Annotated in this window: 70 protein-coding genes and 5 pseudogenes; 33 read left to right on the forward strand and 42 right to left on the reverse strand. The window is 68.8% G+C overall.

The window, feature by feature from the left end; translation table 11 throughout:
- Positions 1 to 461 precede the first annotated feature (461 nt).
- Both ACIBTX_RS09665 and ACIBTX_RS09670 read right to left on the reverse strand, forming a co-directional pair.
- Entirely contained in the window at positions 462 to 1,250 is a 789-nt protein-coding gene (locus tag ACIBTX_RS09665; protein ID WP_357128479.1) for an ABC transporter permease subunit, read from the reverse strand.
- Entirely contained in the window at positions 1,243 to 2,157 is a 915-nt protein-coding gene (locus ACIBTX_RS09670; protein ID WP_357128482.1) for an ABC transporter ATP-binding protein, read from the reverse strand. Before ACIBTX_RS09670 ends, ACIBTX_RS09665 begins: the two co-directional genes overlap by 8 nt.
- Before the next feature lie 84 nt (positions 2,158 to 2,241).
- On the opposite strand from ACIBTX_RS09670, the gene ACIBTX_RS09675 reads away from it, so the two are divergent.
- The 4 genes from ACIBTX_RS09675 (at position 2,242) to ACIBTX_RS09690 (ending at position 6,259) form a co-directional block, all read left to right on the forward strand.
- Positions 2,242 to 2,694 carry a MarR family transcriptional regulator gene (locus ACIBTX_RS09675; protein WP_357128484.1) on the forward strand — a complete coding sequence of 151 codons (453 nt, stop codon included), beginning with the start codon at positions 2,242 to 2,244 and terminating at the stop codon, positions 2,692 to 2,694.
- Between the two features lie 133 nt (positions 2,695 to 2,827).
- Positions 2,828 to 3,622 (forward strand): potassium channel family protein, encoded by a 795-nt coding sequence (locus ACIBTX_RS09680; protein ID WP_357128487.1) that lies wholly within the window; start codon positions 2,828 to 2,830, stop codon positions 3,620 to 3,622.
- Between the two features lie 223 nt (positions 3,623 to 3,845).
- The gene (locus ACIBTX_RS09685) at positions 3,846 to 5,282 is read left to right on the forward strand and encodes a hypothetical protein (protein WP_357128490.1); all 1,437 of its coding nucleotides are present in this window, start codon (positions 3,846 to 3,848) and stop codon (positions 5,280 to 5,282) included.
- Positions 5,279 to 6,259, forward strand: a complete 981-nt coding sequence (locus ACIBTX_RS09690) for a hypothetical protein (RefSeq protein WP_357174158.1) — start codon at positions 5,279 to 5,281, stop codon at positions 6,257 to 6,259. Before ACIBTX_RS09685 ends, ACIBTX_RS09690 begins: the two co-directional genes overlap by 4 nt.
- Positions 6,260 to 6,415: 156 nt before the next feature.
- Here the strand turns inward: ACIBTX_RS09690 and ACIBTX_RS09695 are convergent, their stop codons facing one another.
- The 4 genes from ACIBTX_RS09695 to ACIBTX_RS09710 form a co-directional block, all read right to left on the reverse strand.
- The gene (locus ACIBTX_RS09695) at positions 6,416 to 7,099 is read right to left on the reverse strand and encodes a TrkA family potassium uptake protein (RefSeq protein WP_357128496.1); all 684 of its coding nucleotides are present in this window, start codon (positions 7,097 to 7,099) and stop codon (positions 6,416 to 6,418) included.
- The gene (locus ACIBTX_RS09700) at positions 7,092 to 8,441 is read right to left on the reverse strand and encodes a potassium transporter TrkG (protein WP_357128499.1); all 1,350 of its coding nucleotides are present in this window, start codon (positions 8,439 to 8,441) and stop codon (positions 7,092 to 7,094) included. The genes ACIBTX_RS09695 and ACIBTX_RS09700 overlap by 8 nt, the downstream gene beginning before the upstream one ends.
- 167 nt (positions 8,442 to 8,608) lie before the next feature.
- Entirely contained in the window at positions 8,609 to 10,237 is a 1,629-nt protein-coding gene (locus ACIBTX_RS09705) for a hypothetical protein (protein WP_357392389.1), read from the reverse strand.
- Positions 10,234 to 11,121, reverse strand: coding sequence for an ABC transporter ATP-binding protein (locus ACIBTX_RS09710; protein ID WP_357128505.1), 888 nt, complete (start codon positions 11,119 to 11,121; stop codon positions 10,234 to 10,236). The genes ACIBTX_RS09705 and ACIBTX_RS09710 overlap by 4 nt, the downstream gene beginning before the upstream one ends.
- Positions 11,122 to 11,344: 223 nt before the next feature.
- Between ACIBTX_RS09710 and ACIBTX_RS09715 the strand changes: the two are divergent.
- Positions 11,345 to 11,656: pseudogene (locus ACIBTX_RS09715) on the forward strand (sodium:proton antiporter); the annotation flags it as partial.
- A 478-nt stretch (positions 11,657 to 12,134) separates the two neighbouring features.
- Here the strand turns inward: ACIBTX_RS09715 and ACIBTX_RS09720 are convergent.
- Positions 12,135 to 12,680 carry a helix-turn-helix domain-containing protein gene (locus ACIBTX_RS09720; RefSeq protein WP_357392390.1) on the reverse strand — a complete coding sequence of 182 codons (546 nt, stop codon included), beginning with the start codon at positions 12,678 to 12,680 and terminating at the stop codon, positions 12,135 to 12,137.
- Positions 12,681 to 12,857: 177 nt separating this feature from the next.
- Here ACIBTX_RS09720 and ACIBTX_RS09725 point away from each other — a divergent pair, with 177 nt between their 5' ends.
- The 3 genes from ACIBTX_RS09725 (at position 12,858) to ACIBTX_RS09735 (ending at position 16,224) form a co-directional block, all read left to right on the forward strand.
- Positions 12,858 to 13,700 carry an oxidoreductase gene (locus ACIBTX_RS09725; protein WP_357128511.1) on the forward strand — a complete coding sequence of 281 codons (843 nt, stop codon included), beginning with the start codon at positions 12,858 to 12,860 and terminating at the stop codon, positions 13,698 to 13,700.
- Between the two features lie 141 nt (positions 13,701 to 13,841).
- Positions 13,842 to 14,714 carry an SDR family NAD(P)-dependent oxidoreductase gene (locus tag ACIBTX_RS09730; protein ID WP_357392391.1) on the forward strand — a complete coding sequence of 291 codons (873 nt, stop codon included), beginning with the start codon at positions 13,842 to 13,844 and terminating at the stop codon, positions 14,712 to 14,714.
- 100 nt (positions 14,715 to 14,814) lie between these two features.
- A complete protein-coding gene (locus ACIBTX_RS09735; protein ID WP_357128609.1) occupies positions 14,815 to 16,224 on the forward strand; it encodes an aldehyde dehydrogenase in 1,410 nt (469 codons plus the stop codon).
- 608 nt (positions 16,225 to 16,832) lie between these two features.
- Here ACIBTX_RS09735 and ACIBTX_RS09740 read toward each other — a convergent pair.
- The 5 genes and pseudogenes from ACIBTX_RS09740 to ACIBTX_RS09760 all read right to left on the reverse strand — a co-directional run.
- Positions 16,833 to 17,240, reverse strand: coding sequence for an alcohol dehydrogenase catalytic domain-containing protein (locus tag ACIBTX_RS09740; protein WP_357128520.1), 408 nt, complete (start codon positions 17,238 to 17,240; stop codon positions 16,833 to 16,835).
- 177 nt (positions 17,241 to 17,417) lie between these two features.
- On the reverse strand, positions 17,418 to 18,077 hold the full coding sequence (locus ACIBTX_RS09745; protein ID WP_396832324.1) for an alpha/beta fold hydrolase: 660 nt from the start codon (positions 18,075 to 18,077) through the stop codon (positions 17,418 to 17,420).
- Complete coding sequence (locus ACIBTX_RS09750; RefSeq protein ID WP_396832325.1) at positions 18,062 to 18,235, reverse strand: alpha/beta fold hydrolase; 174 nt, start codon at positions 18,233 to 18,235, stop codon at positions 18,062 to 18,064. The genes ACIBTX_RS09745 and ACIBTX_RS09750 overlap by 16 nt, the downstream gene beginning before the upstream one ends.
- Positions 18,232 to 18,660, reverse strand: coding sequence for a TetR-like C-terminal domain-containing protein (locus ACIBTX_RS09755; protein WP_357392394.1), 429 nt, complete (start codon positions 18,658 to 18,660; stop codon positions 18,232 to 18,234). Before ACIBTX_RS09755 ends, ACIBTX_RS09750 begins: the two co-directional genes overlap by 4 nt.
- Positions 18,661 to 18,822: pseudogene (locus ACIBTX_RS09760) on the reverse strand (TetR family transcriptional regulator); the annotation flags it as partial. It abuts the gene before it with no gap.
- A 513-nt stretch (positions 18,823 to 19,335) separates the two neighbouring features.
- On the opposite strand from ACIBTX_RS09760, the gene ACIBTX_RS09765 reads away from it, so the two are divergent.
- On the forward strand, positions 19,336 to 19,887 hold the full coding sequence (locus tag ACIBTX_RS09765; RefSeq protein WP_357128532.1) for a hypothetical protein: 552 nt from the start codon (positions 19,336 to 19,338) through the stop codon (positions 19,885 to 19,887).
- Positions 19,888 to 20,151: 264 nt separating this feature from the next.
- On the opposite strand, the gene ACIBTX_RS09770 is transcribed toward ACIBTX_RS09765, so the two are convergent.
- Positions 20,152 to 21,357, reverse strand: coding sequence for an FAD-dependent monooxygenase (locus ACIBTX_RS09770; RefSeq protein WP_357174144.1), 1,206 nt, complete (start codon positions 21,355 to 21,357; stop codon positions 20,152 to 20,154).
- A 105-nt stretch (positions 21,358 to 21,462) separates the two neighbouring features.
- On the opposite strand from ACIBTX_RS09770, the gene ACIBTX_RS09775 reads away from it, so the two are divergent.
- On the forward strand, positions 21,463 to 21,975 hold the full coding sequence (locus tag ACIBTX_RS09775) for a MarR family transcriptional regulator (protein ID WP_357128612.1): 513 nt from the start codon (positions 21,463 to 21,465) through the stop codon (positions 21,973 to 21,975).
- 54 nt (positions 21,976 to 22,029) lie between these two features.
- Here ACIBTX_RS09775 and ACIBTX_RS09780 read toward each other — a convergent pair whose 3' ends face one another.
- Complete coding sequence (locus tag ACIBTX_RS09780; protein WP_357174141.1) at positions 22,030 to 22,920, reverse strand: class I SAM-dependent methyltransferase; 891 nt, start codon at positions 22,918 to 22,920, stop codon at positions 22,030 to 22,032.
- A 982-nt stretch (positions 22,921 to 23,902) separates the two neighbouring features.
- On the opposite strand from ACIBTX_RS09780, the gene ACIBTX_RS09785 reads away from it, so the two are divergent.
- Together ACIBTX_RS09785 and ACIBTX_RS09790 are read left to right on the forward strand one after the other, a co-directional pair.
- On the forward strand, positions 23,903 to 24,631 hold the full coding sequence (locus ACIBTX_RS09785) for a GNAT family N-acetyltransferase (RefSeq protein WP_363660461.1): 729 nt from the start codon (positions 23,903 to 23,905) through the stop codon (positions 24,629 to 24,631).
- A 158-nt stretch (positions 24,632 to 24,789) separates the two neighbouring features.
- Positions 24,790 to 25,710 carry a LysR family transcriptional regulator gene (locus tag ACIBTX_RS09790; protein ID WP_357128547.1) on the forward strand — a complete coding sequence of 307 codons (921 nt, stop codon included), beginning with the start codon at positions 24,790 to 24,792 and terminating at the stop codon, positions 25,708 to 25,710.
- Positions 25,711 to 25,752: 42 nt separating this feature from the next.
- On the opposite strand, the pseudogene ACIBTX_RS09795 reads toward ACIBTX_RS09790, so the two are convergent.
- Positions 25,753 to 26,165: pseudogene (locus tag ACIBTX_RS09795) on the reverse strand (IS5/IS1182 family transposase); the annotation flags it as partial.
- A 146-nt stretch (positions 26,166 to 26,311) separates the two neighbouring features.
- On the opposite strand from ACIBTX_RS09795, the gene ACIBTX_RS09800 reads away from it, so the two are divergent.
- Positions 26,312 to 26,821 carry a SigE family RNA polymerase sigma factor gene (locus tag ACIBTX_RS09800; RefSeq protein ID WP_363660463.1) on the forward strand — a complete coding sequence of 170 codons (510 nt, stop codon included), beginning with the start codon at positions 26,312 to 26,314 and terminating at the stop codon, positions 26,819 to 26,821.
- Positions 26,818 to 27,177: a hypothetical protein gene (locus ACIBTX_RS09805; RefSeq protein WP_363660464.1), complete on the forward strand. Its 360-nt coding sequence runs from the start codon at positions 26,818 to 26,820 to the stop codon at positions 27,175 to 27,177. Before ACIBTX_RS09800 ends, ACIBTX_RS09805 begins: the two co-directional genes overlap by 4 nt.
- 420 nt (positions 27,178 to 27,597) lie before the next feature.
- Here the strand turns inward: ACIBTX_RS09805 and ACIBTX_RS09810 are convergent, their stop codons facing one another.
- Complete coding sequence (locus ACIBTX_RS09810) at positions 27,598 to 28,566, reverse strand: LLM class flavin-dependent oxidoreductase (RefSeq protein ID WP_357128556.1); 969 nt, start codon at positions 28,564 to 28,566, stop codon at positions 27,598 to 27,600.
- 278 nt (positions 28,567 to 28,844) lie between these two features.
- Here ACIBTX_RS09810 and ACIBTX_RS09815 point away from each other — a divergent pair, with 278 nt between their 5' ends.
- On the forward strand, positions 28,845 to 30,116 hold the full coding sequence (locus tag ACIBTX_RS09815) for an MFS transporter (protein WP_357128559.1): 1,272 nt from the start codon (positions 28,845 to 28,847) through the stop codon (positions 30,114 to 30,116).
- 754 nt (positions 30,117 to 30,870) lie between these two features.
- Here the strand turns inward: ACIBTX_RS09815 and ACIBTX_RS09820 are convergent.
- The 6 genes from ACIBTX_RS09820 to ACIBTX_RS09845 all read right to left on the reverse strand — a co-directional run bounded on the left by ACIBTX_RS09820 (position 30,871) and on the right by ACIBTX_RS09845 (position 35,813).
- Positions 30,871 to 31,308 carry an SRPBCC family protein gene (locus tag ACIBTX_RS09820; RefSeq protein ID WP_363660465.1) on the reverse strand — a complete coding sequence of 146 codons (438 nt, stop codon included), beginning with the start codon at positions 31,306 to 31,308 and terminating at the stop codon, positions 30,871 to 30,873.
- Positions 31,309 to 31,690: 382 nt separating this feature from the next.
- The gene (locus tag ACIBTX_RS09825; RefSeq protein WP_363660466.1) at positions 31,691 to 32,365 is read right to left on the reverse strand and encodes a DUF998 domain-containing protein; all 675 of its coding nucleotides are present in this window, start codon (positions 32,363 to 32,365) and stop codon (positions 31,691 to 31,693) included.
- Between the two features lie 187 nt (positions 32,366 to 32,552).
- On the reverse strand, positions 32,553 to 33,821 hold the full coding sequence (locus tag ACIBTX_RS09830) for a low temperature requirement protein A (protein ID WP_357174132.1): 1,269 nt from the start codon (positions 33,819 to 33,821) through the stop codon (positions 32,553 to 32,555).
- A gap of 103 nt (positions 33,822 to 33,924) precedes the next feature.
- The gene (locus ACIBTX_RS09835; protein ID WP_357174129.1) at positions 33,925 to 34,524 is read right to left on the reverse strand and encodes a TetR/AcrR family transcriptional regulator; all 600 of its coding nucleotides are present in this window, start codon (positions 34,522 to 34,524) and stop codon (positions 33,925 to 33,927) included.
- On the reverse strand, positions 34,517 to 35,353 hold the full coding sequence (locus ACIBTX_RS09840) for an alpha/beta hydrolase (RefSeq protein WP_357174126.1): 837 nt from the start codon (positions 35,351 to 35,353) through the stop codon (positions 34,517 to 34,519). The genes ACIBTX_RS09835 and ACIBTX_RS09840 overlap by 8 nt, the downstream gene beginning before the upstream one ends.
- Before the next feature lie 40 nt (positions 35,354 to 35,393).
- The gene (locus ACIBTX_RS09845; RefSeq protein ID WP_357174123.1) at positions 35,394 to 35,813 is read right to left on the reverse strand and encodes an ATP-binding cassette domain-containing protein; all 420 of its coding nucleotides are present in this window, start codon (positions 35,811 to 35,813) and stop codon (positions 35,394 to 35,396) included.
- 135 nt (positions 35,814 to 35,948) lie between these two features.
- On the opposite strand from ACIBTX_RS09845, the gene ACIBTX_RS09850 reads away from it, so the two are divergent.
- The 5 genes and pseudogenes from ACIBTX_RS09850 to ACIBTX_RS09870 all read left to right on the forward strand — a co-directional run bounded on the left by ACIBTX_RS09850 (position 35,949) and on the right by ACIBTX_RS09870 (position 41,932).
- A complete protein-coding gene (locus ACIBTX_RS09850; protein ID WP_357174120.1) occupies positions 35,949 to 36,929 on the forward strand; it encodes a helix-turn-helix domain-containing protein in 981 nt (326 codons plus the stop codon).
- A gap of 270 nt (positions 36,930 to 37,199) precedes the next feature.
- Entirely contained in the window at positions 37,200 to 37,526 is a 327-nt protein-coding gene (locus ACIBTX_RS09855; RefSeq protein WP_357174117.1) for a DUF6355 family natural product biosynthesis protein, read from the forward strand.
- Between the two features lie 877 nt (positions 37,527 to 38,403).
- A complete protein-coding gene (locus tag ACIBTX_RS09860; RefSeq protein ID WP_357174114.1) occupies positions 38,404 to 38,961 on the forward strand; it encodes an SMI1/KNR4 family protein in 558 nt (185 codons plus the stop codon).
- Positions 38,962 to 39,183: 222 nt separating this feature from the next.
- Positions 39,184 to 40,389, forward strand: a pseudogene (locus ACIBTX_RS09865) (cation:proton antiporter); the annotation flags it as partial.
- A 253-nt stretch (positions 40,390 to 40,642) separates the two neighbouring features.
- Positions 40,643 to 41,932: an ArsB/NhaD family transporter gene (locus ACIBTX_RS09870; protein ID WP_357134631.1), complete on the forward strand. Its 1,290-nt coding sequence runs from the start codon at positions 40,643 to 40,645 to the stop codon at positions 41,930 to 41,932.
- 3 nt (positions 41,933 to 41,935) lie between these two features.
- On the opposite strand, the gene ACIBTX_RS09875 is transcribed toward ACIBTX_RS09870, so the two are convergent.
- The 5 genes and pseudogenes from ACIBTX_RS09875 to ACIBTX_RS09895 form a co-directional block, all read right to left on the reverse strand.
- Entirely contained in the window at positions 41,936 to 42,382 is a 447-nt protein-coding gene (locus ACIBTX_RS09875; RefSeq protein WP_357134629.1) for a CBS domain-containing protein, read from the reverse strand.
- Positions 42,383 to 42,453: 71 nt separating this feature from the next.
- Positions 42,454 to 43,737 carry a Na+/H+ antiporter NhaA gene (gene nhaA, locus ACIBTX_RS09880; protein ID WP_357174111.1) on the reverse strand — a complete coding sequence of 428 codons (1,284 nt, stop codon included), beginning with the start codon at positions 43,735 to 43,737 and terminating at the stop codon, positions 42,454 to 42,456.
- Between the two features lie 109 nt (positions 43,738 to 43,846).
- Complete coding sequence (locus ACIBTX_RS09885) at positions 43,847 to 44,326, reverse strand: hypothetical protein (protein ID WP_357174267.1); 480 nt, start codon at positions 44,324 to 44,326, stop codon at positions 43,847 to 43,849.
- Positions 44,306 to 44,507: pseudogene (locus tag ACIBTX_RS09890) on the reverse strand (IS256 family transposase); the annotation flags it as partial. The pseudogene ACIBTX_RS09890 and the gene ACIBTX_RS09885, both read right to left, overlap by 21 nt.
- Positions 44,508 to 44,638: 131 nt before the next feature.
- Positions 44,639 to 45,628, reverse strand: a complete 990-nt coding sequence (locus tag ACIBTX_RS09895) for an MFS transporter (protein ID WP_357134626.1) — start codon at positions 45,626 to 45,628, stop codon at positions 44,639 to 44,641.
- Positions 45,629 to 45,939: 311 nt separating this feature from the next.
- Here ACIBTX_RS09895 and ACIBTX_RS09900 point away from each other — a divergent pair, with 311 nt between their 5' ends.
- Positions 45,940 to 46,440: an Lrp/AsnC family transcriptional regulator gene (locus ACIBTX_RS09900; RefSeq protein ID WP_357134625.1), complete on the forward strand. Its 501-nt coding sequence runs from the start codon at positions 45,940 to 45,942 to the stop codon at positions 46,438 to 46,440.
- Between the two features lie 270 nt (positions 46,441 to 46,710).
- Here the strand turns inward: ACIBTX_RS09900 and ACIBTX_RS09905 are convergent, their stop codons facing one another.
- The 3 genes from ACIBTX_RS09905 to ACIBTX_RS09915 all read right to left on the reverse strand — a co-directional run bounded on the left by ACIBTX_RS09905 (position 46,711) and on the right by ACIBTX_RS09915 (position 53,762).
- Positions 46,711 to 48,099, reverse strand: a complete 1,389-nt coding sequence (locus ACIBTX_RS09905; protein ID WP_357134623.1) for an amino acid permease — start codon at positions 48,097 to 48,099, stop codon at positions 46,711 to 46,713.
- A 62-nt stretch (positions 48,100 to 48,161) separates the two neighbouring features.
- Positions 48,162 to 50,534, reverse strand: a complete 2,373-nt coding sequence (locus tag ACIBTX_RS09910) for a helix-turn-helix domain-containing protein (protein WP_357134621.1) — start codon at positions 50,532 to 50,534, stop codon at positions 48,162 to 48,164.
- A 69-nt stretch (positions 50,535 to 50,603) separates the two neighbouring features.
- Positions 50,604 to 53,762 (reverse strand): BTAD domain-containing putative transcriptional regulator, encoded by a 3,159-nt coding sequence (locus ACIBTX_RS09915; RefSeq protein WP_396832326.1) that lies wholly within the window; start codon positions 53,760 to 53,762, stop codon positions 50,604 to 50,606.
- Positions 53,763 to 54,176: 414 nt separating this feature from the next.
- Here ACIBTX_RS09915 and ACIBTX_RS09920 point away from each other — a divergent pair, with 414 nt between their 5' ends.
- Positions 54,177 to 55,457, forward strand: a complete 1,281-nt coding sequence (locus tag ACIBTX_RS09920) for an MFS transporter (RefSeq protein WP_396832327.1) — start codon at positions 54,177 to 54,179, stop codon at positions 55,455 to 55,457.
- Positions 55,458 to 55,529: 72 nt separating this feature from the next.
- A complete protein-coding gene (locus tag ACIBTX_RS09925; RefSeq protein ID WP_357134617.1) occupies positions 55,530 to 56,222 on the forward strand; it encodes an alpha/beta hydrolase in 693 nt (230 codons plus the stop codon).
- 419 nt (positions 56,223 to 56,641) lie between these two features.
- Here ACIBTX_RS09925 and ACIBTX_RS09930 read toward each other — a convergent pair whose 3' ends face one another.
- Positions 56,642 to 57,442: a helix-turn-helix transcriptional regulator gene (locus ACIBTX_RS09930; protein WP_396832328.1), complete on the reverse strand. Its 801-nt coding sequence runs from the start codon at positions 57,440 to 57,442 to the stop codon at positions 56,642 to 56,644.
- A gap of 122 nt (positions 57,443 to 57,564) precedes the next feature.
- On the opposite strand from ACIBTX_RS09930, the gene ACIBTX_RS09935 reads away from it, so the two are divergent.
- The gene (locus tag ACIBTX_RS09935; RefSeq protein ID WP_357174264.1) at positions 57,565 to 58,014 is read left to right on the forward strand and encodes a VOC family protein; all 450 of its coding nucleotides are present in this window, start codon (positions 57,565 to 57,567) and stop codon (positions 58,012 to 58,014) included.
- 110 nt (positions 58,015 to 58,124) lie between these two features.
- On the forward strand, positions 58,125 to 60,821 hold the full coding sequence (locus ACIBTX_RS09940) for an AAA family ATPase (protein WP_357174102.1): 2,697 nt from the start codon (positions 58,125 to 58,127) through the stop codon (positions 60,819 to 60,821).
- Positions 60,822 to 60,889: 68 nt separating this feature from the next.
- Here the strand turns inward: ACIBTX_RS09940 and ACIBTX_RS09945 are convergent, their stop codons facing one another.
- From ACIBTX_RS09945 to ACIBTX_RS09965, 5 genes are all read right to left on the reverse strand, one after another.
- Positions 60,890 to 61,525, reverse strand: coding sequence for an SRPBCC family protein (locus ACIBTX_RS09945; RefSeq protein ID WP_396832329.1), 636 nt, complete (start codon positions 61,523 to 61,525; stop codon positions 60,890 to 60,892).
- Complete coding sequence (locus ACIBTX_RS09950; RefSeq protein WP_357392402.1) at positions 61,522 to 62,007, reverse strand: SRPBCC family protein; 486 nt, start codon at positions 62,005 to 62,007, stop codon at positions 61,522 to 61,524. Before ACIBTX_RS09950 ends, ACIBTX_RS09945 begins: the two co-directional genes overlap by 4 nt.
- A gap of 316 nt (positions 62,008 to 62,323) precedes the next feature.
- The gene (locus ACIBTX_RS09955; protein ID WP_396832330.1) at positions 62,324 to 63,181 is read right to left on the reverse strand and encodes a hypothetical protein; all 858 of its coding nucleotides are present in this window, start codon (positions 63,179 to 63,181) and stop codon (positions 62,324 to 62,326) included.
- A gap of 205 nt (positions 63,182 to 63,386) precedes the next feature.
- The gene (locus tag ACIBTX_RS09960) at positions 63,387 to 63,821 is read right to left on the reverse strand and encodes a hypothetical protein (RefSeq protein ID WP_357134609.1); all 435 of its coding nucleotides are present in this window, start codon (positions 63,819 to 63,821) and stop codon (positions 63,387 to 63,389) included.
- Positions 63,822 to 64,038: 217 nt separating this feature from the next.
- Positions 64,039 to 64,524: an HIT family protein gene (locus ACIBTX_RS09965; protein WP_357134607.1), complete on the reverse strand. Its 486-nt coding sequence runs from the start codon at positions 64,522 to 64,524 to the stop codon at positions 64,039 to 64,041.
- 283 nt (positions 64,525 to 64,807) lie between these two features.
- Here ACIBTX_RS09965 and ACIBTX_RS09970 point away from each other — a divergent pair, with 283 nt between their 5' ends.
- The 8 genes from ACIBTX_RS09970 (at position 64,808) to ACIBTX_RS10005 (ending at position 76,918) form a co-directional block, all read left to right on the forward strand.
- Entirely contained in the window at positions 64,808 to 66,613 is a 1,806-nt protein-coding gene (locus ACIBTX_RS09970; RefSeq protein ID WP_357134605.1) for an AfsR/SARP family transcriptional regulator, read from the forward strand.
- 2 nt (positions 66,614 to 66,615) lie between these two features.
- Complete coding sequence (locus tag ACIBTX_RS09975; protein WP_357174093.1) at positions 66,616 to 68,073, forward strand: toll/interleukin-1 receptor domain-containing protein; 1,458 nt, start codon at positions 66,616 to 66,618, stop codon at positions 68,071 to 68,073.
- A 186-nt stretch (positions 68,074 to 68,259) separates the two neighbouring features.
- Complete coding sequence (locus tag ACIBTX_RS09980) at positions 68,260 to 70,431, forward strand: protein kinase (protein ID WP_357174090.1); 2,172 nt, start codon at positions 68,260 to 68,262, stop codon at positions 70,429 to 70,431.
- Entirely contained in the window at positions 70,428 to 71,738 is a 1,311-nt protein-coding gene (locus ACIBTX_RS09985; RefSeq protein WP_357174087.1) for a hypothetical protein, read from the forward strand. Before ACIBTX_RS09980 ends, ACIBTX_RS09985 begins: the two co-directional genes overlap by 4 nt.
- Before the next feature lie 122 nt (positions 71,739 to 71,860).
- On the forward strand, positions 71,861 to 73,591 hold the full coding sequence (locus tag ACIBTX_RS09990) for an AAA family ATPase (RefSeq protein ID WP_357134598.1): 1,731 nt from the start codon (positions 71,861 to 71,863) through the stop codon (positions 73,589 to 73,591).
- Positions 73,588 to 74,226, forward strand: a complete 639-nt coding sequence (locus tag ACIBTX_RS09995; protein ID WP_357174085.1) for a 4Fe-4S cluster-binding domain-containing protein — start codon at positions 73,588 to 73,590, stop codon at positions 74,224 to 74,226. The genes ACIBTX_RS09990 and ACIBTX_RS09995 overlap by 4 nt, the downstream gene beginning before the upstream one ends.
- Positions 74,214 to 74,750 carry an FHA domain-containing protein gene (locus tag ACIBTX_RS10000; protein WP_357174082.1) on the forward strand — a complete coding sequence of 179 codons (537 nt, stop codon included), beginning with the start codon at positions 74,214 to 74,216 and terminating at the stop codon, positions 74,748 to 74,750. The genes ACIBTX_RS09995 and ACIBTX_RS10000 overlap by 13 nt, the downstream gene beginning before the upstream one ends.
- A 293-nt stretch (positions 74,751 to 75,043) precedes the next feature.
- On the forward strand, positions 75,044 to 76,918 hold the full coding sequence (locus tag ACIBTX_RS10005) for a S8 family serine peptidase (RefSeq protein ID WP_357174079.1): 1,875 nt from the start codon (positions 75,044 to 75,046) through the stop codon (positions 76,916 to 76,918).
- A gap of 61 nt (positions 76,919 to 76,979) precedes the next feature.
- Here ACIBTX_RS10005 and ACIBTX_RS10010 read toward each other — a convergent pair whose 3' ends face one another.
- From ACIBTX_RS10010 to ACIBTX_RS10035, 6 genes are read right to left on the reverse strand one after another with little or no spacing between them, the layout of a single operon-like run.
- The gene (locus ACIBTX_RS10010) at positions 76,980 to 78,287 is read right to left on the reverse strand and encodes a GTP-binding protein (protein WP_357134592.1); all 1,308 of its coding nucleotides are present in this window, start codon (positions 78,285 to 78,287) and stop codon (positions 76,980 to 76,982) included.
- The gene (cysD, locus tag ACIBTX_RS10015) at positions 78,287 to 79,213 is read right to left on the reverse strand and encodes a sulfate adenylyltransferase subunit CysD (protein ID WP_357174076.1); all 927 of its coding nucleotides are present in this window, start codon (positions 79,211 to 79,213) and stop codon (positions 78,287 to 78,289) included. Before cysD ends, ACIBTX_RS10010 begins: the two co-directional genes overlap by 1 nt.
- Before the next feature lie 6 nt (positions 79,214 to 79,219).
- The gene (locus ACIBTX_RS10020) at positions 79,220 to 80,083 is read right to left on the reverse strand and encodes a 3'(2'),5'-bisphosphate nucleotidase CysQ (protein ID WP_357134589.1); all 864 of its coding nucleotides are present in this window, start codon (positions 80,081 to 80,083) and stop codon (positions 79,220 to 79,222) included.
- 37 nt (positions 80,084 to 80,120) lie between these two features.
- Positions 80,121 to 80,951, reverse strand: a complete 831-nt coding sequence (locus ACIBTX_RS10025; protein WP_357174073.1) for an ABC transporter permease — start codon at positions 80,949 to 80,951, stop codon at positions 80,121 to 80,123.
- A complete protein-coding gene (locus ACIBTX_RS10030) occupies positions 80,948 to 82,087 on the reverse strand; it encodes an ABC transporter ATP-binding protein (protein WP_357174070.1) in 1,140 nt (379 codons plus the stop codon). Before ACIBTX_RS10030 ends, ACIBTX_RS10025 begins: the two co-directional genes overlap by 4 nt.
- A gap of 48 nt (positions 82,088 to 82,135) precedes the next feature.
- Positions 82,136 to 83,125 carry a PHB depolymerase family esterase gene (locus ACIBTX_RS10035; RefSeq protein WP_357174067.1) on the reverse strand — a complete coding sequence of 330 codons (990 nt, stop codon included), beginning with the start codon at positions 83,123 to 83,125 and terminating at the stop codon, positions 82,136 to 82,138.
- Positions 83,126 to 83,413: the final 288 nt, after the last annotated feature.

The following is an 83,413-nucleotide window of genomic DNA, read 5'->3' on the forward strand; positions in this document are numbered from 1 at the left end:
CGGGCTCGACTTCGATGGTCCACGCGTGGTGGTCACACACAATGATCATGTTGTTGGTGCTGCGGTGGTGCCGGCGAGCGGATCGGTCGTGCTCCGCTCAGTTCGTTGCGTCCTTTCCAACCCGGCGCTCTGTTTGTGCCCACAGGCGTGATGACATGCGGCTCTTTGTCTTCTTCCCGCCTGCACCTGCGGTCGCAGCGGTGCGGTGCTGTGGTTGTCTGGTGAAGATCGGCCCGGCGCGTTCAGCACGGTCCGACCGACTCGCCACGATCGCCGCCGTTCATGGCCCGTGCGCCAAGCGCAGCAGGGCTGTCTCACACATCGTGTCCGAGGTGCCGGTCAGTGACGGCGGCAGGATCGGGGCTGCCGTGCCCGCGGGGGCCGCGGCGGAGTTGATGCCCGTGGCTGCATGACGTCCAGTGCGTCGGGCCACACCGCTGGCGTGGTGAGGGCGGTCGCGGTCAGCTGGTCAGGTCGCGGCGGTTGAATGCCGCTACGGCGCCGGTCAGCAGGACCGCGGTGGTGGCGGTCAGGATGGTCAGGTCGGCCCATTGGAAGCCGTTACGCAGGGGTTCTCCGCCGATGTAGTAGTGGAAGGGGGAGGCGTAGCGGAGGGCGTCGGCGCCGATCTGGCTGGCGAAGGTGCTGGCGGCGTAGGTGAGGACGGCGATGCCCGCGCTGCCGGCGAGGGCGGCGGGTCGGCTGCCGGTGGCCGCGCCGACGGTCATCGCGACCGTCCCGAAGACGATGATCAGCAGGGCCAGGGCGAGACACTGGGCGGTGAACTCGCCGACGGTGATGCTGTCGAGTTGTGCGCCGGGCCGGATGGCCAGCAGGGCCAGCAGGACCACCACCGCGATGAGGATGGCGCTGACGGTGAGCGCGGCGAAGCGGTGCAGCAGCAGCCGGGTGCGGCTGACCGGGTGGGCGAGGAGTAGGTCGAGGTAGCCGGCTTCCTCATCGCCGGCGACTGCGCGGGTGCCGGTGACGATGCCGAAGATGACGGCGACCAGGGGCACGATGATGCCGAACACGCTGGAGCCGAGATACCCGGCGGCGGAGGAGAGGTCCTCCATCCGCAGCGCCTGCCGCAGCCCGGGGGAGAAGCCTTGGACGGTCTGTCCCATCGCGCGGTCGGCGACCTGGGGATAGAAGCCGGCATACATCGCTGCGAGCAGGGCGATGCCGGCGGTGAAACCGGCCAGGGCCCGCCGGCCGTCCCACAACGTCTTGGTCAGCAGGTTAGGCATGCGTGGTCTCCTTGCTTGCAGCGTCGGGCTGGTAGTAGGTGAGGAACAGCTGTTCCAGGTCGGGTTCGGTGGCACGGAGGCTCACGACCCGCTGCTGGGCGAGTACGCGGATGAGCCCGTCGGGGCTGCCGGCGAGGCGGAACCTCGCGGTCGGGCCGTCAGCGGTCAGGCCGGTCACCTCCGGCAGGGCGGCGAGTGCGGTGTCATCGACCGGGTCGGCGAAGGTGACCAGGAATTCGTGCACGCTGCGGTCGCGGAGTCGAGCCACCGTGTCGAGGGCGACGAGCTGGCCGTCGCGGATGATGCCGACCCGGTCGGCGACCGCCTCGACCTCGCTCATGATGTGCGAGGACATGAACACGGTCTGCCCGTCGGCTCTGGCTTCGCGGACCAGGTCGAGGAACGTCTGCTGCACCAGGGGGTCCAGCCCGGACGTCGGCTCGTCGAGGATCAACAGTTCGGGGCGGTGCATGAATGCCTGTACCAGGCCGATCTTCTGCCGGTTGCCCTTCGACAGGGTCTTGATCCGCGCGGTCAGATCCAACTCCAACCGCCCGGCCAGCTCGCCGATGCGGGCCTTCGGCACGCCTCCGCGCAGGTCGGCCAGGAACGTCAGGCACTCACCGACGCGCTGGCGGGGGTTGACCACGAACTCCCCGGCGAGATACCCGATCCGCCGGTGCAGCGCCACCGCGTCCCGGCGCGGGTCGTGCCCGAACACCAGCGCGTGTCCGCTGGTCGGTCGGATCAGGTCCAGTAGCACGCGGATGGTGGTCGACTTGCCAGCCCCATTCGGACCCAGGTAGCCGAACACCTCACCCTCGGCGACGGACAGGTCGAGGCCGCGCAGTCCCGTGCGGCGGCCGTAGGTCTTGGTCAGCTTCTCCAGCTGGATCACATCAGCCATGGCTTGCAGAGTATCGAATGTTCAAAGATTTCTGAAGATTGCAAGATGTTAGGCTTCTGGTCGATCGAGCGCGGGAGGGCGCGGATGGCTTTGAGTGGTCCAGCGGAGAAGCTGGCACTGACCCTCGCCGAGGGCGGGTTGCAACGGATGACGGCGCGAGTGCTGGCGGCGTTGCTGTTCACCGAGCAGGAGACGATGACCGCTGGCGAGATCGCGGACACCCTGGCCATCAGTTCCGGCAGCGTGTCCACCGCCATCAAGTCCCTCGGAACCGTCGGGTTGATCGAGCGAGTGCCCGCTCCGGGTAGTCGCCGCGAGCACTTCCGGCTTCGTGACGGCGCGTGGGCGACCCTCATGTCCGGCCAGAACGCGATGATCGGAAGCATGCGGGAAGCCGCCGAAGAAGGCATCACGGTGGCCGGCGTGGGCAGCCTCGCCGCAACCCGCCTTACCGAGATGCGCGACTTCTACGACTACCTCTGGCGTGAACTGCCGGCGCTCATCGACAGATGGCGGGACAAGAAGGACGATCAGTAAGTCCCCACTGCGCGCCGACATGGTTAACCACGGGATCCTGGCCGGGTTTGACGTGATGACCGAGTGAGCCCACGCACGCTGGAGGGTGATCATTGCCGATATGAGCGGACCGGATCTTCGGGCGGAGCCAGAGATGCAGGGTGGGGCAGATCGGCGGTTGGCCCGGTCGGCGAACTGGGAGCGGCTCACCGCAGCGCCGTTGACGGTGTTGTCGATGGTCTTCCTCGGGGTGTACGCGGCGCCGATCCTGCGCACCGATCTGGCGCCGGCGTGGCGGGACGCCTGCGCTGTGACGTCGGTCGTCATCTGGTTGCTGTTCTGGCTCGACATGCTGGTACGCCTGAAGCTGGCCACCGACCGGCGTCGGTTCCTGCGGGGCCACCTGTTCGACCTCGTCGTGCTGGCACTACCGGTGCTGCGCCCCTTGCGCGCCGTACGGCTGATCATGGTGGTGTTGACGATCAGCCGGCGCACGGAGGTCTGGGCGCGGGGCCGACTCGCCGTCTACGTCGCCACCACCACCGTGCTGCTGGTTCTGGTGTCCGCGCTCGCGGTGTTGGATGCCGAACGGTCCGGGGCCGATCCGAACATCACGTCGTTCGACGACGCCCTCTGGTGGGCGACAGTCACCATCACCACCGTCGGGTACGGCGACCACTACCCGGTCACCTCGATGGGGCGGTTCGTCGCGCTCGGGTTGATGATCGGGGGGATCGGTCTGATCGGTTTCGTCACGGGTTCGCTAGCGACCTGGATCGTGGAGCGGGTCGCTTCAGCCTCCGAGCAGCCGGCCGCCGCGACGAGCGCGGACGTCGCGGCGCTGCGGGCGGAGATCGCGGCGCTGCGTCAGCACATCGAGGCGGCTGCGCCGAAAGGATTCTTGACCGAGCCGGACGGGCGGGCACCCGCACCGAGGCCCTCGCCATGACCGCTCGACTCCTCACCGGTGCGCCGGCTGGTCAGAAGTGTTTACCTTCCTGTGTCGGCTGCCGTCGAGCAGTCTGGCCAGACGAACGAGTCCGGCCTGGTTGGCCGCCGTGACCCGCGCAGCACACACCGCCTCCGGTTCGGTATCGCCCTCAATGACCTTCCACCGATGGAGGCGGGCACCGTATCTCGACCCCCGTGCTAGCGAGGGGTGAGGTGGGACCATGAGCCCGGCCACCGCCCGCCTGTCTGCCCTGCGCGGCTGGATGCTTGTCGCGGCCATGACCGCCCTCGCGCATCCGGCCGTCCTCCTGTTCGGCTTGGCCGTGCTCGCCGCTGTGGCGGTCTTCCGCGACTGGGTGCCGTTCGTGTGGATCGTGCTCCCGGTGCTCGCATTCAACGTGATCCCCTTGTTGACGCATCGGCCACGATTCACCGGTCACGCCGTGCGTCCGGCCGATGAGCCCGAGCTGACCACCCTGGTGCGGCAGGTTGCCGAGCGCCTCGGCTTTGGCTTTCCGCTGCTCGCGCGGATCGTGGCCGAGCCGGAGGTCGCCGTCCTGCCCACCCGGACGTCGGGGTTTCGTACCTTCACCCTCTTCCTGGGTCTGCCGCTGGTGCGCCGGCTCACCGCTGCCGAAATCGCCGCCCTCGTGGCACGCGAGTTCGCTGAAGAACAGCATGCCGGGGACCGGCGGACCCAACTGCTGCTTCGCGCGCGGGGATCCCTGGTGGCCAGCATCGAGAACCGCCTCCGGGCTCCGGCCGTCCTGGTCGAGCGGTTGCTGCGGGCGAGCCGGGCTCGGGTCTGGCCGCTGGTCTTGGCCGCGGATGCCGATGCCGCCGCGGTTGCCGGCACGCCGGCCATCCGCGGTGCTCTCGTCGAGATCGGCATCATCGATGCGGCCTTCCACGCGCTCGGCGACACCTGGACGGAGGTGCTGGGCGAGGACGGGAACTACCCGGAGGACCTGTACGAAGCACTCGACGCGGCACTCGCCGATCCGTACGTCGCGCCGCGCCTAGCCGCCGCTGCTACTGCGGCCGACGAGGACGACCCGATGGGCATCGCGATCGAGCCCCCGCTGGCCGTCCGACTCGCCGCGCTACCCGAGCACCTCGGCCTCGGCTGGGACGCGAGCTCACCGGTGCCCCTGCGGAACGCCGACACGCTGGAGCGATGGTGCGTGCGGGACCTCGTCAGCGCACACGAGGTTCCGGACGAGCCTCGACCGGTTCGTCTCCTCGACCTCGCACCAGACCGCTTCGAGGCGAGCACGCGGGAGGTCGCGTCGCGTCTCATGCAGGTGACGGGTCAGGATTCCGTACGCGCCGCGGTGGCCATCGCGGCCGACGCCGTGGCGGACAGCACGTGGGCGCAACTGGCTCGGGCGCTCGACCCGGAGACGGGAAGGCTGCCAGCGCCGATGCGGGCCGCCGCGGCACGCGCCGTTCTGGTCGGCTACGTCGGGCATGTGATCAGCGGGGCGCTCCAGGAGGCCGGGTGGCCACGTGCCAGCCGGTGGACATCGAGCGTGCTGGTCGACCCCGCCGGTGGGCTGCTCGACGTCGAGGAACTGGTGGAGTACGTCGTCGACAGCGGTGATCCGGCTCGGGTACGGCAACTGCTGCCGCGCTTCACAGCGTGGGCCGTGCGATGAATGGTCAGAGGCCGGTTCTGCGCGTCGCGCTTCTGGCGCTCGCCGCCACCATGCTCGCGTTCGCCATTGTCGGGAGCGTCCTCGGCTGGAAGGGGTACCGGTACGCCAGCGCGCAGGCACGAGCCACTGCGGTGGTCGAGGGCATCGTCGTCGAGGACGGGATCGGGGACCTCGACGACATCCGTGTCCGATGGGTGGACCAGGCGGGCCAGGAACACGTGCAGCGCTTCGGCATCTACGACACCGACCGGTACACGAAGGACCGACCGTTCCCGGTCGCGTACGACCCGGCCGAGCCCACGCCCCGTGGCTTCCCGGCCGACCCGGACGAGACCAGCAACGAGGACGATCTGACGGTTCCGATCGTGATCTCGGGCTTCGTGGCCGTATTGGTCGTGCTGACCTGGGCGCTACGTGGCATCCTGTTCCGACGAGCCGCGGGTCGGCCGAGTTCTCTCCTGGAGGCATCGGTACTCGCCGGCGACAGACCGGACGGCCCACCGATATCGGTCGGTAACAGCACCTGGATCGCCCTCGCAACGAACAGACACCGCGGTCCCGACCGCTGGCAGCGGGTCATGTGGCACCCGGTCGTGGACTCGGTGAGCGGCACCGTTCACGTCACGGTCCACGGCGACGTCTCGACAAAGCGCCGAGTGGTCATCGAGATGCCGGGCCAGGTGCGGCTGGTGCCGATTGGCCGGCTACGACATCAGCCGCCGAAGCGAGTGGTGCTGGACGAACGAGCCGACGTCAGTGACGCGCTCCGCGACCTCGTCATCCTCCCGGCCGGGGCGTCGCCGCCCCGGGCTCGACCATGGTGGTGGCGCGCGGCGGTCTTCGCCCTGGTAGGAGCAGCATTCGGCGGGATATGCGGCGTGTTGTTCCTCGGCAGCGGCACGGGCGTCCCGCTGGCCGCCGTTGTGGGCGCGGCACTGCTGATCAACGTCTGGGCATTTACCGGAGCTGAGCCTTGAATCCTGGCCCACCGCCGCCTCGATGCCGGTGAGATGAGCAGGAGGAGAAGCCCGAGGGTAGCCATCGACCCCGCAATCGTTCAGGAGCGCCCCGGCAAGCCCGCAGAAGACGGAACCGTGACCGGCATCTAACGTCCACTGACGGACAGTGGCGTGCTAATCGGTGGTGGCGAAACGTTCGACGTTGTCCAGGGTGCCGACGACGAGGATGAGGTCGCCGTAGGCGAGGACGGTCTCGGGGGTGGCGTAGGTGAAGGCGCGGGGTTTGCCGCCGGGTACCGCTGCCTGGGGTTTGACGGCCACGACGGTGACGCCCCATTTGCTGCGGAGGCGGGATTCGCGTAGTGGCAGGCCGACGATGTCCCGGGGTGGGGTGGTCTTGATGACGGCGAAGTCGGCGTCGACTTCGACGTAGTCGAGGATTCTCCCGGAGAGCAGGTGGGCGACGCGTTCGCCCATGTCGTGCTCGGGTGCGACGACGTGGTGGGCGCCGACGCGGGTGAGGATGTTGCTGTGCTGGCCGCTGATTGCTTTGGCCCAGATGTCGGGGATGCCGAGTTCGGCCAGCAGGCTGGTGGTGAGGATGCTGGCCTGGATGTCCGTGCCGATGGCCACCACGGCGCGGTGGAACTCGGCCAGGCCAAGTTGCCGCAGGGCTTCGATGTCGGTGGAGTCGGCGGTGACGACGTGTGGCAATTGTCCGGAGAGGGCCTGGACGGCCTTCGGGCGGTGGTCGATGCCGAGAACCTCGGTTCCTCGGCTGACCAGTTCCAGGGCCAGGGCGGAGCCGAACCGGCCCAGCCCGATCACGACCACGGGTTCGGTGCGTGCCTCAGCCAACGATCGTCCTTTCCTCGGGTAACTCGAAGCGGCGGTTGCGTTCGCGCAGCGCCAGCGCCGAGGCCAGGGTCAGCGGACCGACCCGGCCGGCGAACATCAGCACCACCAGCAGCAGGTCCGCCTGCGGCGGTAGGTTTCCGGTGATGCCGGTGGACAGGCCCACGGTGGCGAACGCGGACACCGCCTCGAACAGCACCACGTCGAGCCGGTACGAGGTGATAGCCAACAGCGCGAAGGTGGCGGTGACCACCGCGCCGACCCCGAGCAGGGCGACCGCGAGCGCCTGGCGCTGGTTGCTCGCGGGGATGCTCCGCCGGCCGACGTTGACGTGGAGCTCGCCGCGCATCTCCGACCAGAGCACGAATGCCAGCAGCCCGAAGGTGCTGACCTTGATCCCGCCGGCGGTGCCGGCGCTGCCACCGCCGATGAACATCAGCACGTCGCTGGCGAGCAGGCTCTCTGGCCGCATCCCGCCGATGTCGACGCTGTTGAACCCGGCCGTGCGGGTCATGGCCGAGGCGAAGAACCCGGCCAACAGTTTCTCCCCGCCGCCGAGCGGGCCGAGGGTACGCGGGTTGGAGAACTCGGCGAGGGTGAGCACAAGGGTGCCGAGCACGAGCAGCGTACCCGTGAGGGCGAGGGTGATGCGGGTCAGCACCGACCAGAGCGCGGGGCGGCGCCAGCCTTTGAGCAGTTCGAACACGACCGGAAAGCCCAGCCCGCCCAGGATGACCGCGGCGGCGATGGGCAGGCAAATCCAGGGGTCGGTGGCGTAGCCGACGAGGCTGTCGGCGTTGGTGGAGAAGCCCGCGTTGTTGAACGCCGACACCGCGTGGAACACCCCGTCGTACAGCGCCTCGCCGAACGGCTCGTCATAGCCGGTGATGAACCGGAGCGTCAACACCACCGCGACGACGGCTTCGCTGGCGAGGCTGAACAGCACGATCCGGCGGACCACCGCGCGCACGTCGGTGAGGTCGAGGCTCTTCGTCTCCGCCTGTGCCAGGAACCGGGCCCGTAGGCCAAGTCGCCGCGACAGCAGCACGGTGAACAACGTCGCCAGCGTCATGATGCCCAGGCCGCCGGCCTGAATGAGCAGCAGGATCACCGCTTGGCCGAAGCTGGACCAGTAGCTGCCGGTGTCGACGGTGACCAGGCCGGTCACGCACACCGCCGAGGTCGCGGTAAAAACCACATCCATCAGTTCGGCGCGCTGGCCGGAACGGGTGGCCACGGGCAGCGACAACAGGCCGGTACCGACCGCCACCGCCGTGCCGAAGCCGACCGCGATGACCTGCGCGGGATGCCACAGTCGCCTACTTCGCCGCTGCCACGTCGGCACCGGGTCTAGCATCCGTCGGCCGCGCCGGTGCGCCGGGTGCCCACGCCGGCGCCCCTAGCGCGCACGCCCCATGGGGTCATCTGGCCGGTCCGGATCATGAACCGCATGCTCTCACGGCCGTTCGGGACGGTCGCCCCACCCATCAGCTCACCGCGCGGACCGGTGGGCTACAGCCGCAGGTCGCGTCTCCGGTATGTCGCCAGGCCGACCAGGAGGGCCAGGGCCGCCACCGCGACCATGGCGGCCATCGCCGGCCAGTCCGGCGTCGTCGAGGGCACGGCCGCGAGATGGGTGTACGGCGAAAGCCCGCGTACCCAGCCCGGCGCGTCGACGCTGTCGGCGACGACCGTGAGCAGGAACCCACCAGCGGTCGGCACCACGCCCCACGCCACCACACCCTGCGTCGTGTGACCGAGTGTGACGACCGCTGCGGCGAGGCTGAGCAGCACGACCGGGAGGACGTTCCAGGCGCCGGCGAGCGCCGCCGGCAGTGGCAACCCGGCACCGACCAGGTTCGAGCCCAGCCATGCGGCCACTGCGGCGACGGTGACGAGGACCGCCGCGCCCGCCGTGGTGGTGAGGATCTCGGCGCCGAGCAGCCGGACGCGGGTGGTCGGCCCGGCGTGCAGCAGGGTCAGGCGGCCGCTGGTCTCCGCTGCGGCGAACGCGCCGAGACGGACGGCGGTGAACGCGCCAACCGGTATGGCGAGCAGGGCGAAGAGCGTGGCCGCGTACCCGCGGACGGTGTGCAGGCCGGCGAAGCCGGCCTGCGCCGCCAGGTCCGCGAAGCGCGGATTGTCTGCGAGGAACGTCGTCAGCGACTCGGCGAGCAGACCGATCAGCAGGAAGTACCCGCCGACCCCGGTCGACCAACCCGCCAACGACCGCAGTAGCCGTCGAACGCTGAAGGCCGTTACCGAGCCGAGCAGCCGCAGCCGTGCCGGCCGTCCGGAAGCGGGGGAGAGGAGTCCTTCCCGGACGTCCCGCCGCCGCATCAGGGCGAGCGCGCCGACGGTGAGCGCGATCGCGGTGAACCCGAGAACGGCCAGGGGCGCCAACCGGTCGTTCCGGTACGGACCGACCAATGCCAGTGGACCGTATGGTGGCAGCCAGCGCAGCCAACCGAGGACGGTGACTCCGTCGCCGACCATCCGTGTCAGTAGTCCCACCCCGAGAAACGCCAGCGTGGCTCCGGTCGCCGCGGACCTGGCCGGGAAGACCTGCGCGGCGAGGGCCGCCGCCGCGACCGCCACCGCACCGGCCAACGCCAGACCGGTGGCGTGTACGACCGCCCCCCGCACCGGCGTGCCGACCGAGGCGAGCGCCGTGGCGAGCGCCGCCCCCACAAGGATCATCGCGGCCGTCAGCACCGCGAGGTGCCGGGCGAGTAGTGCGCTGCGGCCCAACCGTCCGGCGAGCAGCAGGTCCCAGCGACCGGCTTCCTCCTCGCCCCGGGTGACGCGGGTGGTGACGAGCGCTCCCCACACCGACAACAGCACAGCAAGGACGGTGCCGGTGCGCCAGACCGTGAAACCGCCGACGGTGTCGAGGCCGACGGGCTCGCCGAACAGGGTGCGGATCGCCGGATTACCGGCCAGCGCGGCGAGGGCCTCGGCGCCGCCACCGTCGCTGATCGTCTCGGTGTAGGTGACGGCGACGAGCACCGACATGCCGACCACCACGGTGAGCACGATGGCCGTTCCACGACGTACCTGCCGGACGACCAGGCGGGTAACGGTCCCACCAGCGCTCGCGCGGACCGGCCGGGCATGCTCCGGTGCGACGATGACGGTCATCGGGACGTCTCCCCGTAGTAGCCGAGGAAGATCTCCTCCAGGCTCGGCTCCCGGACGGTGAGCGCGGTGACGTCGGTGGCGGCGAGGGCGCGCAGTGCCGGTGCCGGCGGTCCGGTCATCGTGAAGCGGAGCATGCCGCTGTCCTGAGCGACGAGTTCCACCCCGGCTACGTCGCGCAGGTCGGGTACGGAGCCGCTGAACCGGGCGGTCACCTCGGTGCGCCGCAGCCGGCGCAGTGCACTGACGCCCGCGACGTCGACGAGTCGACCACTGCGCAGGATGGCCACCCGGTCGCAGACCGCTTCGACCTCGGCGAGCTGATGCGAGCAGAGGAAGACGGTTTGCCCATTGTCCCGGGCGACCGCGACAGCACGGCGGAACTGAAGCTCCATCAGCGGGTCCAGGCCGCTGGTCGGCTCGTCGAGGACCAGCAGTGGGGCGCGGGTGGCGAACGCCGCGATCAGGGCGACCTTCTGCCGGTTACCGGTGGAATAGGCGCGAGCCGGGGTGGACAGATCGAGCGCGAAGCGTTCGACCAACTCGTCCCGGTAAGCGCGATCGACCGCCGGCCCGGTCGCGGCGAGTAGCTCCAGGGTCTCCGCGCCGGTGAGCTGCGGCCACAGCGCCACGTCGGCCGGCACGTACGCCAGCAGCCGGTGAGCCGCGGAAACGTCCCCGGCATCGGCGTCGAAGATCCAGGCCTGGCCGGCGGTGGGCCGGGCCAGTCCGAGCAGGAGCCGGATCGTGGTGGACTTCCCGGCACCGTTCGGGCCGAGGAACCCGAACACCTCGCCCGCCGGCACGTCGAGGTTCAGCTCGTCCAGGGCCAGCAGTTTGCCGTAGCGTTTGGTCAGGCGATGGGTGCGGATGGCGGACGCAGTCATACGGTCCCTCCGGTCGACGACGTTGCACGACTGCCGACCAGGCTTCCCGGCACACCGGCCATCACGGTACTCCGGTATGTCACCTCGGGGATAGGGCAGCGAATCCGGCTGGCGCTGGCCGCCGTCGCGCCTCGTGTCGGTGGCCGTTACGATCACCGGGATCCGTGGAGCGCCGGGAAGTCTGGTCGGCACCGTGCTGGTTCGCGCTCTCGGAGGGGTTTCCTTGCTGCTGCTGTGCTTCGCCGCCGTCCTGCTGGCCGCTGTGCTCGTCTCGGCACTGGCACACCGCACCATCCTGTCCACCGCGGCGCTGTTCCTGCTTGCCGGGTTTTTGCTCGGCGAGGACACCACCGGTGTGCTGCACCTGCGCGCCGACTCGCCGATCGTGGCGCAACTCGCCGAGCTGGCGCTGTTCGCGGTGCTGTTCACCGACGGGATGCGGGTCGGTTGGGCAGACCTCCGCTCGGCGTGGCGGCTGCCCGGACGCGCACTCGGTTGGGGACTACCGCTCACCCTGCCGATCACCGCGGTGCTTCCGCCGCCGACATTGGCAACTCGACCAGGGGGATTGCCAGCCGTGGGAGCCTCTCGGCCGGTCGCTGAGAGTGTCACATCCCAGCGGTAACTTCGGCGCGGTGGCCAATGGGGGAGCAAGTCGTCCGTGGCAGCACCGAAGAAGTACCCCGACGAGCTACGTCATCGCGCTCTGCGCTTGTATCGCGAGTCGTCGGACTCGAAGCGCGGGTCGAACTACACGCAAACGCTCCCGACGAAGCCGGTGCACCGGGCCGGTGGAGCTCTCGCGGGTCACAGTGATGGCATCGAGCTGCGGCTGCGCCGTCGCCTTGGGCCCGATCCCAGGTCGTGTCGCCGCCGCAGGTGCGGCGCTGGCGATTGAGGAAGCAGCCCACTGCAACAACCAAGATCAGCCGTCAATGTGACACCGCCGACCCCTGGTGCCGGAGAAGCGGGATCCCGGACCTAGGCCGAACTTCGGTGGCGGCTCCCGGTTGTCACGACGGGCCGAGGCCGTTGAGGAAGGTCTCCACGACCAGGTCGGCCGCCCGTGGGGGAGCCGTTTCGGGGAAGTGATGGGCGGCGGTCTCCACCAGTTGGTCGAGGACCGCCCGCGCCCAGGCCGGGGAGGTGTCGGGGCGAAGGTAGCCCTCATCGGAAGCGCGTTTGAGGAAGTCATTCAGTCGCTGACTCTGCTGCTGACGTCGTCTGTCGGCGGCGGGATCCGCGCGCATCATGCGGCGCGTGTCGACGGGCCAGTCACGGCTGACCGGAATGATCCCTTCCACGTAGCGGTGCAATGCGACCGCTACCGGCGCCTCCGTAAGCCGCGAGTCGTCGAGGACTCGCTCCGCCGAGTCGAGCTTGGCCTGGAAGACGGCGCTGAGCAGGGCTTCGCGATTGGCGAAGCGGCGGTGAACGGTCGTGCGGTCCACTCCCGCCGCGCTGGCTATGGCGGAGATCGAGGTGCTCGGGTCCTCCGCCAGCAGGCGGGCCCCGGTGCGCAGGACGGCAGCGAGGTTGCGGGCGGCGTCAGCTCTCATGATAGCTCCAAGCGTAACAGTGGTAGTAGATAACCTCACGATCATCCTCATAGAGGAGCTGCTCGAGTCAGTTAGTGCTACAGTCAAGTGGTGGTTAGGTGAGAATCTGCTACGCGCATCTCGTGGCACAGGCAGGCTGAATCCGAGTGGGTTCAGTTCTAGACAGAAGGAGGCACCATGGCACGGACATGGCTGATCACCGGCGGTTCCCAGGGTCTCGGGAAGGCCCTGACCCTGGCGGCACTCGGGGCAGGCGATCGAGTTGCGGTGACCTCGCGCAACCCAGATTCGCTGACGGACCTGACTCGGGAGCACCCGGAGCGGCTCCTGACCCTGCCGCTGGACGTCACCTCGCCTGAGGCGTGCCGCGACGTGGTCGCGGCGGCCGTCGACAAGTTCGGCTCCCTCGACGTGGTGATCAACAATGCCGGTTACGCCGCCAGCAGTTCGGTGGAGGACTTCCCGGAGGATGAGTTCCGGGCACAGGTCGACGCAAACCTGTACGGAACCGTCAACGTGACCAGGGCGGCGCTGCCCGTCCTGCGCCGCCAGCGCGCCGGACACATCGTGCAGATCTCGTCCATCGGCGGGCGGGTCGGCGGCACCCCAGGCCTCAGCGCCTACCAGACGGCGAAATTCGGCGTCGAGGGCTTCTCCGAGGTGCTGGCGAACGAGGTCGCCCCGTTGGGCATCAAGGTGACGATCGTCGAGCCGGGCGGCATCCGTACCGGTTGGGCCGCCGGGGCCGCGACCGCCTCCGGCCAGCTCAGCAAGGGCTACGAGCAGACCGTCGGCGCGTGGTTGGAGCGGTTCGCGGCCTACGCCGGCAACGAGCCTGGTGACCCGGCCCGGATGGCAAAGGCGATCGTCGACATCCTCGACGTGCCGGAGCCCCCTCGCCGACTGCTGCTCGGCAGCGACGCCCTGGAGATCGCGTTGCAATCGGGCGACGAGCGCAACACGGAGGCTCGGACGTGGGCCGAGGTCAGTCGTTCCACGGACCACCCGGTTGAGTCCTGACCGCCAGAGCCCGGCGACCTGCGGACTGTTCGTGGCCGAGCATGCGCTCAGGCCGCTTGTCGCGGCTCGGTGTGGAGGGCGCAGCCGTGCCCCGAAATTCCGTGAAAGTGTGGGTGAGACGCAATGACAAAGACACTCTTGGTGACCGGAGCGGGCGGAGGCCTCGGTCAGCACCTGGTCGATGCCGGGCTGCAGGCCGGGCACAACGTGCTTGCGACGGATTTGACCACCGACGTCCTGCCGGTGCCCGACCAACAGCAGGACCGGTTGCGCGTACTCGCAGTCGACGTGACCTCCAGCGCTGACGCACAGACGGCGGTCCAGTACGCGGTCAGCGAGTTCGGCCGCCTCGACGCGCTGGTGAACAGCGCCGGATACCGCAGCGTCGGCTCGATTGAAGACATGCCGGAGGACGAGTTTCGCCGGATCGTCGAGATCAATTTCTTCGGTGCGGTCAACATGGTGCGGGCCGCCCTGCCGGTGTTACGCCCACAGCGCTCCGGCAGCATCGTGAACGTCTCGACGATTGGCGGCCGACGCGCCCAGGCCGGCCTGGCGGCATATCAGGCGGCCAAGTGGGCGCTGGGCGGTTTCACGGAGATCCTCGCCCGCGAGGTGGAGACGATCGGCATCCACGCCACCCTGGTCGAGCCGGGCGGCATTCGGACGCCGTGGGCGGCTGCCCCGATGTCCGTGCCGCCCATGCAGGACGAGTACGACGAGACAGTTGGCGCCTTTGTACGGACGTACCATGACAATCCGGACGTGCAGCGCGGCGATCCAGCAAAAATGGCGCGGGTAATCCTGCGGATCACGGAGGAGCCGCAGCCGCCGGCGCGGCTCCTCCTGGGCTCGGACGCGGCCTGGCTCGCGCCATTGATCGCCGAGGCCCGGGCCACGGAGGACGCCGCGTGGCGCGAGGTGAGCCAATCCACGGATCTCGACGGTCTCGGCGACTTCACCGAGACCTCGGTCGCCAAGATGGTCCGCCCCCCAACTTCCCCAATCAGCTAGGGCGCACGCTCCACCGCGCCTGACGCCCGATTTCCCTCCCCTCACTAGAAAGACGTGACTGATGATTGTTCGCGACAAGCTCTACATCGGCGGTACCTGGATGACGCCCAGCAGTTCGAAGCTGCTGGAGATCCGCTCCCCGCACGACCAGTCCGTGCTCGGCCAGGTGGCCCAGGCCGCCAACGCCGATGTGGACGCGGCTGTCGCCGCCGCCCGCACGGCGTTCGACAACGGGCCGTGGCCGCATACGATCCCGGAGGAGCGCCAAGAGGTCATCCGCCGCTACGACGCGTTGCGCGCCGCGCGGGCCGACGAGATTGCGGCAGCGATCTCGGCCGAGAACGGATCGGCCGGCTGGTTCACGAAGGCCGGCCAGCCTTTCCTGACCCGGCAGGTCAACGCCTACCTCAAGGCGGCCGAGGAGTTCGGCTGGGAAGAGGTCGTCGAGCCCTCCGACCTCACGGTGGCTTTCGACACCATCGTTCGGCGCGAGGCGATCGGCGTGGTCGCCGCGGTCATCCCGTGGAACTCGCCGTTCTCCGCCGCCACCGCCAAGCTGGTCCCCGCGCTGCTGGCCGGCAACACCGTGGTACTGAAGGTCTCCCCGGAGAACTCGCTGAGCATGATGCTGCTTGCCGACCTCTGGCACGAGGCCGGCCTCCCCGATGGCGTGCTCAGCATTCTCCCGGCGGACCGGGAGACCAGCGAATACCTCGTCGCGCACCCGGACGTTGACAAGATCTCGTTCACTGGGTCGACCCGGGCCGGCCGTCGTATCGCCTCGATCGCCGGGGAGCACCTCAAGCGGGTTGGCCTGGAGTTGGGCGGCAAGTCCGCCGCCATCATCCTGGCCGACGCCGACCTGCCCGCCGTGATGCAGGGGCTGCGCTTCGGTTCCCTGGGCAACAACGGCGAGGCCTGCATCCTGCAGACCCGGATCCTGGCGCCGCGCAGCCGCTACGACGAGGTCGTCGCGGCGCTGAAGGAGATGGTGGAGTCGCTGAAGGTCGGAGATCCGTCAGAGCCGGACACCTTCGTCGGCCCGATGATCCGGCCGGACCAGCAGCACCGCGTGATCGACTACATCAAGCTGGGTATCGCGGAAGGCGCCCGCCTGGTGACCGGTGGCCCCGAGGTGCCCCAGGGCCTGGAGCAGGGCAACTACGTCACCCCGACCGTTTTCGCCGATGTCACCAACAACATGCGCATCGCGCAGGAGGAGATTTTCGGCCCGGTCCTGGCCGTGATCGCCTACGACGACGAGGACGAGGCAGTGCGGATAGCCAACGACTCCGACTACGGTCTCTCCGGCGGAATCTGGACGACGAGCCCCGAGCGGGCACTGGACATGGCCCGCCGACTGCGCACCGGCACTGTCACATTGAACGGCTCGCCGATTAGCTTCGATGGCCCGTTCGGCGGCTACAAGGCCAGCGGCCTCGGTCGCGAGTACGGCCAGGTCGGCCTGACCGGCTACATCGAGCACAAGACGGTCACCCGCCTGCGGTGACAGCCGACGGCGGGCTTTGAATCGCTGGTGCGCCCCGGTCCCCGCCGGCCGCATCCGTGGCGCTCACCACCTGCGCCCCCGCTCGGCCGCAGGCAAGGTGCCCCAACTCCTCGCGACTTTCGTCGGGCAGGTAATCCAGTGCCAGGCCCCGGAGGAGATAGCCCAGCGGCGGCGCGCAGGTCTCCTTCGAGGATTAGCCTCGGTCTTTCACTAGAGTGGGAATCCATAGCTGCTGTTCGATGAAGTTGGTTGGCGTTTCTGTTGCCGCTTTGTTGGCATGCTGAGGGCCCGGCGCGGGGCCTGGCCGACCTCGTCCGCGACGCCGACCTCGCCACCATTCTCGAAAGCCGACTCAACGAAGCGCGGGTCTGCGACCGCAACGGCGCCTACTCCAGTCCGTCATCATGCTCGGCAGCCTCCTCGAAGGTGTTCTCCTCGACGCGGTCAAGGCCCGCCTGCCTGGCTCGAGCGAACCGCTCAAGCTAATCGCCGCGGCATCTATAAACTTCTCAACGCGCCACTCAATGGGGACGCGTCTTTGAAACAGGGCGTGAGCTGGTACGTTAAGCACATGAACACCCACGCTAAGCGTGGATGCTCTAAATAGATTATGATCCGCGCAGGTTGACCTGCGCGGATCTTTCTGTTGTTTGGTGTGCAGTGCTCCTGGTGGCAGACGATGGTGATCTTCCTGCTGCGCAGGAGCGTGACCAGGTCGTGTGGAGTCTGGATCCCGCTGGGGAGGCGGGGATGGTCGGCGAAAGCCCTTCCGGCCGCAGGGTCAGATTCATGTCATCGACCACGACGAACTCGGCATGGCTCGCCCTGGTGTGGGTGAAGCCGAGGACCTCGTCACCCACTGCGATGCCACGAACCTGGGGGCCGGCCTCTGCCACGACGCCGGCCAGATCGCTGCCCTGCCTAGAGGGGAACCTCGCCAGCCACCGCCCATGCCGCGCCCTGCGGATCATCACCTCGCCGGGTTGGACCGCAGCCGCGCGGACCTTGACCAGCAGCTACCCGGGGCCGGGGGTCGGTCGCCTCACCTCATCCATCCGCAGGGCATCGATCCCGCCGTACTCGTGGAATCGCACCGCCTTCATCGCGTGATCACCGCTCCTCGCCGTTCGGACAAGCTCTGGCGGTCGCACCTCGGGTGGTCACGCCGTGTCATGCGGTGCTCTCGGTGCCGCTCAGCGACTGTCGGGTCCTGCGAAGAAGTCGCGGAGTGCATCGGCCACCAGGTCGGGGGCGGTCATGGTCGCGAAGTGGGACTGGCGTGACCAGATGACCCGGCGCGCTGTGGGGATAGCCGCGGCCAGCTCGTTCATGGTGGTAGGCGTCGGCCCCCAGGTGTCGGCGCCCTGCATCAGCAGCGTCGGGACGGTGATCGACGACCAGCGGGCTGTGCCTGTGCTGTCGTCGGTAAGCGCTTCGAGGTCGTGCAGCCATCCGATCGCCGAACGCCGGGCCTCGGCCGGGTCAGGTCGTTTGTCGCCTGGGGCGGCCGCGAAGGCCGCGACGATTGCGGGTGGCCCCCGGGTCACGTCTTTGAGCACGGTAGACATCTCACCCGCGTCCTCCCGCTCGAGGGCCGCATAGCGGTCGAGCAGTGGCGCGATCGACTGTCCGGCCGCGAACAGCGGCGGCCCGAAGACGGCCAGCGATTGCAGCCGGCTCTGCTCGGCTGCCGCCATGTGCAGCGCCAGCGTGGCTCCGTAGGAGCCGCCGACCAGGTGCACCGGTCGCCCGATCGTCTCGACCACGGCCAGCAGGTCGGCGCCGTCGTCCTTGAACGACTTGCGGCCTTCCGGACGTCGCTGGGACCATATCCGCGTCAGGCCGGCATCCACAGCTCGTACGACCCAGCGAGCCGCGCGGCGACCGAAGCCCACGACTGCAGGCCACCGCCCGAGCCGTGCAGCAGGACCACGGGGTCGCCTGCACCTGCCCGCCGGACCAGTAGCCTGGTGCCGTCCGCCGATCGGATCTCCTCGTCGTTGCTGTTCATCGTTGCTCTCCTTCTGTCGTTTCCCAGTTCGAGAGTGCGGTGTGGATGGCGCACCGGACACCGCGCCAGGACGCGTCGAGGTCTCGGGGATGCCCGAACCCCTCGGCCGTCTCGAGCGCCGCGAACCCGTGGAGCGTGCTCCGCACGAATCGGATGGCGTCGGTCAGGTAGGGCTCCTTGAGGCCGTACCCCCGCAGAGTCGCGTAACTCAGCTCGATCATCCGTAGGTGCCCGACCGGGCACTTGCCTATTTCGGCTGGGAGTTGGAGCTGGGTCGCCGCGTGGTGCCCAGGGTGGGCCACCGCGAACGCCCGGTAGGCGTCGGCGAAACCGATCAGGGCCTGACGCCCGGAGCGGCCGGCTACGGCGAGCGCGAGACGGTCGCCGAACGCCGCCGCGGCCAGCACCGCGACCTTGTGCAGCAACGCCTCGTGGCTGCGAACGTGCCCGTAGAGGCTGGCGTCGGCAACCCCGAAATGACGGGCGACGGCCGCGACCGTGAGGCGTTCCAGGCCCAGCGTGTCGGCCAGCTCGGCCGCGGCCTCGGGGACGCGCTCAGTCGTCAGACCCTGTCCCCTGCGAGAGATCCGCGACCGCGATGCCGCGAAGGGGAACCGACATGAGCCGCACCAACGCCCAGATTGAGGCCATGTTCAAACCGGCGCGCTGCAGGCGCTGCCGCAGCGGCGTGTACGACGTCGGCCCCGTGCCCGTCACCGAACGCTACACGGATCGCACAATGTGGAAGACACCGTGCGGCGATGCCACTTGGACGATTACGGCGAGAAGGGATGGAAGTCGTTCCAGGACTACCGGGCCATCGAAGGAGCCGCGTCGACCCGGGCGACCTGACGCCGTTCCGGGGGTCAAAGATCGGAACGATCGTCGCCGCCGGTTGCGCCGGTACGCAGCTGCTCGGTCTGCCGGGGGTTGGGCCGGCGGGATCGCCCCCTTCGGCCGTTGGCCCGAGCCTTGCGGGCCGAACCGCAGACGTCCGCACCTGACCAGCCACAACCGCAGTCACCAACCCGACAGTTTGTAGCCCGGCGAACAAGATCCAACCAACATCAACAAGTTAGCAACCACGTGGGGAGCAGTCCTTGACCGACCCGTACCACACCCAGCAGCCGCAGCATTCCAACCAGCAGGAGGGCACCGGCTACCCGCCGCAGCAGTACCAGCCCGGCCAGGTCGGCGCCCATGAACCCGGGTTCGGCTATCCCGGGCAGGCCGTGCCGCCGCAGCCGGCCAAGTCGAGCCGTAAGCCGCTCATCGTCGCCGCGCTCGCGCTCGCCGCCGTTCTCGTGCTCGGCGTCGGCGGCTACGCCGTCTACGACGGGTTCATTCGCGAGGACTCGGGGATCGCCGCCTGCAAGGCGATGGCCGACGGCAAGCAGATGGACGGCAAACCGAAGTCGGCGGATGACGACAAGTTGACGGAGGCCGAGTACCGGGAAGCGCGGAAGATTTTCGAGGATTCGCGGAAGCCGAAGATCCGGGAGCACGGGACGGCGCTGATCGACATTCTGTGGCAAGTGCAGGGCATGGAGGACGGCGGGGGTGCGTTGGCGCTGATCGGGCCGATGGGGACGCACGTGTCGGGGTTGCAGACGGCGTGCGCTGACGAGGGGTACATCGTGAAGCTCGACTAGCTGATTTTCGTGGTGGCCGATCGTCTGGTCTCGGTGGTAGGGGCGGCCGGCTCCTTCGTTTCGTCCGAGCAAGGCCATGGGGAACGTGGTCAGGACGCGATCATGCTGAGGTCGACGGAGTCAGCCAGGGCACTCATCCCAGCGTCGGTGAGCAGAGGCGGCGCGACCCCACGGCCTACCGGCCCTTGCACTGGCTGTCGGCGTGGTGGTCGCGGCTTACGCCGTACCCACGCTGGCAGGTGGACTGACCTCGCATCAAACGCCTTATGGACGCTGCTGATCGTCTATCGGTCGGTCGAAGTCGATGCGGTGGTCGTACAGCCAGGCAAACGCCTCAGGGGTGCTGAATTTCCTCACGAACAGGGGGAACGTCACGTCGCGCAGGACTCGACTCACGCCGGTGGCCGCCTTGCTGCGGTTGACCTGCTTGGCTCCCGCCAGCACCTTGCTGACTCGGTCGGCGCGCAACCGTTGGTACGCGTGGAACGCCGCAGGCGGATCGTCTCGATCTCGCAGACAGCGGGCCAGTTGCACGGCGTCCTCGAAGGCCATCGACGCGCCTTGGCCGGAGCTGGGTGAGCTCACATGTGCGGCGTCACCGATCAGGACGACGCGTCCGCGGTGCCACCGCTTCGGGGCATCCATGTCGTGCATGGGAAACCACGTGTAGTCCGGCGGTGTCGCGCGGATGAGCTGCGCGGCCGGCGACCTGTCCCCGGCGAAGACTTGCAGCAATCGCTGTTGCCATTGCGCGCCGGAAGTCGCGGCAAGGTCGGCTGCGGTGGGTTCGTCGGCCCGGGGCAGATTGGCGAACCACCAGACGCTGCCGTCCGGACTGGCCATGGAGGCGAAGAACGCCCGCCTGCCGAAGACCATATTCATCACACCGGGATCGGACTGCGGTGTGGCGATGCGGGTGATCCCGCCCGTGCCGACGAGCCCTACGTATCGGGGTTGTGGTGCGTGCGGGTCGACAAAGTGCCGGGTCGTCGAGCCGATGCCGTCGGCGCCGATGAGCAGGTCGCCGACAGCTTCCGTGCCGTCGGTGAAAACTGCGGCGACCCGGTCACCGCGTTGTCCGATGTGGGCCAGGCGCTTGCCGTGGTGGATGGGCACGCCACGGCGGAGGGCCTCCTGACGCAGCGCGGCGTACAGGTCGTAGCGGCCGATGACGATGGGGAGTGTCCCGTCGGGCAGTGGAGTGCCGGTGTGTCCTTCGCCAAGGCATCTGCCGTTGCCGAGCCACATGACGCCGCGGGGTACGGGAAATCCGGCGTCGCGGACGACTGTGTGCGCGTCGAGGGTGCGTAGCGCGTCGAGACCGTTGAGGGAGATGCCCATGCTGGCACCCACGTCGTGAGCCGCGGTGGCGTACGCCTCGTAGACGCTGGCGTCGACTCCGACTTTTTGGAGTGCGATGGCGGCGGTGAGACCCGCGACACCGCCGCCGATGATCAGTGCGTGAGCCATGCCATCTCGTTCCTGTTCTAGGCTTTCGACGGGGTGTCATCCCACTCAGCAAGTAGCTTCTCCAAGAAGTAACTTCCTGAGGAAGTTATCCTGATGGAGGTGAGCATGTCAACGGGGCACGAGGCGCTCGTTGCGGCTGCCTGGGTGGAGATCCCGCAGTTCGTCAGCGCCACCGCGCTGTTCCAGTCGGCGGTCGCCGACCAGCTCGGCGTACCGGTCAACGACCTGCACTGCCTCAACCTCGTCAGCGCGGGTCTTGCCGTCACACCCACTCAGCTCGCCGAACGGATGGGCATGACCACCGGCGCGGTGAGCAAGATGCTCGACCGGATGGAGGCGCAGCGCCTGGTCCGCCGCAAGCATGATCCGCACGACCGCCGCCGGATCACCGTGCACGCCAGGCCCGACCGGACCGACGAACTGTCCGCGCTCTACCAGCCGATGGCCGCGTACCTGACCGAGCGCATCGCCGGGTTCACCGACGACCAACTGCGCCTGCTAACCGACTTCGCCCGTACCGGCCGCGAAGTGGCGCTGCGCGAGGCCACCCGGCTCCGTGAGGGTGGCAGGCCACATTCGACGCGGAAACGCCGGCGGTCGGATGGTCTACCAAGCTGAACGTGCGAGGTGTCGCAGGTTTCGATCAGCAGACCTGGGGCGAACACCGCTCCGCTAAACGGCGCTGCTGCTGTGCGGACGCCGTGCGCGAAGGAACGCGGTGGCCATCGTGCGGCGCGTCGGCGTGCCGGCCGCGGCCAGGGCGGTCATGTACGTGTCGAGACGTTCGCGTTCGTCGTCGGTCAGGGCCGCGGCGGTCGCTTCGCCGTACGTGGGGACCAAGGGGTTGGGTGCCACGCGCTTGAGTGTCTCCCAGTCCTCGATGGGGTCGGCGGGCACGTCGACCTGGGCGCGGTAGTCCAGTTCCACCGCCTCGAAACCGGCGGTCACCGCCCAGTCGACAATGTCACGTTCGTCGAAGTCCATCATCGGTCGCGTGGTCTCCTCAGTGGTGCCCCGGTAGACATCGCGTACCTTGGCGATCAGGTCGTGCACAGGTGCGGTGCCCACGCCGAACAGATCGTCGGGCCGAAGCCGCATCGCGAAGCTGTTGATGGGCTCGAACAGGGAGATCCGGCCGCCCGGCCGCAGGACACGGAAGAACTCCGCGAAGGCGGCGGGCTTGCGATCGGAGTAGATGAGCACCGACCGAGTGGTCACGACGTCGACAGAGGCGTCGGCGATTCCGGCGAGATCATCGGCGGACGCGACGACAAAGCTGCACCGCCGGTCGTCAGTGGCGGTGCGCCGGCACTCGTCGAGCACATCCGGTGAGACATCGCTGAAAATGACATGACCGTCCGGGCCGAGTCGATCCAGCGCGCCGAACCCGATCAGTCCCGTCCCGCAGCCCACGTCGAGGACCACGTCGTCGGCCGCTAGGTCAGCTCCCTCAAGGACGCCGTCACGGAATGCCGCCAGATCTCGGGCGTTGCGGGCGCGCAAGCCCGCGCTGTTGCCGTCGCGGCGGGTCAAGAGCCACTGTGCCCACTTGTCCGGTGCCACCGGGTAACCGTAGCCCGGACGCGCTCACGGGCATTCGTATACCAGCCTTGACCATGATCGGTGGGCGGCCCGGTGCGAGCCCGGTTGGGGGAGCAGGGTGGGAGCAGCGGGGTGACCTGAACAGCCTTGAAGGGCGTCCAACGGCATCAAACAGCGCTCAACTGCACCCAGCCCTGCCTACGGGTCTACGTTGCCGCACGTCAAGGTCGGTGCGGGGTCCTGTTCAACACCGAAGAGGTCGCTGGTTCGATACCAGCATCGTCCACCACATTGCACCGCAGGTCAGAGGCCGTTTGGACACAGTCCAGCCGGCCTCTCGCCTACCCGGCGGCGGAGATCATGAGTCACCTGTCAGTCGCGGCCGTCGAGCGCGGGGGAGAAGCGGCGTCACACCCATCTCCGCAAGTTGCGCTGTGTAGCCGATCGTGAAGCCCTGCTCGATACCGTCCAGCCGCCAACATTCCATTTGGGAGGATCGCGGTGTCGATCGCCATGGTGGCGGCCGCGTGACCTCCGACACGAGGGTCCGCCCGTCACGGCGGCGAGCCGCAAGCCTGCGGCGCCGGATCGTGATAGCGGACCTCGTGGACATCGCGGTGATGACCTGAACTGGCGTGGACAGCGCGAGCTACACCCTTCCGACCTGGTAACCGTTCGCTCTCCGGCGCGCCAACCACGATAGCCAGGCGCCCCGGGCACCTAACCAGTCACCAGCGGCGCGCCCGGCGTAAAGATCACAAATCGCGGAGTCTGGTGGCGGCTCCGAAAGGGAGCCGTCCGTCAGGTCGGGGCGTGTCCCGCAGATCATTGAGGCCAACAACCTGGACGAATCTTGCTGGTTGGCGAGAAGAAAGGCCAGGTGACTGAGGTGCGGCTGTACTGCACATCGTGCAGCCAGCACTTCAAAATTCCTGGCCCAGCAATCGAACTTGTGGCGGCCGGATCGAGTCTTGAGGGTATGACAACCCAATGGATTCACGACTTGGAGCCGCAGCTCGCCGCCAACCGCCGGTACTGGTGCGGTTGGGCGGGTGCTCCATCTGACACCGACCTGCCGACCTATCGCACGCACATTCAGCACGTCCTGCTCAACGGAGTGCTACGCACCCGAAATCAGCCGCTCGACGCCGCAATCGCTGGGGCGAAGCAGCACTTAACCGGCTCAAGGTGGGGTTGGTGGGTGGGGGCGGACAGCGATGAGGGCACGGCCGAGGGACTGATTGCCCGCGGCGCCGAGCAGATCGGCGACATGCCGGTCATGGCGGTGGATGTGACAACCGTAGCGCAGACCGAGGCGCCGGCCGGCCTGGAGATCCGGACCGTCGTCGACCGGGCGGAGATGCAGGAGTACGTCGAGGCATACGCGGGACCGCTCGGCTTCTCCGGCGACCTTGGTGTCGTCGTCGACCGGGAGTTGGATTTCGCATTCCTGGACGTGGTCCGGCTTGCTGGCATCGTCGACGGCAAGACCGTCGGCACGTGCACGCTATCGCTCGGCACCGATGTCGGGGCCCTCTACTGCGTTGCGACCGACCCTGGCTTCCGCCGTCGCGGCATCGCGACCGCTCTCACCCAGGAGGCGCTGCAGATCACCCGCGGCTCCGGCCGGCGCATCGCCACCCTTCAGGCGAGCAAAGAGGGCGAGCGGGCGTACCAGAAGATCGGCTTCGAGACGGTGACGCGTTACCGTCTCTTCAGACTCTCGGAGTAACCGTCTTCACGCATTCGTGTATCTAGCATGTGGGTGCCAAACGTGTTGGACGGATCACTGAATCGAGACGGGTCTGCGGGTAGATTCGTCGTCGATTGCATCTCCGCGCTCCATGGACGGGATGCTCGTACAGTCATCGCAGATCGGGGGTTGGGTGCATGGAGTTGCGTCAACTGCGCCACTTCGTAGCATTGGCCGAGGAGGGCGCTGTCACCCAGGCTGCCGTTCGGGAAAGGATCGTCCAGTCCGGCCTGTCGAACTCCATCCATGCTCTTGAACGCAGCGTGGGCTCGCTGCTGTACGTACGGGGTACGCGCCCGGTCCGTCTTACTGACGCAGGCGCGGCGCTGCTCGGGCCGGCACGACGGATTCTGTCGGCGGCTCACGACGCTCGCGCCCTTGTCCGGGACACGAGCGCGGTGCTAACCGGATCCTTGCGAGTTGGCGCGATGCAGTCTGCCGAATACCTGGTTCCGCTGGCGGCTTCGTTGGCAGGTTTCGCTCATATGTATCCCGGCGTCGACGTGCGCGTCACCCAGGACTCCGCGCTCAACATGGTGCGGCAGGTCGAGGAGGGTCGATTGAATTGTGCGGTGGTCCCATCCCTGCCGGGAAGGGAGACCTCTGTGCGGCTGATCGATCTCGTCGCTGAGCCGCTGATGCTGATCTGCCGGAACGACCATCCCCTTGCCGCAATGGGCGAGATCAGTCTGCGGGATCTAACTGAGGAGTGGTTCGTAGAAGTTCACGAGGGATGGTCCGCACGCCTTGTGAACGACGCCGCGTTCGCCGCCCAGGGCCTGCAACGGCGGATTCGCTGCGAGGTCAATGAGTGGGTACTTCTCATCGAGTTGGTGGCAGCCGGGTTGGGCATTGGGTTTGCGCCGGTGGGCGTCGCTCTCTCCGCACTTTCCCGCCCGGACGGCGTTCTGCTCCGTCGTGAAGTTCGCGATCACCATCCGTCCAGGAACTTACAGCTGGCGTTGCCTCGCGGCGAGGAGCTATCGGCCGCAGCTCGGGCCTTCGCCGAACACCTTCAGGAGGCCACCGCCGAGCAGCGCGGATTCCCGGTCGGCTAGTAATCACACGCCGGTGAACCGGGCCGATCGGCGACGGACGTCGTTCATCCACGAGTTCGTGCGCTCGACTATCCACCGCTTGTCGATTTGGATCGGGGCGGGCACGCCCTCGTGGGCGATGTCGGCGTCGAAGCCTATCTCGTAGAGCAGCTCACGGGTGCGGTTACTGTCGTAAGCGCGATCGAGGTAGGCCGCGACCTGCTCGGGCCAGTGATGGCGGAGTTGGCGCCGCACGCTTCGACGGTGTCGCGCAGCGGTGGCGAGTCGTGCCGGTTGGCCGCAGCGCTGGTTCAGCGCTTCATGCCGCCCTTGCCGCGGTCGACCGGCGGATCGTCCGGTCCGAACAGTCAGCCGACGCGACGCGTTCATAGCCGGATCCCATGGACCAAAGCGGCTACGACGTGCTCGAACACGACCCGGTCCGGGATCCGTCGACGGTGACAGCCCAGCGGATGGACCCCCGCGGCGCGCAGCAGCTGCGTCCGCTGCACCAGCCGATGCTCGACCGTACGCGGTGTGGCAAGAGATTGTGCCCGGCGGGTGGATAGCTGAACCGGTCTCCGGCGTCTTTATACGTGACAACAATTGACTGGGGGGGTTGGTGAACGAGGACGACCGGGCGCAGCTGGCTGAGTTCGTGACCAGCCGGACACCGGCGCTGATACGGGTCGCGTATCTGCTCACGGGCGATCGACACGCGGCCGAGGACCTGTTCCAGTCAGCGCTGGCCAAGACCATCCCGAAGTGGCAGACGCTACGCAACGCCGACCCGGAGGGCTACCTACGAGCGGTGATGTACCGGGAGCAGGTCAGCTGGTGGCGGCGGCTGCGCCATCGTCGGGAGTTCATGCTCAGCGGCGCGGTAGAGCCAGTCGAGCCCGATCCGAACGGCGGCACCGACGTCCGCCTGGCGATGCGCGCGGCGCTGCGGCTGCTGCCGCCGGCGCAGCGCACGGTGCTGGTCCTGCGCTACTACGAGGACCTGACCGAGACCCAGGTAGCCGAGGCGCTGGGCTGCTCCACTGGGACGGTACGCAGCCGGACCCACCGCGCGGTCACGCGGCTGCGCGAGCTCCTGCCGGACGTCGAACTCCTGGAGGTACGGCGATGAGCACGCATCTCGAACATCTCATCCGCACCACCCTCTCCGATCTCGCCGAGGAGGCACTCATCATGAACAACCATCTGCCTCGTGCCGAGCAACGGCTCCGACACCGCCGACGCAGCGCGATCATGCTTAGCGGGGCGGGCGTGCTGGCCGCGATCCTGCTCGGCGCACCGATCGCCGTAGCAGCGACCCAACACACCACCCCGCAGCCGTCCGCGCCAAGCGGACGGCTGCCCGGGACTGATCTGCCTACCAAGCCCGCCCCGGGGACTGATCTGCCTACCAAGCCCGCCCCGGGGACTGATCTGCCTACCAAGCCCGCCCCGGGGACTGATCTGCCTACCAAGCCCGCCCGGTAACCGACAGCCCTCTTCTCATGTCTCAACCTGACGCCGTCGTCGCGGTGGCGTAACTGCCTAATCGGAGCGCAGGGGCCGTACATATCAGCAGATGACGACCACGATGGATCGAAAGCAGCGCTGACCGACCTCGGCCGGCGATCCCGCATCCTCAGCGGCGATCGCCGGCCGTTGTCGGCTAAGAGCGACCGGCAATAGGTGTCACTTGAGTCGGCGGGTGGTGGACCTGGTGTCCCAGTAGGACTCCAGGCCTTGCGGGAGGCCCGTGCGATAGATCGGCAGGTCGGTGTCGGGCTCGCTGCCATCCCAGCCAGTCCAGTACCGGCGGTTTGCGGCGAGTTGCGGCTGCAGGTCATAGATCGAAGTTGTTGCCATACCATCAGGAGCCGGGTACGCAGAATCGGAGCGACTTCATCCAAGTCAGCCTTTGAGGACGGCGCGCGCGGCAGGCAGCACGTCGGTTTCGAACCGTCGTACCTGTTCATCGGTGTGCGTTTCCAGAATCAGGTTCACTCCGTCGTATCCACGCTCTCGGACGAACTCCACAATGATTGCAATCCAACCGTCGGCGGTCGCGCGGACGGGTTGGTTGCCCGGTCCGCTGCGAGGAGCGGCGGTGGTGGAGCTGTGGTCCACAATCGATCCGACCACTTGGATGATCCGCTGCACGTCTCGGGGATCGCGCCCAGATGCGACTGCTGCGGCGCTGATTCGATCCTGAGCAGCCGGCTTGCTCTCGAACGGCGTGCCGATTGGCGCGATCCACCCATCGGCCCGCCGCCCTGTGAGGTCGAGCATCCGGTTGCCCGCACCACCGATCAGCAGCTTGATAGGGTGAATCGGACGCGGCCCGGGGACGGCGTTCTGCAGCCGGTGAAATCTGCCGCCAGCCGTGACCGTCGCGGCAGTGCCCCAGACTGCCCGCATCACCTCGACCGCCTCGACGACGGCCTGGAATGCCTCTGCGGGACTGAGTTGCGGCCCGCCAAGGCTCTCGATTCGATCCCACTGGGTTCCCGCGCCGAGTCCTACTGCGAGCCTGCCGCCGGACAGGATGTCGAGCGTCGCGGCGGATTTGGCGAGCATCGCTGCCGGCCGTAGCGGCAGGTTAAAGACATTCGACACGAAATTGATGCGAGTCGTCGCGGATGCAAGGTAGCCGAGGAGTGCCACGATTTCCAGGCTGTCCGGCACGTAAGGATGGTCCATCAATGCGACCCAGTCGAAACCGGCCGCTTCGGCGGATAGCACCCGGTCGTGGATGGCCGACCGATCGGCCGGGGTCAGCGGCACGAATAGTCCGAGATGCACCTCACTCATCGTGCGGCCTGCTGCGATTGATGCGGCAACAACACGTGCGACCGGGATGTCGGCGGACTTATCGTCCACGGTTCAGTCACTGGTTCTCCTTGAGTGAAGCGACGCTCCTGTCCTGCTGAACCCACAGCCTGACACTTGTACGGGCGTCGCGACGACCTGCGACGGAGATGGTCTCGATCTGAGGCGCAGTCGTGCTTCACCGCCCCCGGCCGATCATCTGTATTTGCGATGGAATCCATCTGCGGCGGCTGCGGCGTATTCGGCATACGATCTGGAACAGACAGCGTTGTTATTCGTGGGCATCCATAGGGACGCCTCGAAGACGATTTTCGAAAGGCATCTGACGCATGAGCACCACCCCTTCCGTCGCGGACCAAGTGGCCGCGACCCAGCCGTCGGGAACACGTACGGCTCAGGTCTCGCACATCTCCGGCTTCTGGTCCGTGGCTGTCGCTTTCCTAACGCTGATGGCATTTGGCACGGTACCCACTCCGCTCTGGCCGCTCTACCAGGCGCGTGACCACTTTGGCGCCACGACCGTCACGGTAGCCTTCGCAGTGATGGTCGTCGGCGCGGCCGCAAGCTTCCTGGCGCTGGGTCACCTCTCCGACCGGATGGGCCGTCGCCGCATCATCGCACCGGCCCTCGTGGTCGGCATTGTGGCGGCAGTGGTCCTCGCGGCCTCGCCGTCGCTGACCGGCCTGATCATCGGGCGCCTGTTGACCGGCGTCGCGGTGGGCCTGATGACTGCCACTTCCACCGCCTACCTGAGTGACCTGTACCGCCGGGCCTATCCAGATCGGCCAGCATCGCCCACCCCGGCGCTGGTTGCATCGGTGGCGAATCTCGGTGGTCTCGCTCTCGGCCCGGTCGTCGCCGGCGCTCTAACTCAGTGGGTTCGCGGTCCCCTTTCCACCTCGTACCTGGTATTCGCGGTCGCGATGACGGTGCTGCTCTTCCTGGTGCTGCTGAGCCCTGAGACCGTGGACAGGACGATGCGCACCCAGGACCGCCCCGATCGATTCCGCTTGCGTGCCGGCCAGCGCGTAGCGTTCGGAACCGCAGGTGTGATCGGCTTCTTCGCCTTCGCGGTCATGGGCCTGTTCTCCTCGCTCGGCGCGATCATCGTCCGAGGACAACTGGGCATCACGTCGCAGTTCGTGGTCGGGCTGGCGCTGTTCGCCTCGTTCGGCTCCTCCGCCGTGACCCAGATTGCCCTCGGCCGACTCTCTCAGCGGCCGCTGCTCGTGACCGGAACTGTTATGTTCCCGGCGGGGCTCGCCCTTACCGCGGTCTCGCTCTACCACCCGGCTCTATCGCTCTTTTTCGTAGCAGCCATTCTGGCGGGCGGTGGCGCGGGACTGTTGTTCAAGGGCGCTGTGACGCAAACGGCGATCGCAGCCGAGCCGGCGTCGCGCGCTGGCGTACTCGCCGTCTTCTTCGTCATCGCGTATCTCGGCATGGGACTGCCCTCGATCGCGTTCAGCGTAATAATCCGGCACGTACCGCTCGCACCCACGATGATCGGCTTCGCCATTGCACTGTCGGTCGGTGCGGCTGCGGCTGTCATCGCCACGAGCCGCGCGCACGGGCGCCGGCCGGGCCGCGCCAACTCGTGACGGGAATGGCGCGTGTGTGGAGTCGGGCACAGCTTCTGAGCGGTCCGACAGTGGGGTGAGCATGTCGGGTACATCGCGGTGCCGTTGGCGTTACCGGAAGGTCCAGGGGATGACAGGCGCAGGCGAGGGGCCGTCCGGCTTGCGGTCCCGGCGAGGGAGTCGTCGTCCTTTCTGTCGACAGATGGCCTGCGGATCGCATGCTCAGGGAACTGGATGGAATGGCGCGGATTCGTTGGGTTGTGGTGGGACTGGCTTTGGTTGGCCAGGGGTGTGATGACGCGGGTTTCGGCGCATGGTGCTCAGGGTTGGGCCTTCGGGCAGTTGATGGTCGGTTGTGGTATGCAGCCGTGGCGGATGTGCATGTTCTCGGCGTCGGTGGTGGTGCTGGTCCAGGACAGGAGGTTCACGTGGTCGAGTCGGCTGCGGTGTTGGTTGAGCAAGGCCGTGGCGCGTCCGGAGCGTCTGGCGGTGGGTTGCACGGCTAGGAACGCGAGGTAGTAGTGGGGTTCGGTGGGTCGGTCCTTGGTGAGCAGTCGGTCGAGTAGGTCGAAGCGGTCGGCGTGGGGGGCCTGCGGCGTCGCTGAGGCGGGTGGGGTAGTTCGCGGGGGGTGGGATGGGCCGGTATCGGGGTAAGCCGACGGTGGCGGCGGTGGCGTCGTCGGTGAGGTAGATGTCGCCGTAGAACATGGCGTCTTGCCTGCGAGGGCTGCGACTTGTCCGAGCTGTCACGCCGAGTTGCTGCGGCTGGTGAAGGTCACTCCGCGGCGATGTGGAGATGATCGAGCCAGGCCTTGAGTGATCCATCCAGTGCGGTCTGCATGCCCGCAACGTCGGCGGTCACTGGGGCGCCGCTCCAGGACTCCTCGGTGTCAACCTGTACCCCACCGTCGACGAGGGTGAATGTCCAGGAGTGGATTCCCGTGATGCCTTCGGTGGGTCCGCCCCACAACGTGTGTCGTTGCGGCTCGACCTGGTAGATGGTGGAGGAGATGGTGAGGTTGTAGGTCTCCCACGCAAAGGTCGCGCCGGGCCGGAAGTCGTCTTCCAGGTGCGACCGATCGATGGCCTTCTGCCAGTTCGGCCACGCGTTGACATCGGTGTGCAGCCACCACAGGGTACCGATGGGGGCGGCGATCACGATCCTGTGCCTGGAGATGACGGGTGCTTGCTCGTCGATGCTGTTTATGCGCACGATGGCGCCTCCTTGAATATGAGTTGAGCCCTACGGGGCGACAACGGATCGGGTCGCTACTGGTAGAACATCTCGTCGAACGACAACGTCGCCGCGGCAGGCGTCGCAGCCGACTCGGTCGCGTTACCGCGACCGTGGGGTAAGACGCCGGCGTGCGGGTTGGGCGGCCTTGCCGATGGGTGTGACCGGCGAGTCCTGCGTGGAAGCTCCAGCGCGCGGTCGCATTCGTGGCAACCCGCATCCAGCGGGGCGGTGTGCTGTGCATTAGGCGCAACCGACTCACTGGAAGTGATGGGGGTTGTGGACCTGGGGCTTGTTCCCGGTCGTCGATCGGGGTTCTGGAGCGGGCGGGTCAGCTGCTTGTGGATGCCGTGCTTATGGACTAAATGGTCGCGGTGACGTGGGGTACGCGGGAGTCGGCCCGGCTGCGCAGGAGTGCGACGGCGACGACGAGTTGCCAGATGACGATGGTGTAGACGGAGCCGCGTTCGATCGCACCTGAGGGCAGGCCGGCATCGAAGGTGAGGAAGAGAGCGGTCACGGAGACCAGGCCGAACGCCGCGACGATAATGCTGACCAGACCGATCAGCCGCGTCTCGGGAATCTTTCGCCAGTGGATGCCCAGGACGAGGGCGAGCACGTTCCCGCCGACGATGGCCAGCGTTGCTCCGGTGAAGTGCAGGGGAAGCGTGCCGTTCTGCTGGGCCTGTAGGGAACCGTGGAAGGTTCCGACCAGGATGTAGCCGATCATGGTCACGACCCCCATCACGGCGGTGAAGGTGCGCCGTCCGCCGAGCGTCCGCGATAGCAGCACCGCGGAGATCCCGAAGAGGATGCCCTGAACGATGAATCCGGTGTTCATGACCACGTGCAGCGGGGAGTTGAGTTCGCGGCCTTGGAACACCCCGGCGGTTGCGGATCCGAGGTCGCTGATCCAGTTGTCGGCGTAGCTGTAGGTAGGCGATTTCCACGCCGCGGCCGCGATCGCTTCGGCGGCGAGATAGATCACCGGGCCCAGAAGGAAGGTGGCAGCCGCGAGGGGGCGGAGCTTGTTCATGATGTGGTCCATTCCGGTCTAAGTAACTAATTGGTCGGCCAGATTCGAGGGGAGAGGGGTGTTCGTGGCCGAGTCACGGCGGTTTCACGGGTGGCGGATGCTGTGGGTGAGGGGGTGTGTGCCCAGGAGGTGTCGGGTTGTGCCGGTACGGGCACTTCGGGTGCGATGGCTGGCTCACTGGAAGGGTTCATGAGCCGCCCGCGCGGTCGGGCGCTTCATTGGTGGGAGCGGGCTGAATGGGCTTCAGTCGTCGTTCGAACCAGAGGTGGGCCAGGACTATCAGAGCCACATAGACCACGAGTGTTCGGGCGCTGACGGCGGTGGCGAGCAGGCCGAGCAGCAGTGGGGCCGCGATGCCGGTGGTGACCCGTGAGATCGTCCTTTGCAGATCGGAGCTGTGGCTGGCGACGCCGGTGACCACCCCGAGGGTGAAGTAGGCCGCAACCGCGCCGCACAGCAGCCAGCGACCTTGGTCGGGCAGTGGGTCGGAGCCGTGGCTGACCGCCAGGGACAGCGGTACGGCGATGGTGGCGACGACGCCGGTGACCAGGCAGTGCAGGCCGAGGGCGGAGCGGGTGGGGATCCGGCCGACGCGCAGGTGCGGCAGGCCGGCGTATCCGAAGACGACCGACAGGCCGAACATGCCGGCCAGCAGGATGAAGGACGCGATCGCGGTGGCCAGCAGGCCCGGGTCGTACCGCGTCTCGCCGGCGGCGGCGACGATCTGGACCACCGATTCGCCCAGCACGATGATCACGAAGAGTCCCAGCCGCTCGGCCAGGTGGCCCGGATCAACCGATACCCCGTGGATGACCAGTCCCGTGCCGTCGGGACGGCCTCCCGATCGAGGGCGACGTCGAGTACGTTCTGGCGCGGTGAGGTACGACTGGACCCGCTGCAGGATCCTGCTGCCGGACAGGACCAGGATCAGCAGCAGGTCGAGGCTGACTCCGGCGGCCCAGAGCGCGAGCTTCCAGTGTTCGTCGGCCCAGAGCGACGCGAACCAGGGCAGCAGTCCGGCCGAGTACTGCACGACCGGGAAGTCCAGCAATACGGCGCCGCGTTGCCACGACTTGGACCCGTAGACGCGCGTGGTGATGTAAGCGATCGCGAAGACGTTGAGCGGACGGAGGTCGTCGCCGTGCTCGAGCACGGCGTGCGCCACGCCGGGCACGGACGCGGCCATGGTCCCGAGGCCGAACATGCCGACCATCAGCCGCAGCACCCGGGTCTGGCCGGCGGCTACGTTGCCGTACAACATGAACGTCGTCCAGGACAGCCACAGAGCCAGGAACAACAGGGCGTAGAGACCGAGCGCCGCGGCGTCTAGTTCCGGCCCGAGCACGTGTGCCAGGGCAGCCACGCCGGCCACCGCCACGAGGTCGAAGAACAGCTCGGCCCAGCTCGCGTGCCGCTCGATCCTGGAGTCTTGGGGCTCTTCGTCGATGGTCACCATCAGTGGCTGCCGGGTGGTGGTGTCGCGGTGATCGTGGGTGCCCGGGTGATGCTGATGTCGGTCCTCCGGGATGAGGTGGTCGGGTCGGGTCGTCGACGATCCGTCAGCGGACGAGGGTGCCGCTGGTCGTGGTAGTGATGGCGTGTAGGCCGCGGTCGAGAAAATCGACCATCCAGGTGAAGCTGTCGTCGACAGATGCGTCGAACCGGAACCCGCCGGCTGCTTCCAGGGTCGAGAACCCGTGCAGGACGCTGCGGAGCATCCGCAGGGCGTGAATCTCCTGGCTGGAGTCCAGGTGGTAGCCGCGAAGCATCGCCGCCCAGGAGGCGACAACCCGTTGCACGGCGGGGATGATCGGGTCGTCGGGCCCGGTCGCGCGGGAAGAAGCGGCATCGCCGGCCGCGTACCGGCCGGGGTGCTCCAGCACGTAGGTCCGCATCGCCTGCGCGCCGGCGGCGAGGGCCTCACTGCCGGCCCGGCCCTGGATGGCGTCACGAATGGCGTCGGCGAACTCGGCCATGGCCTGGACAGCGACACGGTGGACCAGATCAGCCTGGCTGGCGACGTGTTTGTAGAGCGCCGGGGTCTTTACCCCGAGCCGTTCCGCGACCAGGCCCATGCTGAAGTTCTCGAAACCGACCTCGTCGACCAGGGCGGCCGCGGCCTCGGTGACCGACAGCGCGGTGAGCCCAGCCCTAGGCATTCGCCAGCGTCTTGTTCAGGAAAGGCCGGGCCAGCGCGAGGACCTGATCCGGTGTCTGGGCGTGCGGATAGTGACCGGCGCCCTCGATGACGGCCAGCTCGCCGAGGCCCGGGGGCAGGTCGGCGATGATCTTCTCGCCCTCGGCGCGGGGGTCGGCCCAGTCGGGGTCGAGGCTGCCCTCGATGACCAGGACCGGGCAGGTGACGTTGGCCAGCTGCGCGCCGGCGTCGCTCGGGCTGGTCTTGCACATGGCCTGCAGAACCTTCATCCGGCCGGGCTCCGTCAGCTTCGCCTCGATGCGTCTCAGTTCGGCGTCCCAGTCGGCGGGCTTGACCGGATACGCCGCGTCGAGGTACTTCTTCCAGCTCGCCAGCCTTCCCAGCACCATGACCTGCCCCATCTGGCTGTAGCCGGTCCGGAAGCGCTTCACCCGCAGCAGCCCGCCAAGATCAAAGGGTTGTACGCGGGTGAACGGCGCCAGCTCGATGACGCCGTTGATCAGATCGGGCGCGGTAGCCGCCGCGATGGTCGCCGCGCCGCCGCTGATCGACTGCCCGATGATCACGGCCGGGCCGCCGAGGTGACGCACGACGGCGACGAGGTCGCTGGCGATGTCGGTGCGGCTGTACCCGTCCCAGCCGAGGCTGGAGTCGCCGCAGCCGCGAATGTCGACGTTGGCGACCCGGTACCCGGCGTCGGCCAAGGCCGGAGCCAGGAAACGATACGAGTGCCGGCTGTCGCCGATACCGTGCGCCAGGACCACGAGAGGACCGTGCCCGGACACCTCATAAGTGAGGTTGTTGCCGGCGATGCTCAAGGACTCGGTCATGACGACCTCCACAGAATTGGTTAACGGCGCTTCCTCGAGGTTAACGGCGTTTCCCTGGTTGAGTCAAGATCTTTTTCGATGGCTTCGGCCCTTGAGGACCAACGGCAGTGAATCCGGCGTCAAGCGCTGAACCGTCTGCTAAGTCCGTTATGGCGGCAGTTGATCTCAGCCGCATCGGCGCCACGGTGACCAGCCCAGGGATCGTGAACCGGCGGCCGACCCGCTCCCGCCGACGGTTGTCGCGCGGGCTCTGAAAGAGGGCGGCGACGCGGGTCCGGAGGGCGATTGGTACGGCGTAGCGAACGGCGGTGACCGGGGTGCCGTCGATGCTGACCCGGCCATGGTCGGGGTGGTGCAGGAGTGCCAGGACCCGGACCAGTGTCGACTTTCCGCTGCCGGACGGTCCGCGTAACCCGACCGTCTCACCCCGCCCGATGCGCAGGTTGACGTCGGCGAGCACGACCTGACGGCGTAACCGACGCTGACCACGTCAAAAGCCCTCAATGCCTGACCGGCACCATAACATCGCAACGCCGCTATATCGACGCCAAGCTATCGTGATCTGACCCCTGCAGCGACAGCGCGAAGGTGAGTCATGGACGTAGTCAGCACCACCGAGGTCCCGGTTGAAGACGGGTTCGCCTTCTGGCGCGAGGTAAACTCGAAGCTCTGGGTGCCCTACGATTTGCGCTGTGAATCGCAGTGGGAGCCCGGATTTCGGGCTCAGGTCGGGATCAGCGAGTTCGGGCCCGTGCAGGCGACATTAATGACCACGATGCCGCACTCGGTCCACCGCACTCCCAAGCTCATTCGGCAGGCCGATCCCGAGGTGTTCAAGCTGGGTTGCCTTGTGCGTGGTGGCGGCATGATCACGCAAGACGGCCAGCGCACAGATTTCGGCGTGGGGGACCTGATACTGTATGACACCTCTCGGCCCTACCTGGCCGAATTCACCCCGGATGTGCCAGTTAGTCAGCTGTTGCTCCTGCGCTTCCCGCGCTTGTTACTGCCGTTGCCCCCCAGGGAGCTGCGGCGCCTGAGCGCAGTTCGCATCCCTGGCGCCCAAGGCGTCGGCGCATTATCTTCACAATTCCTGCTGCACCTTGCCCGGCACATGGACGAACTCAGTCCGTTGGACGCGGCCCGGCTGTCCACCCTCACCATTGACGTGTTGACAGCGGCACTGGCCAACGCGCTGGACGTCCAAAGCGCGGTGCCCTCCCACACCCGACGGCGAGCGTTGATGGCTCAGATCCACGCCTTCGTCCGAGAGAACCTGGGCGATCCGCGCCTGACACCGGACGCGATTGCCGCAGCGCATCACATCTCGTTGCGATACCTGCACAAGCTGTTCCACGAGGAAGGGCACACGGTTGCCGGCTGGGTCCGTGAGCGTCGCCTGGAGCAGTGCCGACGCGACCTCGCCAACCCCCAACTGGACGCGCGCCCGATCCACGCGATCGCCGCCCAGTGGGGGTTCACCAGCCCGGCACACTTCAGCCAGGTCTTCCGCAGCGCCTACGGTCTTTCGCCACGCCAGTTCCGCGAGCAGTCCGCGAGAGTACGCGCAGACTAAAGACTTGTGCGCTTACCAGTAACGACAGACTCGGCTGTGGCCTGCACTCTTATCTTAGGAAGTCCGCTCAGTCAGGGTTGAATCTGATTCCGGCTTACGGAAGAAGGTTCACTTGAGCGTGTTGCATCGATCCGTGTTTTCGCGATGGAAGGAGCGCGACGAAGTACATCGATCACTCCATGCAGCCAGCAGCATCATCTAGGCCGCAGCGGCGGCTGACAGGAGACCATTGTGAAAATGTGGTACAGAACGGCGTTTCGGATCTCGGCAGTGACCGCGATCCTTGGCGCACTCACCCTGTCCGGGACCGTGGCACAGGCAAGTCCGGGCGCCAGCTCCCGCCTGTCCCAACCCGAAACCACCGCGATTTCGGAGCAGGCCAAGCCCGGCAGCGAGGACGTCGCCGTGCAGGTTTGCGGCTACTACGAAGACGCGGTGACGGCCTGGTACAACCACTGCGGGAACACCCATGTGCTCATCTACGTCGACGCGACGTGGCCCCGCGACGACTGGAGCTGGTGCATCGGCCCGGGAACGTGGGACATCGGCGGCGCCAACGCCGTATCCAACGCCTGGTACTCGGGTCAAACCTGTTGAACCGCCAGCCAGGCGCTGCGCGATCCTCCACCTGCGTTCGGTGGTTGTGGATCAGGTCAGCGAGTCAGATGAGGGTGCGGTCGGACAGGGGAATCGCGGCAGGGTAGGACAACAGCGAGGCTTCCGGTTTTGGCGTCGGATCTTGGTCGACTGCTGTCTTACCGGGAGCCTCGCCCTACGTCGATCCCTGCCCCCCACCCCACCGCCGTGACCAGCCCCGTCGCGATGAAGAGGGCTCATTCAACATCGCGCTCGCCCTCGGCAACATCGGCGCTGTCAGGTCGCGCCTCGGCCAACACAGCATCGCGGCGCGCTACCTGAGAGTTTCACTGGGACTCTGACTAGACCGCATCCGCTCATGCCGCAGCGCGCTAGGCAGCGTCCCGCCAGGCCTCTGCCGTGACGTGGTACGCGGCCTGCTAACGACGCCCACCTTCGAACTTCGCTCACATGGCGGAGACCGGCGCTCAACTGCACCCGTGTCTACCCTGTGGCCTCACGTTCTGGCAGGTCAGAGCCGGTGCGGCGTCCTGTTGACATCCGAAGTGGTCACTTTTCGCTGCTCAACAGGCCTAGCGCAGCGCATGCCGTGCTGTCGAACCTCGTCGCCGCATAGCCGATTACCAACGAAGAAAGCGATCGCTGAACGAGGGCGTAAGGGGCAGCCCGTTTGCGACGAACAAGGATGCTCCTTTGTCTTCAGGTCTGGCCGGGCTGCGGTCGTGCCGTGTGTCAACAGGTAGCCCGCGACTCGCGCCATCGAGGCGCCGTGCCGCCGCGCCCGTGAAGAATGCGTGGAGCCAAACCTGGACCAGAGGGTGAGGTTGGGCCGGACCAACTCCTCTCCGCCCGGTCCAACGTGATACGACTACGCGTCATGGACAGCTACACCCAGCTAGGCGACCTCGTCGAGCTTCGAGCTGCCTTCGTGGTGGATGACGCCACTGAATCGGCTCTGGGCTGGCCAGGGGTGCACGCCTTTGAAGCGGAGCATGGGGTCGTACTGCCGGAGCCGTACCGAACCTTCGTCGCGGAGATCACCGACGGATCGTTCTCCGGACCACCGGACTTCGGTCTCCTCGGCGTAGCCGAGATGCCCGATGACTGGGGCAACGATCGCCCGGTGCGCGAGTTGGCGGCCTCGTTCCCGCTGATTGAAGCGTGGCTGTGGGAGGAGGACTCCCGGCCGGTGGAGGAGATCGAGCCGCTGCTCGAACCCGTCTTCGACCATGGTTCGATCGTGCTCGGCACGGATGGCTGTGGGATGTACTGGCATCTCATCGTGACCGGCCCGCATCGCGGGCATATCTGGAATATCAGCGGTGAGGGTGCGGTGCCCTTCGGAGCGGAGTTCGGCTACACCACCGGGGCGTCGGGGTTCGTCGGGTGGGTTCGGCACTGGGCGGCCGGCAAGCCATGGTTCGACGCTGCTTGAATCGGTCGCTGCCGTCAGTGATGGCAAGACGGGGAGTCTTGGCGGTTCTGCACGAGCTGGTGGTACGCACCCGACTGCACGGGCTCCCCAACCTGACGCGAATCCGGCTGGCGCTGGCCGCCGTCGCGCCTCGTGTCGGTGGCCGTTACGATCACCGGGATCCGTGGAGCGCCGGGAAGTCTGGTCGGCACCGTGCTGGTTCGCGCTCTCGGAGGGGTTTCCTTGCTGCTGCTGTGCTTCGCCGCCGTCCTGCTGGCCGCTGTGCTCGTCTCGGCACTGGCACACCGCACCATCCTGTCCACCGCGGCGCTGTTCCTGCTTGCCGGGTTTTTGCTCGGCGAGGACACCACCGGTGTGCTGCACCTGCGCGCCGACTCGCCGATCGTGGCGCAACTCGCCGAGCTGGCGCTGTTCGCGGTGCTGTTCACCGACGGGATGCGGGTCGGGTGGGCGGACCTGCGTTCGGCGTGGCGGCTGCCCGGACGCGCACTCGGTTGGGGACTACCGCTCACCCTGCTCGTCAGCGCGATACTCGCCCACTACGTCGCCGGCCTGGACTGGCCGGAAGCGCTGCTGATCGGGGCGATCCTCGCCCCCACCGACCCGGTGTTCGCCGCCGCGCTGGTCGGCAACGACAAGGTTCCCGCCCGGCTGCGGCACCTGCTCAACGTCGAGTCCGGCGTCAACGACGGACTGGCGCTGCCGTTCGTGGTGGTGCTGCTGGCGGTCGCGGCCGGGTCGGACGATTTGCACCTGGGTGAGCTCGGCACCGAACTGGCGGTAGGCCTGCTGATCGGCGTGTTGGTGCCGCTGGCGGCGATCGCGCTGGAACGGACCCGCTGGTTCGCCGCGTCCGCGGCGTACGCGCCACTGAACGGGGTGGCGATCGGCCTGCTGGTGCTGGCCTTGGGAAAGGCCACCCACGGCAACCTGTTCCTCGCCGCGTTCGCCGCCGGTATCACCGTGGCGACCTTCGGCCCGCGCGAACGGGCCGCGTTCGAGCACTTCGGGGAGAACATCGCCGAACTGCTGAAGCTGGCCGCGTTGCTGGTGTTCGGGGCGCTCATCTCGGTGGAGTTCCTCGGCGAGATCTCCTGGGCCGGCTGGGTCTTCGCCGTCCTCGCCATCGTGGTCGCCCGACCGGTGGCGCTGTGGATCTCGTTCCTGCGCTCCGGGCTGGGCTTGCGGGAACAGGCCGCCGCGATGTGGTTCGGCCCCAAGGGCTTCGCCTCGGTGGTCTACGGCCTGCTGGTCCTCGAGTCCGGCATCGGCGCGGCCGACGACGTGTTTCACCTGGTAGCGCTGACCATCGTCCTGTCCATCCTGGCGCACTCCTCGACCGACGTCCTGGTCGCGAGGGCGTTCGACGACGCGGATGAGACTCCCGGGTGGCATGGCGTGCTGCGCCGGATCCGCCGGGTGCGACGCGCGACGGTGAGCTCGGCACGGCGAGCCGACCTCGCGCCCGGCCAGGACCGGACCACGTCCGCTGGCGGCGACGGTGCCGTACCGGACAGCGATCGCACTGGCGGGCCGAAAGGGCAGAGCCGTCGACGGCCCGAAGGCGGCGAACCCGTGCAGAACGGTGGCTGACCGGTCCGCCTGCTAGGTTGATCTCAGGTGTGCCGGGAAGCCTGGTCGGCGTCGCGGTGACGGCTGACCAGAACCGGAGAGACGCCCCATGAGCACCCTGGCCTGGATCGCGGTGGCCGTTTTCGCCGCCGCCTACGTCCTGATCGCCACCGAGAAGATCAACCGGGTGACGGTGGCGGTGGGCGGTGCGTCGATCATGCTGGCGATCGGGGCCACCGACGCCGAGCACGCGTTCTTCTCCGAAGAGGCGGGGATCGACTGGAACGTCATCTTCCTGCTGCTGGGCATGATGCTGATCGTCGGCGTGCTGAAACGCACCGGCCTGTTCGAGTACCTGGCCATCTGGAGCGCCAAGAAGGCCCGCGGCCGTCCATTCCCGATCATGGTGATCCTGGTGGTGGTGACCGCCGTGGTGTCGGCGGCGCTGGACAACGTCACCACGGTGCTGCTGGTGGCGCCGGTGACGCTGCTGGTCTGCGAGCGGCTCGACGTGCCGCCGATCCCCTTTCTGATCGCCGAGGTGATGGCGTCCAACATCGGTGGCGCGGCCACTCTGGTGGGCGACCCCCCGAACATCATCATCGCCAGCCGGTCGGGGTTGAGTTTCACCGACTTCCTGAACGTCATGGCCCCGTTGGTGCTGATCGTGATAGTCGTGTTCATCGGCCTGTGCCGGATCATGTTCCGAAAGGCATTTCGCTACAACGCCGAGCGCGCCGCGCGGGTGATGGCGCTGCGGGAGGCGGACGCGATTCGCGACCGCCGCCTCGTCGTGATCAGCCTGGTGGTCCTCGGCGCGGTGCTGGTCGCGTTCGGCCTGCACACCGTGCTGCACCTGGAGCCGTCGGTGGTGGCCCTGCTCGGCGGGCTGCTCCTGCTGGTGCTGTCCCGGCTGGACGCGGAAGAGGTGGCCAAGGACGTCGAGTGGCCGACGCTGGTGTTCTTCGCCGGCCTGTTCGTCATGGTCGGCGCACTGGTCGCCACCGGGGTGATCGACAGCATCGCCCGGTCGGCGACCGAGGCCGTCGAGGGCAAGTTGTGGCCAGCCACCATGTTGTTGCTCTGGGCCTCGGCGGGGTTGTCGGCGATCGTGGACAACATCCCCTACGTGGCGACGATGAGCCCGATCGTGAGCGAGTTGGTGAACGCCGAGGGCGGGCTCGACAAGGCGCAGGTGCTCTGGTGGGCACTCGCCATCGGGGCTGACTTCGGTGGCAACGCCACTGCCGTGGGTGCCTCGGCGAACGTGGTGGTGCTCGGCATCGCCGACCGGGCCGGGCACAAGATCACTTTCTGGGGGTTCACCAAGTACGGCCTGATCGTGACCGTGATCTCGGTGGCGATCGCGGTGCCGTACCTGTGGCTGCGGTTCTTCTGACGCTCAGGTGCCGAGAATTCGGTCGAGCAGCCCGTCGAGGGTGATGGCCCCGGTCATCACCTGGTCGCGGTCCACGACCGCGACCAGCGGCACGTTGGTCCGGGCCATCACCGAGGCGACCTCGAGCAGGGTGGCGTCCGTGCTGACCACCGGCAGACCTGGCCGGTTGCGGGGGAGCAGGTCCGCGACGGTCCGGTTACCGATCCCCGCCAGGACCACATCGGCGGCAGCCTCGTCGATCACCCGCGCCAGCGCCGGATCGTCCTGACAATAGGACGGCAGCGCCATCCGCAGTACCTGCGTGCCGGCCAGCACCGTCGACGGACGGCCTGCGGCGTCCACCACGATCAGGCCGGGCAGATCCTGCGCGGCCAGGATCCGGGCGGCCTCTCGGGCCGGCATGTCCTCGGTGACGGTGTCCATGGAGATCGCCACATCGCTAGCGCGCATGCACCGACGATACGCCCGGGGCCGCGCGTTGATCGCGCTGATGTCGCATGGCGGCTCCACTCGCGGTGGACCTATCTCTGGTAGACGTCGGGAACGTCATCATGGTCACGGTCGACCCGCTCGGCCTCGAAGATCTGCCGGTACCCGCGATTCCGCACTCGCAAGATGATCATGGCGAGGGTGGCGGCGATCAGGGAGCCCGCCAACACGGCGATCTTGACCCGGTCGTCGGCGTCGCTGCCGATTCCGAAGGCGAGTTCGCCGATCAGCAGCGAGACGGTGAAACCGATGCCGGCAAGCACGGCCAGCCCGGTCACGTCGATCCATGCCAACCCGGCGTCCAGCCGGGCCCGGGTGAACCGGGCGACGAGCCAGGTTGCCAGCAGGATGCCGATCGGCTTCCCGACGACCAAGCCGAGCATGATGCCCACCGCGATCGGGTCCGTGAGCGCCTGCGCCAGGCCGTCGAGGCCGCCGACGGCCACTCCGGCGGACATCAGCGCGAACACCGGCACCGCGACGCCGGCGGAGATCGGCCGGAATCGGTGCTCGAAGTGCTCGGCCAGACCCACCCCTGGACCCGTGCCCCTGGAGCGCAGCACCGGCACGGCGAAGGCGAGCAGCACCCCGGCGACGGTGGCGTGCACGCCGGAGGCGTGCACCAGCGCCCAGGTCGCGAACGCCAGCGGCAGCAGCAGCCACCACGAGCGCACCCGCCGCTGCACCAGCAGCGCGAACAAGCCCAGCGGCAGCGCCGCGGCCAGCAGCGGCAGCACCGACAGGTGGGCGGTGTAGAAGACCGCGATGATGACGATCGCCAGCAGGTCGTCCACCACTGCCAGGGTCAGCAGGAAGGTGCGCAGCGCGGTCGGCAGATGCCGGCCGATCACCGCCAGTACGGCTAAAGCGAACGCGATGTCGGTGGCCGTCGGCACCGCCCAACCCTTCAGCGCGCCGCCTGAGTTCACCACCACGTACACCAGAGCCGGCACGAGTACGCCGCCGATCGCGGCGGCGACCGGGACCGCGGCGCGGCGCGGATCACGCAGGTCGCCGGCGACGAACTCGCGCTTGAGTTCGAGACCGGCGACGAAGAAGAAGATCGCCAACAGCCCGTCGGCCGCCCAGGTGGCCAGCGAGAGGTCAAGGTGCAGCGCGTGAGGCCCGACGGTAAACGCCGTCATCGCCTCATAGCGGTGCGCCCACGGGGAATTGGCCCAGATCAGCGCCACAGCGGCGCCGATCAGCAGCAGTGCCCCGCCGATCGTCTCCTTGCGCAGCACCTCAGCGATGCGACTCGCCTCGGCCCAGGAACCGCGGCCGAGGACACGAGGGGGTGACTGCGGGTTGGACATCACAGGCGAGCACCTTTCGGAAGACGGGTCGGAGCCATTTGCCGACCAGACTTCCCGGCGCACCGGAACCCATCGTACCGGCAGCCGCGCCTGGAACGTTCGCTACGAGCTACGACCGGCGGTGCCCCTCGTCCCTGCGCCTCAGCACGCGCAGGTACCGGTTTCCTGCACCCAACACCACGGCCACCACGAAGATCGGTGTGAAGCCCCACGGAGACGGAGCCGGTGGCGCGCCGTCGGCGAGGACACCGACGAACACGCCGACGGCCACGACCGCGACGGCAAGTGACGCACGCCAGTCGCTCAGCGCCGTCGCCAACAGGCCGCAGGCGACCGCCATCACCAGCACGCGTCCCACCGGGTCTTCGGGAGGAAAGACCACCGCCGTGGCGAACGACGCCACCACGACACCGACCGCACCAGTCACCAGATCTCGGATCAGGACGACCCGGTGAATCTCCGCTTCGTCAGCAACGCCCACAGCCTCAGTCTCTCCTCGTGCCCAGCCGATGCCAACGCAGCGACGGCCAGGAAGCCGGCTCCAACGATATCGGGGTTCTTGTATGGCATAGCCGATGTGCTCGATCATCTCCTCGTCCGGCGCGGTCTCCAGAAACCGTCTTGGTCAACTGCCTGAGCAGCCCCTCCGGGCCGGTCAACGACAGACCCTGTTCCTTCGCGGCCCGGACCAGGTCGGCGGTAGCCTTCGCCTCCGCCGACAGTCCGGGTCGCTTCTTACCTCCGGTCTGCTCGTTCAGTGTCGCGGTCATCACGGCACCCTCCTCACCAGGCACAACGCCTGGCAGGTCGGGCCAGAAACACCGTCAGATCCACGGACCCTGACCACGCTGTCACGGCGAGGCGCAGCCAGGCGCCGGCGGGAACCGGGGAAGGCCGAGAGTCAACTGCTGGTGGTTGCTGTTCTGGACACCAGCAGCGCGGACGGGATGACCGCGAGGATAGCCAGGCCGGCGAGGGCCCGGTATCCGCCGGTGGCCAGGATCGCCGTGGAGCCGAGACCAGCGATGGCGGCGATGCTCCAGATTCCGCTGTCGACGGCACCTTCGACCTGGACGCATTGCGACTGTGGCAGGTTCTGGGTCAGTTGGGTGCTTCCGCCGATGAAGCACAGGTTCCATCCGTAGCCGAGGAGAAGAAGGGCAACCGCGCGGGGTTGGGTATGCGTGTTGGCCGCGGTGAGGACGGCGGCGAGGGACAGGGTGAGCAGACCACCGAGCATTACCGGTCGCGTGCCGACGCGGTCCACCAACCGACCGGTCAACGGGGAGAGTGCGAACATGCCCAGCGTGTGTGCCGAGAGGACGGCGCCCACCTCGCCGAGCCCGTGACCGTGCAGGTGCATGTCCAGTGGTGCCGCGGTCATCACCGCGATCATGACGAGTTGTGCGGTGGCCATCACCGCGAACGCCGACCGGACCGTCGGCATGGCGAGGAGAGGCCGCACCTTGACCGCGGGACCTCCATGTTCTACGACGGTTGCTGGCGCGGCGGTCGCGGCGAGCACGGCGACGCCGGCGGCCAGGGCGGCGAGCACGAGCGGTCCCAACGCCGCCGCCCCGCCGAGTCTGGTGGCGGCGGCCGCGGCGGGTCCGAGCAGCAGTGGTCCGCCCACCGCGCCCACGGTCCCCGCCCACGTCAGCACGCCGATGGCGAAGCCTCGTCGCCGCGGTGGATACAACTCCGCGGCGACGTAGCGGGACAATCCGGCGGCGGCGTTGCCCAGCCCGATGCACAGCATGCCGAGGCTGAGACCCGCGACGTCGTTGTGGGCGACGGCGAACACCGCCAGCGCGGCGCCCGCGGTGGCGCAGAGGTAGCCGACGACGAGGCCCGCGCGCCGGCCCCGTCGACCCATTACGGCCGTCACCATCAGGGCACCGAGGCCAGTACCCGAAATCGCGGCCACGTTTGGTAATCCGCCCCACCCGGCACCGAGCCGGTCAGCGGCGACGATCGTGGCAACAGCGCTTGCCACCGAGATGGCCGCGTTGATCATCGCGGCTCCCGTGAACAGGGCCGGCATAGCGCGCGTGTGGTCTCTTGTGGACGGCGTCACCTCGTAGGTATCTGCTGGCATGGATCAACGCTAGAAAGCTAAGATCCGCCAATGAATGGGCACTTCCCTCGTCTCGGCTGTTAGGGGTTTACGACCATAAGATGCTTTGCTGATTGGGTTTACAGATGAACAGATCGCTGGATCAGACCGACTGGCGGATCATCGGGGAGTTGCAGCGCAACGGGCGCGTGTCGTACAACCAACTTGGCCGCCAGATCAACCTTTCCCCGCCATCCGTCGCCGAGCGTGTGCGGCGCCTGGAGGACATGGGGGTGATCACCGGCTACCGGGCCATCGTTGATCCAGCACCCGCCGGCCTACCGTTGACCGCCTTTGTGCAGATGCGGTGCGCCCACGGACGATGCCTGCTGAGGACCTCCACCGCTGACGACCTTCCAGAGGTCTACGAGGTGCACAAGCTGTCCGGCAACTCCTGCACCATGCTCAAGGTGCGGGCGGCGTCGATGCAGCACCTCGAAGGACTGCTCGAACGGCTCGGCGAGCATGGAGAGATGAACTCGCACGTCGTCCTCTCCACCGAGTACGACGATCGCCCGGTGCAACGACCCGATCCGGACGGCCGACCGGTGACCAGATCCTCCGGCTGGGGGAACCGACGGTCGTGAGCTATGGCGTCGCGCGGGACGTCCGGTCGAACAGCCGCGAGTGGGGGCGGCGAACCGAGCGCGGGCCTCACCTTGCGCTCGAGCCGAGTCGGCACCTGCCTGGATCTCCCGCCGCACCTGCCTGATCTGAAGTCTCGGCAGATCGTCGGCCTGATCGACGCGTGAGAGGCGGCCGTACAGCTGCATTGTGACAATCGGTCTCTGGAGCGACGAGGCGCCGTCTCCAGTCGGCGGCTCGGCTGCTGACTGGGACGGCGCCGTGGTTGCGGATCACTGTTGCGGGGTGGTGCACCGCACCCTTCGGGTCAGCGCGTACGTCACCACGATCACCACCACGGTCGGTACGCCGACCGTCCACGCGACCCGGAACGTCCCGACTAACAGCATGCTCACGACCACCGCCGCCATCGCAACCGCCGCCGCGGCACTGGTGTGCCAACCGCCGGGCAGCGACAGCGGCGACCGGCGCGCCTCGTCGGCGGTGCGCCGGCGGCGGAAGGCCACGTGGGTCGCGAAGATGAGCACCCAGGTCGTGGCGGCGCCGAACAACGCGATGCCGAGCAGCTTCGCGAACGCGTCGTCGGGCGAGATGAGGGACACCGTCACCGCCAGGGGAAGCCCGACGGCCGACGCGGCGACCGCGTTCACCGGCACACCGTGGCGGTTGACCCGTCTCGCCCAGGCCGGCGCCTGGCCGTCGACCGCGAGCGAGTGCAGCGTGCGCGTCGACACGTAGAAAACCGTGTTGAGGGCCGACAGCGCGGCGGTGAGCACCACGAAGTTCATCACCGCGGCGGCGGCCGGCAGCCCGGTCCACTCGAAGACCAGCACGAACGGGCTCGTGGCGAGCGCGCCGTCCGGCACCCGGCCGACGGCCTGCGACACCGATACGATGACCACCATGCTGAGCAGGTAGAACAGGCATACGCGCAGAATCGTCCCGCGCGCCGCGCGCGGTAGGTCGCGCCCGGGGTTGGCCGACTCGGCGGCGGTCAGCGCGAGCGCCTCGGTGCCGCCGAAGCTGAAGGTCGCCACGATCAGCGCGACCACGAGGCCGGTGAGTCCGTGGGGCAGGTAGGACGGTGCGTCGCTGATCGCCGACAGGCCGGTCGCCGGTCGGTTGGGCAGCCCGACGGTGAGGAGCACGGCGCCGAGAACAAGGAACACCACGATCGCGGCAACCTTGATGGACGAGAACCAGTACTCGACCGTGCCGAAGGCCCGCACCGGAAACACGTTGACCGTGATGATCGCTGCGGCGGCGAGCATGACCGGGATCCACAGCGGCACCTGCGGCCACCAGTACCGGATGTAGATCCCTACGGCGACGGTTTCGGTGCCGGCGCCGATCGCGACCACACCCCAGTACAGCCAGCGTTGGGTGAACCCGGCGAGGGGGCCGAGGTAGCGGTGGGCGAGCGCGCCGAACCCGTGCAGGTCGGGATGGGCGAGCGCCATCTCGGTGGCGGCGTAGGTGAGGGCGATCGCGAGGAGCCCGCCGACGACGAAGGTGAGCAGTACGGTCGGTCCGGCCATGGAGACGGCGAGGCCGGAGCCGAGGAACAGCCCGGTGCCGATGACCCCGCCGATGGTGAGCATCCCGATCTGGCCCGACGTGAGGCCGCGACGCAGCGATGAGGTGACAACAGAAGGTGACATAACCATGTCACCATGCAAACAAGCTGGTCGGGGCCGAACAACGAAGGAAAATACGCAGAACGTCAGGCAGGATCGGTGCCGTCGAGGACGGCCCGCGTCGCCCGGGCCTCGGTCTCGATCCGGCTGTCCAGGCTGGCGGCGAGCGCCTCCAGGTCACGGGTGAGGTCGGTGGGACCGGTGCCGTCCAGCGTGGGCAGCATCGCCCGGGCTTCGTCCTCGAGCCGGCTGGGCAGGCTGCCGGCGAGCATCTCCAGGGCGCGGGTCAGGTCGGTGCGAGCCTCGGCGGACTGGCCGAGTGCGGCCCGGGCCTTGCCCCGCAGGACGAGTGCGAAGGCCACGAAGTCGTCGTCCCGATTCTCGATCAGCAGCGGCAGCGCCCGTTCGACCGCGTGCAGCGACTCCTGGTGGCGCCCGGCGCGGACCAAGGAGGACGCCACCCCGTACATCGCGCTGCCCCGGAGGGTGAAGGCCGGGCGGGCCGCCACCGGACGGCTGTCGAGTTCGGTCAGGGCGCGCTGGAACTCACCGACCGCGTCGTCGTAACGGCCCAGGTGCTCCAACGCATGGCCGATGCCCACCACATGATCCACGTACAGGGCGTGATCGCCGGCCCGGTCGGCCAGCTCGCACCCGGTGCGGTGGGCCCACAGCGCGTCGTCGAAGCGGCGGACATTCAGCCAGGCGGGGCCGGCCGAACTGAGCGCCCGGGCCTGCTCCTGGGGGTCGCCGATCGACTGTGCGAGCCGGTATGCCTCCATCGCCGCCTCCGTGGCCTCCTCGTAGAGGGCCATCAGTTGGACCGCCGTCCAGGCGTAGAGGCTGGTGTGGAAGGCCTGCTGGCGCAAGTCGGGCAGTGCGTTGGCGGCGGCGCGGGCCAGCCGGCGTACCTCCCACCAGCCGCGCCAGCGTAGCGTCGACTCGGAGTACCAGCGGGTTGCCGCCGCGACGTCGGCGACGAGTTGGTGCCGGCCCTGGGCGGCGGCGGTACGCAGCGCCGGCAGCCAGCTGTCGCTCTCCGCCCGCAGCCAGGCGTCAGCCTCCTCCATGCTGGCCAGGGGCACCAGGCCGGCCCAGCCGTCGGGCAACCCGCCGTAGCCGGGCTCGTACCACCGGCCGGCGACAACGGCGGTGTCCAGCAGCCAGGTGTTCATCCGTTCCGCGGTCTCCGCCCGGGTGTCGCTCGGTTCCTCGGCGTGCAGCCGCTCGTCGGCGTAGAGCCGGATCAGGTCGTGGAATCGGTAACGGTCGACGCCCTCAGTCTGCAGAAGCCCGACCTCCACCAGATCCTCCAGGCGGTCCTCGGCGTCGGGCAGCGCGGCCTCGATGAGCGCCGCCGCGAGCGGCGCCGCGAAGTCGGCGGCCGGAACGTGGGCGAGGCGGCGAAACAGTTGGGCGCTGGGGGCCGGCAACTGGGTGTACGACAGCGCGAACGCGGTGGCCACTCCGGCGTCGCCGGTGGACAGCGCAGCCAGTCGGTGGCCGGTGTCGGCGAGCCGGTCGACCAGGTGCCGGACCGTCCAGTGCGGACGCGTGGAAAGGCGGGTCCCGGCGATCCGCAGCGCCAACGGCAGGTGCCCGCACAGGTCGGTGACCCTGTCGACCTGCGGCGCCGTCTGTGGGTCGGCGGCCTGCCTGGCGATGGCACGCAGCAGGTCGGCGGACTCTTCCGGCGCGAGAGGCGGCAGAGCGATCCGCAGTACGCCTTCGAGGCCGCCTAGGGCGCGCCGGCTGGTCACCACGACGAGGCACCTGCCGCCCGCCGGTAGCAGCGGCCGGACCTGGGCCTCCGAACCGGCGTTGTCGAGGACCAGCAGGCAGCGCCGATCACGCAGGATCCCGCGTAGCTGGGCGGAGCGCTCGTCGTCGCTGTCGGCGACCTGGTTGGGCTGGACGCCGAGCGCACGCAGCAGACGCAGCAGGGCGTCTCCGGTGGGGAGCGGCGTGGCGTCGACCCCGCGCAGGTCGACGTACAGGCAGCCGTCGGGGAAGTCGTCGCGTAGTTCGTGCGCGGCCCGGACCGCCAACGCGGTCTTGCCCAGTCCCGGCTGCCCGTGCACGACGAGGACCGGCGGCGGGTCGTCGATCTCGGCGGCGTGCTTCGCAGCGTGCCGGACGATCTCGAGTTCGGCACGCCGGCCGACGAAGTCCGTGACGCCGCGTGGTGGCTCGCAGAGCCGGGGCCTGCCGGCCGCGCTCGGGGAGCGGGCCTCCTTCGCCGCGGCCGTGAGACCGGCCCGGCCGTCATCGTCGAGGCCCAACCCGTCGGCGAGAGCGGCGAGGGTACGGGTCTGCGGTGCGCGGCTGTGCCCGCGTTCCATGTCGGAGATGGCCCGGGCGCTGACGCCGGACCGTTCGGCCAGCTGCTCTATGGTCAGGCCGGCGGCCCGGCGCGATGCCCGTAGGCAATCGCCGAACGGGGACGTCTGGCGCGGCACCTCGTCATGATAGATCGGCCCGGTGGACGGCCGAGACGTTGCCCGCACCGGGCCCAGCCTCGTGGTGCACTATCCGTGGATCGTCGTGTGGGCGGTGCAGGGCTCGGTGAGTTCGACGAGGAATCGTTCGGCGCGTCGGGCGAAGAGTCGGGCCCCGCGGGCGGTGGAGTGGGCCTGGGCTCGTTCGGCTGCGGCCCGGACCACCGCGTGGGGTTCCCCCCGCGCCTGCGACAGGCGTGCCCGCAGCAGCAGGAGCAGGCCTTCGCTGTAGCGCTGGCCGTGCTCCCAGACGGCCTGGTCGGCCCGGTCGAGGGCGGCCCCGGCCCGGTCAGGGAGGCCGGCTGCCAGCCACATCTCCGCGATCAGAGCATGGTGGTAGGCGATTCCCCACTGCGGCGGGTCGAGCAGGTTGGCGGCCAGCAGTTCCTCGGCCTCGGCCGCCGCGCCGGCCGGATCGTCACCAGTGAGGGCCCGTGCCCAGCACCAGCTCTGCCGGATGTAGTGGTCGATCTGGGATTGAAGGCGGGCCAGCCCGGCGGAGACCCAGCGCTCGCCGGCACGTCTGGCCAGGGCCGCGTCACCGGCCATGGATGCGATCATGGTGGTGTAGTAGACGCAGACCGCGGCCGCGTACGAATCACCCGGGGTGTCCCAGGTGTTGACGAAGGCCAGCGCCGACTCGACGTCACCGTTCAGCGCGGTCATCACGGCCCGCCATCCGGGTCCTTCCCCCGGAATGCTGCCGTCCCGCCGCAGCGGAGTCTCCTCGTCCGGCACGGAGGGGTCGTCGTCTTCTCCGGCGAAACAGCGGTACGCCTCGCCGATGTTGCCGATGTCCCAGTGATACAGGCCCCAGGCCTGCCGGCCATAGCGTCGGGCACCCGAATCGGAGGACGTCCGGCCGTACTCGTGCATCCGGCGGGCCAACTGCCCACGACTCTTCTCCAGGCAGGTGTACGCGCCCATGAGGCGGATGAAGGCGAAGTCGGCGGCCTCTGCCTCCCGGGCGAGAGTGCGAGCCAGATATTCGGCCCGCTCCAGCAGATCGAAGGTCGAGGCATCGTAGCCGGACTGCCGTCTGACCACGATGGCGAGCAGCGTGAGGGCGGACAACTCCAGCTCCATGAGCCCCGATGCCCGAGTGATCTGCACGGCGGCACGCAGTTGGCGATTGGCGGACTCGAACGCGAGCTTGGACGCCGCGTAGCGCCCGGCGCGGATCAGCGCCTCCCCGGTGCGAACAGGCTCGGCCAGGGCACCGGCCGCCCACAGATGGAAGGCGAGGCGTTCGGCGACGGCCTCGTCGCGGCCATGGGTCCGTTCGAGCGCATCCGCGACGCGCAGATGTAGCCGGATGATCTGCTGTTTCGCCGTGGTCTCGGAGACCGACTCGCGCACCAGGTCGTGTGCGAATCGTAGCGAGGACGGATTCTCCGGACCGGGTTCGAGCAGGCCGAGGGCGTGCAGCGGCTCGAGGCGTTCGAGGCAGTCCGCGACGTCCACGCCAGCGGCGCGCGAGAGCAGCCGCAGGTCGATGTCACGGCCGATGAGCGCGGCGACGCGCAGTAGTTCGCGCGCGTCGTCGTCGAGGCCGGCCATCCGGTCGCGAACGACGTCGCGCACGGTGGACGGAACCCCCGCCGGTCCGGATGCGCCGTCCTCGCTGAGCGCGCCGTCCTCGCTGAGCAGCCGGGACAGTTCCTGGACAAAGAACGGATTGCCGGCGGTACGGGCGTGGATGGCGCGGGCGACGGCGTCGTCGGGCTCGCGGCCGGCCTCACGGCGGATGAGTGCGGTGACGTCGGTCAGTCCGAGCGGGCCGAGCCGGATCCTGCGGTGGCCGGGCAGCCGGCTGGCCGTAGCAAGCACCTGGGAGAGGGCCGAGTCGAGCACCGGCGCCCTGTCGCGAAGCGCACCGATGAATGCGGTGCGGTCGGGCAGCCGGCCGGCCAGATGACTGAACAAGCGCCGGGAGGCATCATCGGCCCATTGCAGGTCGTCGAGGATCAGGAGTGTCGGTCGTTGTGCCGAGGCACTTCTGACGAGGGCGACGACCTGCTCGAAGAGCCGGAACTGAGCGCTACCGTCGGGAACCGCCCGGACGGCGTCGCTGCCCAGCCCGAGCAGGATGCCGAGCTCGCTGGCGAGCCACTTCTCCCGCTCCAGCGCGGGCAAACTGTCGACGACCGCGCTCAGCGCCTGCTCCCACGGCCACATCGACGGAGTTCCGTCGCCCTCTAGGCAGCGACCCCAGGTCACCAGCGCGCCGTGCTGGTCCGCCACCTTCGCGGCCTCTTCCAGCAGGCGGGTCTTGCCGACGCCCGGTTCACCTTCGAGGATGCCGATGGCCGCGCCCCCGGCAACGGCGCGCTGCACGGTGCGTCGCAGCATGGCGAGTTCCTCGATCCGGCCGACCAGGCCAGCTCCTGCGTTCACCTGGACCTCGTCCGCCGTGTCCATCGACGGCGGCGACACCGATGGCTGAGCCAGAACCCGCCGGTGTGCGTCCTCCAGTGCCGGACCTGGGTCGACGCCCAGCTCGTCGGCGAGGCGATCGCGGACCGCCCGGAAGACCGCCAGTGCCTCCGCCTGGCGACCGGCGGCGCCTAGGGCACCGACCAGGCCGGCGTGCACGGGTTCGTGGAACGGTGCCATCGATGCGGCCAGTCGCAGGGCGCGAAGCACCCGTTCCGGTCGGCCCAGCGACACCGCCTGCTCGGCCGCGGCCGAGCAGGCGTCGTAGAACTCGTTGTCGAGCACGGCGAAGGTGGCCTCCGCGCCCGTCCCGTCGGCGATGCCGCCACCTGCCGGGCCATGCCACAGGCCGAGCGCATCGATGTAGTGGTCGAGCGCCGCTTCGTGGTGCTGCCGCGCCGCGGCGGCCGTGGCCGCACCCACGAGTCTCCGGAAGGCGACGAGATCCAGCGCGCTGGAGGCGGCGACGAACAGATAGGAGTTACCGCGACGGTGCAGGAACGAGCCGGTGCCCCGGGCGGGAAGTTCCGGCTCGAGGATCCGTCGTAACACGCCGACGTACTTCTGGATCACGTTGAGGGCACTGGTGGGAACGTCATCGCCCCAGATCAGATCGATCAGCTCACTCGTGCTGATCGGCCTGCCGACGCGGGCCAGGAGCAGCGCGAGGAGATATGCCTGTTGCCGGGGGCCGGCAGCCAGCTCGACGTCGTCGCGCCAGATCCGCAGCGGGCCGAGGATCTGCAGGGACACCGAGGAGCGACCAACCGGCGGATCTTCGTCGCCGGGTGGGTCGGGAGAGACTGGCACGGCCACGCTTATCGACCCCGAACCGACATGACGCTTGCTTCCACCTGCACGGCGTACGTGGACCAGTCGATTCTACCGGGTCTACGAGTCGGCGTTGTTACGTCGTGGGCGGGACGGTCGGCGGCGTCTCCGGGAGGGAGATTCCACCGACCGTCGTCACGGCTGCATGCCGGGTCACCAGTACGGCGTGAACTTCTTCATGGCCACCTCCTCGACGTCGTTGACCTGACTCGGAGTCAACCGTCGGCGAGTGGACAGGCACTGAACGCGGCGCTCGCCAGTTCGGAAGTGAATCTGCAGTGGTCGATGTAAGCGTCGGGGTGTCAGGTGGGGGCCGGCAACCGGAAGGACGCCACCATGGGGCCGCTGCTGCGCAATCGGGAGTTCCGCGCCATCACGGTGACCGAGCTGTTGTCGGTGCTTGGTGACCAGCTCGCCCGGGTGGCGCTGGCCCTGCTGGTCTTCGGACGAACCGGGTCAGCCGGGCTCAGCGGGCTCACCTACGGGCTCACCTACCTGCCCACGGTGGTGGGCGGTGTCCTGCTCTCGTCGATGGCCGACCGCCGGCCTCGCCGCGAGGTCCTGGTAGTCATCGACGGGATCAGGGCGGTGATCGTCCTTGCCATGGCGATTCCCGGCGCTCCGCTGCCGCTGCTGTGCGGCCTGGTGGCGATGTCAGCGTTGCTGAGCGGCCCCTACCAGGCCGCCCGCCTCGCGCTGCTGCGCGACATCCTGCCCCCCGAGCGGTACGGCGCCGGGATGGCCGTGCGGCAGTCGGTGAACCAGGGCGCGACGCTGGCCGGGTTCGCCTCCGGCGGTTTCCTGTCCACTGCCTTCACGCCGGCCATCTGCCTGGTTGTCGACGGCCTCACGTTCGCCGTGTCGGCGATCGTCATCCTGCTGTTCGTCAGGCGTCGTCCGGCCGCCGCGGCAGCCGGTGAGCCGACGACGATCACTTCGACGCTCGGCCTCATCTGGCGGTCGTCGGCCCGTCGGGCGATCTTCCTGATGACCTTCTCAGCCGTGTTCCTCATCGCCCCGGAGGCGCTGGCCGTGGCGCTCGCCGCCGAGGTGGGCCTCGGCCCGCGGTGGGTCGGCCTGTTCATGGCCTCGGCCGGACTGTTCGCCGTGGCGGCCCTGGGCCTCTTCACCAGGTACGCCGTCGCGGCACATCATCCGAGGGTGTTCCCGGCGGCGTGCGTGGCGCCCGGCCTGCCACTGCTGGCCGTCATTGCGCTGGACGACCCGTACCTGATCATGCTGGTCTTCGGTCTCAGCGGCGCGGCGTGGGCGGTGCTCATCGTCATCTCGGTGTCCACGCTCGCGGAGTTGCTCCCCGCCAACCAGCGCGGCCGAGGGCTGGGCCTGGCGGCTTCCACGAACCTCACCGCGCACGGACTCGGCGCAGCCCTCGCCGGGCTGGTCGCCGATGCGATCGGCGTCGCGGCGGCCATCAGTCTGCTCGGGCTTGCCAGCGTCCTCTTCGCCGCCCTGCCCGTTGCTCTCTGGCATCGCGCGGATCGGGAGGTTCCCCCCGGCATCCGACGTGCCGGCCCGGACCGAGGGCGTGTGCGACTTGATGGCCAGTTGATGCCCCACGATCGGCGCGTTCAGTGGCTGTCCAAACCCCGCGCCTAGCGTCGATCCGACCGCACCCGAGGATCAGGGAAGAGGTACACCATGGTAAGTGGAGACGGCCGACCGACAATCGTGCTCGTACACGGTGCGTTCGCGGACAGCAGTGGGTTCGACGGGGTCATCCGGCGGCTGCTGGCCGGCGGGTACCCGGTGGTCGCGGCGCCGAATCCGCTGCGCGGCGTCGCCTCCGACGCGGCCGGGGTCAAGGCGCTGCTGGACCGCATCGCGGGGCCGATCGTGCTGGTCGGCCACTCCTATGGAGGTGCCGTCATCTCCGCGGCCGCGGCCGGTAGCGAGCACGTGCGGGCGCTGGTCTATCTGGCGGCGTTCGTGCCGGACACCGGTGAGGCGGTCGAGGAGTTGGTCGGCAAGTTCGCGGGCAGCACGGTGAACGAGTCGCTGAAGGTGGTGCCGCTGACGGACGGACAGGTCGACCTGTATATCGACCCGGCGGTCTATCACGACCGCTTCGCGGCCGACGTCCCCGCCGAGGACGCGGCGGTGTACGCGATCGCGCAGCGTCCGGCCGCAGCGGCGGCGTTCGGCGAGCCGGCGGCCGGGCCGCAGGCGTGGCACACGATTCCGTCCTACACGCTGGTCAGCGGCGCCGACCTGATCATCCCGCCGGAGACGCAGGAGTTCATGGCGGAGCGGGCCGGGGCCACCGTCCGGGTGGTCGACGGCGCTTCGCACCTGGTCTTTGTCTCGCACCCGGAGACCGCGGTGGCCCTGATCGATCAGGCGGCTCGCGAGACCGCGAGCTGACAGTTCCGCTCCGCCGACGCGCGGGCCTGGGACAACCACTCGACGAGTTGTCCCAGCCCTGCCGTCGAATCTGCTGCACACCGGTCCGCCACCGCGACTCCGGAGGCCCTCCGGTCCCGTCGTTCTGGCCCTGCATGTTCCAGGACGCCACGATCAGGTCCCGCGCTACCGCTGCCGCCGGTATCGGCGGTTCCAGGGGCGAACAGAACCGGAGACACCGTCGTCATTGCGATGATCGCGGCCAGCCGCCTGCGCACCACGCCCACGTCAGATCCTCCAGCACTCGACCACAACGACGATGCGGTAGCGGAGCTCCGTACCGCATCGGTAGGAATTACCTATTCGGGCAGGGGGAATTGGCCGGCGTGCGCTCCGCCGCTGCCTCCCAGGGTTCCTTCGTACAGACCGGAACCGTGTCGTCAACCCAGTCGATCCAGTCTTTCGCGAGCGGCGGTGTGGGGCCGAGGTGTGAGGACCACGAGTCGCAGGTCGGTGTTCTGGGTGGTCAAGACGTTGGCGTCCAGCGGGATGGCGCCCACGTCCGGGTGTACGGCGGTCTTGTGCGCGCTCTCGTGATTGGCCACCGCGCCGAGGGCCCAGAGCTGGCAGAACCTGTCGTTCCCGGCCATCCGCGAGATCAGTGCCGCCACGTCGGGATCGTTGGGATAGCGGGCGCTGGTGGCGCGCAGGTCGGCCACCAACGACTGCTCGAAGTAGGCGCGTTCGGTGTCGGTCTGCCGGACTCGGGGGTTTCGGGACTCGAACTGGATGATCAAGGCGTTGCGATCGTCGGCGGTGGCGCCGGCGGGGTCGCCGAAGACGGCCGCGAACAGCCGGTTCCAGTGCAGCAGCCGCCACACGGCGTCGTAGACGGCGGCCGGGGTGTCGCCGAGGTGGTCGATGACGCGGTGCAGGCTGCTGGGGATCAGTTGGGGTATCCGGTCCGGGGCCGTGGCGAAGCCGGCAAGGCGCATCAGGTGCGCCTCCTCGTTGTCAGAGAGTCGTAACGCGCGGGCCAGGGAGGTGCACACCTGCGCCGATGGTGTGGCGGCCCGGCCCTGTTCGAGGCGTGCCACGTATTCGGGGGAGATGCCGGCCAGCGCTGCCAGCTCGCCGCGTCGTAGCCCGACGACGCGGCGACGAGAGGCGTTCGGGATACCGACAGCGGCCGGGTCCGTGCGATCCCGCCAGGCCCGCAGCGCGGCTCCGAGGTCATTCATGAACCCCATGATCCGCTATCGGTCCGGGGAACTGGGTGGTACCAGCGGTACGCGGAAGACCTGTGCCTTCCACAGTGCTGGCTCGGCGCTACAGGATGGGGATCATGAGCAGAGTGACCAGAATGCATCACATCGGAGTGCCGGTCAGCGATTTGGCGCGGTCGGTGAGGTGGTACGAGGACGTCCTCGGCATCGCGCCGAACGGCGTGACGATCTCGGCGACGAACCCGGCGATCGGTGCGGTTGTCGAGGTCGAGAACGCGTCGATGCGGGCATCCTTCGCGTTGGCCGGTGACAACGTCCTGCTGGAACTCATCCAGTACGACAGCCCGCAGCCAAGGCCCTTCACCGGGCGCAACTCTGACGTTGGGGTGATGCACCTGTGTTTCGAGGTCGACGACCTCGACTCGGCGCACCGCGACCTGGTGCGGCGGGGCGTGCACGTCAACGCCGATCCGGTCGTGCTCCAGGACGGCGACGGCGTCGAAGCGGGGGCGTTGGCCGGGACGAAGATCCTCTATCTCCGTGACCCCGACGGCATCCAGCTGGAACTGTTCGAGTTGCCCGCGTAGGGCGCCGACTTCCGACCCGGCACCCGTCCCGGTCGGTGCGCTGCTCCGGATACCATCGGTGGGGCCGAACAACCGGAGGGCACCATTCGTCCGGCGACACGCAGAAGCTGATGACAGATATCAGGTCGGGATTGTTCGTCGCCCGCGAGGCGGAGTTGGGCGAGATCGCCGCGGTGACGGCAGCCGCGGCGCGGGGCCGTGGCGGGGCGATGCTCGTTCTCGGTGATGCGGGGATCGGCAAGTCGACGCTCATCGGTGCGGCCGCTTCGCGGCTCGACGGATGGCGGGTGCTGCGGGCCGGTGGTGTCGAGTTCGAGAGCGAGCTGCCCTACTCGGCCCTGCACCAGTTGTGCGCGCCCGTGCTCGACCACCGCGCTGGACTCCCCGTGCCGCAGCGGAGCGCGCTCGACGCGGTGTTCGGGCTGCAGGCCGGCGTCACGCCGACCCCGATGCTTGTCGGCCTGGCCGTTCTCGGCCTGCTGAGTGCCGTAGGCCGGCGCAGGCCGGTGTTCTGCGTGGTCGACGACGTGCAGTGGATCGACGCCGGCTCGCGGCAGGTACTGGCCTTCGTCGCGGCACGCGTTGCGGCGGAGCGGGTCGCCATGGTGTTCGCTGGCCGTACCGCCGCCTCGGTATCGGGGCTCGGTCGCCTGCCCGCCCTCACTCTCACCGGGCTCACCGATTCGGAATCCCTCACCCTGCTGCGGTATCGGGCGCCGTTCGGCCACGAGGAAGCGATCGTGCAACGGATCCTCGCCGAAGCGGCCGGCAACCCGCTCGCCCTGGTGGAGTTCGCCCGCGACGCCGGACCGTTCGGGCTACCCGGGGAGGCCGGGCACCGCGCCGTGGAACACCGGTTCGTGAGTCGGTTCCTGCGGCTGCCGGCACCCACGCGCTCGGTTCTGGCGCTGGCCGCGGCGGAGCCGACAGGCGACCTCGTTCTGCTGCGCCGCGCGATGGCGATTCAGGGTCTGGACGCCGTGGACCTGGCCGCGGCCGAGGACAGCGGCCTGTTGGTGGCCGGGCCCCGGGTGCACTTCCGGCATCCGTTGGCGCGTTCCGCGGTGTACCTGTCGACTGGCGCCAGGGCGCGACGGCAGGCGCACGCATCGCTCGCCGCCGGTACGGACGCCGACATCGATCCCGACCGTCGCGCCTGGCACCAGGCGAGCGCGATCGATGGCCCGGATGAGGAGACCGCGGCCGAGCTGGAGCGTTCGGCCGGACGAGCACAGCGCCGCGGCGGACTCGCGGCAGCGGCCGCGTTCCTCGAGCGCGCGGCCCGACTGACACCCGGCCGGTCACGGCGGGCCCGCCGGTTGTTGGCCGCGGCCCGGGCGCGGTTGGGCTCGGGGGCGCCGTCTGCCGCCCGGGAGTTGGTGGACGAGGCCGAGCGTCTCCATCCGGACCCCGCCGACCGCCACGCCGCGCGGCTGCTGCGCGCCACGATCGACTATCACGTGGCGCGCACCATCCCGGCGACGATCGCGCTCATCGACGCGGCCGACGGCGTGGGGCCCGACGAGGTCCGCGAGACCTACCTGGAGGCTTTCGCGTCGCTCATGTTCAGCGTCGACGAGCCGGGGAGGTTACGGCGGCTCGCCCTGCACATCCGGGAACGGGTACCCCAGCGTCAGCCGCCACGTCCGGTTGACCTGCTGCTGCGGGCATTGGTCGAGCAGCATCTGCGCCCGGTGGACGAGGCGATGCCCATGATGCGCCGTGCGGTCGACGCCTTCCGGGACCACGCCCGCACGCCCGGCGCGGATCCGTGGTGGATGGAACGTGCCTGTGTGTTGAGCGTCGACATCGGTGACAGCGATGCTATGGAGCAGATCGCCGACCGTCAGGTGGAACTCGCCCGGGCGCAGGGGGCCTACGCGATCCTTCCCCATGCGTTGCGCTTCCAGGCGGTCGCCCGGACGATCATGGGTCGCTTCGCCGACGCGCAGGTCTGCATCATCGAGGCGCGTGCGGTCGACGAGGCCGCCGGGACGTCAAACCTCGTCGGGTCCGACCTGATGCTTGCCGCCTGGAGCGGGGACGTCGAACGGTTCCGCGAGATCCGGGAGAAGCTGCGCGACTGGGTGGGGGTGAAACCCACCGCGCTGCACTACGCGATCGGCGTTCTGTGCAACGGCAGCGGCGACCATGAGGCCGCGATCGACGCGTTGCTGCTCGTACGGGACCAGCACCGGCGCGGGGCGTACGCCGCCTCCGTCTTCCACCACGAGCTGGTCGAAGCCGCCGCCTACGTCGGACGTCCCGAAGAGGCCAAGGATTCGGCTAAATGGATCGGGGAGGTCGCACGGGTCAATCCGAACGCGTGGACGACCGGTGCGCATCTACTGGCGAGTGCGCTGCTCGACCCGGGGCTCGGCGCGCAGGACCACTACCGTGCCTCGATCAGCCGGTTCGCCGGGAGCCGGATGCGAGTCCACTACGCGCGTGCCCGACTGCTCTACGGGCAGTGGCTGCGACGGGTCGGCCGTCGCGCCGAGGCGCGGGTGGAGCTGCGCGCCGCGCACGAACTGCTCTCCACCATCGGCGCGCGCGGGTTCGCCGGCCGCGCCGCCCGCGAACTGGACGCCATCGGCGAGTCGACCCTGGCCGACGACGCCGATCCGCTCGCGGGGCTGACCGCCCGCGAACTACTCGTCGCCCGCAGGGTTGCCTCCGGCGCGGGCACCAAGGAGGTTGCCGCGCTGCTGTTCGTCAGCCCGCGAACGATCGACGCCCACCTGCGCAACCTCTACCGCAAACTGGGCATTACCTCACGCCGGCAGCTCCGAGAACTACTCCGCTGACGGAGCCGGGCCGACCGAGCGACAAAGGGGCCCCGCCGGTACGAGACCGGCGGGGCCCTTGGGTCACGTCAGCGCCGGGCGCGATCACACTCCCGTTCGGCACGCGACTTCAGCTCCGTCAGCCACGTCTCCAGGCCCGCCCCGAGAGCCACGGTGGAGAAATCGACGTCCTGCTCGACCTGGTCACCGCGCCACGTCTCCTCGGTACGCACGAGAACCCGGCCGTCGATCTCGGTGAACGTCCACACGTGCACCCCCTCGTCGATGCGCAGCCCCGCACCGATCGCCGGGCCGTTCCAGCGAAGGCACTTCTGGTGCTGAAGCTGCCGGACGGTGGAGGTGACGACGAGGGTCGTGGCGGGATTCAGCGCGGTCTCGAGGACCGGTGTCGTCCACCGGAACGACGAACCGGGACGCAGTGGGCCACGATCGAGCCGCTTGCTGGACAAAACGGGCTTCTGCCACGACGGCCAGCGTTCCACGTCGGTCTGCAGCTTCCAGACGGTCCGTAGCGGAGCGTCGATCGTCGTCTCCGTCCGATAACGAATCTTCGCCGCCGCGTCGACTGTCCTTCCCGCACATTGCACCGTCGCGGCCTCGGAGCCGCCATCGCGCCTGGCACCGGCCTGAGCCGGCGCACCTGCGGTGCCCACGAGACCGGCCACGACCACTGCCGTCGCGACGGCAAACACACGATTCTTCATGAGGCGGCCACCGCCTCGGCGGTGCCCTTGAGTCGTTCCAGCCACCTGGCGAGGGTCGTGTCGAGGCCCTCCTGGAACGGCCCAGGGTCGGCATCGACAGGCGGGCCCGCGAAGGACTCCTCGGTCGACACCTCCACACCGTCGCCGGCCGGAGTGAGCGCCCAGACGTGGACACCGAGGACCCCGTCCGGTCCGTCGCCGTATCCCCGCCACACGAGGCGCTCGCGCGGCCGTACCTGAACGATCGTCGACTCGATCTCCATGCCCGCGGCCGACCAGCGGAACACGGAGCCCGGGGCGAGCGGGCCGGGTGTTTCCACCCGTGCGTACGGGATTTCCGGCAGCCAGGTTGTCCATGCGTCGATGTCGGTGAGGATCCGCCACACGGCTTCCGCCGACGCGGTCACCGTGACGCTGTGGCGGCTGACCACCGGGGCCGACACGTCAATGCCGGCCTCGTTGGTGTCCGTAATGTTCTCCATCGTGAAGCCTCTCTGCGTCACCGACCATCTGATCGCCGGGCAGGAGAGCGAGCCGCTGGATCCGCACCCGGCAGATGCGATCGTGCCAAGACGGCAACCGCTACACATCGGCAAGAATTACCTAGTTCGCGGTACGTGGGCCGGCCACGGTGAAGGTCCTTACCTCCCTGCCTGCTGCCGGCCTCAGCCCGGCCGGTTCTCGTCGAGTCGCAGCGGCGCTGCGGTCCGGCAGCGCCCGCGCCCAGACAGCGTCGCCGTCGCCGGCGGGGTCGAGATGCTGCGGGGATCAGACCGAGTCGTGGTATCCCACGCCCGATCACCCGCCGAGGTGGTCGAGCACGGCTTGCGCGTTCCGGACCACGACCGCGATCCTCTGCTGGGCGGCGCGCAGATCCTGGGCGTGCGCCTGAATCATCGCGGTCTGGTACGCGGACTCGACTGAGAACCAGACGCCCACGACGTTGTTACGGGTCTTGCACGCCACGTCCGCGGTCGCGGTCCGCTTCTCGGCGGTTGAGGGCGTGGCCGGGCGCAGATCCGCGGCTGCCGCAGCAGTCAACGGGTCGACGTAGTGGTAGCCCTGTTCGTGCATGCACGCAGACCATCTGCCGAACACCTGGCGCATCCGGTCGTCCGCCCGCGCCTGCTCGAAGGCGTTGAAGTCGATCGAGGTGACGAGGTGCTCGGCGATGTCCTCGGGGCTCGTGAGCTGCAGTTTGCGGCCCGCCTCGCCCGCGCAGCCGCCCGCGGGCACCTCGTGCCCCTGGTAGGTGCGGGTGGGCTGGCCGGCTGGCGCCGGGCGGCCGTCCTCGCTGCCGGTCCAGACGAGCATTTCGGCGGGCGGCACGGCGGCACCCGGCTTGGTGCGAGCGACGCTGCCTTCGCCCGGTGCGAGGTGGTACCCCCACCTGGCGGCGACGGCCGGGTCGGTGACGCCGTACCGGCGCGACATCGGTTCAGGGCCCGCGCCGCCGGTGGCTGCGGCGGGCTGTCCGCGATCGATCCCGAAGCGTCGCATGCAGTCGTTGACCAGGATGGATCGAGCCCGGTCCAGGGTGACGCGCTGCTCGCCGTCGAGCCGGTACGCCGCGATGGGCAGGACCAGTCCCGCGGCACCGTCGGCGCCGCGCATCTCGGTGACGGCGGGCGGACTGGTGATGGTGATCCCACCCACGCCAACACGCTCAGCTGTGCCGTCCGGGTCGGGGGAGCAAGCCGCCGCGGTTGCGAGCAGCAGCATGAGTGCGCCCCACCGGGCGGTTCTTCGTCCGTGCGATGCCATGTTCGCTGCCCCCGGCTGTAATCGGTGGCACATGACGCCGCGGCGACAGAGCCGACGGCGTCACGTGCCACGAGGGTTTGACGTGTCTGGATGATGGCTAGTTGGGGGACCAGGAAAGCGACCGGTTGTCGTTGGTGAGACCGGCGAGGTTGTACGGCGCACTGCCCGCATCGCAGCAGACGCCCAGCGCGTACGACGGGCCGGTCATGCCGGGCTCGGACCAGATCACCGGCCGCCACGTCGTGTCGTAGTTCGATGCCGAGCCGGCGTTGTTCCAGACCCGGGTGCCGTGGCCGGACCCGGACGGCCCGAAGTAGAGAGCCGGGCTCTTCATGTCGTTGATCAGGCCGTTGAGGCAGATGGAGGCGCCCTGCTGCTGTTGCCCGTAGTAGAGGACGACCGGACCGCCGGAGCGGACGGTGCAGTTGGTTTCGACCCCGGCCGACGCCGATTCGGGGAAGGCGATCAGCGTGGTGCTGCAGGCGGTGGCCGCAGTCACGAGTCCGTGCACGACTTTTCGGTTGAGTTTCACGGTTTCCTCCCTTGGTGCCTGGTCATACGGCCAGGCATTCGCATATTGGTCCGGTCCTTATGCCTTTCCGCTGGCGATCGTCGATGAGCGGCCAGCGCATGGGGCAAACGTTGAGATCCGCGGAGGCATTGAGTGGACTGGCCACCGCCGCATTTCCCGTACGCGGTCGGTGGCTTACCCGCGTGGCGAGGCGCAGTTGACCGTCATGGTCCGGGTGTCAGACCTGGCCGACATGTCGTCCCCCTGCTGCGGGCCGAGACGCCCGGGAACAGGGCGGCATGGCGGCCTGGATCCGTTCAGCGGTCCGCTCAAGCCGGGCGCTGTCGATTGTGGGTGCCCGCGCCGGCCAGATGGCCTGGATCGGGTCATCGTGCCAGCGGGGAACCAGGTGTATGTGAAGGTGCGGGATCGTCTGTGAGGCAGCCTGGCCGGCCGAAATGATCAGGTTCAGACCGTCCGACGCAAGTGCCTCTCTGATGGCATGGGACACGTCGAGAACGGTGTCCATCAGCGGCTGGACGTCCTCCGAGGCCAAGGCCCACAGGTCGGTCACGTGCCTGCGAGGTATCACCAGCGTGTGCCCGGCGGTTGCGGGTAGCAGCGGGACGAATGCCATCGTCTGCGGGGTTTCATAGATCCGAAGAGCCGTTGCCGTGCCGGCACCGATCTGGCAGAACACGCAGGTCCCGACGTCGTCGTTCATTCGTTCGCCCCTCTTCCGCCGCATGCTCCCATCAGAAGCGAGAGTCGAATTTCTCCGGCATCGACGTGTTCACCGTTCTGGTATGCGGCGCTCCCATACCGCGCCCGACTCTGCTTCAGTCGAGGTGGAAGGGTCGACGTGCGGTGGAGGGAGTGAGGGCGCCATGCCGATACCGCAGATGTGCCTTCCGCCAACGAGCAGGGTGGTCTGGGCGGCCCGAATTGCCGAGGTGGTCGAAACGATGACCGCGTATATTCGGGTTCTCCCATGGCTGGAGGCTCCAGTGAAGTTTTCGGTGCTCGGTCCGCTGCGGGCTCTCCGGGACGGCCGCCCTGTCGTCCTGCGTGGTCATCGGGAGCGAAGGATTCTGGCGGGGCTGCTGACCAGGCCGAACGGGCTGGTGACGCACGATCGGCTGGTCCGGGTGGTGTGGGACGACCCTCCCTCGACAGCGCGACGACAGCTGCAGAACTGCGTCTGGCAGTTGCGGCGTCAACTCCACGGAGAGGCCGAAGGAGAGCGGATCAGTGGAGCCCCTGAGGGCTACCAGATCAACGTCGAGCGGAGCGACCTCGACGCGCTGGTCTTCGACAAGCTCCTCGACGAGGCTCGTCGGCTCAGCGGGCGCCACCAGGACCAGGCGGCGATCGACGCGTACGACGAGGCACTCAGCCTGTGGCGCGGAGCGGTGGCGCTCGACGGGGTGCGGACCTCGTGGATCGAGGCTTGGGCGGCCAAGCTTGACGAGCGCCGGATCTGCGGCCTGGAGGAGCGGGTGGAGGTCCACCTGCGATTGAGTCACCACCAGGCGATGGCCTCCGAACTGACGGGGTTGGTCGCCGAACACCCACTGCGGGAACGACTCGTCGGGCAACTGATGGTCGCGCTGTACCGCGGCGGTAGGCAGGCAGACGCCCTCCGGGAATACCAGCATCTGGCCCACCGGCTCACCGAGCTGGGGCTGACTCCCAGCCCGCACCTGGGACGGCTGCAGGTGATGATCCTCCGCAACGACGCGGCCCTGGAGATCAGCTCTCAGTCGCCGGGGCATCCGCGAGGCCGGTCTGCCGTGGCGCTGTCCCGGGGAGCGGACCCGAATCCCGTCCCACTGCCCGCGGCGTGGCTTGCGTCGACGCCGCCGGACCGCTCGGTTGACGGTGCGCCACCGTTCGAAGAGCTGCTGCGTCGGATGCGTCAGGCGGCGCAGACGACCAGCCCTCGGGTGTTGCTACCGACCCTCGCCGCGCAGGTGCGGACTCTGCGAGGGCTCGCCGAGGTCAGCATGCTGGCCGAACGCCTGGAGATTCTTCACCTGGCCGCCCGGTACGCCGAGTTCACCGGTTGGATGGCACAGGAGGCCGGCGACGACGCGGCCTGTCTGCGATGGACCCGCACCGCTGTCGCTCTTGCCGAGGCTGGCGGTGACCGGGATTTTGGCCGGTTGTTCGCAATCCGTCAGGCTGACATCGCCCTCTACGACGACGATCCGGCGCGCACCTTGACCGCTGTCGCGCCAGTGGTGAGGGACGCGAACGCTCCGCCGCAACTCCGGCGGCTGGCGATGGAACGGGTCGCTCAGGGCTCCGCCCTCATCGGCAGGTCGGACGACTTCCACGCGGCGGTGGTGGAGGTGGGTCGGGCGCACCGACAGTTGGCCGGCGGGGCGCAAGTGTTCGGGTCGGGCAACATGCCGGATCCGGCGGCGATCGTGCAGGGGTGGGGGCTGGTCGATCTCGGGTCGTACCGGGAGGCGGCGCACATCCTCGACCGGGAGGTGCTCAGGATCAGCCCGGCGGCGGGCCGGGCCCGCGCCCGGTACGGCGTTCGCCGACTGCTCGCCCACGTCGGCGCCGGCGACCTCGATGCGGCCCTGGAACTCGCTCCGGACGTGCTGGACGGCATCGAACTGGTCGACTCGGCGACCATCCGGACCGACCTGCGCCGACTGCGTCGGCTGCTGGCCCCCTGGTACCAGGACCCCACGGTCGCACCGTTGACCGCCCGGCTCACCGAGGTCCTGAGGCCGTCGGCGCGAGCCGACACGTACGGACTTGGACCGGCCGACGATTCCACCCGACGGATCGCGTGAGCATGAGCGGCATCTTCGTGAACTATCGTCGCCACTTTCGCGAGGCCGGCGACGGCAGCGAACCCGCTCTGGTCGAGGCGCTCGCCGACCGGCTCCGGCGGCACTTCGGGGACACCGAGGTGTTCCTGGATGTGGAGTCCATCCCCGTCGGCGAGCGGTACCCCAACCAGCTCCGGGCCCGGCTGAGCGACGCCGAGGTGCTGATCGCCATCATCGGTCCCGGCTGGCTGGCGGAGACCCGGCATCGGGCGACCTGGCCGGCGAAGGACTGGGTCCGCTGGGAGATCGCGGAGGCGTTGCGGCTGCCGGGCACGGTTGTCGTCCCGGTCCTGCTGGGCGAGACTCCTGTCCCGGTGGCGGATGACCTTCCGGCGGACATGCGCGAGCTTCCGGCACGCCAGTCGCAGCGTATCCGGCACGGCACGTTCCGCCTCGACGTCACCCGGTTGATCGAGGCGCTGGAGGCGCACGTCCACCCGACCTGGATTCCGCCCGAGGAGCCCGCGAAGAAGTCCGGGGTTTCCGGACGGCTGACGAGGATTCTCGCCGGTGCGGTCGGACCAGCGATCCTCGCCGCCTTTCCGTACTACTACTCACGAGCAGAAGAACCACATTCGCTCGGTGAGATTTTGCAGACCTACGCACTGGCGGTCTTTTTCGTCGCCCTGCTGCCTGTTGCCCTCTTGGCTGCGGCGTTGCATCTGGCGGAATCCTTGAACAGGTTCGAACGCGCCGTCGTGGTAGCGAACCCGGCAGCCCTGCTGCTGGGGCAGGGCATGGCGATGACCTTCGTCCTGGGATTGATTCTTGGTGTGGTGGTGGCCCCCTATGCGACCGGGGAAAGCCTCAGCTTCCTGATCTCATTTGTCCTGGTGTTTATGGCCATGCCGATTGTTGGTGGCTATTACCTCATCCTTGAGCAGGCTGCACGGCAGTGGCCGCCGGCTGTCCCGGCCCGCGGTGAGGCCGCCGGTGGCCGCGCCCTCCGGGTGATGGCACAGTACCGGCAACGTTCGGCCTCCCGATCCTTGCCGTTGTCCCGCCTGGAGCGCGATCAGACCGCGTGGCTGCATGGGCGCCTCGAGGAGGCGATGGAAGGTCTGCGCGAGGAGACCCGGCGAGGCTGGGTCAACCAGATCAAGTCGATGGACGTTTTTTTCATCCTTCTCATCTCGCTTCAACTTCCGACCGTCACTCTCCCCGCCCTGTTGCTTCCGTGGGCATTCAGTCGTCAGGGTGCGGGCCCGGTCTGGATCCTGGGCGGTGTCGTGGTGGCTGTTGTTGTCCCCATCCTCGGACCGATGGCGTGGGTGTTGTACGTGCGCATAAAACGACTGCGGACCGACCGGATCGCGGATGAGATCGACTCGTTCCTGCGCGAGCTTGAGACCACGCTGGCCGCCGGTCATCAGTCGGTGGCCGTGGGTTCGCACCCGCTGTCCATAGGGGATCCGCCGTGAGTAGGGCTGGCGCCAGCGCGACGGGTCACCACGCCACGACGCGATCGAGCGGGCGGTAGGCGGCAGGTGAACCCGCGACCGCCTGCCGAGGGTGACGTGCCGCCGACGCGCCGCGAGACCGATCGGGCCGTCGACCCCGGGCCACAGGTTCCCGCCACACGCCGGGAGCACCCGGCCGAGTCCGCTGTGGCCGTACCGGTGAGCGCCGGTCTGCTGCGGCTGCCCGACCGGGTGTCGGGCTGGTCGGTCCTCGCGGCGTTGCCGGCGGGCGCGGAGGCCGACGTCTTTCTACTACGCGACGCGGCGGGCGACGACCGGGTGTTGAAGATCTACCGGCCGGGGATCGTCATCGACGAGGACGCGGTCGACCGGCTGATCGGGCTGCGCAGCGAGAGGTTGGTGACGCCCATCGACTTCGGCGTCGCTGAGGGCCGGCGCTGGGAGCTGACCGAGTATCTACCGGCTGGCACCCTGGCGGACTTCATCGGCCAGGACCCCCGCCCGGTGCCGCCGGAACTGCTGCGGCACGTGGTCGCCGAGCTGACCGAGGCGCTCGGCGAACTGCACTCGGCGACCATCGTGCACGGCGACCTCAAACCGTCGAACATCATGGTCCGGAGCCTTCCTCCGGACCTCGGGCTGGCGCTGGCCGACTTCGGACTGAGCAGGTACCTCGGTCCAGCATCGGTGCGATTCACCAGCCGCGGCGTGACGTTCGCCTATGCGGCGCCGGAGAGTTTCGCCGGCGCCTACTCCCCGGCGGGCGACTGGTGGGCCGTCGGTGTGGTGGTCCGGCAACTGGCCACCGGCCAAGCCCCGTTCGAGGGTCTCGACGAGCGGATCATCCAGCACGAGGTGACGGTCCGGGGCGCATCCGTCGACGGCGTCGCGGACCACCGGCTGCGGCTTCTCTGCGAAGGGCTCCTGGTCAGCGACCCGGACCATCGGTGGGGTGAGGCGCAGGTCCGGCGGTGGCTGTCCGGCGGATCGCCCGAGGTGCACCGTCCGGCCTCGACGCGACGTGCGACGCCGCTGATCCTGAAAGGGGTGCCCTACCGCACCCGCTCGGAGGTCGCACGCGCGATGGCGGCCCACTGGAGCGACGCGGTGGACATGTTCCTGCGACGCGTCGGCACGCGAAGAGACCCCGGCGAGGGGTGGCGCGTGCTGCGCGCCTGGCTGGAGCAGTTCGACGACGATGTCGACGAACGGATCCGGCTGATCGACCAGGCGTTGACCCACCCGGATCACACCCCCGATGTGCGAATGGTGCACCTGCTGCGCTGGCTGGACCGGGGGCAACCGGCGACCTACCTGGGGCTACGAGTGGGGTCGGAGCACCTTGCCGATGTCGCGGCTGTGGCGGTGCGGGAGCCGGACGGCCGGGCGGCCTCGGCGGTGCGTGACCTGTGGCGGTACTCGCTCCTGCCGGTGCTCGCCGACTTCGGCGACGGCCAGGCCCTGGTGCAGGTGGACGCCCGTTGGCGGAGCTCGGCACAGGACCTCGACGCGCTCGCCACCCGGGTCGATCTGCCACCACAGGCTACGTCGATGCTGGCGGCGCGTCGAACCGAGCACCGGGCCGTCCTGCTCAGCGTCGCCGCCGATCCGGATCGGTTGCGACCGCTGCTGGACGGCGCGGTTCGGGATCGCGAAGAGGTCACCGAGCACCTGGACTGGTTCGAGGCACTGCCTCCGGTGACCGACGTGGCCAGCGCGCTGTGTGTGTTGACGGTCGTCCCCGCCGCCGTGCAGGAGTGCGCCGGCATCGTCGAGGCCCGTACCCGGGGACAGCGCGTTCTCGACGAGGAACTGAAGCAGCTCAGGGCCGGGCGGCCGAAGGCCCTGTCGCTCGCCGCGGCGGCCTCCATGATCTGGGCGCTGGTCGTCGCCGCTCCCGTGTTCCTGCCCCATTTCTCTCCCGACCCACGTCTCGTGATCAGAGACATGTCGATCCCCGTCGCGGAATGGCTGGTGCCCACCCTGGCCGAGGTCGGCCTCGCGGTGCGGACTGGATCCTTCTACCATCCGCGCTGGTCCGCGCTCGACCGAATGCGGTGGCTGGTCCGTCGCGTGCCCACCGGCTGGGCGGCGCTTCGCAGGGGCGCCAACCGGGTCCGGGGCGGCGCTCCGCCGCTGCTGCTCGGTGTGCTGGCGTTGGCCTGCTGCTGCGGCAGCCCGTTCCTCTGGTCGGCAGCGCTACTGGCCGTCGCCATGGTCGCGCTCATCGGGCCGGTGGTGCATCTCGGCTGGACCGGCACCCGGATATGGCGTTTCGGTCAGGTCCGGCGACAACGAAGCCGTGAATTGCTCGGCAGCGAACCCACTGAGCGGCGAGACGGGGGCGAAGCGGAATGAGCGCTGGCAGTGTGGTGGTGTTCCCGGTGGCGGCCGTGATCGGCGCCGCAACCATCGTCGGAATCCGCGCCACGGCGGCACTCGGCGAGCTACTCCAGGTGAGCCCAGCCGAGGCAGCCGCCCGCAACGCGCGGATCCGGGCACACACCACCGCACGGCGGCAGGCCGTCGCCGCCCAGGAGTCGCAGCGGGACCAGGCCGTCCACGCCTGGGAACTGCGACTTGAACGCCGGGCCGCCGCCCGGGTCGACGCGGCGTATGCGGCGTCCGCCCTCGCACAGCAAGGACTGCCGGCGGAGCCCGCGCTGGCTGAGCCCTCCGTCTCGGCGTCCGAATCGGTCTGGGACGCCTGGTGCGACGACGTCGACCGGGTCCTGGCGGGAGTGTTCAGGCGCGCCGCCGCCGCCCGGGCGGTCACCGCGGCACGGGGTCTCGCGGACCTGCTGCCACCGGTGTCGGCCGCGGCGCTGCGGACCGCGGCGGACGGGATTGGCGAGCCAGAGCCGCTGCCCGGCGGTGGTTCGGACCCCGCCGCCGCCGTGGTGCGCATCCTCGCGGGCCTGCACCCGATGGCCGCCGCCGAGGGCCGCGCCAGAGCCGAGGCCGCCGCCGCTGACGTCTGGCGCCGGCCCGACGAGCGACGGCCGCGCCTGCGGCAGGTGCAACTGCGGGTGCAGGAGGCCAACAAGCTGGTGCGGGTCCGGCGCTCGGATGCCGTCGTCGCGGCGGAACTGCTGGACGCGATGGAACCGTACGCGGCGCAGCAGGATCTTGACACCGGCGCGCTGGACCGGGCCAGGGCGGGCCTCGTCGACGTGGTGTCCGGCCGGGCGGAGCTCAACGACCAATTGTTGAACGAGGTTGAGCAACTGCGGTCGGAGATGGAGGAGCGAGCGTTGGCGATCGCGGTCCAGGACGCTGTGGCGGACGCGCTGACCGAGCTGGGCTACAGCGTGGGCACCGAGTTCAGCGTCGGGCAACCCAGCACGGGCAGGCTCGCGGTGAGCCGACCCGACGACGCGGACCACCTGGTGCGTTTGAAAGTCGACGCAAGGGCACGCAGGATTCAGTCGATGGTCTACCGGACCGGACCCGGCGAGAACCCCCACGCCGACACGGCAGCCGAGCACCGCTGGTGCGCCGACCTCGAACAGGCACTGGCCACTCTCCGGGAGGCCGGATTGCCGTGCGCGCACACCGAGCTGCGTCACCCGGGCGCCGAACCCACGCCCCGCACGGCGCCGCAGCAGCGCACTGAGCCCCGGCGGCGGCTCAGAAGCCGCGAGGCGGAGGGAGACATACGGTGATCGACGACCTCGCGGGCTGGCCGGCGTTCGCCCGCGAACTGCACGCGACACTGCCGACCCAGTCGCAGTACGTGTTGTGGGGCAACGCCCACGATTCGTACCTCATCGACACGCCCACCGGGGTGCGGCTGCTCTCCCTCACCGACGTGATACGTGAGCTGCTGGACCGGAGCGGCTACACCTTCGTACTCGATCATGATCTGATCGATTCCGGTGTCGTGCACCAGATCGGCAGAAGCGACGTGACGACTGCCACCCGTGCCCTCCTCGGCGACGGGTACCGTCCCGGCGGCCCGACGCCCGACCTCGGCGCGCTGTTCGTCCAGCTCGCCGCGATCGCCCAGCCACGCACCACTGTGCGGGCGGCAGCCATCGTCCGAGCGGCGCACCTGCTGCGGCATCCGAGCGATCCGGACGACGCCGAGCGGCAGTTCCTGCGCCGCATGGAGAAGCTGGCCCGGTCGGCGCGGCCGGTCGCGGCCGAATCCGGTCGGACCCAGAGCCTGTACAACCCGATGATCTGGTTGGTGGAGAACGAAAGTGACCTGCCGGCCTGGCTGACCGCGGGCAAGGACCGGATCCGCGTTATCAGCCTGCCCCGACCGGACTACGGCGATCGGGAACGCTGCGCCCGCCGGCTGTTGCACGGCCAGATCCCCGACGCGACGCTGCACGAGCGGGCTCGCTCGTTCGCCGAGCAGTCCGAAGGACTCACCCTGCAGGGCATGATCGAGGTGACCAGGCTGGCACGCGATCGTGGGCTGAGCCCGGAGCAGTGGCCCGACGCGACCCGAACGTTCAAGCTCGGGGTATTGGACAATCCCTGGCGCCGCGACTACCTGCACACCCGGATCCGCGACGGGGAACGGTCCCTGCCCCAGCGGATCATCGGCCAGCGCCAAGCCGTGACCAAAACCCTGGACATCCTCAAACGCGCCGCTCTCGGCCTGTCCGGCGCCCACGCGGCACGGGCTTCGGCACGCCCGCGCGGAGTTCTGTTCTTCGCCGGTCCGACCGGGGTGGGCAAGACCGAGTTGGCCAAGGCAGTGGCCCATGTGGTGTTCGGCGACGAGGCGGCCTACCTGCGGTTCGACATGAGCGAGTTCTCCGCCGAGCACGCCGGCGATCGGCTGATCGGCGCTCCACCGGGCTACGTCGGGTTCGAAGCCGGCGGAGAACTCACCAACGCCGTGCGTCAGCAACCCTTTCGGGTGATCCTGTTCGACGAGATCGAGAAGAGCCACCCGCGCATCCTCGACAAGTTCCTGCAGATCCTCGAGGACGGCCGGCTCACCGACGGCCGCGGCGGTACTGCCCACTTCTCCGAATGCATCCTGATTTTCACCAGCAACCTCGGCATGTACGTCGACGACGGCACGGGCCAGTTGACGCAGACGGCTACGCCGGGCACTCCCTACGACCAGGTCGAGACGATCGTGCGGGCAGCGATCGAGGATCACTTCACCCGGGTCCTTGGTCGGCCCGAGCTGCTCAACCGCCTCGGCGACAATGTCGTGGTATTCGACTTCATCGGGCCGGAAGCGGCCGAACAGATCTTCGAACTCCAACTCGGCAACGTGCTCCGGCGCCTCAGCGAAGAACACCACGTGTCGGTCACGCTTGACCAGCCGGTCCATGCGCGCGTGCTCAGGGAGTGCACGCGCGACCTGGCCCGAGGCGGCCGGGGGATCGGCTCCGCCCTGGAGACCGCGCTCGTCAACCCGCTGGCCCGCGCCCTGTTCGACCGGCTGGCGGTACCGGCGGGCGACGCGCCGGCGTCCGGCGACACGACGTCGCTCGTCGTGACGGCCTGGCGGCGTCAGGCCGACGTCATCACCGTGGAGCTGTCATGACGACTATCGAGATCAGTCGCCTCCACCACCCGGTCACCACCCTGGGGTACGGCAGAAGGGCCGGAATCTGGCTGCAAGGCTGCACCCTCGCCTGCACCGGCTGCCTCGCCCGGGACACCTGGCCTCGCCGCCCCGACCGGTCGGTCCCCGTCGAGGAGGTGCTCGACTGGCTCACCTCACTTCCTCAAGGGATCGACGGTGTGACGATCTCCGGCGGCGAACCGCTCCAGCAGCCGGTCGCGCTCGCCGCGCTCCTGCGCGGGATAACCACCTGGCGGCACACCCGGCCGATCGACATCCTGCTCTATACGGGATACGGCTGGTCGCGTGCGGCACGGCTGCCAGAGCTGCGCGCAAGCTGCGACGCCGTGGTCGCGGGTAGGTACGTCGAGCGGCGTAACAACGGCGACACCCCATTGCGTGGCTCGGCGAACCAACGCGTCATCACCCTCAGCCCGCTGGGCCACCAGCGATACGGCGAGGCCGCTCAGCTCGTCCGGGCAGGCTTGCAGACCGGCGTGCTCGACGGCCGGCTGTGGCTGGTCGGGATCCCGCGGCCCGGCGAGCTCGACCAGATCGCCGATCATCTGCGGGCCCGCGGCATCGGCGTCGGGGAATCGACATGGAGCGGCTGATCTGCCGCGCCTGCGGCGCACCGGTCGGCTCCGGTGACATCGTGTGCGGCAACCCGGACTGCTATGCGAACCTCACCGCCGTCTCGGCGGTCATCGAGGTAGACAACCTCGTCACCCCGCAGCCGATCGACCCGGTCGCCGTGGACATCACCTGTCCGTCGTGCGGAACGGCGTGTCCGCCGGGGAGCCGGATGTGCCCGCACTGCCTCAGTGTGCTCGAAACCGTCCTGATGATCGCGTTGCTCGACCCGCCGTGGCAGACAGTCCTCGAGGCCGGAGTAACCCTGATCCTCGGTCGGGACCCCGGTTCGCCCGCGGCGGCCGCGCTGTCCGGCCACGATGCTGTCTCGCGACGACACGCGGCTGTCACGACTGCGCCGGACGGGGCCGCGACGGTGACCGACCTGTACTCCACGAACGGTACCTGGCTGGACCAACGGCGGCTTGAACCCGGCGTACGACACCCACTTCGGCCTGGGGCCACCCTGCGACTCGCATCGACCGCGACGTTTCAGGTCGAGTGACAACCCGAGCCAGTCGCGCCGGCGCGGCGGATAGTCAACCTCCGGCCTTCCGAACGGGGCGAGGGTGGGCTGAAGCGCATAGGCTGGTGACGAATCGATGGCTCGTCTCGGAATGACCACCAAGCCCGTGATCTGGAATGAATTGCCATACCTTGACCTCCATCTTATGAGCGGTATAGGGGGCCCTGGATCTGTCTTCTGCCGCCATCATTTAGTAATCTCTTCTCAATCGGCCATCATCGATTCCTCGTCGTGGGCGAGCGGACGAAGGGCCGAATCGGAGGGAGGGGAGAATGAGTCTCCCGAAAAGATCAATTGTGGTGGGCGCCGTCGCGATGCTGGCCCTCACAGCGGCCTCGCCGGCCGTGGCGGCCGAACCGGAAGGCGACATCCGTAGTGCCGGCGGTGCCACGGCTGTCACCGACAGCTACATCGTGGTGTTCAAGGAGAGCGCGGTGAGTCGGGCGCAGGTCGGTGCCACCGCCAGCAGGCTGGTCGGTCAGCACGGCGGAGCGGTCGCTCGGACCTACTCCACGGCGCTGCGCGGCTTCGAGATCACCGCCGGCGCCAAGGCGGCGGCCAGGATCGCCGCGCACCCCGATGTCGCGTACGTCGAGCAGAACCACACGGTCCGCATCTCCGGGACACAGCCGAACCCCCCGTCCTGGGGCCTGGACCGCGTCGACCAGCGCAACCTTCCGCTCGACAGCTCGTACACCTACCCGAACACCGCGACCAACGTGCACGCGTACATCGTCGACACCGGTATCAACTTCGCCCACAACGACTTCGGCGGCCGGGCCACCTCCGGCTACGACGCTGTCGACGGCGGCTCGGCGGACGACTGCAACGGGCACGGCACGCACGTCGCCGGCACCGTCGGCGGCTCGACGTACGGCCTGGCCAAGGGCGTCCAGTTGGTCGGCGTACGGGTGCTGAACTGCTCGGGCAGTGGCACCAACGCCGGTGTGATCGGCGGCATCGACTGGGTCACCGCGAACGCGATCAAGCCGGCCGTGGCGAACATGAGCCTCGGCGGTAGCGCCAACTCCTCGCTAGACACGGCCATCAACAACTCGATCAACTCCGGCGTCACGTACGCGGTCGCGGCCGGCAACGGCAACGCCCTCGGCGTTCGGCAGAACGCCTGCAACTACTCCCCGGCGCGGGTGGCCTCCGCGATCACCGTAGGTGCGACGCAGAACAACGACGCGGCCGCCAGCTTCTCCAACTTCGGCACCTGCGTCGACATCCTGGCGCCGGGCGTCAACATCACCTCGGCCTGGTACGACAGCAACACCGCGACCAACACGATCAGCGGCACCTCGATGGCGTCGCCGCACGTCGCCGGCGCGGCGGCGCTGGCGCTGTCGGCGAACCCGTCCTGGACCCCGCAGCAGGTCCGCGACTACCTGGTCGGCAACTCCACCCCGAACGTGGTGACCAACGTCGGCACCGGCACCCCGAACCAGTTGCTCTACGTGGGCAGCGGCGGCACTCCACCGGCCGACGACTTCTCCGTCGGGGTGTCGCCGACGGCCGGTTCGACCGCGCCGGGCGGCTCGGTCAGCGCCACCGTGAGTACCGCGACCACCAGCGGCTCGGCGCAGTCGGTGAGCCTGTCGGCGAGCGGTCTGCCGAGTGGCGCCACCGCCTCGTTCAGCCCGGCCACGGTGACCTCGGGCGGCTCGTCCACGCTCACCATCGCCACCTCGGCGAGCACCCCTGCCGGCACCTACGGCGTCACTGTCACCGGTGCCGGCACTGCGGGCACGCGCAGCGCCACGTACTCGTTGACCGTGACCGGCTCGGGTGGCGGCGGCTGCTCGGGCACCAACGGCACCGATGTGGCGATACCGGACAGCAACACGGCGGTGACCAGCGGCATCGTCATCACCGGCTGTAACCGTAGCGCCTCCTCGGCGTCCACCGTGGCGGTCGATATCGTGCACACCTTCCGGGGCGACCTGATCATCGATCTGGTGGCACCGGACGGTACCGCCTACCGGCTGAAGAACCAGAGCTTCCTGGACGGCGCCGACAACGTCAACGCCACCTATACCGCGAATCTCTCCACCGAGTCGGCGAACGGCACCTGGCTGCTGCGGGTGCGGGACGTCTTCTCCGGTGACACCGGCTATATCAACGCCTGGACCCTCACCGTCTGAGACGTGACGAAGGGCCCTTTCCGCTCCGATTTCCGGTAGCGGGAAGGGCCCTTACCGTAGGTCAATTGGTGTCGACGATCATTCCGGCGGCGATGGTGCGGTTGGTGGTTTCGTCGATCAGGATGAAACCGCCGGTGGTGCGGTTGCGCCGGTATTCGTCGGCGAGCAGCGGGACGGTCGTACGCATGCGGACCCGGCCGATTTCGTTGAGTCCGAGTTCGGTGGCGGCCTCGTCCCGATGCAGCGAGTTCACCTCAAGTCGGTAGTGCAGCTCGCGGATCACGGTCCGGGCGGTACGGGTCGTGTGCTTGATGGCGTACTTCGCGCCGGGACGCAGCGGGGTGGCCTCGTCCATCCAGCAGATCATCGCCTCGATGTCCTGCGCGACCGCCGGGCCGTTGTGGGGCCGGCAGATCAGGTCGCCCCGGGAGATGTCGATCTCGTCGGTCAACCGGACCGTGACCGACATCGGCGGGTACGCCTCGGCGACCGGTCCGTCTGCGGTCTCGATCGCCGCGATCTGGGAGGTGAACCCGGAGGGGAGAACCAGAACCTCGTCTCCCGGCTTCAGCACACCCGACGCGACCTGGCCGGCGTAGCCGCGGTAGTCGGTGACCGTGGTCGACTGCGGGCGGATCACGTACTGCACCGGGAACCGGACGTCGACCAGATTGCGGTCACTGGCGATGTGCACCCGCTCCAGGTGGTGCAGCAGCGACGGGCCCTCGTACCACGGGGTGTGCTCCGAGCGGGTCACGATGTTGTCGCCGTGCAACGCCGAGACCGGGACGACGGCGAGGTCCGGCACCTCCAACTTCGCCGCGAACGCGGTGAACTCGTCGGCGATCCGCTCGTAGACCTCCTGCGACCAGCCGACCAGGTCCATCTTGTTCACACACAGGACCAGGTGCGGCACCCGCAGCAGCGAGCAGAGGAACGCGTGCCGGCGGGACTGCTCGACCAGGCCCTTACGGGCGTCGACCAGGATCAACGCCAGGTCGGCCGTGGAGGCGCCGGTGACCATGTTCCGGGTGTACTGGATGTGCCCCGGGGTGTCGGCGACGATGAACTTCCGCCGGGGCGTGGCGAAATACCGGTACGCCACGTCGATCGTGATGCCCTGCTCCCGCTCCGCCCGCAGGCCATCGGTCAGCAACGCCAGATTCGTGTACTCGTCGCCGTTGGCCGCGCTGGCCGCCTCCACGGCTGCCAACTGGTCCGTGAACAACGACTTGGTGTCGTAGAGCAACCGACCGATCAGCGTCGACTTGCCGTCGTCGACGCTGCCCGCCGTCGTGAACCGCAACAGGTCCATCGCCCGACCCTCGGACGCTGCGCCCTCGACCACCGCGACCCCGGTCGTAGCCATCAGAAGTAGCCCTCTCTCTTGCGGTCCTCCATCGCGGTCTCACTCACCCGGTCGTCACCCCGGGTCGCCCCCCGCTCGGTGATCCGGGTCGCCGCGACCTCCTCGATCACCAGGTCCACCGTGTCCGCCTCGGACAGCACCGCCGCGGTACAGGAGGCGTCGCCGACGGTCCGGTACCGCACCCGCGCTTTGAACGGCTCCTCCGAACCTCGGGGCACGATGAACTCGTTCACCGCATAGAGCATTCCGTCGCGCTCGACCACCGTACGTTCGTGGGCGTAGTAGATCGACGGCAACGCCAGCCGCTCCTGGGCGATGTAGTGCCAGACGTCCAGCTCGGTCCAGTTCGACAACGGGAACACCCGGATCGACTCGCCCGGGTGATGCCGCCCGTTGTACAGCGACCACAGCTCCGGCCGCTGGTTCTTCGGATCCCACTGACCGAAGTCGTCCCGGAAGCTGAACATCCGCTCCTTGGCCCGCGCCTTCTCCTCGTCCCGCCGCGCCCCGCCGAACAACGCGTCGAACCGGTACTTCTCCACCGCCGCCAACAGGACCGGGGTCTGGATCCGGTTCCGCGTCCCGTCGGCGGATTCGCGGACCAGACCTGCCTCCAACGCCTCGGGTACGCTCGCCACCACCAACTGCAGGCCGAGTTCGGCGACCCGCTGGTTCCGGTAGTCCAACACCTCGTCGAAGTTGTGCCCGGTGTCGACGTGCATCACCGGGAACGGGATCCGGGCTGGCGCGAACGCCTTCTGGGCCAACCGGAGCATCACGATCGAATCCTTGCCGCCGGAGAAGAGCAGGACCGGGCGCTCCAACTCGGCCACCACCTCGCGCATGACGAAGATGCTCTCTGCCTCGATCGCGTCCAGGTGCGAAACCCGGTACGCCGCCGCGGGCGTCGTGTCGTTTGTCGTCATCGCGGATCACCCGGCTGCCGTGGCCGGTGCCGGCACCGGGGTCAGGTGTTGCCGCAGCGCGGCGAGGAGTGGGGCGGCCAGCTCCGGCCGGCAGACCACCAGGTCCGGCAGCCGGGGATCAGCCTCGTTGTAGCTCAACGCGGAACCATCGATGCGGGAAGCGTGCAATCCCGTGGCCGTCGCCACCGCCACCGGGGCCGCCGAATCCCACTCGTACTGACCACCCGCGTGCACGTACGCGTCGACCTCACCGGTGATAACCGCGGCGATCTTCGCCCCGGCCGATCCCATCGGCACCAACTCGGCACCGACCTCGTCCGCCAACTTCGTCAAAAACGCCGGCGGCCGACTCCGACTCGCCGCCAACCGGATGGTCCGACCGCTGACCGCCGGCGGCCGGGTCGGGGGTGTCTCCGTGCCGAGGGTACGGAGCTGGGCCGGCAGGGCGATGGCGCCCGCCACCAGGCGGTGCTCCGTCGGCGCGTTCCGTTGCCAGAGTGCGACATGCACCGCCCAGTCCGTCCGGCCCGGCTCGGAGAACTCGCGGGTCCCATCCAGCGGGTCGACGATCCACACCCGGTCGGCGCCCAGCCGCTCCGGCAGAGGGTCGGCCGTACCCGTTGCCCAGGCCTGCCGGGCGCCGTCGTCCTCCTCCGAGAGCACGGCGTCGGCGCTTCTGTGCCGTGCCAGTTCAACGCGCAGCAGTTGGTGCGCCGCCCGATCACCCGCGCGCTTCAACGCGGCCGGGTCGTGGTGACCGTGCTCCGCGCGGACCTGCAGCAGCAGCCGGCCGGCCCGATCGGCCAACCAGGCGGCGAACGAGCCATCCGACGCGGGGGCCGTTGACCTGGGGGGTTCCAGCACGTTCATCGACGAACACCTCCGATAGACGCGGTGACCGTGCCGTTCACTGGACGGCACGCCGACTGAAACTTCGGACGCTGGTGACCGTGACCAGTGCGGCCACTCCGGTCAGCACCAGCAGACAGACCCAGGCCGGTATGTGCGCGACGCCGGGCAACATGGCCCCGCGCACGCCCTCGGAGACGTAGGTCATCGGGTTGAGGGCGGTGACCGTCTGGAACCACGGCATCGAGGAGAGCCGCGGCCACGGGTAGTGGATGCAACCGGTCCAGATGATCGGGGTCACGACCAGCGAAAACGTGATGTTGATCCGTTGGATGGGCAGGATCATCGCCAGCGTCATGCCGATGCCGCCGCCGATCCATCCGCCGAGCAGGATCGTCAGCAGGACCATCGGTAACCGTCCGGGCTGCCACGGGGCCGAGCCGACCATCAGCGCCCCGAGTGGGTAGATGAGGGCTGCGGCGACGAGCCCGCGCAGCATCGCGACCACGAGCTTGCCGACCGCCACCAGGTTCGTCGACAGCGGGGCGAGGAGCCGGTCTTCGATCTCCCGGGTGAAGCCGAACTCCTTGACCAGTGGCAGTGCGACGCTCTGCAGCGCGGTGGTGAGCGCGGCGAGCGCGACGATGCCGGGCAGGAACAGGTCGGCGAAGTTCCGGCTGACGACGCCCTGCCCGCCGAGCACCTTGACGAAGACGAAGAGCATGAACAGCGGGGTGAGGCCGACCTGGACCAGGATGACCCAGAGTTCCTTGACGGTGACCAGCAGGTCCCGGCGCAGAATGGCCAGGAAGGCCCGGTGGGCGCGAGGTCGCGCGGGTGCCGCCGCGAAGCTCGTTGCGGCAACCGGCGGGGCGTCGAGGTCGGTCACCGTGGGTCCCTTCCGGTCAGTCCGATGAAGACGTCTTCGAGGCTCGGCTCGCCGATGCGTACGTCGGTGAGGGTCGCCGACCGTGTGGTCAGGACGGTGAGCGCCGGTCCGAGCACGGTGGCGGGGTCGGCGGCGAGATGCAGCCGGATCCGGACGCGCCTACGCCCGCCCGGGTCGGGGGCGAGCGTGGCGACGGCCCGCTCCCGGGCCAGCGCGGTCAATGCGGCGGGCGTGCCCGCGCCGAACCCCGACCCGCCGCCGAGGCCGAGGACGGCACGGAGTTTGGCGGCCCCGGCCCCGGCCCCGGGCGGCGGCGGGTCGGCGAGCCGTTCACCCTTGCGTACGCCGGAGACCTCGGAGAGCGCACTCAGCAGCTCGTCCGGTTCGTCAAGCGCGGCCAGGGTGACCGTCAGGTCGAGGATCGATCGTCCGGCGAGCCCTCTGACCAGGTTGCCCGGCGTGTCCGCGGTGAGCAGCCGACCGTGGTCGACGATGCCGACCCGGTCGACCAGAGCGGCGGCCGCGTTCATCTGGTGAGTGGTCAGGACGACCGTCACACCGCGCTCGCGCATCTCGCGGATCCGGCTCCAGATCAGCCGGCGGGACTGCGGGTCCAGACCGTTGGTGGGCTCGTCGAGGAAGAGCACCGCTGGTTCGTGGATCAACGCGCGGGCGATCATCAGCCGTTGCGCCATGCCGCCCGAGTACGCCTCGATCCGTTTGTCCGCCCGATCCTGCAGGCCGAAACGGTCCAGGAGCTCATCGGCCCGCGCGTTGCGTACGGCGCGGCTGACGCCGTGGTACGCGGCGTGGTACAGCAGGTTCTGTCGTGGTGTCAGCGACCGGTCCAGATTGTTGTGCTGGGGTACGACGGCCAACTGGGCGCGGGCCGCGACCGGGTCACCGACCACGTCGATCCCGCTGACGAGCGCCCGGCCCCCGGACGCCCGCAGCCGGGTGGTGAGGATGCCGATGGTGGTCGACTTGCCGGCGCCGTTGGGTCCCAGCAGCCCGAAGATCTCGCCGCCGGCAACCGTGAAGGACAGCCCGTCCACGGCTGCGTTCGTGCTCCCGGGATAGCGTTTGACGAGGTCGGCGACCTCGACCGCAGCCGGGCTGCCACCACTACTGGGCATCTGCTGCTCCCTCTCGTGAGCTGTCGGATCAGTGGCCGCCGGTGCGGGTCAGCCGCCGGTTCGGGGGTGTGCGTCGAAGAAACGCCAGATGGTCTCGGTCGCGTCCAGCGCGGTCGCGGGTGGATCCAGGCCGAGCAGGCGTTGCGCCTGCGGTCCGGGGCCGGCGGCACCGGGCCACTGGTGGCCAGCGCCCTCGACGGTGACCAACTCGACCGCCCGTCCTCCCGGACAGGTGGCGACCGAGGTCCGGACCGGGCCCGAGGCGGTCGTCGCCGGCGCCGGGCATCCGTCGGTGGTACGCCATTCGCCGAGCAGGTCGGGGATGGGCGGCCCGTCGATCTTGACCGGATTTCGCCCGGTCCCGTCGTTGTCCCGCTTGCCCGGACCACCGTTCAACGGCACCGTCTGGTCCGCCATCCCGTGAATGTGGATCACGGAGATCGGTGCCGGTGACGAGCACGGGCCGAGTTGGGTCGCCGCCACCGGCCCGATCGCGGCGAACAGCTTCGTGTCGCACGCCAGGCGGTATGCGAGCATCCCGCCGTTGGAGATCCCGGTGGCGTAGATCCGGCTGCGGTCCACCGGAAGTTGGTCGGCCACGGTGGCCACCAGTTGCTGGATGAAGGCGACGTCGTCCACGCCGTCCCGGGCCGGTGGTCCGCAGCAGTCCGGGCTGACCGCCCAGGAGCGGCTCATCCCGTCCGGGTAGGCCACGACAAAGCCCTCCTGGTCGGCCTGGGCGTTCCAGCCGTAGGAGGTTTCCGCCTGGCTGCCGGTGCCGAGCGCGCCGTGCAACATGACCACGAGCGGTGCCGGGGTCGACCCGGCGAGGTTGGTCGGCCGGTAGAGGCGGAAGCGGCGCTCCTGCCCGTCGACCACGAGGGTGTGCGTCGAGGAGCCGGTGGGCACGGTGGACACCGGTCCGGCCTCGTGCTGCTCCGGGTCGTCCCGGAAGAGCCCGCAGCCGGCCGACAGGGTGAGCGCTCCGACGAGCGACAGGACCGTGAGCAGGTGTCGCCGCCGACGGTACGGTCTCACGCGATGTGTCCAAGATATACCAATTTTCATCATATTCGCACCCTGGCATATCAATGTTCAGGCTTTGTAAGGACCTGCACCGATTTGTGTTTGGCGGGGCTGGCTCCGTCCGTTCCCGCGACGCGCGGCCCGAGCGGAGCCAACCGGCTAGGGCCTGTTTCATAAGAACTGGTCGGCCTGCGGCGGGCCCGGACGACGACCGGCGGCGTTGGGGGGGGGGGGGGGGGGGGGGCGCCCCCCGGCGGCCCCCCCCCCCCCCCCCCGCCCCCCCCCCCCCCCCCCGCCAAC

This window comes from Micromonospora sp. NPDC049359 (genome assembly GCF_044466585.1).
Classification (GTDB): Bacteria; Actinomycetota; Actinomycetes; order Mycobacteriales; family Micromonosporaceae; genus Micromonospora.

Bases quoted from the DNA above. Each gene is read 5' to 3' on its own strand.
- ACIBTX_RS09705 (WP_357392389.1), bottom strand. From the start codon at position 10,237: ATGACCGTCATCGTCGCACCGGAGCATGCCCGGCCGGTCCGCGCGAGC.
- ACIBTX_RS09830 (WP_357174132.1), bottom strand. From the start codon at position 33,821: ATGGTGACCATCGACGAAGAGCCCCAAGACTCCAGGATCGAGCGGCAC.
- ACIBTX_RS09985 (WP_357174087.1), top strand. From the start codon at position 70,428: ATGAGCGCTGGCAGTGTGGTGGTGTTCCCGGTGGCGGCCGTGATCGGC.
- ACIBTX_RS10020 (WP_357134589.1), bottom strand. From the start codon at position 80,083: ATGAACGTGCTGGAACCCCCCAGGTCAACGGCCCCCGCGTCGGATGGC.
- ACIBTX_RS09685 (WP_357128490.1), top strand. From the start codon at position 3,846: ATGAGCCCGGCCACCGCCCGCCTGTCTGCCCTGCGCGGCTGGATGCTT.
- ACIBTX_RS10005 (WP_357174079.1), top strand. From the start codon at position 75,044: ATGAGTCTCCCGAAAAGATCAATTGTGGTGGGCGCCGTCGCGATGCTG.
- ACIBTX_RS10030 (WP_357174070.1), bottom strand. From the start codon at position 82,087: ATGCCCAGTAGTGGTGGCAGCCCGGCTGCGGTCGAGGTCGCCGACCTC.
- ACIBTX_RS09935 (WP_357174264.1), top strand. From the start codon at position 57,565: ATGCATCACATCGGAGTGCCGGTCAGCGATTTGGCGCGGTCGGTGAGG.
- ACIBTX_RS09720 (WP_357392390.1), bottom strand. From the start codon at position 12,680: ATGAGAGCTGACGCCGCCCGCAACCTCGCTGCCGTCCTGCGCACCGGG.
- ACIBTX_RS09770 (WP_357174144.1), bottom strand. From the start codon at position 21,357: ATGGCTCACGCACTGATCATCGGCGGCGGTGTCGCGGGTCTCACCGCC.
- ACIBTX_RS09775 (WP_357128612.1), top strand. From the start codon at position 21,463: ATGTCAACGGGGCACGAGGCGCTCGTTGCGGCTGCCTGGGTGGAGATC.
- ACIBTX_RS09805 (WP_363660464.1), top strand. From the start codon at position 26,818: ATGAGCACGCATCTCGAACATCTCATCCGCACCACCCTCTCCGATCTC.
- ACIBTX_RS09790 (WP_357128547.1), top strand. From the start codon at position 24,790: ATGGAGTTGCGTCAACTGCGCCACTTCGTAGCATTGGCCGAGGAGGGC.
- ACIBTX_RS09945 (WP_396832329.1), bottom strand. From the start codon at position 61,525: ATGAAGAATCGTGTGTTTGCCGTCGCGACGGCAGTGGTCGTGGCCGGT.
- ACIBTX_RS09900 (WP_357134625.1), top strand. From the start codon at position 45,940: ATGAACAGATCGCTGGATCAGACCGACTGGCGGATCATCGGGGAGTTG.
- ACIBTX_RS10000 (WP_357174082.1), top strand. From the start codon at position 74,214: ATGGAGCGGCTGATCTGCCGCGCCTGCGGCGCACCGGTCGGCTCCGGT.
- ACIBTX_RS09930 (WP_396832328.1), bottom strand. From the start codon at position 57,442: ATGAATGACCTCGGAGCCGCGCTGCGGGCCTGGCGGGATCGCACGGAC.
- ACIBTX_RS09665 (WP_357128479.1), bottom strand. From the start codon at position 1,250: ATGCCTAACCTGCTGACCAAGACGTTGTGGGACGGCCGGCGGGCCCTG.
- ACIBTX_RS09725 (WP_357128511.1), top strand. From the start codon at position 12,858: ATGGCACGGACATGGCTGATCACCGGCGGTTCCCAGGGTCTCGGGAAG.
- ACIBTX_RS09885 (WP_357174267.1), bottom strand. From the start codon at position 44,326: ATGATCGAGCACATCGGCTATGCCATACAAGAACCCCGATATCGTTGG.
- ACIBTX_RS09690 (WP_357174158.1), top strand. From the start codon at position 5,279: ATGAATGGTCAGAGGCCGGTTCTGCGCGTCGCGCTTCTGGCGCTCGCC.
- ACIBTX_RS09920 (WP_396832327.1), top strand. From the start codon at position 54,177: ATGGGGCCGCTGCTGCGCAATCGGGAGTTCCGCGCCATCACGGTGACC.
- ACIBTX_RS09840 (WP_357174126.1), bottom strand. From the start codon at position 35,353: ATGACCGAGTCCTTGAGCATCGCCGGCAACAACCTCACTTATGAGGTG.
- ACIBTX_RS09905 (WP_357134623.1), bottom strand. From the start codon at position 48,099: ATGTCACCTTCTGTTGTCACCTCATCGCTGCGTCGCGGCCTCACGTCG.
- ACIBTX_RS09895 (WP_357134626.1), bottom strand. From the start codon at position 45,628: ATGGTGACGGCCGTAATGGGTCGACGGGGCCGGCGCGCGGGCCTCGTC.
- ACIBTX_RS09815 (WP_357128559.1), top strand. From the start codon at position 28,845: ATGAGCACCACCCCTTCCGTCGCGGACCAAGTGGCCGCGACCCAGCCG.
- ACIBTX_RS09750 (WP_396832325.1), bottom strand. From the start codon at position 18,235: ATGAACAGCAACGACGAGGAGATCCGATCGGCGGACGGCACCAGGCTA.
- ACIBTX_RS09675 (WP_357128484.1), top strand. From the start codon at position 2,242: ATGGCTTTGAGTGGTCCAGCGGAGAAGCTGGCACTGACCCTCGCCGAG.
- ACIBTX_RS09870 (WP_357134631.1), top strand. From the start codon at position 40,643: ATGAGCACCCTGGCCTGGATCGCGGTGGCCGTTTTCGCCGCCGCCTAC.
- ACIBTX_RS09710 (WP_357128505.1), bottom strand. From the start codon at position 11,121: ATGACTGCGTCCGCCATCCGCACCCATCGCCTGACCAAACGCTACGGC.
- ACIBTX_RS09965 (WP_357134607.1), bottom strand. From the start codon at position 64,524: ATGAACGACGACGTCGGGACCTGCGTGTTCTGCCAGATCGGTGCCGGC.
- ACIBTX_RS09975 (WP_357174093.1), top strand. From the start codon at position 66,616: ATGAGCGGCATCTTCGTGAACTATCGTCGCCACTTTCGCGAGGCCGGC.
- ACIBTX_RS09950 (WP_357392402.1), bottom strand. From the start codon at position 62,007: ATGGAGAACATTACGGACACCAACGAGGCCGGCATTGACGTGTCGGCC.
- ACIBTX_RS09835 (WP_357174129.1), bottom strand. From the start codon at position 34,524: ATGCCTAGGGCTGGGCTCACCGCGCTGTCGGTCACCGAGGCCGCGGCC.
- ACIBTX_RS09670 (WP_357128482.1), bottom strand. From the start codon at position 2,157: ATGGCTGATGTGATCCAGCTGGAGAAGCTGACCAAGACCTACGGCCGC.
- ACIBTX_RS09680 (WP_357128487.1), top strand. From the start codon at position 2,828: ATGCAGGGTGGGGCAGATCGGCGGTTGGCCCGGTCGGCGAACTGGGAG.
- ACIBTX_RS09735 (WP_357128609.1), top strand. From the start codon at position 14,815: ATGACGCCCAGCAGTTCGAAGCTGCTGGAGATCCGCTCCCCGCACGAC.
- ACIBTX_RS09940 (WP_357174102.1), top strand. From the start codon at position 58,125: ATGACAGATATCAGGTCGGGATTGTTCGTCGCCCGCGAGGCGGAGTTG.
- nhaA (WP_357174111.1), bottom strand. From the start codon at position 43,737: ATGTCCAACCCGCAGTCACCCCCTCGTGTCCTCGGCCGCGGTTCCTGG.
- ACIBTX_RS09860 (WP_357174114.1), top strand. From the start codon at position 38,404: ATGGACAGCTACACCCAGCTAGGCGACCTCGTCGAGCTTCGAGCTGCC.
- ACIBTX_RS09995 (WP_357174085.1), top strand. From the start codon at position 73,588: ATGACGACTATCGAGATCAGTCGCCTCCACCACCCGGTCACCACCCTG.
- ACIBTX_RS09850 (WP_357174120.1), top strand. From the start codon at position 35,949: ATGGACGTAGTCAGCACCACCGAGGTCCCGGTTGAAGACGGGTTCGCC.
- ACIBTX_RS09825 (WP_363660466.1), bottom strand. From the start codon at position 32,365: ATGAACAAGCTCCGCCCCCTCGCGGCTGCCACCTTCCTTCTGGGCCCG.
- ACIBTX_RS10010 (WP_357134592.1), bottom strand. From the start codon at position 78,287: ATGGCTACGACCGGGGTCGCGGTGGTCGAGGGCGCAGCGTCCGAGGGT.
- ACIBTX_RS09875 (WP_357134629.1), bottom strand. From the start codon at position 42,382: ATGCGCGCTAGCGATGTGGCGATCTCCATGGACACCGTCACCGAGGAC.
- cysD (WP_357174076.1), bottom strand. From the start codon at position 79,213: ATGACGACAAACGACACGACGCCCGCGGCGGCGTACCGGGTTTCGCAC.